Annotated in this window: 70 protein-coding genes (2 of these 70 only partly in view); 50 read left to right on the top strand and 20 right to left on the bottom strand. The window is 49.0% G+C overall.

What is annotated here, in order from left to right; all coding sequences use genetic code 11:
- The 6 genes in view from bcd to GNE05_RS12610 are tightly spaced (at most 22 nt apart) and all read left to right on the top strand, a layout consistent with a single transcriptional unit that may run on beyond the window.
- On the top strand, positions 1–997 hold the 3' portion of the coding sequence (gene bcd / locus GNE05_RS12635) for a branched-chain amino acid dehydrogenase (protein ID WP_007612452.1). The gene continues 98 nt to the left of window position 1, outside the view; the window shows 997 of its 1,095 coding nt (coding positions 99–1,095); the start codon falls outside the window, past its left edge; it ends in the stop codon at positions 995–997.
- A gap of 17 nt (positions 998–1,014) precedes the next feature.
- A complete protein-coding gene (gene buk / locus GNE05_RS12630) occupies positions 1,015–2,130 on the top strand; it encodes a butyrate kinase (protein ID WP_014721483.1) in 1,116 nt (371 codons plus the stop codon).
- Positions 2,120–3,541 carry a dihydrolipoyl dehydrogenase gene (gene lpdA / locus GNE05_RS12625; RefSeq protein ID WP_160182862.1) on the top strand — a complete coding sequence of 474 codons (1,422 nt, stop codon included), beginning with the start codon at positions 2,120–2,122 and terminating at the stop codon, positions 3,539–3,541. The genes buk and lpdA overlap by 11 nt, the downstream gene beginning before the upstream one ends.
- 22 nt (positions 3,542–3,563) lie before the next feature.
- Positions 3,564–4,556, top strand: a complete 993-nt coding sequence (locus GNE05_RS12620) for a thiamine pyrophosphate-dependent dehydrogenase E1 component subunit alpha (RefSeq protein WP_014418336.1) — start codon at positions 3,564–3,566, stop codon at positions 4,554–4,556.
- A gap of 12 nt (positions 4,557–4,568) precedes the next feature.
- On the top strand, positions 4,569–5,552 hold the full coding sequence (bfmBAB, locus tag GNE05_RS12615) for a 3-methyl-2-oxobutanoate dehydrogenase subunit beta (RefSeq protein WP_061862377.1): 984 nt from the start codon (positions 4,569–4,571) through the stop codon (positions 5,550–5,552).
- Between the two features lie 21 nt (positions 5,553–5,573).
- Positions 5,574–6,836, top strand: coding sequence for a dihydrolipoamide acetyltransferase family protein (locus tag GNE05_RS12610; RefSeq protein WP_029973898.1), 1,263 nt, complete (start codon positions 5,574–5,576; stop codon positions 6,834–6,836).
- Positions 6,837–6,881: 45 nt separating this feature from the next.
- Here the strand turns inward: GNE05_RS12610 and GNE05_RS12605 are convergent, their stop codons facing one another.
- Entirely contained in the window at positions 6,882–7,778 is an 897-nt protein-coding gene (locus GNE05_RS12605; protein WP_022552989.1) for a YegS/Rv2252/BmrU family lipid kinase, read from the bottom strand.
- Between the two features lie 178 nt (positions 7,779–7,956).
- Between GNE05_RS12605 and brxB the strand changes: the two genes are divergently transcribed.
- The 6 genes from brxB (at position 7,957) to GNE05_RS12575 (ending at position 12,471) form a co-directional block, all read left to right on the top strand.
- Positions 7,957–8,394: a bacilliredoxin BrxB gene (brxB, locus tag GNE05_RS12600; protein WP_015417784.1), complete on the top strand. Its 438-nt coding sequence runs from the start codon at positions 7,957–7,959 to the stop codon at positions 8,392–8,394.
- Positions 8,395–8,637: 243 nt separating this feature from the next.
- Positions 8,638–9,405, top strand: coding sequence for an arginine ABC transporter substrate-binding protein ArtP (locus GNE05_RS12595; RefSeq protein WP_014418331.1), 768 nt, complete (start codon positions 8,638–8,640; stop codon positions 9,403–9,405).
- A 61-nt stretch (positions 9,406–9,466) separates the two neighbouring features.
- Positions 9,467–10,126, top strand: a complete 660-nt coding sequence (locus GNE05_RS12590) for an arginine ABC transporter permease ArtQ (protein ID WP_003153227.1) — start codon at positions 9,467–9,469, stop codon at positions 10,124–10,126.
- Positions 10,119–10,841, top strand: a complete 723-nt coding sequence (locus GNE05_RS12585) for an arginine ABC transporter ATP-binding protein ArtM (protein WP_003153229.1) — start codon at positions 10,119–10,121, stop codon at positions 10,839–10,841. The genes GNE05_RS12590 and GNE05_RS12585 overlap by 8 nt, the downstream gene beginning before the upstream one ends.
- Positions 10,842–10,917: 76 nt before the next feature.
- A complete protein-coding gene (locus GNE05_RS12580) occupies positions 10,918–11,871 on the top strand; it encodes an aromatic acid exporter family protein (protein ID WP_160183212.1) in 954 nt (317 codons plus the stop codon).
- Between the two features lie 69 nt (positions 11,872–11,940).
- The gene (locus GNE05_RS12575) at positions 11,941–12,471 is read left to right on the top strand and encodes a L,D-transpeptidase (protein ID WP_014418329.1); all 531 of its coding nucleotides are present in this window, start codon (positions 11,941–11,943) and stop codon (positions 12,469–12,471) included.
- A 13-nt stretch (positions 12,472–12,484) separates the two neighbouring features.
- On the opposite strand, the gene prli42 is transcribed toward GNE05_RS12575, so the two are convergent.
- A complete protein-coding gene (gene prli42, locus GNE05_RS12570) occupies positions 12,485–12,580 on the bottom strand; it encodes a stressosome-associated protein Prli42 (RefSeq protein WP_007408390.1) in 96 nt (31 codons plus the stop codon).
- 93 nt (positions 12,581–12,673) lie between these two features.
- Between prli42 and mce the strand changes: the two genes are divergently transcribed.
- Genes mce through GNE05_RS12555 form a run of 3 tightly spaced genes read left to right on the top strand, consistent with a single transcriptional unit; the run spans position 12,674 to position 15,744 of the window.
- A complete protein-coding gene (mce, locus tag GNE05_RS12565; protein ID WP_021494289.1) occupies positions 12,674–13,102 on the top strand; it encodes a methylmalonyl-CoA epimerase in 429 nt (142 codons plus the stop codon).
- Complete coding sequence (locus tag GNE05_RS12560; RefSeq protein WP_416346499.1) at positions 13,089–14,612, top strand: acyl-CoA carboxylase subunit beta; 1,524 nt, start codon at positions 13,089–13,091, stop codon at positions 14,610–14,612. The genes mce and GNE05_RS12560 overlap by 14 nt, the downstream gene beginning before the upstream one ends.
- Before the next feature lie 16 nt (positions 14,613–14,628).
- Entirely contained in the window at positions 14,629–15,744 is a 1,116-nt protein-coding gene (locus GNE05_RS12555) for a tripeptidase T (RefSeq protein WP_003153237.1), read from the top strand.
- Between the two features lie 114 nt (positions 15,745–15,858).
- On the opposite strand, the gene GNE05_RS12550 is transcribed toward GNE05_RS12555, so the two are convergent.
- Together GNE05_RS12550 and GNE05_RS12545 are read right to left on the bottom strand one after the other, a co-directional pair.
- The gene (locus GNE05_RS12550; RefSeq protein ID WP_022552990.1) at positions 15,859–16,695 is read right to left on the bottom strand and encodes a membrane protein insertase YidC; all 837 of its coding nucleotides are present in this window, start codon (positions 16,693–16,695) and stop codon (positions 15,859–15,861) included.
- A gap of 32 nt (positions 16,696–16,727) precedes the next feature.
- The gene (locus GNE05_RS12545; RefSeq protein ID WP_061862375.1) at positions 16,728–17,009 is read right to left on the bottom strand and encodes a hypothetical protein; all 282 of its coding nucleotides are present in this window, start codon (positions 17,007–17,009) and stop codon (positions 16,728–16,730) included.
- Positions 17,010–17,084: 75 nt separating this feature from the next.
- Here GNE05_RS12545 and GNE05_RS12540 point away from each other — a divergent pair, with 75 nt between their 5' ends.
- Both GNE05_RS12540 and gndA read left to right on the top strand, forming a co-directional pair.
- A complete protein-coding gene (locus GNE05_RS12540; RefSeq protein ID WP_061862374.1) occupies positions 17,085–18,329 on the top strand; it encodes a DNA polymerase IV in 1,245 nt (414 codons plus the stop codon).
- 108 nt (positions 18,330–18,437) lie between these two features.
- A complete protein-coding gene (gene gndA, locus GNE05_RS12535; protein WP_003153241.1) occupies positions 18,438–19,847 on the top strand; it encodes an NADP-dependent phosphogluconate dehydrogenase in 1,410 nt (469 codons plus the stop codon).
- 90 nt (positions 19,848–19,937) lie between these two features.
- Here gndA and zwf read toward each other — a convergent pair whose 3' ends face one another.
- On the bottom strand, positions 19,938–21,407 hold the full coding sequence (gene zwf / locus GNE05_RS12530) for a glucose-6-phosphate dehydrogenase (RefSeq protein WP_012117935.1): 1,470 nt from the start codon (positions 21,405–21,407) through the stop codon (positions 19,938–19,940).
- 208 nt (positions 21,408–21,615) lie between these two features.
- On the opposite strand from zwf, the gene rnz reads away from it, so the two are divergent.
- Entirely contained in the window at positions 21,616–22,542 is a 927-nt protein-coding gene (gene rnz / locus GNE05_RS12525) for a ribonuclease Z (RefSeq protein WP_061862373.1), read from the top strand.
- 78 nt (positions 22,543–22,620) lie between these two features.
- On the top strand, positions 22,621–22,770 hold the full coding sequence (gene rpmG / locus GNE05_RS12520) for a 50S ribosomal protein L33 (protein ID WP_003153246.1): 150 nt from the start codon (positions 22,621–22,623) through the stop codon (positions 22,768–22,770).
- A gap of 49 nt (positions 22,771–22,819) precedes the next feature.
- Here the strand turns inward: rpmG and GNE05_RS12515 are convergent, their stop codons facing one another.
- From GNE05_RS12515 to GNE05_RS12505, 3 genes are all read right to left on the bottom strand, one after another.
- On the bottom strand, positions 22,820–23,593 hold the full coding sequence (locus GNE05_RS12515) for an alpha/beta fold hydrolase (protein WP_061862372.1): 774 nt from the start codon (positions 23,591–23,593) through the stop codon (positions 22,820–22,822).
- A 113-nt stretch (positions 23,594–23,706) separates the two neighbouring features.
- The gene (gene namA / locus GNE05_RS12510; protein WP_003153250.1) at positions 23,707–24,723 is read right to left on the bottom strand and encodes an NADPH dehydrogenase NamA; all 1,017 of its coding nucleotides are present in this window, start codon (positions 24,721–24,723) and stop codon (positions 23,707–23,709) included.
- Positions 24,724–24,861: 138 nt separating this feature from the next.
- Positions 24,862–25,185: a GlpM family protein gene (locus GNE05_RS12505; RefSeq protein ID WP_025649870.1), complete on the bottom strand. Its 324-nt coding sequence runs from the start codon at positions 25,183–25,185 to the stop codon at positions 24,862–24,864.
- Positions 25,186–25,323: 138 nt separating this feature from the next.
- Here GNE05_RS12505 and GNE05_RS12500 point away from each other — a divergent pair, with 138 nt between their 5' ends.
- Positions 25,324–26,202, top strand: a complete 879-nt coding sequence (locus tag GNE05_RS12500; protein WP_012117931.1) for a LysR family transcriptional regulator — start codon at positions 25,324–25,326, stop codon at positions 26,200–26,202.
- 17 nt (positions 26,203–26,219) lie between these two features.
- Here the strand turns inward: GNE05_RS12500 and GNE05_RS21290 are convergent, their stop codons facing one another.
- Positions 26,220–26,411, bottom strand: coding sequence for a cupin domain-containing protein (locus GNE05_RS21290; protein WP_233499541.1), 192 nt, complete (start codon positions 26,409–26,411; stop codon positions 26,220–26,222).
- 114 nt (positions 26,412–26,525) lie between these two features.
- Positions 26,526–27,056, bottom strand: a complete 531-nt coding sequence (gene loaP / locus GNE05_RS12490) for an antiterminator LoaP (protein ID WP_022552995.1) — start codon at positions 27,054–27,056, stop codon at positions 26,526–26,528.
- Positions 27,057–27,790: 734 nt separating this feature from the next.
- Here loaP and fabD point away from each other — a divergent pair.
- From fabD to GNE05_RS12415, 15 genes are all read left to right on the top strand, one after another.
- Positions 27,791–30,049, top strand: a complete 2,259-nt coding sequence (fabD, locus tag GNE05_RS12485) for an ACP S-malonyltransferase (protein ID WP_160182861.1) — start codon at positions 27,791–27,793, stop codon at positions 30,047–30,049.
- 40 nt (positions 30,050–30,089) lie between these two features.
- Entirely contained in the window at positions 30,090–31,070 is a 981-nt protein-coding gene (locus tag GNE05_RS12480) for an LnmK family bifunctional acyltransferase/decarboxylase (RefSeq protein ID WP_014418317.1), read from the top strand.
- Positions 31,071–31,094: 24 nt separating this feature from the next.
- Positions 31,095–31,367 (top strand): acyl carrier protein, encoded by a 273-nt coding sequence (locus tag GNE05_RS12475; protein ID WP_003153264.1) that lies wholly within the window; start codon positions 31,095–31,097, stop codon positions 31,365–31,367.
- A complete protein-coding gene (locus tag GNE05_RS12470; protein ID WP_160182860.1) occupies positions 31,364–32,728 on the top strand; it encodes an ANL family adenylate-forming protein in 1,365 nt (454 codons plus the stop codon). Before GNE05_RS12475 ends, GNE05_RS12470 begins: the two co-directional genes overlap by 4 nt.
- 14 nt (positions 32,729–32,742) lie before the next feature.
- On the top strand, positions 32,743–33,480 hold the full coding sequence (locus GNE05_RS12465) for an SDR family oxidoreductase (protein ID WP_029973905.1): 738 nt from the start codon (positions 32,743–32,745) through the stop codon (positions 33,478–33,480).
- A 39-nt stretch (positions 33,481–33,519) separates the two neighbouring features.
- A complete protein-coding gene (locus tag GNE05_RS12460) occupies positions 33,520–46,110 on the top strand; it encodes an SDR family NAD(P)-dependent oxidoreductase (RefSeq protein WP_160182859.1) in 12,591 nt (4,196 codons plus the stop codon).
- 18 nt (positions 46,111–46,128) lie between these two features.
- Positions 46,129–52,425, top strand: coding sequence for a type I polyketide synthase (locus GNE05_RS12455; RefSeq protein ID WP_160182858.1), 6,297 nt, complete (start codon positions 46,129–46,131; stop codon positions 52,423–52,425).
- A 39-nt stretch (positions 52,426–52,464) separates the two neighbouring features.
- A complete protein-coding gene (locus tag GNE05_RS12450; RefSeq protein ID WP_160182857.1) occupies positions 52,465–58,191 on the top strand; it encodes a type I polyketide synthase in 5,727 nt (1,908 codons plus the stop codon).
- A 51-nt stretch (positions 58,192–58,242) separates the two neighbouring features.
- Complete coding sequence (locus tag GNE05_RS12445; protein ID WP_160182856.1) at positions 58,243–73,854, top strand: SDR family NAD(P)-dependent oxidoreductase; 15,612 nt, start codon at positions 58,243–58,245, stop codon at positions 73,852–73,854.
- Between the two features lie 4 nt (positions 73,855–73,858).
- Positions 73,859–81,577 carry a type I polyketide synthase gene (locus GNE05_RS12440; RefSeq protein WP_160182855.1) on the top strand — a complete coding sequence of 2,573 codons (7,719 nt, stop codon included), beginning with the start codon at positions 73,859–73,861 and terminating at the stop codon, positions 81,575–81,577.
- A gap of 22 nt (positions 81,578–81,599) precedes the next feature.
- Entirely contained in the window at positions 81,600–87,752 is a 6,153-nt protein-coding gene (locus tag GNE05_RS12435; RefSeq protein ID WP_160182854.1) for a type I polyketide synthase, read from the top strand.
- The gene (locus GNE05_RS12430) at positions 87,749–93,964 is read left to right on the top strand and encodes a beta-ketoacyl synthase N-terminal-like domain-containing protein (protein ID WP_160182853.1); all 6,216 of its coding nucleotides are present in this window, start codon (positions 87,749–87,751) and stop codon (positions 93,962–93,964) included. The genes GNE05_RS12435 and GNE05_RS12430 overlap by 4 nt, the downstream gene beginning before the upstream one ends.
- 81 nt (positions 93,965–94,045) lie before the next feature.
- Positions 94,046–95,200 carry a cytochrome P450 gene (locus tag GNE05_RS12425; protein WP_160182852.1) on the top strand — a complete coding sequence of 385 codons (1,155 nt, stop codon included), beginning with the start codon at positions 94,046–94,048 and terminating at the stop codon, positions 95,198–95,200.
- 57 nt (positions 95,201–95,257) lie between these two features.
- Entirely contained in the window at positions 95,258–96,505 is a 1,248-nt protein-coding gene (locus GNE05_RS12420) for a hydroxymethylglutaryl-CoA synthase family protein (RefSeq protein WP_007409381.1), read from the top strand.
- Positions 96,506–96,563: 58 nt separating this feature from the next.
- A complete protein-coding gene (locus tag GNE05_RS12415; protein ID WP_129003160.1) occupies positions 96,564–97,310 on the top strand; it encodes a polyketide synthase in 747 nt (248 codons plus the stop codon).
- A gap of 36 nt (positions 97,311–97,346) precedes the next feature.
- Here the strand turns inward: GNE05_RS12415 and proC are convergent, their stop codons facing one another.
- Positions 97,347–98,186 (bottom strand): pyrroline-5-carboxylate reductase, encoded by an 840-nt coding sequence (gene proC / locus GNE05_RS12410; RefSeq protein WP_007409383.1) that lies wholly within the window; start codon positions 98,184–98,186, stop codon positions 97,347–97,349.
- A gap of 396 nt (positions 98,187–98,582) precedes the next feature.
- On the opposite strand from proC, the gene GNE05_RS12405 reads away from it, so the two are divergent.
- From GNE05_RS12405 to GNE05_RS12385, 5 genes are all read left to right on the top strand, one after another.
- Positions 98,583–99,542 (top strand): MBL fold metallo-hydrolase, encoded by a 960-nt coding sequence (locus GNE05_RS12405; protein WP_119001840.1) that lies wholly within the window; start codon positions 98,583–98,585, stop codon positions 99,540–99,542.
- A 5-nt stretch (positions 99,543–99,547) separates the two neighbouring features.
- The gene (locus GNE05_RS12400; protein WP_031378961.1) at positions 99,548–100,324 is read left to right on the top strand and encodes an SDR family NAD(P)-dependent oxidoreductase; all 777 of its coding nucleotides are present in this window, start codon (positions 99,548–99,550) and stop codon (positions 100,322–100,324) included.
- 16 nt (positions 100,325–100,340) lie between these two features.
- Positions 100,341–101,690, top strand: coding sequence for a D-serine ammonia-lyase (gene dsdA / locus GNE05_RS12395; protein ID WP_160182851.1), 1,350 nt, complete (start codon positions 100,341–100,343; stop codon positions 101,688–101,690).
- Positions 101,691–101,765: 75 nt separating this feature from the next.
- Positions 101,766–102,725 carry a type I pantothenate kinase gene (gene coaA, locus GNE05_RS12390; protein WP_045926982.1) on the top strand — a complete coding sequence of 320 codons (960 nt, stop codon included), beginning with the start codon at positions 101,766–101,768 and terminating at the stop codon, positions 102,723–102,725.
- Between the two features lie 21 nt (positions 102,726–102,746).
- A complete protein-coding gene (locus GNE05_RS12385) occupies positions 102,747–103,145 on the top strand; it encodes a VOC family protein (protein WP_160182850.1) in 399 nt (132 codons plus the stop codon).
- Between the two features lies 1 nt (position 103,146).
- Here the strand turns inward: GNE05_RS12385 and GNE05_RS12380 are convergent, their stop codons facing one another.
- The 5 genes from GNE05_RS12380 to GNE05_RS12360 all read right to left on the bottom strand — a co-directional run bounded on the left by GNE05_RS12380 (position 103,147) and on the right by GNE05_RS12360 (position 106,438).
- Positions 103,147–103,314, bottom strand: a complete 168-nt coding sequence (locus GNE05_RS12380) for a DUF4083 family protein (protein WP_017418083.1) — start codon at positions 103,312–103,314, stop codon at positions 103,147–103,149.
- An 86-nt stretch (positions 103,315–103,400) separates the two neighbouring features.
- Positions 103,401–104,471 (bottom strand): AI-2E family transporter, encoded by a 1,071-nt coding sequence (locus GNE05_RS12375; RefSeq protein WP_160182849.1) that lies wholly within the window; start codon positions 104,469–104,471, stop codon positions 103,401–103,403.
- Between the two features lie 73 nt (positions 104,472–104,544).
- Positions 104,545–104,751, bottom strand: a complete 207-nt coding sequence (locus GNE05_RS12370) for a YqzH family protein (RefSeq protein WP_003153294.1) — start codon at positions 104,749–104,751, stop codon at positions 104,545–104,547.
- A 100-nt stretch (positions 104,752–104,851) separates the two neighbouring features.
- Positions 104,852–105,196, bottom strand: a complete 345-nt coding sequence (locus tag GNE05_RS12365) for a YolD-like family protein (protein WP_007409390.1) — start codon at positions 105,194–105,196, stop codon at positions 104,852–104,854.
- Between the two features lie 15 nt (positions 105,197–105,211).
- Positions 105,212–106,438 (bottom strand): DNA polymerase IV, encoded by a 1,227-nt coding sequence (locus tag GNE05_RS12360; protein ID WP_015240144.1) that lies wholly within the window; start codon positions 106,436–106,438, stop codon positions 105,212–105,214.
- Positions 106,439–106,653: 215 nt separating this feature from the next.
- Here GNE05_RS12360 and GNE05_RS12355 point away from each other — a divergent pair, with 215 nt between their 5' ends.
- From GNE05_RS12355 to GNE05_RS12335, 5 genes are all read left to right on the top strand, one after another.
- Positions 106,654–107,124 carry a GNAT family N-acetyltransferase gene (locus GNE05_RS12355; RefSeq protein ID WP_003153297.1) on the top strand — a complete coding sequence of 157 codons (471 nt, stop codon included), beginning with the start codon at positions 106,654–106,656 and terminating at the stop codon, positions 107,122–107,124.
- Between the two features lie 12 nt (positions 107,125–107,136).
- Positions 107,137–107,481: an antibiotic biosynthesis monooxygenase family protein gene (locus GNE05_RS12350; protein WP_007409393.1), complete on the top strand. Its 345-nt coding sequence runs from the start codon at positions 107,137–107,139 to the stop codon at positions 107,479–107,481.
- The gene (locus GNE05_RS12345; protein ID WP_072177711.1) at positions 107,478–108,446 is read left to right on the top strand and encodes a GNAT family N-acetyltransferase; all 969 of its coding nucleotides are present in this window, start codon (positions 107,478–107,480) and stop codon (positions 108,444–108,446) included. The genes GNE05_RS12350 and GNE05_RS12345 overlap by 4 nt, the downstream gene beginning before the upstream one ends.
- A 70-nt stretch (positions 108,447–108,516) precedes the next feature.
- Complete coding sequence (locus tag GNE05_RS12340) at positions 108,517–108,879, top strand: iron-sulfur cluster biosynthesis family protein (RefSeq protein WP_017418078.1); 363 nt, start codon at positions 108,517–108,519, stop codon at positions 108,877–108,879.
- Entirely contained in the window at positions 108,854–109,093 is a 240-nt protein-coding gene (locus GNE05_RS12335; RefSeq protein WP_003153307.1) for a DUF2552 family protein, read from the top strand. Before GNE05_RS12340 ends, GNE05_RS12335 begins: the two co-directional genes overlap by 26 nt.
- A gap of 39 nt (positions 109,094–109,132) precedes the next feature.
- Here GNE05_RS12335 and GNE05_RS12330 read toward each other — a convergent pair whose 3' ends face one another.
- Entirely contained in the window at positions 109,133–110,047 is a 915-nt protein-coding gene (locus GNE05_RS12330; RefSeq protein WP_017418077.1) for an alpha/beta hydrolase, read from the bottom strand.
- Positions 110,048–110,169: 122 nt separating this feature from the next.
- Here GNE05_RS12330 and GNE05_RS12325 point away from each other — a divergent pair, with 122 nt between their 5' ends.
- Positions 110,170–110,394 (top strand): YqkE family protein, encoded by a 225-nt coding sequence (locus GNE05_RS12325; protein WP_007409396.1) that lies wholly within the window; start codon positions 110,170–110,172, stop codon positions 110,392–110,394.
- A 32-nt stretch (positions 110,395–110,426) separates the two neighbouring features.
- Here GNE05_RS12325 and GNE05_RS12320 read toward each other — a convergent pair whose 3' ends face one another.
- Both GNE05_RS12320 and mciZ read right to left on the bottom strand, forming a co-directional pair.
- Positions 110,427–111,347, bottom strand: a complete 921-nt coding sequence (locus GNE05_RS12320; protein WP_025649814.1) for an aldo/keto reductase — start codon at positions 111,345–111,347, stop codon at positions 110,427–110,429.
- Between the two features lie 62 nt (positions 111,348–111,409).
- Positions 111,410–111,532 (bottom strand): Z-ring formation inhibitor MciZ, encoded by a 123-nt coding sequence (gene mciZ, locus GNE05_RS12315; protein ID WP_003153315.1) that lies wholly within the window; start codon positions 111,530–111,532, stop codon positions 111,410–111,412.
- A 78-nt stretch (positions 111,533–111,610) separates the two neighbouring features.
- On the opposite strand from mciZ, the gene GNE05_RS12310 reads away from it, so the two are divergent.
- Both GNE05_RS12310 and GNE05_RS12305 read left to right on the top strand, forming a co-directional pair.
- On the top strand, positions 111,611–112,165 hold the full coding sequence (locus GNE05_RS12310) for an NUDIX hydrolase (RefSeq protein ID WP_003153317.1): 555 nt from the start codon (positions 111,611–111,613) through the stop codon (positions 112,163–112,165).
- Complete coding sequence (locus GNE05_RS12305; protein ID WP_061862354.1) at positions 112,165–113,328, top strand: TIGR00375 family protein; 1,164 nt, start codon at positions 112,165–112,167, stop codon at positions 113,326–113,328. Before GNE05_RS12310 ends, GNE05_RS12305 begins: the two co-directional genes overlap by 1 nt.
- Positions 113,329–113,339: 11 nt before the next feature.
- Here the strand turns inward: GNE05_RS12305 and GNE05_RS12300 are convergent, their stop codons facing one another.
- On the bottom strand, positions 113,340–113,693 hold the full coding sequence (locus GNE05_RS12300) for a helix-turn-helix domain-containing protein (RefSeq protein WP_061862353.1): 354 nt from the start codon (positions 113,691–113,693) through the stop codon (positions 113,340–113,342).
- A gap of 176 nt (positions 113,694–113,869) precedes the next feature.
- Between GNE05_RS12300 and GNE05_RS12295 the strand changes: the two genes are divergently transcribed.
- Together GNE05_RS12295 and aspA are read left to right on the top strand one after the other, a co-directional pair.
- Positions 113,870–114,859, top strand: coding sequence for a type I asparaginase (locus GNE05_RS12295; RefSeq protein ID WP_003153321.1), 990 nt, complete (start codon positions 113,870–113,872; stop codon positions 114,857–114,859).
- Between the two features lie 37 nt (positions 114,860–114,896).
- Positions 114,897–115,343 carry the 5' portion of an aspartate ammonia-lyase gene (aspA, locus tag GNE05_RS12290; RefSeq protein ID WP_003153322.1) on the top strand. Its footprint extends 981 nt past the window's final position, so only the first 447 of its 1,428 coding nucleotides appear in the window; the start codon lies at positions 114,897–114,899; the stop codon falls past the right edge of the window.

Genomic DNA, 115,343 nt, shown 5'->3' with positions numbered 1-115,343 from the left:
TACGACGCTCGGCCCTGCACTTGGCGGAACAAGAATGTGGACATATGACAGTGAAGAAGCGGCGATTGAAGATGCATTAAGACTCGCAAAAGGCATGACTTATAAAAATGCGGCTGCCGGTTTAAACTTAGGCGGCGGGAAAACCGTTATTATCGGAGACCCGCGCAAAGATAAAAATGAAGAAATGTTCCGCGCGTTCGGGCGCTACATCCAAGGCTTAAACGGAAGGTATATTACGGCGGAAGACGTCGGCACAACCGTTGAAGATATGGACATCATTCATGATGAAACAGACTATGTAACCGGAATTTCTCCGGCATTCGGTTCATCAGGAAATCCGTCCCCGGTTACGGCGTACGGCGTCTACAAAGGGATGAAAGCCGCAGCGAAAGCGGCGTTTGGCACTGATTCACTGGAAGGTAAAACAATTGCCGTGCAAGGCGTGGGAAATGTGGCTTACAATCTATGCCGCCACCTTCACGAAGAAGGCGCTTCTTTAATCGTAACGGATATCAATAAAGAATCTGTTAAACGTGCCGTTGAGGACTTCGGCGCCCGCGCAGTTGATCCCGACGACATTTACTCACAGGCGTGCGATATTTATGCCCCATGTGCTCTCGGCGCCGTCATTAACGATGACACGATTAAACAGCTGAAGGCGAAAGTTATTGCGGGAGCGGCCAATAACCAGCTGAAAGAAACACGTCACGGCGATACCATTCATGAAATGGGAATCGTGTACGCTCCGGATTATGTCATCAATGCAGGCGGCGTCATCAATGTAGCCGATGAGCTTTACGGCTACAATGCTGAGCGGGCTTTGAAAAAGGTTGAGGGCATCTATGCAAACATTGAGCGGGTGCTCGATATTTCCGCGCGTGACGGCATTCCGACATACTTAGCGGCTGACCGTTTGGCTGAGGAACGAATTGAGCGCATGCGCCGTTCAAGAAGCCAGTTTCTGCAAAACGGCCAAAGTATATTAAGCAGACGATAGGAATTTGATCTGGAGGTATGAAAATGTTCGAAAAGGAAAAACGCATTCTCATTCTGAATCCAGGCTCAACATCAACGAAAATCGGTGTCTTTCACAATGAACGCTGTATCTTTGAAAAGACGCTGCGGCATCCCGAAGAAGAGCTGAAAACATTTAACAGCATTATCGACCAATACGAATTTCGAAAAATAAGCATTCTTGAGTCTTTACACGAACAGGGCATCAACATTTCAAAGTTCGATGCCGTTTGTGCCAGAGGCGGCCTGCTCAGACCGATTGAGGGCGGCACATATGAAGTGAATGACGCCATGATCACTGATTTGAAAAACGGCTACAACGGCCAGCATGCTTCTAATCTGGGCGGAATTATTGCCAGGGAAATAGCTGACGGATTAAATATCCCCGCGTATATCGTCGATCCGGTCGTGGTGGATGAGATGACTCCGCTCGCTAAAGTATCAGGAATGCCTGAAATCAAGCGGAAAAGCATTTTCCATGCTTTGAACCAAAAAGCTGTTGCCCGTCAGGCGGCGGCATCCCTCGGCAAACGGTATGAACAGATGAAGATGATCGTCACTCATATGGGCGGCGGCACCACAGTCGGTGTCCATGATTGCGGACGGGTGACAGATGTCAACAACGGGCTTCACGGAGAAGGCCCCTTCAGCCCGGAGCGCGCGGGAACCGTTCCGGCGGGTGATTTGGTGGAAATGTGTTTTTCCGGCAAGTATTCAAAAGCCGATATGATGAAAAAACTTGTCGGCACGGGCGGACTCTCCGGCTACCTGGGGACAACGGACGCGGTCAAAGTGGAAAAACGCATTCAGGCCGGAGATGAAAACGCGCGTCTCATTTATGACGCCATGGCTTATCAAGTAGCAAAAGAAATCGGGGCGGCAAGCGCCGTTTTAAAAGGAAAAGTAGACATTATCGTCCTGACGGGCGGATTGGCGTACGGGAAAAGTTTCGTATCCGCTATCAGATCGTACATAGATTGGATTTCGGATGTACTGGTGTACCCGGGAGAAAATGAACTGCAATCTCTCGCGCAAGGCGCGCTTCGGGTTTTAGCCGGTGAGGAGCAGTCAAAGCAATATCAGATCGGCGAAGGAGTGAAAACAAATGGCGACTGAGTATGATGTGGTCATTCTGGGCGGCGGCACGGGCGGTTATGTAGCCGCCATCAGAGCGGCCCAGCTCGGCTTAAAAACGGCCGTTGTAGAAAAAGAAAAGCTCGGCGGAACATGCCTGCATAAAGGATGTATTCCGAGTAAAGCGCTGTTAAGAAGCGCGGAAGTGTACCGAATCGCAAAGGAAGCGGCAGCATTCGGCATTGAAACGGAAGGTGTCTCCCTCCGCTTTGACAGCGTACAAAAACGAAAACAGGGAATCGTTGACCGGCTGGCAGGCGGTGTCGCCCACTTGATGAAAAAGGGGAAGATTGATGTATTCAACGGGTACGGACGTATGCTCGGCCCTTCCATCTTCTCACCTCTTCCCGGTACAGTTTCCGTCGAATACGCAAATGGTGAAGAAAACGACATGCTGATACCGAAACAATTGATTATCGCAACCGGTTCAAGGCCGAAAATGCTGCCGGGTTTAGAAGCAGACGGTACATATATTCTGACATCAGATGAAGCGTTAGAGCTTGAACGTCTGCCCCAATCCATGATGATCGTCGGCGGCGGTGTCATCGGAATTGAATGGGCATCCATGCTGAACGATTTCGGCGTCAATATCACTGTGATTGAATATGCGGACCGCATTTTGCCGACTGAAGACCGTGATATTTCAAGCGAGATGGAAAAACTGTTAACGAAAAAAGGAATTAAAATCGTGACGGGTGCGAAAGTGCTTCCGGATACACTGGAAAAAGCGGACGGCGTTTCAATTGCCGCTGAAAAGAATGGAAAAAAAGAAACGTATCACGCGGAACAAATGCTTGTTTCCATCGGCCGCCAGCCGAACATTGAAGGGATCGGCCTTGAAAACACGGACATTGAAGCGGAAAACGGTTCTATCATCGTGAACGAAGCCGGGCAGACGAAGGAATCGCACATTTATGCGATCGGTGATGTTGTCGGCGGGCTGCAGCTTGCGCATGTGGCCTCCCGTGAAGGCATCATTGCCGTTGAGCATATGGCGGGTCTTAATCCGGCTCCGCTTGATGCCGCTCTTGTGCCGAAATGCATTTATTCAAATCCGGAAGCGGCGAGCGTCGGTCTGACATCAGATGAAGCTCTTCGAAAAGGGCATGAACTGAAAATCGGGAAGTTTCCGTTCATGGCGATCGGAAAGGCTCTTGTATACGGAGAAAGCGACGGCTTTGTCAAAATCGTCGCCGATCGGAATACAGATGATATTCTCGGTGTTCATATGATCGGTCCGCACGTCACCGATATGATCTCTGAAGCGGGGCTTGCCAAGGTGCTCGATGCGACGCCTTGGGAAATCGGCCAGTCCATACATCCGCATCCGTCGCTGTCAGAAGCGATTGGAGAAGCTGCGTTAGCCGCAGACGGAAACGCGATTCATTTTTAAAAGGAAAGAAGGAGGGGTTTGAATGACTACAAACCGCCATCAAGCATTAGGGCTCTCTGACGAAGAAGCCGTTGAAATGTATAGAACCATGCTGTTAGCCAGAAAAATCGACGAAAGAATGTGGCTCTTAAACCGCTCGGGCAAAATTCCGTTCGTTGTTTCATGTCAAGGACAGGAAGCGGCACAAGTAGGCGCGGCCTATGCCTTAAACCGTGATACCGACTATGTACTTCCTTACTACAGAGATATAGGGGTTGTGCTTGCATTCGGTATGACTGCAAAGGATTTGATGATGTCCGGTTTTGCGAAAGCGGCTGACCCGAACTCAGGCGGAAGGCAGATGCCGGGCCACTTCGGGCAAAAGGAAAACAGAATCGTAACGGGCTCATCCCCTGTTACGACGCAGGTGCCTCACGCAGTCGGAATCGCGCTTGCGGGACGCATGGATAAAAAGGATATCGTCTCTTTCGTTACCTTTGGAGAAGGATCTTCCAACCAGGGGGATTTTCACGAAGGGGCAAACTTTGCCGCCGTGTATAAACTGCCGGTCATTTTCATGTGTGAAAACAATAAGTATGCCATTTCTGTCCCGTATGACAAACAGGTGGCGTGCGAGAAAATATCCGACCGGGCGGCAGGCTACGGCATGCCGGGAGTCACTGTTGACGGAAACGACCTGCTGGAAGTTTACCGGGCCGTAAAAGAAGCGCGCGAACGGGCATCTAAAGGCGAAGGCCCTACATTAATAGAAACGGTTTCCTACCGTTTGACGCCGCATTCCAGTGATGACGACGACAGCAGCTACAGAGAACGCGAAGAAGTAGAAGAAGCGAAGAAACAAGATCCGCTTCTTTTATACAAAGCATACTTGCAAGAAGCCGGGCTTCTAGGTGAAGAAGAAGAAAAGACCATGCTGGATGACATCATGGCTATCGTAAACGAAGCGACAGACGAAGCGGAGAAAGCGCCATACGCATCTCCTGAATCAACGCTTGATCACGTTTATGCGAAGTAGGGAGGAATACTTATGTCTGTAATGTCTTATATTGACAGTATTAATGCAGCAATGAAAGAAGAAATGGAAAGAGATCCGCGCGTGTTTGTTCTCGGGGAAGACGTCGGGAGAAAAGGCGGCGTGTTTAAAGCAACGGCGGGTCTCTATGAACAGTTCGGAGAAGAGCGTGTGATGGATACGCCGCTTGCTGAATCAGCGATTGCCGGTGTCGGGATCGGCGCCGCGATGTACGGCATGCGTCCGATTGCCGAGATGCAGTTTGCCGATTTCATTCTGCCTGCGGTCAACCAAATCATTTCAGAAGCGGCAAAAATACGCTACCGTTCAAACAATGATTGGAGCTGTCCGATGGTCATCAGAGCGCCTTACGGCGGCGGCGTGCACGGCGCGTTGTATCATTCCCAATCTGTGGAGGCCATTTTTGCCAACCAGCCGGGCCTTAAAATTGTCATGCCTTCAACTCCTTATGACGCAAAAGGGCTGTTGAAAGCTGCAGTCCGTGACGAAGATCCGGTGCTGTTTTTAGAACATAAGAGGGCGTACCGCCTGATTAAAGGCGAAGTCCCTGCGGATGATTACGTCCTTCCGATCGGAAAGGCGGATGTAAAACGCGAAGGCAGCGACATTACTGTTATTACGTACGGATTATGCGTCCATTTTGCTCTGCAGGCTGCCGAGCGTCTTGAAAAAGACGGAATTTCAGCGCACGTATTAGATTTGCGTACGGTTTATCCGTTAGATAAAGAAGCCATCATTGAAGCTGCTTCTAAAACGGGAAAAGTATTGCTGATCACGGAAGATACGAAAGAAGGCGGTATTATGAGCGAGGTCGCCGCCATTATTTCTGAAAACTGCTTATTTGATTTAGACGCGCCGATCAAGCGGCTTGCAGGTCCTGACGTTCCGGCAATGCCTTATGCGCCGACAATGGAAAAATACTTCATGATGAATCCTGACAAAGCAGAAGCCGCGATGAGAGAATTAGCGGAGTTTTAAAGACGTAAGGAGGTTTTTGACATGGCGATTGAACAAATGGCTATGCCTCAGCTCGGAGAGAGCGTGACGGAAGGGACGATCAGCAAGTGGCTGGTATCCCCCGGTGATCAAGTGAATAAATATGACCCCATCGCGGAGGTCATGACAGATAAAGTGAATGCGGAGGTGCCGTCTTCTTTTACCGGTACGATTACAGAACTTGTAGGAGAAGAAGGCCAGACTCTTGCAGTCGGCGAGATTATCTGCAAAATTGAAACAGAAGAAACGGAAACCGAAGAGGCGCCGAAGCGGGAAGAAGAGCAGAATACCCCTTCAGACACCGATGCAAACCGTCAAGGTAAAGATCAGTCAAATAAAGCGCGTTATTCGCCGGCCGTGCTCAGATTAGCGGGAGAACACGGCATTCAGCTTGAAGAAGTTGAAGGAACGGGTGCAGGCGGAAGAATTACGCGAAAAGACATTCAAAAGATCATTGATTCGGGAATGAAGCAGAAATCGGAAGCACCGGCGCCGGCTGCTGTTCAAACAACGCAACAAGCGCCGAAACAACAGCAAAAACAAGCACCGGCACCCGCTCTGTCAGCCGGTGATATTGAAATTCCGGTTACAGGCGTCAGAAAAGCCATCGCCGCCAATATGCATAAAAGCAAAACAGAAATTCCGCATGCCTGGACGATGATGGAAGTCGACGTCACGAACATGACGGCGTACAGAAACAGCATTAAAGACTCATTTAAACAAAAAGAAGGCTTTAATTTAACGTTTTTCGCTTTCTTTGTAAAAGCGGCGGCGCAGGCTCTCAAAGAGTTCCCGCAGATGAACAGCATGTGGGCGGGAGACAAAATCGTCCAAAAGAAAGACATCAACATCTCCATTGCCGTTGCCACGGAAGATTCGCTGTTTGTTCCGGTTATTAAGCATGCTGATGAAAAAACGATTAAAGGCATAGCCAGAGAAATAACGGACCTTGCGAAAAAAGTGAGAAACGGAAAACTTACCGCGGAAGATATGCAGGGCGGCACATTTACCGTCAATAACACGGGATCTTTCGGCTCAGTTCAATCTATGGGCATTATCAACCATCCGCAGGCGGCGATTCTTCAGGTAGAATCTATCGTCAAACGTCCGGTTGTCATGAATAACGGGATGATCGCCGTTCGTGATATGGTTAATCTTTGCCTGTCTTTAGATCACAGAGTGCTCGACGGGCTCGTGTGCGGCCGATTCCTCGGACGCGTCAAAGAGATCTTAGAAAACATTGATGAACATACGTCCGTCTATTAAAAAAAAACTCCTTTTGCCCGGGCGGCAAAAGGAGTTTTTTTATTTTCATTGTGAATCCTCGGGAACAAGCATAGTGAGATGATGTTTTTTCACTTCGATCGTACAAGGTGTTGTTCCGTATACCTCGCCATCTGTATCCGCGTCCATTTCACGTCCGGTTTCGATTTCAATCCTGGAGGCCTGAATATAGGACAGCTCCCCTTTGAAATCATCAAATGAACCCTGCTCCATCGTCATCAGCTCCCGCAACGCGGCAAGGCTTGTGTTACGGCAGATTAACACATCGGCTAAGCCGTCCCGGAGGCTGGCATCAGGCAGGGGAACTCTGTTTGTCCCGATATAATGCCCGTTCATGACAAGCACCATTACGGCTTCGTCTTCTTTCACCTCGCCGTCAATCGTCAATTTGACAGGAAACGGGTTCGCGCTTGTCATCGTCCGCAAGGCGCTCGTGAAGTAGCTGATTTTACCAAGCCATGCTTTTTCAGTTTCATTAATATGGCTTGATGCTTCGGTGATCAATCCGATGCCCCAGAAGTTCAGAAAATAGCCGTCATCCGTTTTACAGACGTCAATCATCTGTTTATGTCCGGCCGCGAGCGCTTCAGCGGCCTTTTGAAGGTTTTGCGGGATGCCGAGCGCCCGGGAGAAATCGTTGCACGTTCCTCCCGGCAAAATGCCGACAGCGGGTCTGTGATCAAGCTTGCTGATGCTGTTGATGCATTGATGCACAGTGCCGTCCCCGCCTAAAATATATAAATGGTCAACTGAACTGTCGAGATTTTCACAATACTGACGGGCATCATCCTGATGTTTGGTCGGTTTAATCAAAAGTTCGTCAGCTGACTGGGCCAAAATGGGGACGACCGTGCCGAGGGTTTTATCAATCTGTTTTTGACCGGCGTTTCCGTTATAAATTAATACTGCTTTCCGTTGGCTCATACGACTGCTCCTTTATTTCAGACAATCTCCTTAACAAGTTTCCCGTTTTTAAAAGGTCATAAACTTACATCGGGAACATAAAAGGGTCAAAAAACAATTGGTTATGAGCGGTGTCATTTGCCGATAGGGAGGTTCCTTGCTATCATAAGAAGAGATGATCAAAAAGGAGAGGTCCCAGTTGAATATGGATTTTAATTTATTTATGAATGATGTCGTGCGTCAAGCCCGCCAGGAAATCACGGCCGCGGGGTATACAGAGCTGAAAACCGCTGAGGAAGTGGACGATGCGCTTTCGAAAAAAGGAACCACACTCGTCATGGTCAACTCTGTGTGCGGATGCGCAGGCGGTATTGCACGGCCTGCCGCGTACCATTCCGTACATTACGATAAACGCCCGGATCAGCTTGTGACGGTATTTGCCGGACAGGATAAAGAAGCGACAGCCAAAGCGAGAGAATACTTTGAAGGCTATCCGCCGTCCTCTCCGTCATTTGCCATTTTAAAAGACGGGAAAATCATGAAAATGGTGGAACGCCATGAAATTGAAGGCCATGAGCCGATGGCCGTCGTCACAAAACTGCAGGAAGCATTTGAAGAATATTGTGAAGAAGTATAAGTGAAAGAAAAACCCCGGAGCCGAGCGCTTGCGGGGTTTTTTTATGGAATCTGTATAAATATAAATATTTATACATCGGTGTTCAGCTGTCACTAATCTGAAAAACAATGACTATAATAAACACAGAAAGGAAAATATATTTTTCAAAAATAGTATTGCATCACACTTAAAAAGTGTTTAAAATACAAGTTAACGAATAAATATTCAATTTTAAGAGATCAGTAGATATGGGGGAAATGAATCATGAAGAAATGGCTGTTGGTATTAGCTGCCGCATGTATCACCTTTGCGCTGTCCGCCTGCGGATCAGGCAATTCAGGCTCAGAGGGCGGAAAGAACAAGCTGATTATGGGTACATCGGCTGACTATAAACCATTTGAATATAAAGACGGCGATCAGATCACCGGGTTTGACGTTGATCTGGCAAAAGCTCTGGGCAAAAAGACCGGCTATGACGTTGAGGTGCAGGACATGGACTTCAACAGCCTGATTACAGCCTTGAAGTCCAAGCAGGTAGATATGATTTTATCTGGAATGACACCTACGCCGGAACGGAAAAAGCAAGTTGATTTTTCTGATATTTATTATACTGCTAACAATATGATTGTTACGAAAAAGGGAAGCAGCATTAAATCCCTGAATGATCTGAAAGGCAAAACCGTCGGTGTGCAGCTCGGCTCCATTCAAGAGGAAAAAGGCAAGAAGCTCGCTTCGAAATACGGTTTTCAGCTCGAAGACCGCAACCGGATCTCAGATTTAACCGAAGAGATCAAATCCGGGCGTTTTGATGCCGCGATTATCGAAGACATCGTAGCACAAGGCTATTTCAATTCAAATCAAGATCTGCAGGGCTTTGCGTCAGCAGATGCGAAATCAGACGAATCGGGCTCCGCGATTGCGTTCCGCAAAGACAGTGATCTGACAGCGAAGTTTAACAAAGCGCTGAAAGAAATGGAGAAAAACGGAGAAATCGAAAAACTGAAGAAAAAATGGTTCACCAACGAGAAATAAAAGAAAGCTCAACTTTTCGTTGAGCTTTTTATCTTGAATAAAGACAAAGGAGATCACACGTATGAATTTGGATTTCTCAGCGACAATCCCCCAAATTCCTTTTATATTGGAAGGCCTTGCGGTCACATTGAAAATTGTGCTCGTTTCAGCGGTCATCGGTCTTGTATTAGGAATCGTGCTCAGCTTATTTAAAATCAGCACGATCAGTCCGCTGAAATGGATTGCGGATTTTTATACTTCGATATTCCGCGGCACGCCGCTCGTGCTGCAGCTGATGATCATCTATTTCGGTATGCCGCAGCTCCTCGGCTTTCAGATCGATCAATTTTGGGCGGCAGTCACCGCATTATCGCTCAATTCGGCCGCTTACGTCTCTGAAATTATCAGAGCGGGAATCAACGCAATTGACAAAGGACAAAAAGAGGCTGCCGTCGCTCTCGGCGTGCCATACGGAAAAATGATGAAAGATCTGCTGCTGCCGCAGGCGTTTAAAAACATTTCTCCGGCTATTATTAACGAATTAATCACCTTAACGAAAGAATCGGCGATCGTCACAGTTATCGGTCTTGGCGACATTATGAGACGGGCCTACCAGTCCGGCGCCGCAACATACAACTATTTAGAACCTCTTATTGTGGCGGGCTTAATCTATTACGTGCTCGTTTTGATCTTAGCATTCATCGGAAAAGGCGTAGAAAGGAAGCTGAAAGCCAATGATTAAGGTCGACAACCTGTCAAAATCATTCGGGAAACATGAAGTACTGAAAAACATTTCAACACAGATCGAAGAAGGGGAAGTCGTCGCTGTCATCGGCCCTTCCGGTTCCGGAAAATCAACGTTTCTGCGCTGCTTAAATCTGCTGGAAACCCCGAGCGGCGGAACGATTGCCATTAAAGAAAACGAAATTACCGCAGCTAAAACGAATAAACTGAAAGTGCGGGAAAATATCGGCATGGTATTTCAGCATTTTCATTTGTTTCCTCATAAAACGGTGCTTGAAAATATCACATACGCGCCAGTCAGCGTGAAGAAAGAGTCTAAAAAGGAGGCGGAGGAAAAGGCGTGCGCTCTCCTTGAAAAAGTCGGACTGCTTGACAAACGGAACGACTATCCGAACCGTTTGTCAGGCGGACAGAAGCAGCGGGTCGCCATCGCGCGGGCGCTTGCCATGAATCCTGACATCATGCTGTTTGATGAACCGACCTCGGCTCTTGACCCGGAAATGGTCAAAGAAGTTCTTGAGGTGATGAAAGAGCTCGCGCAGACGGGCATGACAATGGTGATCGTAACGCACGAAATGGGATTTGCCAAAGAAGTCGCAGACCGCGTATTATTTATGGATGAAGGGACGATCGTGGAAGACGGGCAGCCGGAAGAATTTTTTCTTTCTCCGAAGTCAAAAAGAGCACAGGACTTTTTAGAAAAAATATTATAAAATATAACTGGAAGAAAAGAAGAAGAATGCTCTTCTTCTTTTTTTTGAGAAAGAAACAAACAGAATGGAGCAAGCAATGTTTAAAATCGGTTACCGCACACTAAAGACCGCACTTGGAACGGCGCTGGCCATTTATTTAGCCCAGCTGTTGCATCTGCAAAACTTCGCATCCGCAGGAATCATCACCATATTGTGCATCCAGATTACGCAAAAGCGGTCGCTTCAGGCCTCGTGGGCCCGATTTGCCGCCTGTTTATTGGCGATCGTCTTCTCATATGTCTTTTTCGGGCTGATCGGCTATTACCCGTTTGCGATCGGAATATTGCTGGTGCTGTTCATTCCGACTACAGTCGTTTTAAAAATAAACGAAGGGATCGTCACCAGCTCAGTAATCATTCTTCATTTATATATGTCCGGCGGCATTACGATGGCGTTTATCTGGAATGAGTTCCAGCTGATCACCGTAGGTATCGGCGTCGCGCTGTTAATGAATCTGTATATGCCGAGCCTTGACAGAAAACTCGCGGCGTACCGGAAAAAAATCGAGGACAACTTTTCCGTCATCTTCGCCGAAATCGAACGGTATTTGTTAACTGGTGAGCAAGATTGGTCGGGGAAGGAAATACCGGAGACGCATCAGATGATTCAAGAGGCGAAAAACCTCGCCTATCGGGACGTGCAGAATTATATTTTGCGCCATGAAAATCTTTACTATCATTATTTTAAGATGAGACAGAAACAATTTGAAATCATTGAACGGCTGCTGCCGAAGATTACCTCTATTTCAATAACGGTGGAGCAGGGCAAAATAATCGCCCATTTCATCCATGAATTAAGGGAAGCCATTCACCCCGGCAATACCGCTCATAAATTTTTAAAAAGACTTGCAGAAATGAGAACGGAATTTGAAGAAATGCCGCTCCCGGCAACGCGCGAGGAGTTTGAAGCGCGGGCGGCTTTGTTCCACCTCCTCGGTGAGATGGAACAATATCTCGTGATTAAAAGTTATTTCAAAGGCATCAAGCTGTAAAAAACATATGGATCAATCGCATGAGTCTTCCTTTCATTGGTCATTCTAATGAAAAAAGGAGGGGAGCCCATGCGATTTTTTTTATTGTCAGCCGCCCTGCTGCTGTCTCCGCTTTGGCCGCTTGGCGCAAACCCTTTGCCGGGTGACCCTTATATTATCGTCAATAAAGCCACAAATGCGCTTGCTGTTGTGAAGGATAACCGAATAGAAGGCATTTATCAGGTGGCGACGGGAAAAACGGATGATTTGACGCCTGAAGGAGAATTTACGGTAACGGTCAAAGCCGTCAATCCGTATTACCGGAAGAAAAATGTAAAGGGAGGCGCGCCGGAAAACCCGCTCGGCGTCCGCTGGATCGGTTTTGACGCGAAAGGAACCGACGGCAGGATATACGGCATTCACGGAACAAACAGAGAAGAGCTGATCGGGGGGTTTGTATCAAACGGCTGCATCCGTATGAAAAACCGGGATGTCATCCGTATTTTCCGGATTATCCCTCCCGGAACGAAAGTATTGATTACAAAAGAAAACCGCTCATTCGAGGACATTGCAATAGAGCGGAAAGCCCTCATAAAAAAGCAGGAAACCCCCTTGCAATGAGGCGCCTGCTTTTTTACCGCAAATACATCATAATGCCTGAGAGGAGGGTTGAAAGTATAAATACGCCCAAAATGACGATGACGGCGCTTTTCATAAATTTTTGAGACATTGTTTCACTCCTTAAGATTACTGTCTATCATTTTAACGTGTTTTGCTTGTATGAACAAGCCATATCCTATGGCGGAAAGCAGGTGGCCGCGCTATGAAAAAACTTGATCATGTCGGCATTGCCGTCAGCTCTATTGATGCCGCGAGAGGATTTTACGAACGGATGCTCGGGCTTACGTATATGGGAGACGAGCTGGTAAGCGGCCAAAATGTGAGAGTTGCTTTTTTAGAAGCGGGAGGCACAAAGCTTGAGCTGATTGAGCCGCTGTCGGACGCGTCTCCCGTCAGCTCTTTTTTACAGAAAAGAGGCGAAGGACTGCATCATTTGGCATTCCGCTGCGCCGATATGAAGGAAACGATCAAGGAGCTTGAATCATGCCGCATGACTTTGATCCATCATGAACCGCAAAACGGCGCGGGCGGGAAGAAGATCGCATTTCTCTCTCCAAAAGAGGCGAACGGGGTCCTGATTGAGCTTTGTGAAACAATAGAAAAAGGAGAAACTCAAGATGAGCATGAGTGATCATATCAGACACTTAAACGAAAGACGTTCCTTTTTAACAAACGGCGGCGGAGCGGAAAAAAATGAAAAACAGCACAAAAAAGGCAAGCTGACGGCAAGAGAAAGAATTGACTATTTATTGGACGAAGACAGTTTTTCAGAGCTGCAGCCGTTTGCCAAAAGCCGCATGCCCGGGTGCCGGAATGCTCCGGGAGACGGAGTCGTTACCGGATACGGCACAATTGACGGACGGCCCGTGTATTTGTTTGCCCATGACTTTACTGTACTCGGCGGGACGCTCGGCGAGACACATGCGGAAAAAATCGCGGCGGTGATGGATCTGGCGGCGAAAAACAAAACCCCGATCATCGGGCTGAACGACTCAGGTGGTGCGAGAATTCAAGAGGGTGTGGTATCATTAAATGGATACGGTCATATCTTTAGGCGCAACGTCCTTTACTCGGGAGTGATTCCGCAAATTTCTGTCATCCTTGGGCCGTGTGCCGGCGGTGCTGTTTATTCACCCGCATTGACGGATTTTGTGATTATGGCGGAACATACGTCGCACATGTTTATTACAGGCCCGAAAGTCATTGAACAGGTTACGGGTGAACAGATTGACGCGGAAAGTTTAGGCGGTGCGGGAATACATAATGTGATAAGCGGAAATGCCCACTATTCCGCACGAACGGAAAAAGAGGCTCTTTCCGCTGTGAAAACCCTGCTTTCTTATCTCCCGCACGGCGGACAGACGGCATTGCCCGTTAAAAAGGAAGACGCCAGACCGTTATTAAATACCCTCGTTCCCGCGGGCAGTTCGAAACCTTACGATGTGTTACAGGTAATAAAAGAGCTGGCGGATGACGGAACGTTTTTTGACATTCAGCCGTATTTTGCCAAAAACATTGTTGTCGGTTTTCTGAAACTTGGACGGCGTACAGTCGGTGTTGTCGCAAACCAGCCGAAACACTTGGCGGGGAGCCTCACGATTGATGCCGCTGACAAAGCGTCGAGATTCATCCGTTTTTGCGACGCGTTTCATATTCCGTTATTGACAATCGCTGATGTTCCGGGATTTCTCCCGGGCTTTCAGCAGGAACATGCGGGAATCATCCGTCACGGAACAAAATTGCTGTATGCTTTTGCCGAAGCGACGGTGCCGAAAGTGACGCTCATCATCAGAAAAGCTTACGGAGGCGCCTATGTCGCCATGAATTCGAAAGGGCTCGGGGCAGATCTTGTATTCGCCTGGCCCAATGCGGAAATCGCCGTGATGGGAGCGGAAGGCGCGGCGTCGATTTTATACAGCAGAGACATACAGGCTTCTGACGACCCGGAGAAAACGAAGCGCGAAAAAAAAGCCATATACGAAAAGGAAAACGCCGGTCCGTATAAAGCGGCGGCCTGCGGAATGGTGGATGATATCATCCGGCCGGAAGACTCGAGGAAAAAATTGATTCAGGCATTTGACATGCTTGCGCATAAGGAAGAGGAAAGACCGAAAAAAAAGCACGGTAATATACCGCTTTAAACGGAGGGAACTGAAAATGGTAAACGAAAAACGTCTGCTTGAAGAATTTCTTGAACTCGTTCAAATTGATTCAGAGACAAAACATGAAGCGGAAATCAGCAAGGTGCTCAAACAAAAATTCACTGATTTAGGATTGAGCGTAAAAGAAGATGATACAAAAGAAGTGACGGGGCATGGAGCCGGCAACTTAATCTGTACGTTAAAGGGCACAAAAGATGCGGATACGATTTATTTCACATCGCACATGGACACGGTTGTCCCGGGCAAAGGCGTTAAGCCGATTGTGGAAGACGGCTATGTAAAATCCGACGGCACGACGATTCTAGGCGCTGATGATAAGACGGGTCTTGCCGCAATGTTTGAAGCCATTAAAGTGCTGAAAGAACAAAACATCGAGCACGGCACCATTGAATTCATTATCACGGCCGGAGAAGAATCGGGATTAGTCGGGGCAAAAGCAATGGATCGTTCAGACATTACCGCGAAATACGGTTTTGCGCTTGATTCAGACGGAAAAGTCGGCAACATTATTGTAGCCGCGCCGACACAAGCGAAAGTGAGAGCAACCATTTTCGGGAAAACGGCTCATGCGGGAGTAGAACCGGAAAAAGGCATCTCCGCGATTACAATCGCGTCAAAAGCGATCTCTAAAATGCCGCTCGGCCGTATTGATAAAGAAACAACGGCTAATATCGGACGTTTCGAAGGCGGCACGCAAACCAATATCGTCTGCGACCAGGTTGATATTCTGGCTGAAGCGCGTTCATTAGTGCCTGAAAAAATGGAAGCGCAAGTGCAAAAAATGAAAGAAGCTTTCGAATCTGCTGCAGCTGAGATGGGAGGCCGCGCGGAAGTGGACATCGCGGTCATGTATCCGGGTTTCAAATATCAGGACGGCGATCAGGTTGTGGAAGTCGCGAAAAAAGCGGCGGCAAAAATCGGCCGGCCGAGCGAACTTCAGACGAGCGGCGGCGGAAGTGACGCAAACGTCATTGCCGGCCACGGCATTCCGACAGTCAACCTGTCAGTAGGCTATGAACAAATCCATACGAAAAATGAAAAAATGCCGATTGAAGAGCTCGTCAAAACGGCGGAAATGGTCGTTGCCATTATCGAAACAGCGGCCAACTAAAAACGAAGCACCCAGTTGATTGGGTGCTTTTTTCATTCTTCATAATAATTGGCTTAAAGCCTTGCAGATACAAGAAAAAAACCCTGCCGGATAGGTTCCGGCAGGGTTTCAGTATTATGATTTGGCGGGCTCCGCCTGAGCCGCAGCTTGTTTCTTTTTATGATGCGTCTGCTGTAAAAGTACATTCTGCACTGTCAAAAACAGTCCGCTTGTAAACCAGTAAAGCGGCAGCGCAGCCGGTACGTTAAGTGAAAAAATGGTCATCATGACAGGGAAAATAAAGACCATGATTTTTGCTGACTGCATCGTGGCCGGATTTTGAGCAGCCGGTGAATATTTCTCGTTTAATTTTTGGGAAATATAAGCCTGTAAGAAATACATGGCCCCCGCGCACAGTGATACAAGAATATCTGAATGCCCTAAGCTGAACCACAGAAATGAGTGTGAAGCGATTTCCGGCGTTGAGCGGATGGCGTAATAAAAACCGATCAAAATCGGGAATTGCACCAGCATCGGAAGACATCCCATTGCCATCGGATTCAGATTGTGCTCACGGTAAAGCTTCATCATTTCCATTTGCAGTTCTTTTTGTTTTTCCGCATCTTTCGTTTGTTTCATTTTAGCCTGAATGCTGTCGACCTGCGGTTTGATCACAGCCATTTTTTCCTGGAACACCCGCTGTTTCTTAAATTGGTTCACAAACAAAGGCAATACAACGATCCGGACGATAATCGTCACCAGAATAATCGACAGTCCGTACTCACCGTGGAACAGGCCCGCCACACCTTTTAAAAGTGCCGAAAACGGCTCGATCAGGTAATCGTGGAAAAAACCGATATTCCCGAGGCCTCCCGTCTGAGTCTGAGATGTCGCCGCAAAAGCCGAGCGGCCTGTGCACAGTACGATAAAAAATAATCCGAATGCGATCCATTTTTGATATGTTTTAGACAATTATGTTTCCTCCTTTTTATCTTCACTTGCCGTTATAAAAGGAGGAAGCTGACATCTTCATCATCATTCGCCGGTGAATTCATGCGGATGATTTTACGTATCCAAGTTGTAATGCGATGATATATAATAATAAGAAAGTCTGTTCGGTTCAGCTGAACGACTGCTTGATGTTCATCTATTCGTTTCGTTCTCCAATGCTCGCCTGCGCGGCGCTCACGCAAAAGAAAAGCGATGCCGATCGCGGTCAGAGCGGGAAGAATAATTGTGAAAAAATCGACTAAAAATAAAAAGTCATTCATTGACTCAAGAATCATTTTATCACATCCATTCAGCTCTTATTTTACTACATATATATAAGGTTGTCTATGAAAGGAAAGGAGGCGCCGGGAGTGGCCGGAAAAGGGAGAATTATATTTCATATCGATATGAACAGTTTTTATGCCTCCGTAGAGATGGCGTATGATCCGTCTTTAAGAGGAAAACCTATCGCCGTTGCCGGAAACGTGAAGGAACGGAAAGGAATCATCGTCACCTGCAGCTACGAAGCGAGAGCGCGGGGCGTAAAGACCACCATGCCGGTGTGGCGGGCAAAACGCCTCTGTCCGGAACTCATCGTCGTGCCTCCGAATTTTGACCGCTACCGGAGTTCGTCAAAAGAAATGTTCAGCATTCTGAGGGAGTATACGGATTTAGTCGAGCCTGTTTCTATTGATGAAGGATACATGGATATTACGGACACACCGCACAGCTACAGGGCGTATGAGACAGCCGAAGACATTCAGGCGAGACTGCAAAAAGAGCTTTTGCTTCCGTCAAGCATCGGTATCGCCCCGAATAAATTTCTCGCCAAAATGGCGTCTGACATGAAAAAACCGCTCGGCATCACCATTTTAAGAAAAAGAGAGCTGCCGGACGTCTTATGGCCTCTTCCGATTGAAGAGATGCACGGTATAGGAACGAAAACTGCGGAAAAAATAAAAACGCTCGGCATCAAAACGATCGGTGATTTGGCAAAAGGAGATGAACATGCGCTGAAAACGCTTCTCGGCATAAACGGCCCGAGGCTGAAGGATAAAGCGAACGGCATCCATCCTGCAGAAGTCAATCCCGAGCGGATTTATGAATTTAAAAGCGTCGGCAACTCATCCACCCTGTCGCATGATTCGGCTGACTGGGATGAATTAACGGGCGTGTTTGACCGGCTCGCGCTGTCTGTGAGCGAACGGCTCCAGCGTAAGGAGGTCATGGCCTGCCGGCTGTTCATCATGATTCGGTATGCGGATTGGAAAACGGTCACAAGAAGCATGACCCTCAGCAATCCGGCTGATCAGAAAAAAGACATCATGGAAGCGGCGATGGAACTGTTTGACAAGCACTGGAACCAAAATCCGGTAAGGCTTCTCGGCATCACCGGGACGGAACTGGTTGAAAAACAGCAGGCGTATAAACAGCTTGATCTGTTTTCATTCAAGGAGGACGCAAAGGATGAGCCGATTTTTCAGATGATGAACGAGCTGAATGAAAAGTACGGCCAAAACCTGATCAGAAAAGGCGCCGTTATAAAAAAAGAAGAAAGCAAAACAAGGGGAACGAGCTTTAACAGAGACTTTTTTCAGGATGAAAAGAAAAGGTGAATAACTTGAAAAAAGGGGTTATGTATGATAATTTCTTTAGTATAAATATCATTTTATTTTAATTTAAATTTTAAAATGGTTAAACGTTTGAAGAAGGGACGTTAGAATATGTCAAAACAACAAATCGGAGTTATCGGTCTTGCGGTAATGGGTAAAAATCTGGCTCTTAACATCGAAAGCCGGGGATTTTCTGTGTCTGTATACAACAGATCAAGCAGCAAAACGGAAGAGTTTTTAGAAGAGGCAAAAGGCAAAAATGTTGTCGGTACATACAGCATTGAGGAGTTTGTCCAGTCTCTTGAAACACCCCGTAAAATTTTATTAATGGTTAAAGCGGGAACTGCAACGGATGCGACGATTCAATCTCTTCTTCCTCATCTGGAAAAAGACGATATTTTGATTGACGGCGGAAATACATACTATAAAGATACACAGCGCCGGAACAAAGAGCTTGCCGAAAGCGGCATTCACTTTATCGGAACGGGTGTATCAGGCGGTGAAGAGGGAGCGCTGAAAGGGCCTTCTATTATGCCGGGCGGCCAAAAGGAAGCGCACGAACTCGTGAAACCGATTCTAGAAGCCATTTCTGCTAAAGTGGACGGAGAAGCTTGTACGACATACATCGGCCCGGACGGAGCGGGGCACTATGTAAAAATGGTGCACAACGGTATCGAATACGGTGACATGCAGCTGATCTCTGAGTCATATTTCATTCTGAAACAGGTGCTCGGACTGTCTGCCGAAGAGCTTCACGAAGTATTCGCTGAGTGGAACAAAGGAGAGCTTGACAGCTACCTGATCGAAATCACGGCTGACATTTTCACTAAAAAAGATGAAGAAACGGGCAAACCGCTTGTTGACGTTATCCTTGATAAAGCAGGCCAAAAAGGAACGGGTAAATGGACAAGCCAAAGTGCTCTTGACTTAGGCGTGCCGCTTCCGATTATCACTGAATCTGTTTTTGCGCGTTTCATTTCCGCAATGAAAGAAGAACGTGTGAAAGCAAGCGGTCTTCTGTCCGGACCAGACGTTAAGCCGGTCACTGAAAATAAAGAAGAGCTGATTGAAGCGGTCAGAAAAGCGCTCTTCATGAGTAAAATCTGTTCTTACGCACAAGGCTTCGCCCAAATGAAAGCCGCGTCTGAAGAATATAACTGGGATCTGAAATACGGTGAAATCGCGATGATTTTCCGCGGCGGCTGTATCATCCGCGCGGCGTTCCTGCAAAAGATCAAAGACGCGTATGACCGTGAACCGGAGCTTGACAACCTGCTGTTAGACAGCTACTTCAAAAACATTGCAGAAAGCTACCAAGGCGCCCTTCGCCAAGTGATTTCACTTGCCGTAGCCCAAGGCGTGCCGGTACCTTCGTTCTCAAGCGCACTTGCGTATTACGACAGCTACCGTACGGCAGTGCTTCCTGCAAACTTGATTCAAGCGCAGCGTGATTACTTCGGCGCGCATACGTATGAACGCACAGATAAAGAAGGCATTTTCCATACTGAATGGATGAAGTAATGAAGAAGCCCCCGCAGTTATTGCGGGGGCTTTTCTGATATTAAAAACCGCGGGCCGTCCATGAACGGCGCCGCGGTTTTTGATGTTTTCTTATATATTCCACCAGTGGAGACCGTCTTTTTCAAGAAGATCGTCCGAAGCTTTCGGTCCCATTGACCCGGCTTCATAATTCGGAGAAAGGGTTTTGTCGGCTGCCCACGTTTCGGAAATCGCATCGACGAAATTCCAGGAAAGCGCCACTTCGTCCCAATGGGCAAAGTTTGTCGCATCACCGAGCAGACAGTCATGGATTAATTTTTCATAGGCTTCCGGTGTGTTCATTTCATCACTGCAGTTGCTGCAGTAATCCAGCTTAATCGGCTGAGCATGAGCGGCTCCGCCTAATTTTTTAGCGTTCAGATATAGTGTGATGCCTTCATCCGGCTGAATATGGATGACAAGCAGGTTCGGATTTACATTCGTTTCATTGCCGTAATAAAGGTTCATCGGAATGTCTTTAAATTGAACGACGATTTTCGTTGATTTTTCTTTCATCCGTTTCCCTGTGCGGATATAAAACGGAACGCCGGCCCAGCGGAAGTTATCGATTAACAGCTTTCCGGACACGAATGTTTCCGTATTGGAATCCGGTGCTACATTTTGTTCATCTGTATAGCTCGGTACAGCGTTTCCGTCAATCGTTCCCGCTTGGTATTGTCCGCGGACGAAGAAGTCACTCACTTCGTTTGGAGCGACAGGGCGGAGAGCTCTCAGCACCTTCACTTTTTCGCTTCGGATTTCTTCCGTGTTCAGTTTAATCGGCGGTTCCATCGCCAAGAGAGCGACCATTTGTAAAATATGGTTTTGAACCATATCACGGAGTGCGCCTGATTTTTCATAATATCTCGCGCGATCCTCAACGCCGAGATCCTCACTTGACGTAATCTGGATGTTTGAGATGTAGCGGTTATTCCACAGCGGCTCAAACAGCGCATTCGCAAACCGGATGACTTCGATATTTTGAACCATTTGTTTGCCTAAGTAATGGTCGATCCGGTAAATTTGATCTTCCGTGAAAGCTTCGCGTATTTCTTTGTTAAGCTCTTTCGCACTCGGCAGGTCATGGCCGAACGGTTTTTCAATGACGAGACGGGACCAGCCATTTGTCGCTGTGACACCTTCGTTTTTAAGTGATTTTGCGATAGTGCCGAAAAACTCAGGAGCCATCGCCAAGTAAAACATTCTGTTGTTCGGGATTTCATATGTATGTTCAAGCTGATCAAGCAGGACATTCAGCTCCTGATAGGAACCCGGATTCGTTACATCAAACGGATGGTAATAAAAATGAGATGTGAAATCGTCTATGTCTTTTTGCCCGGCAGAAGAAACAGACGTTTTAACGGTTTCCCGGAGGTCCTCGTTTGACCAAGGTCTTCTTCCAACACCTACAACTGCAAACTCTTCACCAATTTGACCATTTTTATATAAACGGTGAATGGATGGGTAAAGTTTTCGTTTTGCCAAATCCCCTGTGGCACCAAATATTACAATTACTGCTTTTGGTTTGTCGTTTGTTTTCACTTAGAGTACCTCACTTTATCTGAAGCATGGTTTAAAACCCCGCATATTTCCTTCATTTTAAATCTAAAATTCGTTGAAAGCAAACATTTCAGCCTGTTTTTTGCGGTTTGCGGAAAAAAATTAATCAGGCCGGAGAAGGCCCGGGTGAATTCACATTTTCAGCCTGATCCTGTATCCTTAGTAGTACAAAGATCTAGGAGGAAGCATTGTGGAATTATTATTTTTAGGGACGGGGGCCGGCATGCCGGCAAAGACGAGAAACGTAACGTCCGTCGCGCTGAAGCTTCTTGAAGAAAGGCGTTCCGTATGGCTGTTTGATTGCGGAGAAGCCACTCAGCATCAGATATTACATACAACAATCAAACCGAGGAAAATTGAGAAGATTTTCATCACCCACCTTCACGGGGACCATGTTTACGGTCTTCCGGGTCTGTTGGGGAGCCGTTCATTTCAGGGCGGTGAAGAAGAGCTGACGATTTACGGGCCAAAAGGCATTAAAGCCTTTATCGAAACAAGCCTGCACGTGACGGCGACTCATCTGACGTATCCTCTTACCGTACATGAAATCGAAGAGGGGACGGTTTTTGAAGATGAGCAATTCATTGTTACCGCAGCATCCGTCATTCACGGCGTGGAAGCGTTCGGCTACCGGGTTCAGGAAAAGGATACTCCCGGGGCATTGCAGGCCGGCAGATTAAAAGAAATGAATATCCCGCCCGGACCCGTCTATCAGAAAATCAAAAAAGGCGAAACGGTCACACTTGACGATGGCAGAATCATTAACGGGCGGGATTTTTTGGAACCGCCGAAAAAAGGGAGAATCGTCGCTTTTTCCGGGGATACGAGGGCATCAGAGCGGGTAACGGAGCTGGCGCGCAATGCGGATGTGCTTGTTCATGAAGCGACGTTTGCCAAGGAAGATGCAAAGCTCGCACATAATTATTATCACGCAACGACAGAACAGGCTGCGCAAACGGCAAAAAAAGCAGGCGCCAAACAGCTGATTTTAACTCATATCAGCGCAAGGTATCAGGGTGAATCGCCGATAGAGCGTCTCGAACATGAGGCGAAAGCGGTATTTGAAAACAGTAAGATCGCATTTGACTTCATGGAGGTCACTGTGGAGCGGTCTTAAAAAATGGACGCTTGACATTTTTTTCTGATGAGATATAATAAAACGAAATAATTACGATTTGTATAAGGGGTGAAAATGATGCGTGTGAATGTTACATTGGCCTGTACAGAGACAGGGGACAGAAATTATATTACGACGAAGAACAAACGGACGAATCCGGACCGGTTAGAAATGAAAAAGTATTCACCCCGGTTGAAAAAGTATACGTTGCATCGTGAGACAAAATAGATCACGATAACAAAAGCCATTGTGCCGCTGCACAATGGCTTTTGTTTAATCAGTTTACCGCCTGATAGGCAGGAGCATTCATTTGCTGGCGCACCGCGCACCAAACATCATAAATGGCAAGGTGGACGATGTGCGGTTCATCGTGGTGAATGGCATGAGAACTGTTTTTGGCCTGAATCCATCCGCTTTGATAAGAGACATCAAGCATGCTTCTGTGCAGTTTCACCCATTGTTCATGAGCGTGCTTTAAGTGCTCATCCCGCTCTCCCGATGATAAAATCAACAGGGGCATATCGCCGAAATGAATCTGCTGATGCTTGATCTGACGAAGGCTCGTCAAAAATTCCGCGTGTGATCCTTCCAATATGAACTGTTTCAAATAGGCGGCTTTCATTTCTTCGGGAAGAAGCGGAAGCACTTTCGTCTCCTGATCCTCAGAAACCGGATCAAGCATCACCATCCCGAGAATATCCCGGCGGTTCCGGCTCGCCCAAAGTCTGCTGATAATCGCGCCGTATGAATGCGAGACGACAAGATAAGGAGGCTCGACGCCGGCCTTCAGAAGAAGAGCGTTTAATTCCTGTACCATGTGGTCCGCCGTTCTCTTGTTTCGGCTTTGTCCGCTTTTGCCGATTCCGGCTCTGTCATATGTGAAAACCCCAAATTCTTCATCTATGTCAGCGAGTAATGATGTCCATGTTTCAGAAGAAGTGCCGTAGCCGGCTTCAAAGACGATCGTCACTTCGCCGGCGCCTTTACGGTGTTTCGTATAAAACGGACACCCGTCAATCAGATATGTCCTTTCCATCCATGCTGCTTTCATTGGAGTCATCCCCTCTAATTGGTTCTATAGGGAAGACGGAGAAGCTTCGGCAATCGTTTCTCAAAAAATAAAAAAAGAGACAGCCGGATCGAAAAACTCCGGCTGTCACTTCATCACCATGCTCTGTCGTATTGAACCGGTGACGGTATTTCAGTATTCAGCTGCTTCGCTGCACTCCTTGCAAAATGCGGATCGCGCAGAAGTTCTCTTGCGACAAAAATAAGGTCAGCGCGGTTGTTTTGCAGAATTTCTTCCGCCATTGTTCCCGTCGTTATCAAACCGACGGCGCCTGTTGCGATTTCGGCCTGTTCACGGATTTTCTCCGCAAAGCTCACTTGGTAGCCTGGGAAGACGTTAATATCAGCTTGAACGAGTGCGCCTGAGCTGCAATCAATGAGGTCGACTCCCTGTTCTTTCATCCACTTCGCAAAACCGATATGATCCGCAATGTCCAGCCCTTTGTCTGTATAATCCGATGCAGAAATACGGACAAATAACGGGCCGTCCCAGACTTCCTTGACGGCTTCAATGGTCTCGCCTAAGAAGCGGTAGCGATTTTCATGTGAGCCTCCGTATTCGTCTGTACGGTGATTGGACAGAGGGGACAAAAATTCGTGCATTAAGTAGCCGTGTGCCGCATGAAGTTCAATAATGTCAAAGCCGGCTTCTTTCGCGCGCGCCGCTGCCTGTTTGAATTCCTGAATGGTTTCTTTAATTTGTTCTGTCGTCATTTCAGCCGGTGTTTTGGACTGCTCATCAAACGGAATGGCTGACGGAGCGTAAATGTCTCCCTCAAGCTCAGCTTTACGTCCGGCGTGCGCAAGCTGAATGCCGATTTTAGATCCTTGTGCTTTCACTTGTTCCGTCAGTTTGGCAAAACCTTCGATATGATCATCGCTCCAAATGCCCAAATCCTGATCGGAAATTCGCCCCTGCGGATTAACGGCTGTCGCTTCCACGATAATCAGGCCGACCTGTCCGATAGCACGCGATATGTAGTGCGCCATATGAAAAGGCTGCAGTTTTCCGTCCTTCTCATGTGAGGAATACATGCACATCGGTGCCATAACAATACGGTTTTTGATCGTTACATCTTTAACGGTCCATGGTGTGAATAATTTTCTGGCCATTTATTTCGCCTCCCGGAATGTTTTAGACATTGATTATAACAATTCATGATCATTCAGTCATATAAACTGCTCACGACTGAGTGCATTGTTATTATTGTTCTGGAAGGGCATTTTTTTATACACATCGGTGCCGTATCTTCATAACAGGCATTTACAGCCGATCATATAGCAAATATAGATGAGAAACGCACCGATGACTGCGTGGCCTCCTTTGAACCAGTTTGTCAGGATGAAAATACTGCTGATGAAGATCACCGCGCCGAAGGCACCGAATATTCCGTTTTTTTGAGCGGCTCTGAAATCGTCGGCGCTCATATTTTTCAGCTGCAAGTGAATATTCAGTAACGTCATGATCGGCAGCAATGTAATAACGCCTGATAAAAATAAGTATTTCGATTTGCTTAAATACGCGGCGGCCACCATAATGGTGCCGCCGATAAAAAATTGAATGAGAAAACTCATGCTGAAACGCTCACCTTCTGTTTGTTATCAAGTATAATGATGGAGACATTGCCATTTTATTTTTGATTGATGTATAAGTAAACTAAATATAACTAATGCATTGGATAATAAAGAATGATATCTGGGAGATGAAGCCGGTTGGATTTAAAGAAGCATTTAGCCTTTATTAAAACGGTTGAAAGCGGCAGCCTGACCCAAGCCGCTGCCATATTGAATTACACACAGCCGAACATCAGCCAAATGATCAGTAAATTAGAGGAAGAGTACGGTTTTCCGCTTTTGATCAGACAGCGGCATGGAGTGAGGCCGACCGCAAATGGCTTGAAAGTGTTACATATTATGAAGGAAATTCAAAAAAACTATGAAAAACTGTCTGAAACCGTTGATAATATTAATGGGTTAGAAAGAGGGGAAGTCCGGCTCGGCACTGTTACGAGCGTGGCGGTAAAATGGCTGCCGAAAATTTTGAGGGAATTTAATGAGCTGTATCCTTCCATTAAGGTGCATTTGTTTGAAGGAAATTCTACTGAACTGGAAGAATGGCTGAAAGATGACCGGATTGATGCGGCGATCGGGACATCCCACAGCGAGAAGTGGCATTTTTACCCGTTGGCAGAGGACCCGATTGTAGCGGTGATGAGCCCACAGCATGAATTGGCGCAATGTGAAACGGTTCCGTTACATGTCATGGAGTCCGTCAAATGTATCGTGCCTTATCCGGAGACACATTTTGATGTGCTGAAAGTACTGAAGGAAGAAAAGATCACGCCGCGGGTCGCCTATCAAATCAGAGGGGATGAAGCGATTATTGCAATGGTGCGGAACAATCTGGGGATCAGCATCTTGCCGCAGCTTTTGGTGAATGATTGTGATGTGCTCATCAAACGGTTCGACCGGTATGTCTCCAGGCAGCTCGGCATTTTGACAGCTCATGCAAAGGAGACGCAGACACCTTCTGTCCAGAAACTGATTCAATGCATACAAGAATGGGTTGCGGTCCATCAGGCTTCTGTCTGAAGAAGCCTGATATGCGTTTAAGCCGGTTCAGCATAATAGACCAGCATAAAATATGTCACCGGTTCCCGAGGAATTAAAATAACTGCGGCGTCGCCCGAAGTCAGCACATGCTTTTCGTCATAAAGCTCAACCGTCAATTCACCGCTTTTGATTAAAAAGTATTCTTCCCCTAAATGTGATTTTGCCTCATGGGCGCAGCCCGGCTTCAGGTCAACTATGCCTTGAAAACAAAAAGTCTGACCGTGACGGTGGTGAGCGGGATTTCGTCTGTTTATATAAAAAGGGCATCAACGGCACATGCTGTTGATGCTTTTTTTGACATGCTAGGGTTTGGAGAGCACTTCAATTCCGACGTTGACCATTTTGTCCAGTCCCATAAAAGACAGGCAGATTTTGGCGCGTCTTTTTCTTTTATCGATCTTTTTAATAATGCCTTCCATTCCTTTAAGAGGCCCTGAGGCAACGGTTACTTTTGAATTTTCAATATAGACTTTTGAATAATCTACAGTGTCTCCTTCTCCGATCAGCCTGATAATAGGGAGGATTTCTTCATCCGTAATTGTCGTGAAATAGGTTTTACGCTCTTTGGAATAATATGCGCCGTTATTCACGATTCTGCATGAAATGGGGAGTTCTTTGATTTTATGAAATGTCCGCTCTGTCATCTTCGTTTTAAACAGCACATATCCCGGAAACATCTTTTTGAGTGCCTCGTATTTAATTCCGGCTTTTCGTTCTGTGACTTTTTTCTTGGGTATGATTGAGTAGAGAGCCTGCTCATCAAACTGCAGACGCAGAAATTTTTGAACTGTTTCTTCTTTTCCGGACTCTACAAAAAGTGCGTACCATTTCATGACTGGATCCTCCTTAGAATAATAAGAAATTATTATACAAAGAAAGTATTTAATGGATAGTATTTAAAATGATTAAAAATTTTTCTAATTCGTCTTTTTTTTACATAATATATGAAAATGAAAAATAAGTATAGACCCAATTGACAGAGAAGCGATGAATTTTCTTTGACATGAAAAGGGTTCAGGGAATTATCTGACATTTATCCCGAAACAATTATGCCGACTGTCCACCGAATATAAAACTGTGGAATAAATGTCAGAAAATAACGAAATAAAGCCTTGACATTATTATCTATAAATTGATATTATTCTCTTTAAATAGCAACTATTTGTTAAATTTATTAAATTGATGTAAAGCACCTATTAAATTTCAATCGCTGTTTCGGCACGTTGAAGAGGAAATAGGGATTATAAAAATGATTGTAGTGTATATATCTACATATACATGATAAGGGGGAAGTGTGCCGTCATCGCTGTTTTCGGGCATATTGGCACTGCAGCTTGTCATGAGAAACATTCAGTAAACAAGCAATATGTTTTAATATAAATTATGTTAGAAAAGGAAAACACAATGCGTTTGCGATTTTTAAACCTGTGCTGAATCGCAAACGCGTTTGTGTTTTTATTTTTATGCCGGTGTTTACACCAGTCAATATATGAAAATAAGAGACGTTTTTGTATGGAGAACCACATGTGATGTACAAAATTGGCGATGCGGAAAGGATGAGGATAAGATGCTTACGTTTGTGTTCCCGGGGCAGGGTTCTCAATTTAAAGGAATGGGAGCCGGACTGTTTGATGAATTTCAAGATCTGACACGTCAGGCTGATGACATATTAGGCTACTCTATAGAAGAATTGTGTCTGGAGGATCCGAATCACCAACTGGGGAAAACGCAATTTACCCAGCCGGCGTTATATACGGTGAGTGCACTCAGTTATTTAAAGAAAATGAAAGAGTCCGGCAGAGAGCCTGATTACGCCGCAGGGCACAGTTTAGGAGAATATAATGCGTTATTTGCGGCCGGCTGCTTTGATTTTGAGACCGGTTTGCAGCTTGTAAAAAAAAGAGGGGAGCTCATGAGCAAGGCAGCTCCCGGAGGCATGGCGGCGGTTTTGGGGTTTACGGCTGAACAAGTAAAAGAGGTTCTATCCGATTATCATCTGACCGGCATTGATATCGCTAACCACAATTCACCTTCACAAATTGTGATCGCCGGAACGAAACAAGACATTGAAAAAGCGGGCCCCGTCTTTGAAAAAGCCGGCGTGAGAATGTACCTTCCTTTAAATGTGAGCGGCGCCTTCCATTCCCGCTATATGAAAGATGCTGAAAAAGAGTTTGCAGATTATTTAGAAGAAACGGCGTTTTTGCCTCTTCGTTTTCCGGTGATCTCAAATCTTCATGCCGCACCTTATAAGAATGATGAAATCAAAACAAATCTGACTCTGCAAATGACCAATCAGGTAAAGTGGACGGACACGATACGCCGTCTGATGGGACTTGAAAATAATGAAATTGCAGAAGTCGGGCCCGGGGAAGTGCTGACAAAACTGACGCGTCAGATTAAAAAAGATGCCGTCCCATTACCTATGCCGAAAGAAGAGTCTGATACTGCTGATGTTAAAGCATCGGCAGCTGATTCGCAAAAAACGGCGGGAATGAGATTAGGGAACGAAGATTTTAAAAAAGATTATAACATCCAATATGCTTACATGACGGGCTCCATGTACAGGGGAATTGCTTCGGAACAGATAGTCATTAAAGCGGCAAAAGCGGGAATGCTGGGCTTTTTCGGAACGGGCGGATTGAGTATCGAACGGATCGGACAGGCCATCGGAACCATCCGGTCTGCACTGCGGCAAGGGGAAACATTCGGAATGAATCTTCTTCATCATATGATGTCACCTGACAAGGAAGTCAGAATGATAGATTTATATTTGAAAAACGGCATTCATCTTATTGAAGCATCGGCATTTATGGGCATAACCCCCGCTCTCGTGATATACAGGGCAAAGGGATTAAGCAGGAATCATGACGGGTCGGTGTCAGTTCAAAACAGAATCATCGCGAAAGTATCCCGGCCTGAAGTCGCTGAGGCCTTTCTAAGTCCGGCTCCGGCTCATGTGCTGGAAAGACTTGTGTCTGACAATCGGCTGACAGCCGGGGAAGCGGCGCTTGCAAAAGAAATTCCGATGGCTGATGACATTTGCGTTGAAGCGGATTCAGGAGGGCATACCGACCAAGGGATTCCGTATACATTAATACCTGCCATGATCAGACTCAGAGACCGCATGATGGAGAAGCACGGTTATGCGAAAAAAGTAAGAATCGGCGCAGCCGGGGGCATCGGCACTCCGGAAGCGGCTGCTGCGGCGTTTCTGCTCGGCGCCGAATTTATCGGAACCGGTTCTATTAATCAATGCACGGTCGAAGCCGGGACAAGTGATTCAGTGAAAGATCTGCTTCAGGAAGCGAACGTGCAGGATACGTCATACGCTCCCGCGGGAGATATGTTTGAAGCGGGAGCAAGGGTGCAGGTGCTGAAAAAAGGACTGTTTTTCCCGGCAAGAGCCAATAAACTCTTTGACTTGTACAGACAATACAATTCTTTAGATGAAATAGATGAAAAAACGAAAACATTAATTGAAGAAAAGTATTTCCAGCGCAGTTTTGAAGAAGTGTATGAGCAGTTGAAACGTGATAAATCTCCTGAACAGATCGCCAAAGCCGAACAGAATCCGAAACACAAAATGGCGATGGTATTTAAATGGTATTTTTCTCATACGACAAGGCTCGCTCTGGAAGGAAAAAGCGAAAGTAAAATAGATTACCAAATTCATTGCGGCCCTGCGCTCGGCGCGTTTAATCAATGGGTGAAAGGAACCCCGCTTGAAAATTGGAGAAACAGGCATGTCGATCTGATCGGCAAACAGCTCATGGAAGAAACAGCCGGCCTTCTTGCGCAAAGGCTGGAATCGATTACAGGCTGAGTATGACCAGCCATTACATTTTTTCTGCGGAGGACAGACCATGCTGATTGAAAATCATGAATTAACGATGAGCCATGTCGGGTTAGGGAATTTGAATGAGTACGCGCTGCTGCTGTTATTCGGCAACGCACACAGTCACCATTTAACGGACGGAACGGGATTCCGGCCTGATCAGATGGCCGATCACCAAGGGCTGATTTTGTATCCGGCTTATTTTATGACACATCTCAAAGTTCCTTCAGATAAGCCTCTTGATCAGTACCGATTATGGGACGAGGTTTCCGTCGGAGTCGATATCTCCCGGTTTGGAGAAACCATATTAGAATCTGATTATTTGTTCGGGCCGAAAGGAGCGGTCAGCTCTGATAAAAGCGAGTGGGACCGCGGACGGTTTCCTTCTATGAAAGCCAATAGTTTAATTGTCGTCGACGTCACACAAACAGAAGGTTCGACCCGCAAAGTCTCAGCGCCTAAGGCTGAATGCATTGCGGAACTTTCTAAGCTAGCCAAGCCGCCTTACGCGCTGATGCGGTCAAAGAAAATCAGAACGGACGCCTTCGGTATGAAGCCGGGCAATCTCAAAACAGCAGACCCCGTTTCATATCGGGTTCCTGTTGATCAGGATGCTGCGCCGGGGCATGCCATGGTGTTTGCGAAATTCAGCAAGATAATGGATGCGGCGGAATTTGAATGGATGACGCGCCGGTCGAAGCCGGGTTTTCCGGTTTCAATCGCGCGGCATTTATTTTTGCTTGAAAGAGAGACGTATTATTACGGAAATTGTTTTGCAGATGAAGAGCTTGATATTTATATGACGGGACACATTGAAGAATGCGATCCCGACTTTCACGGTGAGTCCCTCGGTATGATCTCAGTGGCGAAAATCAGCTATCAGATTGAAGTCTATATGAAAAGAAATCATACATTGCTGGCCATTTCCAAGGTGGATAAGCTGCTGGCGGTGCCGACCTCTTCACAAGATCATATTCCGGATTATAAACGGGTCATCAGGAGTTTATAAAATGAAGAATGGAGCTGAAAGTAAATGGAACAAACCAAGGAAATGAAGCAGATCATCGCTCAAATCATTCAGGACATTCAAGAACAGCAGTCATATCGGGCCGTCGAAGCGGGAGATGATGTGAGAGTCATAGAGGATCTGGGCTTCTCATCACTGGATATCGCTCAATTAGTCGCACAGATGGAGATGGAAACCGGAGTAGATCCTTTTTCCCAAGGAGAAACGATTTCCAGCATTACAACCGTCGGCAGCATTTGTGATATTTATCAAAAATATATGGACAGTGCTCAATCATGAAAACAGAAAGCGGGGGAGATATCAGCTGGGTGACTGATAAGCTTAGGGAAACGCAAGACAGTGAGTTTCTCATTTTTAAAGGGCAGACTTTTACGTATGATGATTTGCTGACACGAATCAGCTTTTTTCAGAAAGAACTTGAACAAAACGGAATACCTGAAGGAGAATGTGTGGCGCTTATCGGGGATTATTCCCCGAACGCCATTTTTTTGCTGATGGCGCTTTTGTTAAACCGAAATATCGTTGTCCCTCTCAGTAATGAGTCAAGGGAAAAGCATCTCGATATGTTTGAAGACGCGAAAGTGAATCAAATCATTGAAATAAATGAAAATGACAGCTGGACGCTTCGTGAAGGTTTTGAAAGCGCCTCTCACCCTCTGCTTGATGATCTGCGCGAGAGAGGGGAGTCAGGCATTATTATTTTCACATCGGGAACCTCCGGCAAAAGCAAAGCATCCGTGTTAAGCGCCGGCCGGCTGCTTGAAAAATATAAAACGGCGAAGAGAAAACCGCTGCGTACGCTTATTTTTCTGAAATTGGATCATATCGGCGGCATTAATACGCTGTTTGCGATTCTGTTTAACGGGGGGACGATCGTCACATCAGACAGCAGAACGCCGGAGTCCGTTTATCAGGCGGTCGACAAACATGCTGTCCAAGTGCTCCCCGCCACCCCGACCTTTTTAAACATGCTGCTGATGTCCAAGGCGGATGCCGGATATAACCTCTCTTCACTCCGGCTGATCACTTACGGCACAGAGCCGATGCCCCAATCAACGCTGCGCGGCATCCACCGGCTGTTTCCGGATGTACGGCTGAAACAAACATACGGATTAACTGAACTGGGTATATTCTCAACGAAATCAAAAGACAGCCAATCCACTTGGATGAAAGTGGGCGGTGCCGGAACAGAGACCAAAATTACCGGAGGCACGCTTTGGGTCCGTTCTGAGTCGGCGATGCTCGGCTATTTAAACGCACCGTCACCCTTCGATGAGGACGGCTGGTACGACACCGGTGACCAGGTGGAAACAGACGGCGAATATATAAGAATTCTCGGAAGAAAGAGTGAAATCATTAATGTGGGCGGAGAGAAAGTGTTTCCGGCAGAGGTGGAAAGCGTCTTTCTGGAGATACCGAATGTCCGGGATGTTCTCATAACGGGCAGAAAAAATCCGATTACGGGCGAGATTGTCGCGGCAGAGGCCGTGCTTGAAAAAGAGGAAGATATCAAATCTTTCAGAAAGCGGGCCGTAGCTCATTGCAGACAGAAGCTGCAGCCATATCAGATACCGCAGATCATCTCTGTTACAGATCGGAAACTGTCTAATGATCGATTTAAAAAAATAAGAAACGTGTAAAACAGGAGGCAAATATGAATAACGGAAAAGTAGCGGTCGTCAGCGGAGGAAGCCGGGGGCTGGGAAAAGCGATTGTACAGACGCTTTTGGATGAGGATTACAAAGTAGCCGCTTTCAGCCGCAGTGAATCTGATTTTATTAACACATTGAGAGAGAGTGAAAAGTACCGCGGCCGCTTTTATTGGGAAGCGGCGGATGCGGCGGATGCTGCCGCCATGAAACAGTTTGTTCTTCAAGTATACCGCAAGTTTTCCAGAATAGACGGCTTGGTCAATAACGCCGGTTTGAACCTTGATCAGCTTCTGCCCCTGACCAATGATGAAGACATTGACCGCATCCTCAATCTGAATATCGGTTCAGTCATCAAGCTGACCCGAAACGTTTCCCGGGTCATGCTGAAACAAAATTCCGGATCAATCGTTAACATAAGCTCCATTATCGGTTCAAGAGGATTTAAAGGCACTTCAGTCTACAGCGCATCCAAAGCGGCTCTTGACGGCTTGACGCGAAGTCTGGCCAGGGAGCTCGGGTCTAAAGGAATCCGTGTCAATTCACTTGCGCCCGGTTTTGTGGACACTGATATGACGAAAAATATGCCGGAAAAACAAAAATCGCAGATTATCAGAAGGACGCCGATGGGGCGTTTAGGCGAAACAGACGATATGACCGGACTCGTTCGTTTCCTGCTTTCTCCTGAATCGTCCTTTATGACCGGACAGACAATGGCGATAGACGGCGGATTAACTTGTTAAAGCACAGAAAAATTCTTTTGTACAAGGGATGGTATCCTCATGAAATGTATTAACGAATTTTTAAGAACGGTAATAGCGGAAAAGCTGGGTGCCGAGGTGACCGAAGCAGAAGATAAAACCGCTTTTTTTACTCTTGGCGTGACGTCTCTCATCAGTGAAGAAATCATGACCATATTGCATAAAGAATTTACCGGCCTTTCTGAAACGCTGCTGTTTGAATATCCGAACATTGAGAAATTGAGTGAGTTTTTAAGTGCGCAGAAACGAAATCCCGAAAGCGTTCTTGAATTCAAAGAAACGGAGCCTGATACGGGAAGTCGGCAGGAAGAAGTGCTTCCTGTACAGGCGGCTGAAAAGGTGCCCGAACCGGGAACGGACAGGAGTTCTGATATTGCGGTTATCGGAATGAGCGGGACGTTTCCGAAAGCGGAAAACCAGCATGATTTTTGGAACAATTTAATGGAAAATAAAGATTGTGTCTCCGAAATCCCTGAGGACAGATGGGACAGCTCTTATTACTCGGAAGAGAAAACGGCAGAATACGCGTCATACAGTAAATGGGGAGGTTTTATTGATCGTCCGGATCGATTTGACCCGCTGTTTTTTTCTGTTTCCCCGTGGGAAGCTGATTTAATGGACCCTCAGCAAAAATTGTATGTCACGTGCTGCTGGGAAGCGATGGAGGATGCCGGTTACGGGAACCCGGCGGCGAGGCCGACGGATCAAATCGGTGTATTCGCCGGAGTGACCTGGAATGAATATTCATTAATTGCACACGAAGAAGGTTTCCTCAAAGATCAGTATAAAGGCCCCGGCTCCTTATATTGGGGCATTCCGAACCGGGTTTCTTATTTCCTTGATCTCCATGGGCCGAGCATCGCTGTTGATACGGCGTGTTCTTCATCGCTTGTCGCCGTCCATCAGGCTTGTCAGGCCATTATGTCGGGCGACTGTGAAATGGCGCTGGCCGGAGGCGTCAACCTCAGCTTACATCCGCAAAAATACATGTTTTTAAGCCAATCGCATTTTCTGTCTTCTGAAGGAAAATGCCGCAGTTTCGGTGAAGGCGGAGACGGTTACGTGCCCGGCGAAGGCGCGGGAGCCGTTTTATTAAAACCATTGAAAAAAGCGATTGCGGACAAAGACCACATCTACGGTGTCATTAAGGGGTCCGCCACTAATCACGGCGGCAAAACGACCGGGTATACGGTGCCGAATCCGGAAGCGCACCGGGACCTGATTTTATCCGCTCTAAACAGAGCCGCGGTAAGTCCGGCGGATATCAGCTACATTGAAGCTCACGGAACCGGCACGGCGCTCGGCGATCCGATTGAGATACGCGGCCTGTCTATGGCATTTGATAAACAGACCGATGAGAAAAATGACTGCGGAATCGGCTCGGTGAAATCCAATATCGGACATTTGGAAGCGGCTGCAGGGATCGCCGGTTTAATCAAGGTGCTTTTAAGCATGAAACATGAAACGCTTCCCGCCAGTCTGCACTCCGCGGAACTGAACCGCAAGATTTCTTTTTCTGATTCGCCATTTTATGTCGTCCGAAACAACCGGCCGTGGCCGGCTGAAGGAGATAAACCGAGAATCGCCGCAATCAGTTCATTCGGCGCAGGAGGCTCTAATGCCCATCTGATCGTAGGTGCTTATCAGCCAAAACGGCAAGCGGACGGGAATACTGAGCCAAAACCGCATGCCGTCGTATTAAGCGCACATTCCGAACAGCAGCTGAAAGAATATGCCGGGAAATTGAGCTCCTTTCTTGCCCGCTTGGAAAACCTGCCTTCTGCCGGCGGATACAGTCTGGAAAATATCGCTGCCACCCTATTGTCAGGCAGAGAGCCTTTCTCCTTCCGGCTTGCTGTCATTGCGTCATCCCTTTCTGAGCTGAAACAGCGATTGGACGGATTTGTAAGCGGTCACAGAGACGAAAGACATATTTACTTCGGAAAAGCGTCACCCGGGCGGCCGGACGTTTCAGGCCAATCCGTTTCAGATCCTGAGAAATTTGCCGAGCTGTGGGTGAAAGGTCTTCAAGGTTGCAAAAAGCCGGAAACGCCGTATCAGAAAGTTCCGCTTCCTACGTACCCGTTTTTAAAGGAAACATCCTGGCTGACCGATCAAAAAAAGCGGTATACAAAAAAGCCCCAAAATACCAAAAGGCGTGAAGCGCTGCATCCTCTGCTTGATGAGAATATTTCATCCGCCCGGAAAGGGACGTTTCAAAAGATATTTTCCAAGGATGAATATTTCTTTAAAGATCATTTAGTGAACGAAAAATATGTGCTTCCCGGAGTCTGTCATCTGGAAATGGCGGCATACGGCGCGGGATTGTGGGGAGAACGCCCGGTCGTCTCTCTTCAAAGTGTGTGGTACATGGAGCCGATTGTGACAGGGACAGACCTAAGATCCGTCATGATAGAGTTTGAAGCAGAAAAAGAGCGTATAAGCTATGTCATTAAAGAAAAAGGAGCGGACGGCGCCCTCTTTTCGCAAGGAGAAGTGATTTGTAAAGAAAAAGGAGCGTCTTTTGAGGCCCCGGCTTTTCAGCTCCCGGCGCCATTTGCGCAGAGAACGGAGCCGAAAGACATCTATCACTCGTTCTCTGAGGCGGGAATCGTGCAAAAGGACAGTTTTCAGGTCATCCGCGAATTCTCTTATACAGAAAGCAAAGCACTGGCCAAATTAACGCTCCCGTCACACTTGGAAGCCGATTTTAAACAGTACATCCTACATCCGTCCTTAATGGATGGCGCTGTTCAAACTGCAATGGCGCATGTGCTGCAATTTCAAAAAGAGCCTGCGCTTATCGTACCGTTTTCCTTCGGAGAAATACAGCTGCTTGAACCGTTAGCGAAAACCGTATTTGTGCATGCGGAGGTAAAAGCGGCCTCCGTTCACCAATTTGATCTGCATATTTGTGATGAGCGCGGCGTGCTGTTGGCGGCAGTGAAAGATTTTATCATAAAAGAGGTGCAGGAAAGCGCCGGGTTTAACCAAAAAGCCGGCGTCACGCCGAAGAAAAGCCGTGAAACGGAATTGCTTATGACACCGGTTTGGAACACCGTCACCATTCCGGAAACCGGCATGCCTTTCATGCGTGAAGAAAAAATAATCGTCATCGGGGCCGGGCCGGATGTTCAGCAGGCTTTGAAAGAGATGTATTCCGATGTCCGTTTTCCGGACATCACTTCTTTGGACAGCGCGGAACAAATGGCTGAAACACTGAAAGCGCAAGGCTCTTTTCAACACATGATATGGGCGGCGCCGGATCATCCTATTCCATCCGTTTATGATGCGGATACGGCCGAGGGACAGGAGCACGGGGTCATGCAGCTTTTCCGGCTGGTAAAAGCGCTTCTGCTTCTGAATTTTGACACGGAACAACTATCATTGACAATCTGCACGTTTCAAGCACAGCCGATTCATGAACATGATGAGGTCAATCCGAGTCATGCAAGCATACACGGATTAGCGGGGTCGCTCGCAAAAGAATACACCAATTGGAGCATCCGGCTTCTTGATTTGGAATCTCAAAGGGGAGACCGGCATCTTCCTGATGTCTTCTCTTTACCGTCGGACCCCGAGGGAAATCCGTGGGTCTTTCGTGCAGGTCAGTGGCACCGACAGCAATTGGCCGTCTGCCGGCCTCATGCAGATGAGCCTTCATTATACCGGCACGGCGGGGTTTATGTGATTATCGGCGGAGCAGGCGGAATAGGAGAAGTATGGACTGAATATATGATTCAGACCTATCAGGCGAAAATTATCTGGATCGGGAGACGGAAAAAAGATACACAGATTGAAAGAAAGCTGAAAAGACTTGCAGCTTTAGGTCCCGCACCGCAATATTTCAGCGCGGATGCTGCCGATTATGACTCTCTCAAACGGGCGTATGACACCATTGTAAAGGAAAATGGAAAGGTCCGCGGAATCATTCATTCCGCCATCGTGTTATCAGACCGCAGTTTTGCCAATATGGAAGAGGATCAGTTCCGCGCGTCACTTTCTGCAAAAACTGATGTGAGCTTGCAGATTGCCCGGGTAGCTGAAGGGGAACCCCTGGATTTCTTGCTGTTTTTCTCTTCGATGATGTCGTTTCAAAAAGCGCCGGGACAGAGCAATTATGCCGCCGGGTGCACGTTTAAAGACGCTTTTGCTAAGCGGATCTCACAGAAAGCGCCGTATGCCGTAAAAGTTGTCAATTGGGGCTTTTGGGGAAGTGTCGGCGTCGTCGCTTCAGAACAATACCGGAAACGGATGGAGCGGGACGGAATCGCTTCTATTGAGGCGCCCGAAGCGATGAAAACGCTGGAAACCCTGCTTTCCGGACCTCATGACCAGCTGGCGCTGATCAAAACGACAGATCCGGTTTTTATGAAAGACGATCTGAAAGAACAAGTAACGGTTTATCCGGAAAAGATTCCTTCCGCACTCGGACAATTAACGGTTAACATCACGCAGAATGACGAAGCTGAGCGGTTAAAAGCATCAAGTGTCATGAGCTGCATGAGAGAGATGGAGTCCCTTATTGAAAAAATGCTTGTATCAACCCTTTATGAGATGGGAGCCGGGCTTGGTCAGGCTTTGCCGTTATTTCAATCGGCTGCCGGCATAACGGAACAATACAGCAGATGGCTGAAAGAGAGCTTTGTCCTCCTGAATAAATTAGCGCTTGCTCCGGAAAAAACGGATCTAGGGCAGGTGTGGGAGGAATGGGAGCGGAAAAAAGAGACTTGGCTGCGCCAGAAAGACATGAGGGCGCATGTCAGATTGGCAGAAGAGACATTGCGTGTGCTTCCAGACATTTTAACCGGTAAGCTTCCGGCAACGGAAGTGATGTTCCCTGACTCCTCTTTCCGTCTTGTGGAAGGCATTTACCGCAATAATATCATTTCTGATTTTTTCAATGACAAGCTTGCTGACACATTGATTGCAGTTTTGAAGGAACGTCTGGAAAAAGACCCGCAGGCGAAAATCCGCATTTTAGAAATCGGAGCCGGAACGGGCGGGACGAGCGCCGCGGTCATGAGAAAATTGAAACCGTATGAAGCGCATATTGCCGAATATTGTTTCACGGATATTTCTAAAGCATTTCTTTTACATGCAGAAGACATATTCGGTCCGGAATATCCTTATGTCACTTATAAAATATTCAACGCTGAGCAGCCGGTATCAGCAGAAGCGCCGGACATCGGCACGTATGACGCAGTGATCGCGACCAATGTGCTTCATGCGACAAAAAATATCCGCTCTACGCTGCGCCATGCGAAAGCAATGCTGCAAAAAAACGGCCAGCTGTTTATAAATGAGATCAACAGCCGTACCATATTCAACCATGTGACGTTCGGCCTTCTTGAAGGCTGGTGGCTGTATGAGGATCATGATTTACGGATTCCGGGCTGTCCGGGGGTTGATCCGGCCGGCTGGGCGGAAGCGCTTTCGCTTGAAGGGTTCGTCCATCCTCTGTTTCCAGCTGAAGCCGCACACGACTTAGGCCAGCAGATTATAGCGGCTGAAAGTGACGGAACGGTCAGGCTTGCCCTCCCGCAGGCGTCAGAAGAAAAACCGGAGCGCCGTCCGTATGACGCAGATGGTCTTTCGGATGATACTTTGCATTTCAGCTTGAGAGAAAAAAGCGTTGAACTGATGAAGAAGGTCATCGGTGAAGCGCTTAAAGTGCCGGCGCATCGTCTTTTATCCTATGAACCTTTAACCGCATACGGATTGGATTCCATACTGGTCGTCAGACTGACCAACGCGTTAAAAGACGTCTTCGGTTCTGTCAGCAGCACTTTGTTTTTTGAATATCAAACCATTGATGAGCTTGCTGATTACTTTCTGTCTTCCCGTAAAGAAGCGCTCGAGCGGCAATTCGGGAATGGACGGGCTCATCCCGAAAACGCCGGACGGGTGCAGGCTCCCGCAGAAAGCGCCGCGCCGATTCCAAACGTAAGGGAACGGGGCATCGCATATCTGACGGAATTAATAGGAAAAACGCTGAAGATTCCGAGCGGGAGAATGGATCCGTCGGTTTCCTTAACCGCATACGGTTTGGATTCTATTCTGGTCGTCAGGCTCACAAATGCCTTTCGTAACGTGTTTGACCAAATGACTAGCACCCTCTTTTTTGAATATCAGACGATAGAAGAAATCGCGGATTACCTGCTTCTTTCTCAGCGGGGAGCATTTATGAAAGCGATGGGTGTGCGTGAGGAGCAGCTGTCTGATCACACAGATAACCTGAATGTAAAACAAAACAAAATTCCTCAAAACGAGGAAGGCGAAAGGACGAACGGAGATCCCTATATCCGGGATATCGCTGTCATCGGTCTGTCAGGCCGGTATCCGGGCGCCGATCACGTTGATGAGCTGTGGGAAAATATAAAAGCCGGCAGGCATTCTATTACTGAAGTGCCGAAAGATCGCTGGGACTGGAAAACGTTTTATAACGAGGAACGCGGAAAATGGGGGTCCATTTATTCAAAATGGGGCGGTTTTCTCGATGACATTGATACATTTGATCCGCTGTTTTTCCGTATATCTCCCGCGGAAGCTGAGAGGATGGATCCGCAGGAAAGAGTGTTTCTGCAGACTGCTTATTCAAGCATTGAAGATGCGGGGTACACCCCGGCCACGCTTTGTGACAGCCGGAAAATCGGAGTCTTTGTCGGTGTGATGAACAGCAATTACCCGACGGTTCCCAGCGACTGGTCTATTGCAAACAGAGTATCGTTTTTGTTCAATTTCCAAGGGCCGAGTATGGCTGTGGATACAGCATGCTCTTCTTCTTTAACAGCTGTCCATCTCGCTGCAGAAAGCCTGCGGAGCGGAATGAGTGAAACAGCGATTGCCGGCGGAGTCAATCTTATCGTTGATCCGGCCCACTATGAGCGGCTGTCCGCTTTTTCAATGCTGTCTCCCGGTGATAAATGCAAATCTTTCGGAGACAGTGCGGACGGTTTTGTTGACGGTGAAGGAGTAGGGGCGATTGTGTTAAAGCCGCTTGCTCAAGCGGAGAAAGACGGCGATCATATTTACGGCGTTATCAAAGGAAGCATGCTGAACGCAGCAGGCAGGACAAACGCTTATATGGTGCCGAATCCGAAAGCGCAGTTTGATCTGATCGCAGAGACGTTGAAACGGACAGACATTCACCCGAGAACGGTCAGTTACTTGGAAGCCCACGGAACGGGCACTGCGCTCGGTGATCCGATTGAAATCGACGGGTTAACGAAAGCTTTTCGCCTGACAACAGAAGACCGGCAGTTTTGTTCCATCGGTTCAATTAAATCAAATATCGGACATTTAGAAAGCGCTGCCGGGATTGCGGGGATCACCAAACTGCTTCTGCAATTGAAACATAAGAGGATTGCCCCTTCATTGCATGCGGCGGAATTGAATCCGAATATTGAGTTTGAGCACACTCCGTTTTTCGTACAGCAAAAAGAAACGGAATGGAAACGACCTGTCTTGAATATCACGGGTAAAATGAAGGAATATCCGAGAATTGCCGGCATTTCCTCGTTTGGAGCAGGAGGTTCAAACGCGCATGTCATCATTCAGGAATATGTGCCGTCTGACAGCCTGAAACCAATGGAAAACGCGTCTGTTTCTCCGCAAAAACCGGCTGTTATTATTTTATCAGCTCGAAATGAGCAGCAATTGACAGAGCGCGCCCGCCAGCTTCTGGATGATGTCATAAGAAAAAAACGTTCTGACGGGGATTTAGCCAAGATCGCTTACACGCTTCAGACGGGAAGAGAACCGATGGCTGAGCGGCTTGCATTTACGGCCGAGTCGATAGAAGAACTGAAAATGAAGCTTATGAGTTTCTCAAACGATCATAATATCGAACATGCTCATATCTGGCTGGGCAGGACAGCCAAACATCATTCATTGGCGGCTTCACTCATTTCTGATGAAGATATGGCGCTTACCATAAAAGCCTGGCTGAAAAAAGGGAAATACGGAAAGCTGCTTGACCTTTGGGTTAAAGGACTTGACGTCGATTGGTCAGCTCTTTATCAGCGCAACCCGGGCCGCATCAGTCTCCCGGCCTACCCTTTTGCCAAAGACCGATATTGGGTGACAAAAGCTGATGTGTCACTTGACAAAACAGGCTCAGCGAAAAGTGAGAAAGCAGCCAGACTCCACCCGCTGCTCCACGCGAATACATCGACCTTTACCGCCCAGCGCTTTACTTCTGTTTTTTCAGGGCATGAACCGTTTTTTGCCGATCATATCGTCAATGGAAAACCGGTGCTTCCGGGCGCAGCTGCTTTAGAAATGGCCCGGGCCGCCGTTACGCTGGCAGCTGAAGACTTGCCCGGCGGGAAAACGGGTGTCCGGCTCAAACAGATCGTTTGGCTCCGGCCGGTGACGGCGCTTTCTGAAGGAGTGACGCTTCATGTAAAGCTTCAGCCGGAAGAAAACGGAGACATCGCTTTTGAAGCGTATGCCGAAGGGGAAGAGCCGCTTGTCTTTTTACAGGGAAAGGCCGTGCTCGAAGAGACGGAGCGTGCTCCTGTACTCGATGTGGAAGCGATTCAGGCGCGCTGCGGCGGCCGGCGTATGTCAAAGGCTGAGTGCTATGAAGCGTTCGACAGCCTCGGCATCACCTACGGACCGTCGCATCAGGCGCTTGACGCCGTCTATGCCGGAAACGGAGAAGTGCTCGCGAAGCTCACTCTTCCGCCGTCCGCCCGCGAAGAAAAGGAGCCGTTCATCCTGCATCCGAGCATGCTGGACGCCGCCCTTCAGGCTTCTATCGGTCTCGTGCTCTCAGACGGTTCTGCATCCGGACGGCCGTTCCTGCCGTTTGCCCTCCAGGATATGCAGGTGTTTTCTGCGTGCCGTGAGACGATGTGGGCGGTGCTTTCCTCAGCGGCCGGCGCCTATCATATTGAGCTGTGTGATGAAAACGGCGCGGTATGTGTCCGATTGACGGGGCTCACCGCCCGTTTTCTGGAAGAGGACACGGAGGAAAAACCGCTCTTGCTTCAGCCAAAGTGGCAGGAATCACCGCCGAGTGAAGGCGGCGGACAAGAAGAGTCTTTCAGATACGTGACGCTGTATGGCGGAATGAACGCTGAGGACATAAGCGGCGCCGTATGTGCGGCTGACGGCGAAGGTCCGATTGAAGACCGTTATGACGCCTGCGCGGCGGAGCTGTCAGCGATCGTCACGCGTCTTATCAAAGAAAAACAGAAGGGAAAAACGCTGATCCAGCTTCTTGTCCCCGACAGGGGGGAAGACAATGTATTGGCAGGGCTGGCCGCTTTTCTGAAAACGGCTCACCTTGAACATCCGAAGCTGTACGGCCAAGTCATCCAAGCCGATCCGAACGAGTCAGCATCATCGCTTCTTGCCAAGCTGAAAGAAAACCGGGCGCATCCTGAACAAGCGGAAATCCGTTATGAAGACGGCAAACGTCTCGTCAGAAACTGGCGTCATCTGCCGGCCCCTCAAAGCGGCGCCGTTCCGTGGAAAGACGAAGGGGTTTACCTCCTCACCGGGGGAGCGGGCGGCATCGGACTGATTTTCGCTGAAGAAATAGCCTCCCGCGTCAAAAACGCCGTCCTCATATTAACGGGGAGGGCGGAAGCGCTTGATGAAGACCGCTCCGCCCGCTTACGGCGCTTGGAAGCGTCGGGTGCCCGCGTATTTTACAAACCGGTTGACGTGACAGACAAGGCGGCGGTCATCGCCCTCGTCCGCGGCATACAGGAGGAGCACGGAACACTTGACGGAATCATTCACGGGGCCGGCGTGATCGCCGACAACTACATTCTGAACCAGACAGAAAACGAACGGAAGACCGTCATGGCGCCGAAAGTGAAAGGGCTTATCAATCTTGATGAAGCAGCGAAAGATGTGCGGCTGGACTTTTTCATTCTGTTTTCTTCCTTAGCGGGAGGCATGGGAAATCCGGGGCAGGCCGGTTATGCGGCAGCCAACGCATTTATGGATGTTTATGCAGCCCGCCGAAACCGTCTCGTGCGGGACAACAAGCGGAGCGGGCAGACCCTGTCCGTCAACTGGCCGCTTTGGGAAGAGGGCGGTATGCGCGTGGACAAAGAGACCGAACGGCTGATGTACGAACAGACCGGAATGAAAGCCATGCGATCGGCGTCAGGCATCCAAGCGCTTTACGCCGCTTTTGCCTCCGGAGAACACCAGGTCATGGTGGCAGAAGGCGACGAAAAACGGATTCGAAAAAACCTGATGCCTGAAACGCCGGACCCGTCCCGTAGCATTCATGTTTCAACGAAGGCGCCCGTCCATCTGCCAAATAAAGTACAAGCGGAACTCAAACATATGATATCAGGCATTCTGAAGGTGAAAGAAGAAGAAATAGATGCTGAATCAGAGATGAGAGATTATGGCTTTGATTCGGTTTCATTCACGCAGTTTGCAAATGAACTAAATAAAACGTATGGGCTTGAACTGACACCGGCCGTATTTTTTGAATACCCGACAGTCTTTAGTTTTGCCCAATACTTGCTGACGGAACATCCGGATACATTCGGCTCACAGGCAGAAACAGAAACGGAGAAACCGGTTGTGCGTAAAAAAATGAAGACGGAGCCATTCTCGATTCCGTCCCGCCTTCCTAAAACAAAAACCGCAGCTGCACCTGAGCCCGTGGCGATAATCGGAATCAGCTGTGCATTTCCAATGGCTGAAAATCCGGAAATGTTTTGGGAGAATTTAGCCGGAGAAAAGGACTGCATTTCTGAAATACCGCCGGAGCGCTGGGACTGGAGACAGTATTACGGAGATCCGCAGAAAGATAAAAATGCGAGCAATGTAAAGTGGGGCGGCTTCATTGATGAAACCGCTCAATTTGATCCTTTATTTTTCGGTATTTCTCCGCATGAAGCCGAAATGATGGATCCTCAGCAAAGACTTTTAATGATGCATGTATGGAAAGCGATTGAAGATGCCGGCTGCTCTGCCAAAAGCCTGTCAGGTACAAATACAGGCATTTTTGCAGGCACGACAAACAGCGGTTACGCCCAGGAAGCTTCAAAGTTCCATATAGAGATTGAGGGTTCTTCCGCCGCCGGAACGGTTCCGTCAATCGGTCCGAACCGCATGAGCTATTTTCTGAATATACATGGGCCGAGCGAACCGATCGAAACCGCCTGTTCAAGCTCATTGGTCGCTGTTCACCGTGCGGTCAGGGCAATTCAGGCCGGAGACTGCGGCATCGCGATTGCAGGAGGCGTCAATGCCATTGTGTCGCCGGATATGCATATCAGCTTTAATAAAGCGGGAATGCTCAGTGAAGACGGGCGCTGCAAAACATTTTCCGATCAAGCGGACGGGTATGTCAGAGCTGAAGGTGCCGGCATGATTGTTTTGAAAACATTATCCGATGCGGAACGTGACGGCGACCGTATTTATGCCGTTATTCGCGGAACGGCGGAAAATCATGGCGGAAGGGCGGCTTCCCTTACATCGCCGAATCCGAAAGCACAGACAGAAGTCATGATAAAAGCGTATCAGCAAGCGAACATCGACCCCCGTACAGTGAGTTATATTGAAGCCCACGGCACGGGAACGGCGCTTGGAGATCCGATAGAAATCAACGGACTCAAAGCGGCTTTTGCAGCGCTTTATCAGAAAGCCGGAGTAACGGCGCCCGATCAGCCTCATTGCGGCCTCGGTTCCGTCAAAACGAATATCGGCCACACAGAGCTTGCCGCCGGCATGGCCGGGCTTTTAAAAATTATTTTGCAGATGCAGCACAAAACGCTCGTTAAAAGCCTGCATTGTGAAACCGTTAATCCGTATATCAGCCTCGACGGCAGCCCGTTTTATTTCGTCCGCGACACTCAGCCGTGGAAAGCGGCGACTGATGATAGCGGAAATGAACTGCCGCGGAGAGCGGGTGTCAGCTCGTTCGGATTTGGCGGTGTCAATGCTCATGTCGTGCTCGAAGAATATGTTTCTCCTGTTGAAGAGAAACAATGGACGTCCGGTGAACTTCAGCCGTCCTTATTCATTCTCTCGGCAAAGACGGCGGAACAGCTGAAGGAACGTGCGGAACAGCTGCGCAGATATTTGGAAAAGTCACATTCAGCTGACGGAGCTCTTGCGGGTATCGCTTATACGCTTCAGCTTGGCCGGGATGAAATGGAAGAGCGCCTTGCCGTCATTGCTGAAACAAAAGAAGAGCTTACGAACGCGCTGAATGATTTCCTCAGCGGCAAGGAGACGGGGCAGAATTTCTTTACAGGCCGGAACAAAGCGATGAAACAGCTGTTTACAGAGATGACGGACAACGCAGAAATGAGCGGGACCGTAGATCAATGGATGGAAGCAGGAAAGTATGCAATGCTTGCAAAATTATGGGTGCAAGGTTTACATGTCGACTGGAATAAATTATATCCGGACGAAAGGCCAAAAAAAGTCAGCCTGCCCGTCTATCCTTTTGCGAAAACACATTGCTGGATACCGCACAGAGCGCAGCATATAAGGCACCGGGAGACTTATGAGACTGATACGTCCCCGCTTGAGTCTTATGAGCGCCTGCTAGATGAATTGGAGAAAAACGAAATAAGCATAGAAGCCGCTGTAAAAAGAACGATCGGTTTTTACAGGGATTAGCGTAATGGAGGAAACCATATGAAAGAGTTTCTGCACCGGGTTTTTTCTGACGTCAAAAATAAAAAAATGACAAAACAGGATGCGATCGGCATTTTGCGCGATTATGATATGCGGATGGGACTTCGCCAAGCGGCATCCCTTCATCCGCTTGCTCAGCAGCATATTTCCGATGAAACGGGACAGGGATTCTCGGCAGCTTTCAGCGGCCGGGAATTTTTTCTCGCTGATGTTTCTTTACAGCGTAAAAAGCTTATGCCCGGAGAACTTCTTTTGGAAATGGCGAGAGCTGCGGCTGTTTTGACAGTAAAGGAGACTGAGGCTGTCCGGCTGACGCATATCGTGTGGTCAAAGCCCATTCTGACTGAGGCTGAGCCGTTCCATATCGAAATCAGGCTGATACCCGCAGAGGGTGAAGCCAAAAGGTTTGAGATTTATAATCCATTTTCTGCCGATTACAGTTATCATGATGTGTACAGCCAAGGGACGATTCAGCCAGTTGATGCTGCGCCCGGCATGCTGGATATCAGCCGCTTGAAGGAAAACAGCGGCTTCCTGATGGATCAGCAGCAAATTGAAGCCATCACTCAGAACGACACCGTTCAATACAGTGAGCACATGAAAGGAATTGAGCGTATTTACGCCTCAGCCGGACGGATGCTGGCAGACATATCAATCCCATTGACAAACCAAAAAGAATCCGCCCGATTCGGCCTCCCTCCCTGTGTGATGCAAAGTGTGACAGAGGCATGCGCGCTGCTTGGCGGCAAAGAATATAAAACGCTCGCCCCGGTTTCTTTGGACGAGCTTTTGTTTTATGAATCTTGTCCTGACAAGGTATGGGCCGAGATACAAGAAAAGGCGGGGAGTTTTTATATTGATTTATGTGACGAAGAAGGAAAAATATGGGCTTCCCTGTCGGGGTTGAAGCTGCAGCCTGTCATCAAGACGGGCGCTTCCGGAAAAATCAGTGCCGAACACCGCAGTGAACGTTTGTATGAACAAACGCTTCTTCAGCTCAAAACGCTTTTTGCCCTGACTACAAAAATTGCTGTTTCCAACATAGATACTGAAGAGCCGCTGGAAACCTACGGAATCGACTCAGTCACTGTGACGAAATTGAATCGCGAATTGTCTCTGCTTTTCGGTGACCTTTCCAAAACGGTTTTTTACGAATATAAGACACTGGGCTCCCTGGCAGCTCACTTTGTTACTGATTATCCAAAAGAATGCCGAAAATGGACAAATGATGATGAGCACCGTTCAGGCATATCAGAACAGGTTTTGGCAAATGAAGATTTTCCGGTGCTTCCGTCGTTTATCAAGCGAAAGAAACGGCCTTCTTTTTCCAATGAGAACCAGACAAAAGAAGGGATTGCGATTATCGGAGTCAGCGGACGTTATCCGCAAGCTGAAACACTTGAAGCGTACTGGGATAACTTAGCAGCCGGAAAAGACTGTGTGACGGAAATTCCCGAAGAGCGCTGGGAAAAGGACAAGTACTACAACCCTGTTCCCGAAGCGGCCGTGAAAGAAGGGAAAAGTTACAGTAAGCGGGGCGGGTTTCTGAAAGATGCCGCTTTCTTTGATCCGCTGTTTTTTCAAATTTCACCCCGTGATGCTTTGAATATGGACCCGCAGGAGCGTCTCTTTATTGAAATGTGCTGGCAGGTGATGGAGGATGCCGGTTATACGAAGGAACAGCTTGAGAATCTGTATAACGGCCGGGTCGGCGTTTTTGCGGGCATTACGAAAAACGGGTACGGAATGTACTGGAAAAACGGCGGCGCCCTGCAGCCGAAAACGTCGTTCAGTTCAGCGGCCAACAGAGTTTCCTATTTTCTTAATCTGAAAGGGCCGAGCATGCCGGTCGACACGATGTGCTCGTCTTCTCTGACTGCAATTCATGAAGCGTGTGAAAACATCCTTCGCGGCGAATGCGACATGGCGATTGCCGGCGGTGTGAATGTGTATACGCATCCTTCGGCTTATGCGGAGCTCAGCGCCTATCGAATGCTTTCAAAAGACGGAACGTGCAAAAGTTTCGGTGAAGGCGGGGACGGATTTGTTCCCGGGGAAGGCGTCGGAGCCGTGCTGTTAAAGCCGCTGTCAAAAGCGATAGCTGATAAGGACCGTATTTACGGGGTGATTCGCGGCACTCATATCAATCACGGCGGCAGAACAAACGGGTATACAGTGCCGAGTCCGAGCGCCCAGGCTGACGTGATTTCCGGCGCGCTTGAAAAATCAGGAATACATCCGCGGATGATCAGCTGTATCGAAGCCCACGGCACGGGCACTGAACTCGGAGATCCGATCGAAATTGACGGTTTGACCCGCGCATTTCAAACGAAAACGTCAGATAAAGGCTTTTGCGCCATCAGCTCAGTTAAATCCAATATCGGGCATTTGGAAGCCGCGGCAGGCATTGCCGGTGTAACGAAACTGCTGCTCCAGTTTCAAAAACGAAAGCTTGCCCCCTCATTACATTGCCGAAAATTGAATCCGAATATTGCATTTGACCGGACGCCGTTTGTGGTGCAGCGTGAATTGGCAGACTGGAAGCGGCCGGTCATTGAGGAAAACGGAGCGCAAAAGGAGATTCCGAGAATCGCGGGCATCTCTTCTTTTGGCGCGGGCGGGGCAAATGCCCACATATTGATAGAAGAATATATTGAACCTGATAGGGAGATTTCTGAGCCATTCACAGATGAAGATCCCGCAGTCATTTTATTATCCGCCAAACAGGAGGCCAGCCTGAAGCAGCGGGCGCAGCAGCTTCTTCAAGCGATCAGAAAAAATGACGTCACAGACCGCAGCCTCCGGGATGCGGCTTACACCCTTCAAACCGGAAGAGAAGCGATGGAAGAACGTGCGGCGTTTATCGTGACGTCGACAGAGCAGTTAGCGGAAAAACTGCAGCGTTTTATTGACGGCGGGACAGACGGCTGCTTCAGGGGGAAAAGCAAACAGTATAAAGACATTCTAGCCGTTTTTAAGGATGAAGATATGCAGGAAGCCGTCCGTAAATGGATGAAACGAAAAAAATTCGCGAAGCTTCTGGAACTTTGGGTAAAAGGGCTGAAGATTGATTGGTCAGAGCTTTATAACGGCAGCCTGCCGCACCGCATCAGCCTTCCCGGTTATCCATTTATAAAGGATCGGTATTGGCCGGACGATGCAGCGCCTGACAATGTTCGCGGTGCTGAAACACATTCTGAAACATTTCGTGAAACCCGCTTTTTACAGAAAAGCTGGGCAGAAAGCAGCAGTGTTCCGGTTAAGGAAGTGCGGGGCGTCATCGGAATAGCCGCCGATCACCAGACAGGAAATTTTGCCGTTGAGCTGTCCCGTTATTTCCCCGAGTCTGAAATCATTGACGCTGCATCACCGGAAATATCCGGGGACGCGGCCCGGTTTGGCGGTCTGATTGATGTGACCGGATGCGGGACGGAAATCAATCATGATGACGGCTGGATTCATCGTATGCAGTCTCTCATTGACAACAGAAACCGCGGCCGAAAGCTTCAGCTGCTTTGTGTGACAAAGGGGCTTGAACCTTTTGCAAATGAAACGATAAATCTCTCAGGTGCAAAAAAGGCCGGATTGTACCGGATGCTCCAAAGTGAGTATAAGGATATCCGTTCGCGGCATATGGATGCAGAACGGACTGCCGAAGATCCTGAGCTGGCAAACCAGATCGCAGAGGAGTTTTTTCGCGATTCTGAAGACATCGAAGTGTGTTACCGAAACGGTGTGCGCTATCACGCGCGGTTAAAGGAAACAAACAGCTTAGCTGAAAAAGAATTTTCATTTCCGAAAGACCATGTGCTTTGGATCACCGGAGGGACCCGGGGACTCGGATATTTATTCGCCCGGCATTTTGCCGAACGTTACGGAGTCACGAAACTCGTGCTTACCGGAAAAGAAACAATGCCTCCGAAAGCGGAGTGGGATGATCATGTCAAACGGAATTCCCCGTTTTCCGATAAAGTGAGAAGAATCAGAGAGCTCGAACAAAAAGGTGTCCGAACGGAAGTGCTGTCTGTATCTTCCGGCCCTGAATATGAGCAGGCCGTCAGCCGGGTGAAAGAGAAGATGGGGCCGATAGGAGGCGTGATACACGCGGCGGGAGCCGTAGATCTCGATCATCCGGCCTTTATCCGCAAAACAAGAGAACAGATGATGACCGTGCTTGAGCCTAAAACAGACGGACTGGACCTTTTGTATCAAGCGCTGCATAAGGAGCCTCTCCGGTTTTTTGCGCTGTTTTCTTCAGTGTCCGGCGTGGTGCCGGAATTAGGATCGGGACAAAGCGATTATGCCATGGCTAACGCCTATATGGATTATTTTGCGGCCGCAAAAGGTTTTCCGGTGCTGAGCATCCAATGGCCGAGCTGGAAAGAAACGGGTATGGGCGAATCAAAAAGCCGGGCCTATCAGAAAAGCGGTTTAAAGAGCATCACTGACAGAGAAGGGCTGAGCCTGTTTGATGCCATTATGGCAGGCGATTGCGGGTCTATTATTATGCCGGCCGTCATTCACCCGGAAAAATGGGAGCCTGACCGTCTGCTGCTTTCATCCGGCCTTACTGAAACAAAGCAGCAGGAACAGGCCGATACAGAAAGCGTTGAGGAGTGGCTGACGGGCATTTGCTGCCGGGAATTAAGACTGGAGCCGTCAAGATTTGAATCTGATACACCGTTTCAAGATTACGGAGCCGATTCCATCATGCTTGCCCAAGTGTCCAGAGCGATCGGAAAGAGGATCAAAGCTGACCTTGACCCGGCGGTGCTGTATGAATACCCTACGGTTGCTGCGCTGGCCGGATGGCTTGAAACAGCATATCCGGAAATCAAAGCTGCCGTTTCAAAACCGGTTCAGCCTGTAATCCCGGACGTTCCCAAACAAACGGCAGCCGCTGTTATTCAGCCTTCTGGCGGTGCAGCGGCGCAAGATATCGCTGTTGTCGGAATGTCCTGCCGTTTTCCGGGAGCCGAATCAATTGAAGCTTATTGGAAGCTGCTGTCTGAAGGAACGTCAGCCATTCAAAGGGTGCCGAAAGAACGCTGGAAAACGGAGAAGGCGGATTATGCGGGCCTTTTAAAAAATGTAACGCATTTTGACCCGGAGTTTTTCCTTATTCCCGAAGAAGACATCAAGGCAATGGATATCCAGTCCTTTCTTATATTAGAAGAGGCGCTTCATCTGTTCAGAGACAGCGGTTACTCGTTACAAGAAATGAAAGGCAGGTCAGCCGGTGTCTATTTAGGAGGACGCGGGGGCAGTATGCCTGACGAAAACCGTCTGAAGCATGCAAAAAATCCGATAGTCGCCGCCGGCCCGAATTACTTAGCGGCCAATCTTTCTCAGTTCTTTGATTTGAAGGGGCCGAGTCTCGTTTTGGATACGGCCTGTTCTTCAGCGCTTGTCGGTATGAATATGGCGATACAGGCGCTTTCTTGCGGTGAAATCGACTCAGCGGTGGTCGGGGGAGTCAGTCTGCTGGAATCCGGTCAAACCCACCGGATGTTCGAACTCCGCAATCTGTTAAGCGAAGAGCCTGCGTTTCATATTTTTGACCGCCGCACTGGCGGCATCGTATTGGGAGAAGGCGTCGGAATGGTGTATTTAAAAACAGCGGCCCAGGCTGTAAAAGACGGAGACCGGATTCATGCGGTCATTAAAGGCATTTCCGTAAACAATGACGGCAGAACCGCGGGGCCTGCCACACCGAATATACAGGCGCAGAAAGAAGTGATGGCCAAGGCGCTTGCCAAAAGCGGCAGAAAAGCGGAGGATATCAGCTACATTGAAGCAAACGGTTCAGGCTCTGAAGTAACCGATCTTTTGGAACTGAGGGCGATTGAAGCGGTATACCGTATGCAATACAGCGCGCCTTGCGAATTAGGGTCGATGAAGCCGAATATCGGGCACCCGTTATGTGCTGAAGGGATTGCCGGTTTCATTAAAACAGTGCTTATGCTCTCGCGCCGAATGCGTGTGCCTTTCCTTTCCGGCAAAGAGCCGATGACGCATTACGATCTGTCCGCCTCGCCGTTTTATTTTTCGCACGCGCTGCGTGAATGGACGGATTCACCGCGGATTGCCGCCGTCAGCAGTTTCGCTGACGGAGGGACGAATGCCCATGTCATAGTGGAAGCCTGGGAGCAAGAGGCGTATACCCCGGTCAGAAAGCCTTTGCCGAGACAGGAATTAAAACGCCGGGCTATTCGTCCGGACAAAGCCGAAAGCCTGCATGAAAACGCACATAAGTCCCGCCCAAATACGTTTTGGAAACAAATGAAGACTTACTGATTGCGCTGAAAATTGAACGTCGATATGGAGGAAGTTCATATGCAAGAGCAGCTTCTTATTAACAATCTGCATCCCGTTCTGAAACATCATAAAGCCTATGGAAAGGAACTGCTGCCGGGTCTGGCTTATATTGACCTGATCTATCAGACTTTCAGAGAAAACGGTTTTTTTCATGCCGGCCTTGAACTCAGGCACTTATCGATTTTTCACCCTTTAGCTCCTGAACAGGGAGAATCAATCCTGCTTTCCGTTGACTGTACAGAGAACGGCGAAGAGCAGTGGAAGGTAGAGGTGAAAGGGCAAAAACAAGGTGACGAAGCAGCAGAGACAAAGGTATATGCCGCGGCGCAAATGCATTCCGTCAAGCCCGCCGGCTTCCAAGAGAGCGTCCGGATGGATGCCGTAAAACAAACGGCGGCAGAAATACCGCTTGAGGACATTTACACGGAATGCAGGGATCAAGAACTGGTTCATTCAGGAATGATGAAAGGCTGCGGAAGCGTCTACCAAACTGAAAAAGAGATTTATATTGATCTGTCGGTGCAAAAGGATCAGCTTGAACATGCAGAAGAGGCGATGTTTCATCCCGCATTGATAGATGCGAGCAGCATCGGCTCCAATGTATACCTCGCTCCTTTGACGAGGAAGGAGGGGCAATTATTTCTGCCGCTGTTTTATGAATCGTTTTATTGCGCCGAATTGCTGCAGACAACATGTATCACCAAGATAAAAAAAGAATCCGTCACCCGTAAGAAAGATCTCGTTTACGTGACAATGGAGTTTTTCAATGAGGAAGGCAGAAAAGTCGGCGAACTGAAAAACTTCGCCAATAAACTGGTGAGGGACCCGGAACTGATCAATCAGAAACGGCAAAAGAAAGAACCTGACGGGCGGAATGCCGTCCCGGCTCCGCAAGCGGAACCGGCGCCTTCTGAGCCCCGCCGTGCGGAGGCTTCCGCCGGCCTTACTGAACAGTGCATCCTTTATTTAAAAGAATTGCTTGCCGCCCGATTGAACAAACCTGTGAAAGAGATTGACCCGGATATCGGCTACTATGAAATGGGGCTGGATTCTCCGGGGCTGTTGGACATGGTGAAGGAAATTGAACAAAAAATCGGAACGCAGCTACTGCCGACGCTGTTATTTGAATACACGACAATCGCGGAATTGGCGGGATATTTGTGCGAACATTACGGAGCCGGTTTCGGCCATGCTCAAAGCGGACATTCAAGTGCTGAGCCTTTGCCCCGGGAAAAAAAGAGGACGACCCAAATCCGCGTGAAAAAGTCGGCATCAGCCGGAACGCAGAATGGAGATATTGCGATCGTCGGGATGGCGGGACGGTACCCCGGCGCCAAAAATCTTCGTGAATTTTGGACAAATTTAAAAAATGGAGAAAACAGCGTAACGGAAGTGCCTCGTTCCCGCTGGGATACGAGGAAATATGAGCATTTGCGATCGCCGTCCGGCAAGCCGATTTCCAAATGGGGCGGTTTTATAGACGATCCGGATTGTTTTGATGCGAAATTTTTCCGGATTTCTCCGCGGGAGGCAGAAGCTAAAGATCCGCAAGAACGATTGTTTTTGGAAACATGCTGGGAAACGATTGAGGATGCGGGCTACACCCCGGAAACAATCGTTCAGCCGAAAGGGCCGAATAAGAGAATGAACGTCGGTGTGTTTGCCGGGGTGATGCATATGGATTATTCTCTCGCCGGCGCTGAAGCTGCGGCGAAAGGGCTGGTCTTTCCTTATCCCTTGAACTATGCGCCGATCGCAAACCGTGTTTCATATTTTTGCAATTTTCACGGGCCGAGCATGGCGGTTGACACGGTGTGTTCGTCATCTTTGACGGCCGTCCATATGGCGGCGGAAAGTCTGAGACGCGGTGAATGTGAAGCAGCTCTTGCCGGAGGCGTCAATTTATCATTGCACCCGACAAAATATATCACATACGGCTTAATGGATATGCATTCGAGTGACGGGCTGTGCCGCACGTTCGGCGAAGGCGGCACAGGCTATGTCTCAGCGGACGGCATCGGGGCCGTGCTGCTGAAGCCGCTCCACAAAGCCGAAGAAGATAAGGATCATATTTATGCGGTGATAAAAGGCAGCGCCGTCAATCACGTGGGAACCGTTAGCGGGATTACCGTGCCGAGCCCCGTGGCGCAGGGGGATATGATAGCTGAATGCCTTGAAAAGACTGGGATCGATCCACGGACGATTTCTTATGTGGAAGCGCACGGAACCGGAACTTCTTTAGGAGATCCGATTGAAATACAAGGTCTTGTTAAAGCTTACCGCACGTTTACGGAGGATCGGCAATTTTGTGCGATCGGTTCCGTTAAATCGAATATCGGACATGCGGAATCAGCCGCCGGGATCAGCGGGCTTCATAAAACGGTTTTGCAGCTGTTTCACAAAACGCTTGTCCCTTCTTTGCACTCAGAGACGATTAATCCGTATCTCCGTTTAGAGGACTCGCCATTTTACGTGCAGCAAAAAACCGAGTCATGGAAAAAGCCGGTGTATACAGAGAACGGCCGTGAACATTCCTGTCCGAGACGCGCAGGCATCAGTTCATTCGGGGCGACGGGTTCAAACGTTCATCTCATTTTAGAAGAGTACAGGCCCAAAAACCCCGGCATTACGGAGAATCAAGAGAGACCGTATATCGTGCCTCTGTCAGCGAAAAATCCGGAGCGGCTGAAAGAATACGCTGCCCGGCTGCTGATGTTTCTCAAAGATAAAGCGCTTGAAGGAAGCGGGCCGCTTCATGACAAAAGAGTTACAGTGCAAAATCAGCTGGAGAATGCGTTGCGCAGTGTTCTGGCGGATGTTCTGCATGTAGAGGCCGGCTCGGTAGATGATGAACAGGATTGGAAGGAATTCGGCTTGGATGTCATGCAGCTGACACAGTTTTCTGAGCTGATGACGGATCAATACGGGCTGGCAATAGACATGACTGATCTCATACAGCATACTTCCGTCCGGACTTTAGCAGAATGTCTTACAAACGATGAGAAACATAAGGATATTCTTTCCGGTCTTTTCGGCCAGTCCGGTTTAGATAAGCAGCCTGATGAATCTTTTTCCCTGCGGTCACTGGCGTATACGCTGCAAACGGGACGGCTGGCAATGGAAGAACGGCTTGTTTTTTTAGTGAACGATCAAGCGGACCTGATCAGGAAATTAACCGAATTTACAGAACGAAAACGGCAGATTGACGGCTGCTTTCAAGGGCGGTCTGATAGCGGAACGGAAATCAGGGGTTTCCTGAACGATGATCAGGATACGGAGGAGCTGATCCGAAAATGGATGGACAGCGGCACTTACAAAAAACTTGCGGAGCTGTGGTCAAAAGGATTTGAGATAGATTGGACGCGGCTGTATCAGGAGGAGAAACCGCGCAGGATGAGTCTGCCGACGTATCCGTTTGCAAAGGAACGATATTGGATACCGGAGCCCGATCATACCGTCACTTCCGTAAATACAGAAAGCAGGCTTCACCCGCTGCTTCACCGCAATACATCAGATTTGTTAGAACAAAAATTCAGTACGATACTGAACGGAGATGAATTCTTCTTAGCTGATCATATCGTCCGAAACAAGCGTGTTCTCCCCGGGGCGGCTTATCTTGAAATGGCGAGAGCCGCGGCTGAACTGGCTGCCGCGCCGTTAGCCGCTGAATACACGGCTAAAACCGGCATTTCGCTGCGGTATATCAGCTGGATACGCCAGGCCGTTCACAAAAAAGAGCCGCTGCGTATGACGACAGGGCTTTCCTTGGAGGATAACGGCAATGTTTCATTTCAAGTGTACAGCAATGAAAACGATTCAGACATTTATTGTGAAGGCAGCGCTGTGATTGAGCCGCTGTCTGAGGCGCCGGTTTTGCATATTGAACAGCTGAAAGCGCGCTGCCGCAAAAAAGTGCTGTCAAAAGAAGACTGCTATGCGGCGTTTGCAAAGGCGGAAATTGTATACGGACCTTCACATCAAGGAATTGATCACATTTATTGCGGGGAAAAAGAAGCCCTGGCTAAATTGGTGCTCCCTGCTTCCGTTTCTGATGAGGCCGAACAGTTTGTGCTCCATCCGAGTCTGATTGATTCCGCTTTTCAGGCGGCCATCGGCGTTATGAATAAAGATAAAGCGGGTTATCCGGAGCAGCCGTTAATGCCTTTTGAATTGCATGAACTGACCGTTTTTCATCCGTGCAGTCCAAACATGTGGGCGGCCGTGTTTGTGACGCATGAAACACCGGCCGTGCGAAGAATGGACATTGATATATGTGATGAACGCGGCAATGTGTGTGTAAGGATAAAAGGATTTTCTGCCCGGATGGCCGAAAGTGCGCCGGCCGTAACCGATAATAAGCAATACGATCTGCCGGGTAACCTTACCGGAGCCGTCAAACTGATGCAGGTATGGGACGCGGAACCGATAGACAACCAAACCGGCTTCCCCATTTCTGAAGCAAAAGCTGTCATCATAGGCGGTACAGATGGGCAGGCGGACGCGGTTTTACGATTGTTTCCTAAAGCTGTGCGATTTGATATCGGCCAAAGTGCTTCCGTTGAAGTGATATCTGATCGGCTCCGCCGTCTCGGTGAGATTCAGCATATGATCTGGTTTGCCCCTCAGCCGGCTGATTCTGACAGCCATGATCAAAAAAGCGGGGTGCTGCAAATTTTCAGAGCGGCCAAAGCTCTTATCGGTCTCGGGTATGGAAAAGAGCAGCTCGGGATGACGGTGATTACGCACCAAGCACAGCCTATCACCCAATATGATGAGGTGCGTCCCGCTCATTCCAGTGTGCACGGTTTCGTCGGGTCTCTCGCAAAAGAACATCCGAGCTGGCACATCCGTCTGGCCGATCTTGAAGACGGGGGGGATTTCCCCGCAGAAGACATATTCAGCCTGCCCCGCGACCGTACGGGTAAAGCATGGGTGCGCAGACATCAGGAATGGTACCGGCCTCAATTGCTTCCGGTCCAAAGCGGGCCGTCTGAAAGTGTTCCTTACCGCTATGGAGGCGTATATGTCATTATCGGCGGTGCGGGAGGCATTGGCGAGGTTTGGACAGATTATATAGTGACGACGTATAAAGCCCGAGTCGTCTGGATCGGGAGGCGGCCGCTGGACAGCCGGATACGCCAAAAAATAGACCGGTACCGGCCATCAGGCCCGGCTCCCGAATATATAGCCGCAGATGCTTCTGATCTTCCATCGCTTCAGCGCGCCTATGAACAGATTAAAAACACATACGGCACCATCAGCGGCGTCGTTCATTCAGCGATGGTATTTGCGAATGAAAGCGTAAAAGATATGGAAGAATCACAGTTTCACGCCGGCCTTGCGGCGAAAGTGGATATTTCCGTCAACATTGCCGAAGTATTTGCGAAAGAGTCTTTGGACTTTATTCTCTTTTTCTCTTCGGTTATTTCATATATTAAGAATCCGAATCAAAGTCATTATGCGGCGGGGTGCGCATTTAAAGACGCATTTGCCCATGAGCTTTCCGGACGGCTGTCATGCCCGGTCAAAGTGATGAACTGGGGTTATTGGGAGCGGGCTGACAATCACATTTCTGAAGAGTTTGACAGACTGAGTGCAATCGGTCTCGGGCTGATCAGCCGGGCGGAAGGGATGCAGGCGCTGGAAACTCTGCTGACGCAGCCGATCTCCCGCATGGGGCTGATGAAGCTGACCAAGCCGATTCCGATCGAGGGAATGAACCCTCATGAATTTGTGACTATCTGATTGCCTGTCAAAATGACGGAGCAAATTTAATTTTCTTAGGAGGATAAGGTTTTGGGTAAGGGAGACAAACAAAAAGACCGTACACAGTTATCCTTAAGAACAGAAATAAGCAATCAAATGAAAGAATTGAATCGGCTTTTGCTGCAAGTGCTGCGGGTGACGCTGCGTTCAATGGGTCTGACCGGCGAAGCGCCGGCGGCTTCCTGTCTGCCTTTATATGAGCGCTGGCTGGAAGAAAGTATCCGTCTTTTAGACAGCGATTTTAAAAGCGGTGAAACGGCCGCGGTTTGGGAAGAGTGGCATAAGAAGAAAAACGAATGGCTGAAAGATCCGGATATGAAAGCGCAGGCACTGCTGGCGGATACCGTCATTCAAGCTTTGCCTGACATTTTAACAGGCAAAATAAAAGCCACTGACGTGATGTTTCCCGATTCTTCAATGGAGCTTGTTGAAGGAATCTATAAGCATAATATTCTCGCTGATTATTACAACGATGTGCTGGCAAATGAAGCGTGTATTTATGTGGAAAATGTAATTAAAAACAATCCTGAGGCAAACATCCGTCTGCTGGAGATCGGAGCGGGCACCGGCGGAACGAGCAGCACACTGTTTAAAAAGCTCCGCCCCTATCAAAACCATATTCAGGAATACTGTTATACCGACTTGTCAAAAGCTTTTTTAATGCATGCCGAAAAGGAATACGGCGCGGACAATCCGTATTTGACGTATCAGCTGTTTAATGTGGAGCAGCCTGCGGCGGGCCAGGGATTCCATCTGAGAACCTACGATATCGCTATTGCCGCAAACGTGCTGCATGCCACCAAAAATATCCGGAAAACCTTACGGACAGCAAAAGCCGTATTGAAAAAGGACGGTTTGCTGCTCGTTAATGAACTGGGCGGTCATACGCCGTTTACACATGTTACATTCGGCTTATTAGAGGGCTGGTGGCTGTACGAAGACGAGGCGCTGAGGATTCCGGGGTGCCCCGGCCTTTATCCGGAAACATGGAAATCCGTTTTAATGGCTGAAGGCTTTCATTCCATTCAATTTCCGGCTGAAAACGAACGTCTTCACACCCAGCAGATTATCACGGCGAAAAGCAACGGAGTCATCAGGCAGAGCAGGGAAGCTTACACCGCGCAAAAGCGCCAATCAAACGTACCGCAAACATCCTCTGATCGTCAGCTCCCCATCAAACAAGCGGGAGAGGGGCTTTCGGAAAAGACAGCGGCTTTTCTGATAAAGGCTGCGGCAAACGTATTAAAAATGCCGGCAGAAGAGATAAATCCGCTGGCTCCTCTGGATGAATACGGCATTGACTCTATTCTGATCGTTCAGCTGACGAATGAGCTGCGGGATCTCGTCCCTGATATCAGCAGCACGCTGTTTTTTGAATACCGGACGATAGAAGAGCTTGCCGCATTCTTGGCTGAAACGAAGGAGCGCGAACTGCATGCGCAATTTTCTGAAGAAGTCCGTCATATTGAAGCGGTATCATCCGGCTCTTTGCTTGAAAAAAGCACAGAGTACCTGAAACAGATCGTCAGCGCCATTTTAAAGATGCCGATTGAGGACGTTCAAGCCCATACGCCCCTTGAAGAATACGGAATCGATTCCATCTTAATTGTACAGCTGACCAACCGCGTGCGGGAAGACATACCTGATATCAGCAGCACTTTGTTCTTTGAGTATCCGACAATCGGCGGATTAGCGGAATATCTCGTCAGCTCAAGACAGGATGATATGGCTGGGATTTTCAAGACAAATAAAGAAGCCGAAAAGGCGCCGCACACATTACAGAAAAAGCAAAGCCGCAAAAAAAGCGCCGGATTGGCGAAGCGCCAAGCGGCATCTTTTTCTGAAGAAGCGCCGCCCGCTTCCGAACCGCCGTCAAAACACCTTGAAGTGGCCATTGTCGGTCTTGCCGGGAGGTATCCCGGAGCTGAAAATGTTAATGAGTTCTGGGAACGGTTAAAGACCGGTGGACACGGAATCACCGAAATTCCGAAAGACCGTTGGGATTGGCGGGACTACTATGATGAGACAAAAGGTAAGGAAGGCCGGATGTATACAAAGTGGGGCGGCTTTTTAACAGATATTGATAAATTTGATCCGCTGTTTTTTAAAATCTCTCCGAAAGAAGCGGAGCGCATGGACCCGCAGGAGAGACTGTTTCTGGAAACCGCTTATGCGGCCCTTGAGGATGCCGGATATACCCCTGATTCACTATGCGCCGGTAAAAAGGTTGGTGTCTTTGCGGGTGTCATGAACGGCAACTATCCGACAGGGGCCCACTACCACTTTATCCCGAACCGCGTATCCTATGTGTTTGATTTTCACGGTCCGAGCATCGCGGTCGATACCGCATGCTCCTCATCCTTAACCGCCATTCATCTCGCCGCAGAAAGCATCAGAACAGGTGCATCTGAATGCGCGATTGCCGGCGGCGTAAACCTGATTACAGACCCGGTTCATTATATCGGACTTTCTTCTATGAGAATGCTGTCACCGTCAAACGCGTGCAAAGCGTTCGGTGATAAGGCTGACGGGTTTGTTGACGGAGAGGGCGTCGGCTGTATCGTGTTAAAGCCGTTGAAGAAGGCTGTTGAAGATCATGATCATATATACGGTGTCATTAAAGGAAGCGCTCTGAACGCCGGCGGCAAAACGAACGGGTTCACCGTTCCGAATCCGAATGCACAAGGAGAAGTGATCGCAGAGGCGATGGAGCGGGCAGGTATTGACCCGAGAGCAATCAGCTATCTGGAAGCCCACGGCACCGGCACTTCCTTGGGAGATCCGATTGAAATCGCAGGGTTAACCAAGGCTTTCCGACGCTATACGGATGCAAAGCAATTTTGTTCCATCGGTTCTGTTAAATCCAATATCGGACACCTGGAAAGTGCGGCGGGCATTGCTGCGGTCACCAAAATTCTTCTTCAGATGAAACACGGATATCTGGTGCCGTCGCTGCATTCAAAGCAGCTGAACCCGGAAATTAATTTTGAAACTTCTCCTTTTATCGTGCAGCAGGAAACGGCGGAATGGAGACGGCCGGTCATAGAATCTGAAGGAGTAACACGGGAATATCCGAGAATCGCGGGTACATCTTCTTTCGGAGCGGGCGGTGCAAATGCCCACTTGCTGATAGAAGAGTATGAACCGGCTGAAATGACTTCGGCAGACTCCGGCCGTCCGGCACTTTTTGTTTTATCGGCAAAAGATAAAGACCGCTTGCGCGAGCGGGCTCTGTTGCTGTCGGATGCCGCCGGAAACGGAACAATTACAGATGCGAACCTGCTTGACGCGGCATTTACCCTTCAAGTCGGCAGGGTCCCGATGGAAGAACGGCTGGCGATGGGAGCGGACTCTGTTTCTGAATTGGAACAGAAGCTGACTGCTTTTCTGAATAATGCTGGTTCCGTAAGCGGGGTGTTTACAGGCCGGAGTGATAGTGCTGTCACGGAGACGGAAGGCACAGTCAGTGATTGGATGGAAAAACATCAATTTGACAGTCTTTTGAATGCCTGGGTTCACGGGACGCCCGTCGATTGGGCATCTTTATATAAAGGGGCGCTGCCGCATCGTATCAGTCTGCCGTCTTATCCATTTGCAAAAGAAAGCTACTGGATGAAGCGGGCAGAACCAAAAACAGGAACAACTGAATATGTGCATCCTTTCCTGCATGAAAATACGTCAACCTTGGCGGAACAAAGCTATCATACTTCTTTTACAGGCCGGGAACACGTTTTCCAGAATGTGAGAGGGGAGCGGGTTCTGTCGGCAGCCGTTTATTTAGAAATGGCGCTTGCGGCTTATCATCATGCGGCAGACAGCTCTGAAGAAAAAGAGATATGGATCCGAACAGCGGCATGGACTGACCCGATTACCAGCGGACATCACGGTGCGGGCGTCAATCTCTCCCTTCTGTCTGAAGACGAGGAAGGCATCCATTATGAAATATACAGTGACGAAGAGAAGCTGCATCATTATGGAATCATCGGGCAAGGGAACATACAGCCATCCCACGTGCTTGATATTGCCTCCTTACAAAAAGACTGCCGCTTGCTGTCATTCGATTATGAAACACCAGGCACGTCAGGTGTAACGATCAGTAAGGAGTTCCGCACCGTTGAAAAGCTTTATGCGGGAGAAAATGCGGTTTGGGCGAAGCTTGCTCTTATAGATGAAAGCGGCTGTAATCCGGGATATCATCTGCCGCCGGAATTTCTGGACGCAGCTTTTCATGTCCTGGCAAAAACGGAGCCGTCAGTCCATATCGTGCCTGAAACGGTTGAAGAACTGCGCGTCATGCGTCCGTGCTCATCCGGCATGTGGATGTACATTAATAAAAAGAATCAAACCGGCTGTGACATTCAATTTTGTGACGAAACCGGCACTGTCTGCGCAGAAATCAAAGGGATAAGAATGAGACACCCGTCTCAGCAGGATCACGGGCAAGAGGAACAATCCGAGATGATGATATTTGAAGAAATATGGACGCAGCAGCCTCTGAAGAAATCCATTCATGAAGAGCTGAAAACGGTCATCTGTTTTCTTACGGGAGAAGCTGCCAGAAAGCATGCTTATCAGTCTTTACAATCCCTTTATCCGGGAGCCGGCGTGTTTTTTATTTCACAGGGTGAGGAAACTCAAAAGCTTTCAAACACGCATTATCAAATTAAAATCACTGACGGACAAGCATATCAAGAAACGTTTCGGCATATTGAAACGGCTGCAGGCAAAGCGGATGCCGTTTTATATGGATGGCCGCTTGAAGATGCAAAGGCCGTGAAAGACTATTCCATTCTGTATCATGTGATCCGCGCAGCTGCTTCTTTGCGTTCTAAACCGAGGCGAATCCTTCTTTCCGCTCAGTGCGGGACCGATACCGATATCAGTTACGCCGAGTCATGGATCGGGCTGGAACGGTCGCTGAAACTGATCTTGCCGGAGACGGATACGGCCGCGGTTTATTTTGAACAAAAAGGACCGTTAGAAAAACTGATCCATAACGTATGTGAAGAACTTCACAGCGAGTCGTTCCGCAGTGTCATGTACAGTGGGGAAATTCGTCACGTCATGGAAATGAAGCAGACGGATATTGCCCCTGTTGAGAAGCGTGTGATAAAAAGCGGAAAAACGTACTTGATTACCGGCGGATGCGGGGGTTTAGGCTTGTTATTTGCCGGATATTTCGCTGAAAAAGGACCGGTTACGCTCATTTTGACGGGGAGATCAGCGGCAGACGGCCCGGTGCTGAACAAGATAAAGAGATTGGAAGAATCAGGCGCCAAGGTGTTTTACGTGCAGGCGGATGCCGCAGATCAAGCTCAGATGGAGAAAGGTTTGCAAGAAGCGAAAGAGAAAGGATGCGGGCCGATTCACGGTGTCATTCACGCTGCAGGTCTTCAAGGCACTGAAAGCATTCTGGAGAAAGATCTGCAAACCTTTCAGCAAGTCTTATCGCCAAAAGCGGACGGCACCGCGGTGTTAGATCAGGTTCTGTCACGGGAGCCGCTTGACTTCTTCTGTTGTTTCTCTTCTTCTTCAGCGATTTTAGGAGACTTCGGTTCTTGTGACTACGCAATGGGGAACCGCTTCCAAATGGCTTTTGTCCGTCACCGGGATAAACTTGTGAGCCTCGGACTCAGAAGCGGCAAGTCACTTGCAATCAATTGGCCGCTTTGGAAAGAAGGGGGGATGCATGTCGGCACGGCGGAAAGCACCGATATGTATTTAAAATCAAGCGGACAGCGTTATTTATACACAGAGGAAGGACTCGAAGCTTTTGAAACATTGTTGGTCCAGCCGTCCAGCCAGTATCTCGTCCTGGCCGGTTTTCCGTCGAGGGCCAAACGCTTCCTGCAGATAGATCAAGGCGAACGGCCGATTTCGGGTTCTGAAAACAGGAACATCCCGTTTTCAGGAAGGCGGAGTGAAATGAAAGGCTTCACGCTGGAAGAATGCGTAAGCTGGGATGTGAAAGAACTGGCGGCGGGGCTTTTGAAAATAGACAAGAACAGACTGACGGACGCTGACAATCTGGCTGATTTCGGCTTTGATTCTATCAGTTTGGCGGAATTCGCCTCTTCTTTGTCCGCTCACTACGGAATTGAAGTGACACCGGCCCTGTTTTTCGGACATTCCACACTGGAGAAGGTCGTCCGCTATTTTCTGACGGAACACAAGTCCGTCATGGAGTATGTCTATGAAGAAAAGAAACCTGAATCCGCAGGTCAATCTGTCTTTGAAAAGGCAGGAACGGAAAAGCGAAAGAAGCAGAGGGGAAGAAATAAGCTGAACGCCGGAACCGAGGGCAGTCAGGCAGCTGATTCCATTGCCATTATCGGCATGAGCGGCCGATTTCCTCAGGCGCGCACGGCGGACGAGCTGTGGGACATTCTGTTTCAGAAAAAAGACGTTGTCGCACCGGTCGCAAAAAAAGGCTTCACAAGTTCAAAATGGAAACTCGGCGCTGTACCGGGGGCGGACGAATTCGACCCTTTATTTTTTGAAATATCGCCGAGGGAAGCTGAAACGATGGATCCGAAGCAGCGGCTGCTTCTTCAGGAAGCGTGGAGGGCCCTTGAGGACGCCGGCTACGGCGCCAGTCACATCAGGCAGCAGACGATCGGTATGTTTGTGGGGGCGGAAGAAGGAGATTATCACCTTTTTACACGGGACAAAGGCAATGTCACGTCTCATCATAACGGTATTTTGGCGGCGCGGCTGGCTTATCACTTGAATTTATCAGGTCCTGTGATGGCGATAAATACAGCATGTTCTTCGGGGCTCGTTTCTGTCCATCAGGCGGTATTAAGCCTGCAGAATAAAGAGTGCACAACAGCTGTTGCGGCCGGGGTGAATATCATGAATACCCCGGACTTTTTTGAAACGATAGATAAAGCCGGAATGCTGTCGGAAAACGGGAAATGCTTCGCGTTTGATAAAAGGGCTGACGGCATGGTACCGGGGGAAGCGGCCGCGGCGGTTGTTCTGAAACCGCTGAGAGAGGCGGAAGGGGATGGTGATCCGATTTACGGGGTGATTCGGGCGAGCGGCATCAATTATGATGGGAAAACAAACGGAATTACCGCTCCGAGCGGCGTCGCGCAGACCCGGCTGCTTACTTCCGTTTATGACCGGGGGCGTATCAACCCTGAAGATATCGAATATATCGTCACACACGGCACAGGTACAAAACTCGGTGATCCGGTGGAAATTAACGCGCTTTATGACGCATTTTCTGCCTATACAAACGAAGAAGCATTTTGCGCGCTCACATCAATTAAAACCAATATCGGCCACACGTTTGCCGCATCAGGCATTGTCAGTTTGATCAGTCTTTTACAGGCGTTCTCCCGTGAAATGATTCCCGCCAGTCTGCATTGCAGCGGGGAAAACCGCTATATCAACTGGGAGAAGAGTCCTTTTTATGTGAATAAAACGGGTAAACCGTGGCCTTCTCTGCCGGGTAAAAACCGAATGGGGGCAGTCAGCGCATTCGGGATGAGCGGAACAAATGCCCATATCGTTATGGAAAGCTATAAGCGCAGCGCTTCACCTCATCGTGATGCCCCTGCATATTTACTGACTTTGTCTGCAAAAACAGAGGAGGCCCTTCAGGAAAAAATCGAAGATATGATCACTTGGGCGGAAAATGGCGGACTGAAAGAAAATGATCTGGCCCAGCTCAGCTATACGTTGTTAAAAGGACGGCATCACTTTAACCATCGCGCCGCCATCGTAGTGCAAGATGCTGATGACGCAGTGTATGTATGGAAGCAGGCAAAGCTTAATGAACATCATCCTTATGTGTTTTCGGGAAAAGTACCGCAGCACTTTGCAGGGCGTCAGCATATTCAGGAGCACATAATAGAAGTGCTCGGCAAGTGCAGCGCCTCATATTCTGACCATAGAAAATATCAGGAGCTGTTATGCGTGCTGGCAGATTTTTATTGTCAAGGTTATGAAATCGAAGGGGACTTGCTTTATGGCGGACCTTTGCCGCGAATCGGCAATCTGCCGGGCTACCCGTTTGCCAGGCAGACGTATTGGGCGTCTGATCGTGTTCAGAGAGAGCTTGAAAGCCGGAATTCAGCTGAACGTGAAAAGCTCCACCCGCTGCTCCACGCGAATACATCGACCTTTACCGCCCAGCGCTTTACTTCTGTTTTTTCAGGGCATGAACCGTTTTTTGCCGATCATATCGTCAATGGAAAACCGGTGCTTCCGGGCGCAGCTGCTTTAGAAATGGCCCGGGCCGCCGTTACGCTGGCAGCTGAAGACTTGCCCGGCGGGAAAACGGGTGTCCGGCTCAAACAGATCGTTTGGCTCCGGCCGGTGACGGCGCTTTCTGAAGGAGTGACGCTTCATGTAAAGCTTCAGCCGGAAGAAAACGGAGACATCGCTTTTGAAGCGTATGCCGAAGGGGAAGAGCCGCTTGTCTTTTTACAGGGAAAGGCCGTGCTCGAAGAGACGGAGCGTGCTCCTGTACTCGATGTGGAAGCGATTCAGGCGCGCTGCGGCGGCCGGCGTATGTCAAAGGCTGAGTGCTATGAAGCGTTCGACAGCCTCGGCATCACCTACGGACCGTCGCATCAGGCGCTTGACGCCGTCTATGCCGGAAACGGAGAAGTGCTCGCGAAGCTCACTCTTCCGCCGTCCGCCCGCGAAGAAAAGGAGCCGTTCATCCTGCATCCGAGCATGCTGGACGCCGCCCTTCAGGCTTCTATCGGTCTCGTGCTCTCAGACGGTTCTGCATCCGGACGGCCGTTCCTGCCGTTTGCCCTCCAGGATATGCAGGTGTTTTCTGCGTGCCGTGAGACGATGTGGGCGGTGCTTTCCTCAGCGGCCGGCGCCTATCATATTGAGCTGTGTGATGAAAACGGCGCGGTATGTGTCCGATTGACGGGGCTCACCGCCCGTTTTCTGGAAGAGGACACGGAGGAAAAACCGCTCTTGCTTCAGCCAAAGTGGCAGGAATCACCGCCGAGTGAAGGCGGCGGACAAGAAGAGTCTTTCAGATACGTGACGCTGTATGGCGGAATGAACGCTGAGGACATAAGCGGCGCCGTATGTGCGGCTGACGGCGAAGGTCCGATTGAAGACCGTTATGACGCCTGCGCGGCGGAGCTGTCAGCGATCGTCACGCGTCTTATCAAAGAAAAACAGAAGGGAAAAACGCTGATCCAGCTTCTTGTCCCCGACAGGGGGGAAGACAATGTATTGGCAGGGCTGGCCGCTTTTCTGAAAACGGCTCACCTTGAACATCCGAAGCTGTACGGCCAAGTCATCCAAGCCGATCCGAACGAGTCAGCATCATCGCTTCTTGCCAAGCTGAAAGAAAACCGGGCGCATCCTGAACAAGCGGAAATCCGTTATGAAGACGGCAAACGTCTCGTCAGAAACTGGCGTCATCTGCCGGCCCCTCAAAGCGGCGCCGTTCCGTGGAAAGACGAAGGGGTTTACCTCCTCACCGGGGGAGCGGGCGGCATCGGACTGATTTTCGCTGAAGAAATAGCCTCCCGCGTCAAAAACGCCGTCCTCATATTAACGGGGAGGGCGGAAGCGCTTGATGAAGACCGCTCCGCCCGCTTACGGCGCTTGGAAGCGTCGGGTGCCCGCGTATTTTACAAACCGGTTGACGTGACAGACAAGGCGGCGGTCATCGCCCTCGTCCGCGGCATACAGGAGGAGCACGGAACACTTGACGGAATCATTCACGGGGCCGGCGTGATCGCCGACAACTACATTCTGAACCAGACAGAAAACGAACGGAAGACCGTCATGGCGCCGAAAGTGAAAGGGCTTATCAATCTTGATGAAGCAGCGAAAGATGTGCGGCTGGACTTTTTCATTCTGTTTTCTTCCTTGGCGGGAGGCATGGGAAATCCGGGGCAGGCCGGTTATGCGGCAGCCAACGCATTTATGGATGTTTATGCAGCCCGCCGGAACCGTCTCGTGCGGGACAACGAGCGGAGCGGGCAGACCCTGTCCGTCAACTGGCCGCTTTGGGAAGAGGGCGGTATGCGCGTGGACAAAGAGACCGAACGGCTGATGTATGAACAGACCGGAATGAGAGCCATGCGATCGGCCTCAGGCATCCAAGCGCTTTACGCCGCTTTTGCCTCCGGAGAACACCAGGTCATGGTGGCAGAAGGCGACGAAAAACGGATTCGCAGCCATATTTTCGATCTGGGCGAAGAACAAAGCGCCGCCGGAAAAGCTCCGGCAGTGGCAGATGCAAGAGATCTGAAAGATCAGGTGCAAGAGAAACTAAAGCGGCATGTATCAGATCTTTTAAAGGTAAGCATGAAAGATATTGAGGCTGACAGCGAACTGACGGAATACGGATTTGATTCGATCATTTTCACTGAATTTACAAATCTATTAAATCGGTCTTATCAGCTTGAGCTCAGCCCGACTATCTTCTTTGAATTTCCGACATTGCGCAAACTGAGCGGCTATTTGATATCTGAATGGAAAGAAGCATTCAGCGGCTTAGAAAGAGAGAGTTTAAAAACCGCTCCAAAAGCCGGAATAAGAAAAGCTGAAGCTCCGGCGGCCGTTCATGTCAAGCGGGAAACGCCCGTATCCGTAAAAGGAAAATCAGAAGAAAAAACCGAACCGATAGCCATTATCGGAATCAGCGGTATTTTTCCGCAAGCGAAAGACATAGATGAATTCTGGACACGTTTATCAAAAGGGGAGCATTGCATTACAGAAATTCCACGAGATCGCTGGGATTGGCGCGAATATTTCGGCGATCCGGCAGCGGATGAAAATAAAACGTCAATTAAATGGGGCGGTTTTATAGATGGAATCGCCGGGTTTGACCCGCTGTTTTTCGGGATATCTCCGAAAGAAGCTGAAATGATGGATCCTCAGCAGCGTCTATTAATGATGTATGTGTGGAAAGCCATTGAAGACGCGGGGTACTCAGCAAAACGGATTGCCGGAACAAAAACCGGCATTTTCACCGGCACATTGGGAAGCGGATATCAAACCTTAATCAATAAGGCGGGTCTTCCTGTCGAGGGGTATACGATGACCGGAATCGTGCCGTCCGTCGGGCCGAACCGGATGAGTTATTTTCTTGATATCCACGGGCCGAGCGAGCCGGTAGAAACCGCTTGTTCAAGCTCTTTAGTCGCCATTCACCGCGCGGTAAAAGCCATTGAAACGGGAGATTGTGATATGGCGGTCGCAGGGGGCGTCAACACGATCGTCACGCCTGAAGGGCATATCGGTTTTCAAAAAGCAGGCATGCTCAGTGAAGACGGGCGCTGCAAAACATTTTCCGATCAGGCTGACGGTTATGTCAGAGGAGAAGGTGCCGGCATGATTGTCTTGAAAAAGCTTTCAGAGGCAGAGCATGACAGGGATCACATCTACGGCCTCATCCGCGGTACAGCGGAAAATCACGGCGGACGCTCAGCGTCGCTTACCGCGCCGAATCCGCAGGCTCAGACGGATGTGCTGAAAAGCGCTTATCAAAAAGCCGGTATTCACCCGTCAACCATCACTTATATAGAAGCGCACGGAACAGGAACGGCACTCGGAGATCCGATTGAGATCAATGCATTGAAAAAAGCTTTCCAAACAGACGGGGCTCCGGGCGGATATTGCGGGATAGGCTCAGTGAAGACAAATATCGGACATTTGGAGCTCGCGGCAGGTATTGCGGGCGTTATCAAAGTATTGATGCAGCTGAAACATCGGACGCTCGCCAAAAGTCTGCATTGCGAGAACATCAATCCCCATATCAAATTGAAGGACAGCCCGTTTTACATTGTGACAGAAACAAAGGAGTGGGAAGCGCTGCGTGATGAAAACGGCCGGGTCCTGCCCCGCCGGGCGGGTGTAAGCTCATTCGGTTTCGGAGGCGTCAATGCGCATATCGTTATTGAAGAATACATGGGCAGAAGTGAGACGGAACAGCAGGAAACCCGTGAGAAAGCGTCATCTCTTTTTGTTTTGTCAGCTAAAAATGAAGAGCGGCTGAAAGAAAGAGCGCGTCTCCTTCGCGATTTTATCCAAAACGGATCATTCCGCCATATCGATCTTGCAGATGCCGCATACACACTGCAGACCGGACGGGATGCGATGGAAGCGAGGCTGGGAATCATTGCAGGCTCCGCAGAGGAACTGACTGAAAAACTGAACGCGTTTCTGTTGGGAAAAAACAGCGAAGATATCATCAGCGGCCGTAAAAAACGCGAGAATAACACGATTTCCATGTTCTCAGACGATGAAGACGCCGCTGACCTCGTCAGCGCCTGGCTTGAGAAAAAGAAATACAAGAAAGTGCTGCGGCTCTGGGCAAACGGATTTGACACAGATTGGGAGCAGCTGTATACGGACAGTAAGCCGCGCCGCATCAGCCTGCCCTCCTATCCGTTCAGAGCAGACCGCTATTGGGTGCCGAAACGGGAGCAGCTGCCGCTTTCGAATCAAAAAACAGTATTATTGCAGAAAACATGGGAACCGTGCGAGGCAGTGTCTTCATCCGAGCCATTCAGCAAAATAGCGCTCATCGTCTCCGAGGATACAAAAGACCTTGCCGCCGAGGTGAAAAAACAGCTGAATGATGCTGACATTGTGCAGGAAAATCAGCTCATCTCTTTCTTACAGGATGCGAATGCGGCCGTCTATTCCGGGTTTATTGACTTCACTGGCTGCGGCTCTCGACAAAAGCGGCAGGACATCAGCTGGGTGGCATCGCTGCAGCAGCTGATTGAATACGGCCGCGGACAAGAAAACATGAAAATGCTTTATCTTACAAAAGGGCTTGAATCCTTCAAAAATAAGGCTGCCGTTATGCATGGTATTGAAAAAGCGGGGCTTTATCGCATGCTGCGGCATGAATACAGCCATATTCTCACCTGTCACGCCGATATTGATCCTGAAGAGCCGCTGGAGCAGACAGCCGCTTTTATTAGACAAGAAATTGAATCAGACTTAACGGAGTCTGCTGTTTGCTGCAGGGACGGCATGCGCTTCAGCTATGTTCTTCGGCAGACTGATCAGATTGAACCTGAAGCCGTGCAAACAGACCGGACTGTGTTTCCAAAAGACGCCGTCCTGATGATAACCGGAGGAACGCGCGGTCTCGGCGCTTTATGCGCCAAGCATTTCGTTTCAGCGTATGGTGTGAAGAAACTGCTTTTGACAGGCAGAAAGGAGCTGCCGCCGAAAACCGAGTGGGATCTTGAGCAAACAGACCCTGTCGTTTCGGAAAAAATACAGCTTATCCGGCAGCTGGAATCACAAGGCGTAAAAGTGTGCGTCTCTACAGTTGATCTGACGGATAAGCAGGCTGTCGGACGGCTTATAAAAGAGGTAACCTCAACGCTCGGACCTGTCGGAGGCATTCTGCATTGCGCGGGAATTGCGGACCGTGAAAACCCTGCTTTTCTCCGCAAATCCAAAGACAGTATTGCGCGGGTGCTCGCCCCGAAAGCAGACGGCCTTCACAGTCTGTATGAGAGTGTAAAGGATGGTGCGCCGGCATTTTTCGTCCTGTTTTCATCTGTCTCGGCAGCCGTTCCGATTCTTGCGGCGGGTCAGAGCGATTATGCGATGGCTAATTCTTACATGGACTATTTTGCAGAAAACAATGAGAGCGGCATCATTAGCATACAATGGCCGGCATGGGATGAGACGGGCATGAGCAGGGATACAAAAAGCGGGATGTATCAGCAAACGGGATTGCTGCGGCACTCTGACGCGGAAGGTCTCAAGATGCTTGATTACATTTTAAGAGAAAGACCCGGAGCTGTCGTGCTGCCGGCACAAGTGAAACATGATTGGGACATCAAAGCGCTGGAAAACGCCAAGCCAGCCGCCAATAAAGGAATGAAAGCAGCTTCCAAACCCCCTGAAACCAAAAAACGGGAACATAACCGGATTGATATTCAATCTTGGCTGAGGTCGCTTTTGGCAAAAGAGCTGAGTATCGATGAAACGCATATGGATATCGATGTGCCTTTTCAGGAATACGGAATGGATTCTATCTTTCTGGCCCAAGTGCTGACAAAGATCGATCAAAAACTGCCATCCGTTTCAATTGATCCGACTGTCCTTCTGGAGCATCCTACCATTGAACAGCTCGCGGATTATTTAGCCGCACATTGTCCGGAAGCTTTTTCGGCAGATGCAGCGGTTCCCGCGGAGAAGTTCCCTTTGCAGAAGACGCCGAAACGGAGCAAAAAAACGGCAGATAAGCCCGGGAAACGGGGAAAGGTTGCGATCATCGGCATGGCCTGCCATTTTCCGAAAGCGGGGGATATAAAAGAATTTTGGAAGAATCTCCGCAGCGGAACGGATGCCGTCACTGAAGTTCCGCCGGACAGATGGGACACCGGGGAACACTATCAGCCGGGTGAATATCAAGAAGGAAAAAGCATCAGTAAATGGGGCGGTTTTATTCACGATATTGATCAATTTGACCCGGAGTATTTTAATATTTCAGAAACGCTGGCACCGATGATAGACCCGCTGCAAAGGCAGTGGCTCGAAGTGAGCGCGGAAGCTTTGGCCGATGCCGGTTATCAAAAAGAGGATCTCTGGGGCCGCCGTATCGGCGTTTTTGCCGGTGCAAGGGCAGGTGCGTTTCATCAGAAATTTCAATATCTGCAAAAAGACGCGATTATTGGCGCGGGCCAAAATTTTATTACCGCACACATGGCGCACATTTATAACTTTACAGGGCCCAACCTGGTCGTGGATACGGCCTGCTCCAGTTCGCTTACGGCAATTCATTTGGCCGTACAGGCTATTCAAAATGGAGAAGCGGAAGCGGCCTTTGCGGGCGGGGTTGACATTTTGCTTGATGAAAAACCTTTTCTCACAATGAGCGCGGCGAGAATCTTATCGCCAAACGGCCGTTCAAAATCTTTCGATGCCGATGCGGACGGAACAGGAATCGGAGAGGGCTGCGGTGTGCTGATGCTGAAGCCGCTCGAAAAAGCGATAGAAGACGAAGATAAAATATACGGCGTTATTGACGGCTCTGCGATAAATAATGACGGCAGCACAATGGGCGTGACGACGCCGAATCCCCGGGCGCAGCAGGACTTGATTGAGCAGGCGGTTCAATCAGCGGAAATCGAGCCGGACACCATGACATACGTAGAGACGCACGGAACCGGTACATTGATCGGCGACCCGATTGAATTAAAGGGATTAACCAATGTCTTGTCTGCTTATTCCGATGAAAAACAATTTTGCGGTGTAGGAAGCGTCAAAAGCAATATCGGCCACTTGCTGAGTGCGGCGGGCGCGGCGGGAATCATCAAAGTATTGCTGGCGATTGCCAATGAAGAACTGCCGCCGACTTTGCATTGCCATAAACCGAACCCCCGCTTTCAATTTAATGATTCGCCGCTTTATCCTGTGCTTGAGCTGAAGCGGTGGGACGGAAAAAAAGAGATACTCAGGGCCGGGGTCAGCGCGTTCGGTTTGGGCGGGAATAATGCCCATATCATTGTCAGCAACGAAGGAATACCGAAAGAGCGAAAAGCGGCCATGGAACCGAAAGGCGGCCAGACAGTATACCGAAAACAGCGGTATTGGCCTGAAAAAGCACAGTTGCCCGAAGCGGAAGTAAATGAGGCGGGCACAGAAGCAATGTTTGAAATAAGCGAGGTGTGATAGATTGGCAGTTGCCACCGATCAAGTCAAAACGTTCCTGCAGAAAATCAGCCATACGAATTATATCGTCCGGGATCATCGCGTTCATCAAATCCGCGTCCTCCCGGGCGTGACTTTAATAGATATGCTGTATCGGCTCGCCGCCGGGTATCTCGGTGAAAGGCCTATAGAATTAAGACAGATCATTTTTAAGCAGCCTGTTGTAACATCTGAAGAGTTTGATAAACACCTGTATGTCACCTTTACGCCGGCACGTGACAGCTGGAAAGTTGAGATCACTAGCGAAAAAGCAAAAAACGGCACACCGCTTGGCGGAAACCGGGATGAGAATATGGAATGCCAGCTTTATTTGCAAGAAGACACGCCCCGGGCAAAAGAACTGAATATTGAAGCGTTCATGAAAAACGCAAGCCGAAAATGGGACATGCATGACATTTACGGAATTGCAAGAAGAAGCCATATTGAGCATGGCGAGTTTATGAAAAATGAAGGGGCCGTTTATCAGCTTCAGGATAAAGAAGAATTAATGGAGCTCACTCTGAGTGATTTGGCTGAAGGATTCCGGGAGAAATTTAAGGCGCATCCGGCTTTTTTAGATGCGTCTACCCTTGCCGGCTCTTCCTTTGCATTGTCGGCCCAAAAGCAAAATGACACACCTTATATTCCTTTTATGATCAATCGTTTTTGCATGTATCAGCCGTTTCCGAACACGATTTACACTTATTCTGTGAAAAACAGCCGCACTGAAAGCGGCGTATCAGATAGCGAACCTGATGTTTATTCGGCCGACTTCACGATTTATGACAGGGCAGGGAACGTATTGGCCGAATGTGAGAAACTGACAGTGAAAAGGGTCAGACAAGCGAATATGATTACCCATCTGATAGACAAAGAGAAGCCGCCTCAGCAGAACAGAAGCGGCCGTGGAGAGCCCGAAAGTCCTGTGGCCGCAGAAGACGTGTCTGAACAGCAAACGCCGGAACAAAACATGGTGACTTACATAAAGTCGGAAATCGCCAGGCTGATCAATCGTCCGGCACAGGATATTGATGTGCGGAAAGGCTTTTATGATATGGGGCTTGACTCGGCGCATTTGCTGAAGCTTGTAAAGATATTAGAGCAGACTTTTCAGCAGCAGTTTTATCCGACACTGCTTTTTGAATATTCATCTGTCCGCCGCCTTGCGGATTACCTTATCAATGAAGCGGGCTGTGTGCTGAAAGATTCGGCCGAAGAACGGCATACATCAGATGCTGACATCGCTGATGAGGTTCTGTTTTTTGAACCCGCCTGGAAAGATCATCCGCTGGAAACGGCGGTGCAGAACGGGCAAAAACACACCCGTCATCTCATTATCGCTGCCGATGCAGAACCCCGTCTCACCGGTGAACTCGGCATACATTGCCCGGAAGCGGAAGTGATAGAACTGAAAAGGGAGCATGAGGCTGCAGATGAGCAGTTTGGAGCAGATGCCGAGCGTATATTTCGTATGCTCAAACGGGAACTGACAGACTATCCGAAAGAACATACATTGATTCAGCTTGTATGCGCCGTTGAGAATGGAGCGGCATTGTCTTCCGCTCTCGGGGCTATGCTGAAAACGGCACATCTGGAAAATCCGGCTCTTCGCACTCAGGTGATCACCTTCTGTGACAAGAATGAGAGATTGCCAAGTGAGACGGCCGCAATCATTAGAACAGAAGCAGACTCCTCTCATGCAGGCTGCACAGACATTCGGTATAAAGACAATATGCGGCAGATCAGATTGTTCGAACGTATTGAGAAACTGGACGGGCAGACACAGTCTCCTTGGAAACAAAACGGCGTATATGTCATTACAGGAGGCCTCGGCGGTCTTGGATTTCTGCTTGCCCGTCACCTTGCAGAAAAAGAAAAGGTGAAGCTCGCACTCATCGGCCGTTCGCCGAAACAGTCTGAGAAGATCAGCAGACTGAAAGCATTGGGAGCAGAAGTTCTTTACGTTCAAGCGGACATCGGCAGCAAAGTCGAAACAGAGCGGGCATTTGCTCAGATTACAGAAACCTTCGGCCGGCTGACGGGTATTTTTCATTGCGCCGGTGTTTTAAAAGATCAATTTATCATCCAAAAAGACAGTTCTGACTTGAAGCAGGTGTTCCTGCCGAAAATCAGCGGCCTGATTCATGCGGACGAAGCTTCACGGCATGAACCGCTTGAATTTTTCGCCGTTTTTTCCTCATTCTCGGCGTTGGCCGGAAATGCGGGCCAGACAGATTATGCCGCAGCGAACGCTTTTATGGATGAATATATGAAATATCGCGATTGCAAAGCGGAAAAATGCGAACGGAACGGGGCTTCTATGACGATCAACTGGCCGCTTTGGGAAGATGGCGGCATGCAGGTTGACAGCTTGATGAAAGAGATCATGAATGATGCAACAGGCACCAGCCCGCTACCGGCCGGGGAAGGGATGGCTTCACTTGAATATATGCTGCGACTCGGCAAGCTGCAATCCGTTATTTTATACGGGAAAGAGCCGGCTGTAACTGAAAGCATGGGCCGATTGGGTCCAAAGGGAGACAAGAACGGATCTTCATTATCCAACGCAGCTGTCAAGAGAAGAAGCCGAAAACAAGAGAGACATACAGAAGAGCACGATATTGCCGTAATCGGATTGGCGGGAAGATACCCGCAGGCGGGAAGCATTGATGAATTTTACCAAAATCTGCGCTCAGGTAAAGACTGCATTACAACAATGCCGAAAGACAGATGGAAAGGTTATTCTTTCTCATATGAAGCAGATCAGTTCTACCGTTACGGAGGATTTTTAGATCGCATAGACAGCTTTGACCCGCTGTTTTTCAATCTGACTCCGCGCCAGGCTGAAATGATGGACCCGCAGGCGCGGCTGTTTTTAGAGACGGCTTGGGAAGCTTGTGAAGATGCCGGTTTTTATCAGGACAGAACGGCGCGCGGGCCATCTTCACAAAAGAGAAAACGCGTCGGGGTATTCGCAGGTGTGTTTTGGAGCCATTATGAGCTGTTCGGCGCTGAAATTACACAGCGGGGCACACCGCTGTCTATGGGCGTGACGCCTGCCTCTGTTCCGAATATCGTGTCTCACTGCCTGAACTTTACAGGGCCGTCAATGGCTGTTGATACGATGTGCTCTTCTTCGCTCACATCCATACATTTGGCATGTGAAAGCATTAAAAGGGGGGAGTGCGAATTCGCCATTGCCGGCGGTGTGAATGCGGTCACACACCCGCATAAATATGCGTTTTTGGCGAATGCCGGATTTCTGTCTTCAGAAGGCATCTGCAAAAGCTTCGCCGCCGGCGGTGACGGCTATGTGCCGGGAGAAGGCGTCGGCGCGGTGTTACTGACAACCGTTCAAGAAGCGGAAAGAATGGGCTGTGCGATATATGGCGTCATAAAAGGCTCCGCTTTAAACCATGTCGGAAAAACATCCGGTTTGACCGTGCCTGATCCGGCATCACAGGCGGAAGTCATTACAGATTCTTTTCAGAGTGCCGGCATTGATCCGGAGACATTGAGCTATATTGAAGCCCACGGAACAGGCACGTCTTTGGGTGATCCGATTGAAATTGAAGGGCTGAGCCGCGCTTTCCGCAAATGGACAAACAAGAAGCGGTTTTGCGCCATCGGCTCTGCCAAATCAAATATCGGCCATTTAGAAGGAGCCGCCGGGATCGCCGGATTAACAAAGGTGCTTTTGCAGCTGAAGCATGGAGAAATCTTTCCGTCATTGCACGCGGACACGCTGAATCCCCATATTCCGTTTCCGGACACGCCGTTTTATGTGGCGGACCGGCTGGAAGAATGGGAACGGCCGTTACATTCTGACCAGCCGAGAAGAGCGGGTTTAAGTTCTTTTGGCGCCAGCGGGAGCAATGCCCATTTTGTCATAGAAGAATATCTGCCGCCGCAGACTGAAAAGAAATCGGTAAATATACGGGAAGACGAGCCGGTTCTGTTTCTGCTTTCGGCAAAAAATGAAGAACGCCTATTAGAATATGTCAAACGGTATGACCGCTTTTTACGGGAAAAAGAAGTCAACCTTAAAGACCTGGCCTACACGCTTCAATCTGGCAGAGAAGCGATGCCTGAACGGCTGGCATTTATCGTTACATCCGTTTGCGGTCTGCAAGCGAAACTGAAGGATGTGCTTGAACGGAAAACAGAAATTGAAGGATGTTTCCGCGGACGTGCTCAAGATGATATTTCATCAAGTGGAATGGCCGAGCTGCTGAAAAACAAGCAATATTCCAGATTGCTCACTGAGTGGGCAAAAGGAGCCGCCGTTGACTGGAGCCTGTTATACGAAGGAGAGAAGCCGAAACGGGTCAGCCTTCCTGTATATCCGTTCGCGAAGGAGCGGTATTGGGTGCCTGTGCCTGCGGATATCCGGAAACAGACAGATGAACCGGCGGAAAACCAAAAGATCATTCTTCAAAAAGACTGGAAGCAGCAAGATCCGGCGGAATCTGAAGCATTATCAGGAACAGTAATGATACTTGCAACTGATAAGACAAGCCGATTGGCCGATGCTCTTTTTAAAGGAAACGGCCATATTGAAACGATCTGCTTCATCCATCAGGCAAAAGACGGCGCCGATTATTACGCCGCCGCATCGGGGCGAAACCTTTACGGCAGAGTGCGGGAGTCTCTTCAAAACAAACAGATACTCGGGGTCGTCGACATAACCGCATATGATGCGGAATATGAACGGCAGGAAGAGATAGAACACGGAAAGCTTGCCTTTTTACAGCAGGCTCTTGAATCATTCCGTCATAGCGGCGCTGTGTTCAGCCAAGTGACACACCGCCTCCAGCCTTTCAAGGAAAGTAAACCTCTGATGCAAGGGGCGAAAACGGCGGGGCTGTACCGGATGCTGGGCGCTGAGTATGCCAACATTCATTCTTTTACGATAGATAGCGATTGTGCGATTGAGCATACAGAAGAATTAAGCAGACAGATTGAGACTGAATTTTTACAGCCGCAGGCCAAAAGCGGCAGTGAATGCTGCTACAGGCTGAATCGCCGTTATGTGCCGTTTCTGAAGCAGGGTATGAATGTTTCGGCGGCGCCTGAGCTTTCCTATTCGTCTGATGATGTGCTGTTAATAACGGGCGGATCGCGCGGGATCGGCGCAATTGCGGCGGAGCATGCCGTTTCACGCGGATGCAGGAAACTGGTCATCATGGGGCGGGAGCCGCTTCCCGATTCCTCAGAGTGGGCAGACATGAAAAAGGACGGCATTCTCCCGGAAAAAGCCGAGCGGATGCAGAGGTTAGCCGAGCGGGGCGCGGAGATCCGTTATTACAGCGTTTCTCTTACGGATCAAAAGGGGCTCCGGAACATGACGGACAGCATCCGCGACACGATGGGACCGATTACCGGCGTTTTTCATTGCGCGGGTGCAATGGGAGAACACCCCGCTTTTTATAACAAAACCGAAACTGAAATCGAAAGCGTTTGCGCGCCGAAAGTAACAGGGCTTCGCGGTCTCTATGAAGCCGTTCAGAATGAGCCGCTGTCGTTTTTTATTTTGTTCTCATCCGTTTCGGGCCTGATCCCTTCGCTTGCTGCGGGGCAAAGTGACTACGCGATGGCTAATTCATTTATGGACTCTTTTGCAAATCATCAGGCAGGTAAAGGAAACGTGTTTGTTAAAGCCGTTCAATGGCCCGTCTGGAAAGAAACCGGTATGGCTGAAGGCCTGCCGGAAACACCTGCTTATCAAAAATCAGGACTTTCCAGGCTGTCTGCCGAAGACGGACTGAAGTTTTTAGATTACATCATTTTAAACGGACAAAGCTGCGGAATTCCTTGTGTTCCAGAAGACAGTGAGGCTGATTTTGGTGATCTTCTAAGGGCGAAGAAATCTGAAGCTCCCGTGAAAAAAAGCACTGCCGGTGACCAAAAGGTGAAGGATACGATTCGTCAATGGGTGCGCACCGTCTTCAGCGAAGAACTGAAAATGACGGATGAGCAGATAAAAGATGATATGCCGTTTGATGAATACGGGATTGACTCAATACTCTTTGCGGAATTGGTTCAATCACTGCAAAAACGGATCAGCATAAAGTTAACACCGTCCTTAATGCTTCAATATCAAACGATTACAGAAATGGTTGACTATTTCGCAGCGCATCATGAAGCCGATTTTGTGACAAAAGAAAATGGTTTCGTTCACGACAGGGACGTCCAGCCTGATTTAACCGCCGCCGCTGAAGAGAGAACATCCATGAAGCCGAAAGCGGATACCGAAGACGATATTGCCGTCGTCGGCATGTCCTGCCGTTTTCCGGGGGCGGGCGGAACGGATGCTTTTTGGGAGCTGCTGATGAAAGGAAACACCGCCATCCGGCCTGTCCCCGCAACGCGCTGGCATGCAACAGCACATGCAAAGGATTATGCGGGGTGGATTGATGATATCGACATGTTTGATGCGGGCTTTTTCGGCATCTCTGAAAAAGACGCGGCAATTATGGACCCGCAGGCGCGGATCATATTAGAAGAAGCGGTTCATTCCGTTTATGATGCCGGGTACGGCCAAAAGGATTTATCGGGCCGGAAAGTCGGCGTGTACATCGGCGGCAGGGCGCAGCCTTCAGCCGGTATGGAACATATCCTGCAGGCGCCTAACCCGATTTTGGGGGCGGGACAAAACTATTTGGCGGCCAACATTTCACGATTTTTGAATGTCACAGGACCGAGCCTTGTCGTGGATACAGCATGTTCCTCAGGGCTGATCGGGCTGTCCTTTGCAAAAGACGCCCTTTTGGCCGGAAGAATTGACGCGGCCTTAGTCGGTTCGGTGAGTCTGCTCTTATCTCCGTCCGCGCACCGGTTATTCGGAGCACGCCATATTTTAAATGAGAACGGCGTGTTTCATATATTCGACCGTGAATCAGCGGGAGAAGTGCTCGGAGAAGGAGCGGGGGCGGTTTTTATCAAGCGATTGAGCGATGCGGTGCGGGACGGAGACCGTATTTACGGCGTCATAAAAGCCGTCTCGATAAACAATGACGGCCGGACGCTCGGTCCCGGTTCACCGAATATAAGAGCGCAGAGAGACGCCATTCAAACTGCGCTTGACATGGCGGAAAAGTCGCCCGAAGACATTGGATATATAGAAGTGAACGGAGGCGGTTCCCCAATCGTTGATTCGGTGGAAATCAAGGCGCTCTCAGATGTCTATCAGCTGAACCGGAAAACGCTTCTGCCCTGCCGGATCGGATCGGTGAAACCGAATGTAGGGCATTTGCTTCTGTCTTCAGGTCTTGCGGGCTTCATCCGATGTGTGCTGAGCGTCTATCATAAGCGGATTCCGCCTTTCTTATCAGCGCGTGAGCCATTTGAACATTATGACTTTGAAGCGTCGCGTATTCATTTTAATCGTGAACCCGTTGATTGGCATTCAGAGAAGAAACCCCGCGTCGCAGCTCAGAGTTCATTTCCTGACGGCGGGACAAATGCTCATATCCTCGTTGAAGAATACAGAGGTGAAAGGCAGCGGGAACATCACCGGGCGCCTCAGCCGCCGGAATTCAGAAAAAAACACTACCCGCTTTTGGGCGGCTGGAACAGCACGGAGAGTGAAACGGAAAAAACAAATAATGAAAAAACAGACATTGCGGATCTTTTAAAGAAATATGAGAAAAAAGCAGAGACAAGCACTGCACCTGCAGACTCGTTTTGGCAGGTGACAACGTGACGTTTTTAAAAGGGGACTAACCATGAAAAAAACAGTGAATCTGCGCCTGACGGCAGAACATCCCATTATGAAAAACCATCTTGTTCACGGAGAATCTGTCATGCCCGGTCTGGCCTATATTGATATGCTGTATCAGCTGGCAAAGCAAAGCCTTGATCTTTCATTCCGTTCCATCTGTCTGAAACGGGTGACCATTTATCATCCTTTATCAGTGAAACGGTCAGAGCGGCTTGATGTGAGTGTCATATTCAGTAAAGAAAAGGAGTTCTGGACAGCCTCGATTTGCGGGGCGGATTCCGGGACGGTTTTCTTATCAGCGGAGGTGCATGAAGGAGTCTTCTCATCAGATAAGCGCCTTGACGCGGAAGAGAAAAAACAAGTTGCGCTTCCATCAGTCTCTTTGCATACGGTTTACGAAGACGCGAGAAGCCGCGGACTGTCGCATGACGGGCTGATGAAGCCGGAGGGAGAGATCTATGCAAATGAAGAGGAATGTTTCCTTGATATTCGGCAGTCTGATTCATGCCAGGAAAATCTCCCCGGCGCTCTCTTTCATCCCGCGCTGATGGACGGTGCCGCCATGGCCTCCGGCGTATTGCAGACAGCTGCAGGCACCGGTTTGTTTTTACCGATTTATTATGATTCGTTTATTGCCGCTGAAACCGTTACGGAGCGCTGTTACGCGGTGATTTCGAAAAAGTCCGGCACGCCTTCTGAAATGGTGAAAATGGATATTGACTTTTACAACCTCAGCGGTGCGCATATTGCTTCACTGCTCGGCCTGACAGCCAAAAAGGTGCGGACAGACCGGCAGCTGATACCAGGCGTTCAGCAGATGGAGGAAACCTTATACCGCATTTTCTCAACATACGTAGGCCGTCCTGTCACAAGAAATGATGCGCACACCGTGTTTTTTGAATTAGGTCTTGAATCGTCACAGCTTCTGGCCATTATTAAAGACATCGAAGAGGCGTTTGATCTGCGGCTGAATCCGACTCTTTTATTTGAATGCAGCAGCATATCCGAACTGCTTGAAGACATAAAAACAAAAGGAACAGATGAATCATCCGGCCTTGTCGCGGATGCAGCACCGGTCTCTGAAACGCAATCAGGCAGTCAGACATTTACTTTCTATGAACATGAAGCATTCCTTCAGGATCATCTGGTTTTCGGCAAACCGGCACTGATGGGTGTAGTGTATCCGTGTCTGGTGCTTGAAGCATCCGGAACGTCTCATTCCGGCACGTATCCCGCCGGGCTGAAAGATATCCGTTTTACGGGCGGGCCCGTCACACTGGAGCCGGGAGAGGCCGCACATGTTGACATTTCATTTGCGGCAGAAAAGAGTGCCGAACGCTTTACCGCAAGCTGCACTGTCTCCGGTAAAGAAAGCCGGAAGACGTGTGCCGAAGGAGAAATAAGCAGAGGTATAGAGGCACCCGTAAAAAAATCATATGACGTTGAACAAATGAAGGCGCATGCACAAAAGGTGGCGCCGGATGTTATTTCCCGTCTGTACGATTCGGTTGCCGACTTCACGATAGGCCCGATGCTGAAAACGGTAACGGCGGGATACAAAATGAGTGAGAGCTCCTTTTTATTGCAGCTGGACTTATCAGGGAAAAAAGAGAAAGGCGATCTGCATCACTTTGCATTTGACCCGCTTATATTGAATTCATGTTATATGTCGCTCGGTGAAGAAGAATTGCAGCTGAAAAAGCGGATTCACATTCCGCTCATGATTGAGAGGCTGACGCTTTACGGGCCTGTCATGTCTGATACCGTCTATGTGGTGAATACAATCAAACATAAAAAAGACGGGTTTCTCTCATTTGATGCCGCAGTCCTCAGTCATACCGGGGAACAGCTGGCAGAATTGAAAAACGCGTCTGTGAAAGAAGTGCTTCAGCCAAATCGGCTTGAAAATGCGTCTTTTGCCCCGTCCGGGAATCAAAGCCGTCAGAAAACGAAAGGAAACCCGCTGGATATTGCCATTGTCGGAATTTCCGGCAAGTATCCGCAGGCCGATGATATCAATGCGTTTTGGGATAATCTCAAACAAGGAAAGGATTGTATTACCGAAATTCCGAAAGACCGCTGGAAATGGGAACATTACTTTTCCGAGGACCGGACGGCGCCGGGAGCGATCTACAGCAAATGGGGCGGATTCATTGACGGGATCGCCGATTTTGATCCTGAGTTCTTTAAGATTTCCCCCCGTGAAGCGGAACACCTTGATCCTCAGGAACGGCTGTTTTTGATGCATGCGTGGATGGCCATGGAGGATGCGGGATATACGAGGACATCGCCTGAACTGGGCCGTCAGGTAGGTGTGTATGCCGGTGTCATGTATCAGGAATACCCGCTATTCGCGGCTGAAGCGGGAGTGAAAGGACGGCATATCGGGCTCCCCGGCGGGATTTCATCCATTGCTAACCGTGTCTCCTATTTTTGCGATTTTCAAGGGCCGAGCATTTCGATCGATACGATGTGTTCGGGTTCGCTGACTTCATTGTACATGGCGTGCCGGGATCTGCGGGATCATCGGATTCGCGCGGCGCTTGCCGGCGGAGTGAATCTCACCATTCATCCTAACAAGTACTTCATGCTGAGCCAGGGGCAGTTCATCTCATCTAAAGGACACTGCGGGAGTTTCGGCGCCGGGGGTGACGGCTATATTCCGGCAGAAGGTGTCGGGGTGCTGCTTCTTAAACGTTTAGAAGACGCCGTACAAGACGGAGATCGGATTTACGGCGTCATTAAAGGAGCTGCCATTAATCACGGCGGGAGAGCGAGCGGTTACACCGTACCGAACCCCAAGGCGCAGAGCGAAGTCATTTCTCAAGCTTTACAGGAAGCGGGGGTATCTCCGGGCCAGATCAGCTATGTGGAAGCGCATGGGACAGGGACGAAATTAGGCGATCCGATTGAAATCCGGGCTTTAACCGATGCATTCGGTGATGTTCCTGAAACATGTCTCATCGGGTCTGTCAAATCAAATATCGGACATGGGGAATCGGCAGCAGGCATCGCCGCTGTCACAAAAGTGCTGCTGCAGATGAAGCACAAACAAATCGCCCCATCTTTGCATGCGGATGTTTTAAATCCGAATATCCAATTTGACGAAGGGCCGTTTTCCGTCTGCCGGGAATTAACAGATTGGAAACGGATTGCCGCAGACGGAGAAGAACAGCCGCTCAGGGCGGGGATCAGCAGCTTTGGTGCGGGCGGTTCTAACGCGCATATCATTATTGAAGAATATGAGGCTCCTGTCAAACAAGCAATCAGCAGCCAAGAGCCGGCTGTCATTCTGCTGTCTGCGAAAAATGGGGAGCGTCTGACAGAATATGCGGAGCGCCTTCTTGCTTTTCTTCAAAAGAAGCATACGGATAAGCCGGACTTATTTGATGTCGCGTACACTTTACAAGCGGGGCGGGAAGCGATGGATGAGCGGCTGGCTCTCATTGCGGACTCCCTTAAGGAGCTGGAGGACAAGCTCAGATCGTACTTGGAAAATGAAAACGCACCGCATCTTTACAGGGGGCGGGCGAAGCGAAATCATGAGACAGTGGCTGTGTTTGAATCTGATGAAGATTTGCAGGAAGCCATGGTCAAATGGCTGAAAAAGAGAAAGTACGGTCATTTGCTGAACATGTGGGTGCAGGGAGTCGATGTGGACTGGAACTTGTTATATTCGGGACGAAAACCCCGGAGAATCACCCTTCCCGCCTATCCGTTTGCAAAGGTCAGATGCTGGATTCAAGATGAAGCCGAGGCGGTTTCAAAAAGGGATGACGGCAAAACGGTGATCCATCCGCTGCTTCATGAAAACACATCCGATCTGTGGGAGCTGAAATTCACATCCGTTTTTACCGGACGGGAATTCTTTTTCACTGATCACACAGTCAACGGGGAGAAGGTGCTCCCGGGAGCCGCCGTGATCGAAATGGCCAGGGCGGCCGTTGAGCGTGCCGCATGCGCTGTGCCGGACGGACGTAAAGGACTGTATTTGAAAGATCTCATATGGATGAGGCCTGTCGTTCATAAGGGAACGGATGTAGAAGTCCATATCAGCCTTATCCTTAAGGAAAATGAAGACATTGAATTTACGATTTACAGCCTATCGGAAGAACCCGGGGGAGAACGGATTTTATACAGTAAAGGCACCGCGGTATCAGGAGAGATAGCAGCGGTTCCGTCAGTTCACTTAGAGGGCTGGCTGTCCGGCTGCAGCCAATCGGTTATGACGTCTGATGAGGTTTATCAGGCTTTCCGGCATGCGGGTATGATATACGGGCCGAGCCATCAAGGAATTGATCAGCTGATGATCGGAGAGAGGAGCGCTGCAGCCCGGCTGTCGCTGCCGGAAACGGCAGACAGTACCGCCGATCAGTTTGTCATCCACCCGAGTCTTCTAGATGCCGCGTTTCAGGCGTCACTGGGTGCCGGTTCAGATACTGCCGGAGACACTCCGATGCTGCCGTTTTCCCTGAGGCAGGCAGAAATATTTCAGCCGACTCAGAAAACGATGTGGGCGCTTGTCCGCAAACAGAGCGATCGGTCAGATAACGGAGCGCTGACGCTGGATATTGATTTATGTGATGAAAACGGCGCTGTTTGTATGAGATTGACAGGCTTCTCCTGCCGGGCTGTCCGGCAGACAAACCAAACCGAAAGCAAGCGGCAGGAAGTTCAGACAGCGATGCTTGCCCCTGTTTGGGACAAAACTTTCTTTTCTCTGGAAGAAAATCGAGCGGTTGATCAGGAACAATTGCTGATCATCGGAAAGCCGGGACATACCATAAAGGCTGCGGCAAAAATGTGGCCCCGCGCCCATCTGGCGGAGACGCCGGATCATTCAAGCGAGCAAACATTACGTGAATTGACAGCCGGGTATCAGGATATCCGCCATTTCTTATGGATTGCGCCGGATCGTTTCGCACCCGCATCCGTCAGTCAGGAAATGCTTGATGAGCAGGAGAATGGGGTGATTCAATGTTTCCGTTTCATCAAAGCGCTGCTGTCACTCGGGTATGGAAACCGAAACATCAGCTTTACGGCGGTCACCCGGCAGACACAGTCCGTGTATCCGGGTGATCTGCCGCAGCCTGAGCATGCAGGCGTACACGGGTTGATCGGTTCATTGGCAAAAGAATATCCGAACTGGGACATCAGGCTGATTGATGCAGAAGAAGGCAGTGATTCGTCTGAGATGAAAAACATCTGGCGCCTTCCTCCAGATCCGGACGGAAATGCTGCCGCGTACCGTAACGGAGCTTGGCACAAGCAAAAAACAGTCCGGGTGCTGACAAGTTCCGCTCCGCGTATGTCGTACAGAGAAGGCGGCGTTTATGCTGTCATCGGCGGAGCGGGCGGCATCGGAGAAGCATGGAGCAAATACATGATCACCCGTTACAAGGCACGAATGATATGGATCGGCAGGCGGCCGAAGGATCAGGAGATTCAGAGCAAAATAGACAGGCTGGCGCAATCAGGCCCCGCGCCGCATTATATACAGGCTGATGCTCAAGATGCCGCAGCGCTTAAAGCGGCCGTCCGTTCCGTAAGAGAGCAATACGGCAATATAACGGGAGTCATCCATTCCGCGATAACGCTTGCCGACAAAAGTATGGCGAATATGGATGAAGCTTCTTTCAGAAACGCTTATTCAGCTAAGGTGAATACGAGCGTCCGAATGATCGAAGTTTTTAAGGGAGAACCGCTTGATTTTGTGCTGTTTTTCTCATCCGTTAATTCTTTCACAAAAAATGCCGGGCAAAGCAACTATGCGGCAGGGTGTACATTTCAAGACGCCTTTGCCCGCCATATCGCTTCTTTGCTTGATTGTGAAGTGAAAGTCATGAATTGGGGATATTGGGGCAGTCTGGGCGTTGTATCAGGCCCGTCTTACAGAAAACGGATGGAGGCGTCAGGGATCGGTTCTATTGAACCCGATGAAGCAATGGAGGCGCTGGAAGTCTTACTATCAGAACCGTTCAGCCAAGCGGCATTCATTAAAGCTGCTCCGCACGGCTTAGCCGCGCTGACGGATCAAGATGCAATATCGGTTGTATCAGGCCCGAAGCCTTCATTTATGGAAAGCGTCAAGCGGCAAAATCCGGATCGGAATGAACGGCTTGAGACTTTAAAACGAGAAATGGAGTTGCGCATATGAACAGCCTTCTTTGCAAACTGCTCTTTTACCAATTACAGTCAATCGGGTTTTTCAGCGAGCCTGTCACTACACCTGCAGCATCCATGCGGGGCGCCGGCGTGATCGGCACATACGGCAGATGGCTGAAAGAAAGCCTGAATCTATTAAAAGAAAACGGATATATCGCGTATGACGGATACACGGTCACTCTCCTCACGGATCAGCGCCCGGACGGCCGCGCAGTCTGGAATGAGTGGAATGCCCATAAACGCCTGCTTCCCAATGGGGAGCTTGCGCAAGCTGAATTGGCCGAGGCGACGATAAAAGCGATGCCTTCTATTTTAAAAGGAGAACGTCCGGCTACGGATATCGTATTTCCCGATTCATCAATGCGGCTCGTTGAAGGTGTTTATAAGCATAATCCCGTTGCGGATTATTTTAATGAAGTGTTGGCAGATTCCGCGGCCGCTTACCTGAAAGCTTATCTTACGGAACACCCCGATGCCCGCATCAGGCTGATAGAAGTAGGGGCCGGGACGGGCGGAACGAGCGCCATGCTGTTTACAAAACTGCAACCATTTGCAAAACAGATTGCGGAATATTGTTATACTGACGTTTCTAAAGCTTTTTTAATGCATGCCGAACAGGAATACGGACCTGATGTGCCGTATTTGACAACAGCCTTGTTTGATGCGGAGGAACCTTGCGAATCACAAAATATCAAAACGGGTGTTTACGATATTGTCATCGCCGCCAATGTGCTTCACGCCACAAAAAATATCGGTTTGACACTTCGCCGTCTGAAAGCGCTCCTGAAATACAACGGGATGATTCTGATAAACGAAATCAGCGATCGTTCTGTTTTTACCCATTTAACCTTCGGGCTGCTTGACGGGTGGTGGTCCTATGAGGATGCTGAGCTTCGGATTCCGGGAAGTCCCGGCTTATATCCAAAATCGTGGGAGTGTGTGCTGCATTCGGAAGGATACAGAGCGGTTTGTTTCCCTGCTGAAACGGCTCATGATTTAGGTCAGCAGATTATCGCAGCTGAGAGTGACGGACTCGTCCGGATGCAAGGGATCAGAGACGGCAGAAAGCCATACGCCGCCCCGGCCGAAGTTTTCCGAAAGCCCGCACAGCCTGTTTCCCGCAGCCGCGCGCCAGAGGAGCATCAAGCTGTTAAGGCTGATGGGGAATCGGTCGCTTCCCATGTCCGCTCTGTCATCAAAACAAGTATTGCCGATGTATTAAAAATGAAAGAAGAGGATATTCAGGAAGAACTGAATTTCTCTGAATACGGCATTGATTCCATTTTGGCCGTCAATGTGATTAACGAGATTAATAAGCGTTTGAATCTTACACTGCAGACAACGATTTTATTTGATTACTATCATGTGAAACTGCTGACCGGTTATATCTCGGCAGAATACGAAACCATCATAGCCTCGTCTCTGGAGACCGAAAGAGCGAAAATCCGCCCGGCGCTTCAGGAAGAACGGCCTGCTGAAAAACCTCTGCAGACGGAAAGAAAGGAAACCGGTTATCAGAAACCGAAACAAGAACGTATGCCGCCTTCTTTTGCAAAGTCCGATGACTCGGGAATGTTCCGGGTTGTGATTGACCGTCCGGGCGGCATTGAAGATCTGACGATTGTCCGCAGTGAAGTGCCTGAGACAAAAGATGACGAAGTTCAAATAGCCGTCCGCGCCTTTTCTTTAAACTTCGGAGACTTGCTTTGTGTCAGAGGGCTGTATCCGACGATGCCGCCTTATCCGTTCACTCCGGGATTTGAAGCAAGCGGCGTCGTGATCAAGACAGGGAGGCATGTAACATCCGTCGTTCCAGGTGATGAAGTGATTGTCGGCATGGGAGAGGAATTTGGATCTCAGGCGAATCTCATCACATGTAAAGAACATCAAGTCTATCATAAACCGGCCCGGCTGACCTTTGAAGAAGCATGCGCTCTTCCCACCGTGGCGGTGACCATGATAGACGCCTTCCGGAAAGCCGGACTTAAAAAAGGCGAAAAAATATTAATTCAGACCGCGACGGGAGGAACGGGGCTGATCGCGGTGCAAATGGCCCGGCATATCGGCGCGGAAATATATGCCACGGCCGGATCACAGAAAAAAATTGAGTATTTGCATTCGCTCGGGGTCCACAATACCATTTGCTATTTAGAAGAAGATTTTGAAACGGAAATCATGCGAATGACCGGCGGCCGTGGGGTGGATGTTGTCATTAATACCCTGGCCGGTGATGCCATGCAAAAAGGAATGAATTGCCTGGCGCCGGGCGGAAGATATATCGAAATTGCCATGACTGCGCTGAAATCCGCTAAATCAGTCGACTTGTCCGTCCTTCATAACAATCAATCGTTTCACAGCGTGGATTTGCGGAAGCTGTCCCTTCAAAATCCGGATCAGGTCAAGGACTATCAATTGGAACTGCAGCGGCTGGCGGAAGAGGGAGTCATTCAGCCTGTCATCTCAAAAATCTTTTCCTTTGAAGACATAAAAGAAGCGTATCACTGTTTGGATGACCGCGGAAATATCGGGAAAATCGTCATCAGCGTTTCTGAGCCGTATCAAATGACGTACCGCCCCGAACAAAAGGATCCGGCCGATACAGTAAAATCAGCAGCTGTGTTACCTGAAAAAGAACCGATCGCGATTATCGGGATGAGCGGGCGGTTTGCTGAATCGGAGAATGTCCATGAGTTTTGGGAACACTTAGCTGCCGGACGGGATCTGATTAAAAAAGCAGACAGATGGGATGTCTCTGACAGCCAATGCCAGTATGGCAGTTTTATAGAGGACATTGAATGTTTTGACCCCGTTTTCTTTCATATATCTGGACGTGAAGCGACCTATATGGACCCTCAGCAGCGGCTGTTTTTGGAAGAATCATGGAAAGCGCTTGAAGATGCGGGATATGCGGGAGACTCGGTAAGAGGCCGGGAATGCGGCGTGTATGCCGGCTCCTGCGGGGGAGATTACCAGGCCATTTTTAAACAGCAGGGGCCCGCGCAGGCGTTTTGGGGCAATCATAATTCCGTCACCCCGGCAAGGATCGCCTATCACCTTAATTTACAAGGTCCGGCGATCACTGTTGATACAGCATGTTCCAGTTCGCTGACAGCCATTCATTTGGCATGTCAGGGGCTTTGGACGAAAGAAACGGAAATGGCGGTGGCGGGCGGGGTTTTCATTCAATCCACTCCCGCTTTTTATCAGTCGTCAAATAAGGCGAATATGCTGTCACCGACCGGACGCTGCCATACGTTTGATCAAAGCGCGGACGGGTTCGTGCCGGGTGAAGGCGTGGGAGCGGTGGTGCTGAAACGTCTTAGCGACGCCGTTAGTGACGGAGATCATGTGTACGGCGTCATAAAAGGCTCTGCAATGAATCAGGACGGCGCTACAAACGGAATCACCGCTCCAAGCGCGCTATCTCAAGAACGATTGGAACGGCATGTCTATGACACTTTTCACATTGATCCGGAAACCATTCAAATGGTGGAAGCTCACGGAACGGGCACTGCACTGGGCGACCCGATCGAATTCGGCGCCTTAACCCGCGCTTTCCGCCGCTATACGGATAAAAAAGGATATTGCGCCCTCGGCTCTGTGAAAACCAATCTCGGACATGCCGCTGCGGCCGCGGGGATGGCCGGACTGTTTAAAATCCTGCTGTCGCTGAAGCATCGGCAGATTCCGGCTTCCCTGCATTTTCACCAAGCCAATCAGCATATTCAATTTGAGGAGAGTCCGTTTTTTGTGAATGAAAAGCTGATACCGTGGGAACGGAATCCGGATGCACCGCGCAGAGCAGCCATCAGTTCATTCGGATTCAGTGGAACAAATGCCCATCTTGTGATTGAAGAGGCGCCGCAAACCGTGCGCCGGTCACCGGCAAAACCGGCCTGCCTCATTCCTTTATCTGCGCGGACGGAGCGTCAGCTGGAAATTCAGGCAGAACGCCTGCTGGATTCACTCAGCAAGAACAAAGACAGCGATCTGGGAAATATAAGTTATACGCTCCTGCTCGGCAGAAAGCATTTACATCACCGGTTTGCCTGTATCGTAAGCAGTGCGGACGAACTGAAGCGGGTATTATCGGAGTGGCTTGTAAAAAGAGAGCTTCCGGGTGTGTTTGTGTCCAATTTGAAGGATCAGAAGCCGGCAGAAGAAGCCGGAATGAAAACATTCGGAATGGAATGCATTGAACAGTGCCGCTCAGCGGCTTCGCCAGCACAGTACAGAGAAAGCCTGGCACATATCGCTGACCTTTTTTGCAGAGGATATGATCTTCCTTTTACACGGCTTTTTGACGGAGGGAAATATTATAAAACGCCGCTGCCTGCCTACCCGTTTTTAAAAGAAAGGTATTGGGCGGTTGATGTAAACAGTTCTTTACCAGACCAAGCCATGAAAAAGTCTGAAACGCAAACCGTTCTCCCGTCTTCGCCGCAGCCTGAACATGAAGGGCTGATTTCTCTGACTCCTTTAACTGAGATCGAAATGAGAGCGTTTGAACCGGAGACATTGCAAAAACCGATCGTGTTACAGCCTTTGGATGTTACTGTTTCTGTCCGGCAGCCAGAAAAAGCCGTTTTCGAAGACAATAGAACATTGCTTGAAGAATTGAGGATAAGCCTGGCAGATATTTTATTTTTGTCACCGGAAGATATTGATGCTGATGAGCCTTTCATCGACATGGGGCTTGACTCCATTATCGGGGTTGAATGGATACAAACAGTAAATAAAACGCACCACACTGAGATTACTGCCAATAAGGTGTATGAACACCCGACGCTTAAGGAGCTTGCGGAATATATAGCGGGGCAAATAAAGAAACCCGAGTATGCTGAAGCGGAGGAAACAGCGGTACGTCCGCAAATCCCGGAAGCAGAAACGCCCCTTGCCGGCATCTCTGACGGCACTTTGCGCAAAGAGCTCAAAGAAAGCCTTGCGGACATCCTGTTTCTGAAGCCGGAAGATATTGATGAGCATGAAGCATTCATTGAGATGGGGCTGGATTCTATTATCGGTGTGGAATGGGTTCAGTCCATTAATAAAACCTATCAAGCGTCTATTACGGCAAATCTGGTCTATGAATATCCGACAATCGCAAAATTAGCCGGGTATCTGACCGGTTCTGTCCAAAAAGACACCGAGGAAGTACATGAGGAACATACGAAACAAAACGATATATCAGAAGAGACAGATGATCAAGAACCGCCCGAGCTGATCTGTCTTAACCCGGGTGGAAAGGGAAGACCGATTTTCTGGTTTCATTCCGCGCTGGGGGCAGTGGAGCTGTACCAGCCTGTTGCCGAACGGACCGGGCGCCCTTTTTACGGAATTCAGGCAAGAGGATGGATGACAGACCGGGAACCGATCCGCGGCATTAAAAACATGGCCGAATATTACGTTAAGCTCATACGTACCGTGCAGCACCGGGGTCCTTACGATGTAGGCGGCTATTCATTAGGGGGCATGCTCGCTTATGAAGTCACCCGGCAATTGCAGCTGGCTGGAGAAACCGTTGAGTCAATCGTCATGCTCGACTCCTTTGACTCAGCGGGTGCGCGGGAAATCAACATTCCTGATGAATTATTTGATAAAAATATGATGCTGCAGACGGTGAACATGGCTTTATTTGCACCAATCTATCAACATCCGGAACGCATATCTGAAACCTTGATTCATCGTGATGAACTGAATGCCGATCTTCATGAAGACATATTTTTAGAGCAATTAATCGCAAAAGCCAAACAGCGGGGGTTAACGAAGACGGACGCGTTGGTGAAAAATCTGATCAGGCAGAATATAAACGTTCAGGACGCTTACGAAATCACTGACTACGAACTCTTGCCGCTTCCGGACCCGAACGGGGTGACATGCTATTATTTCCGAAATAAAAACGGAATTTTCTTGGGTGAGCTTGATCCGTATTTTACGATCAGGGCTGATAATTTATCCGCTGATTTCGTCAACTATTGGAGCCAGTGGGAAGAGCATATGACAAACATCGCCATCATGGATGTGGCGGTATCCAACCATATGACGTTATTGGCTGAAGACAGCGCAGCGGAAACGATTTCTGAATTTTGCGGCGTTTTATATTCGGCAGACGGAATGACAGAACACAGCTTTCTGCAGCTGCAGGAAAAGATACTGAACGTGCATGGTGAGATGCTGAAGCAGCCCGCCAAAACAAGACCGTAAATTCACATATCCGCCCGCCGGGTTTACTCGTAAGCTTCGGCGGGTCATTTCAAATCTTGATCACATCTTGGAGGAATGAAAATGACCAGTTTAACAAAAATCAGACAGCAGCAGCCGTACAAGTGGTACCAAACGATGAGAGAAACCTCTCCCGTTCATTACAATGAAAAGGAAGATTGCTGGGAAATCTTCACCTATGATGAAGTGAAGCGGGTGATTTCTGACTACAGTCATTTTTCTTCCGATCATAAATACTTAAGTGCGGACAAACAGGAAAAAATGATTCGGCATATTAACAAAGACAGCCTTTTGAAAATGGACCCGCCTGAACACACCGTCTTCAGAAAATTGGTCAATCAGCCGTTCATGCCGAAATCGGTTGAGTCTCTTGCACCGCGTATAGCCGCTATCGCTGATGACCTGCTTCAGGCCGTCCGTTCAAAAGGCAGGATGGACATTATTGAAGATTACGCATTTCCGCTTCCGATTATCGTGATCGCAGAGCTTTTAGGATTTCCTCCGAAAGACAGAGATATCTTTAAAGGCTGGGTCGACCAAAGCCAGAATGTAAAAGATGAAAAGAAAATGAATGAAGTGCAAAAGCAGATGATCGGATACTTCATGCAGTTTATTTTACAGCGGAGAAAACAGCCGCAAAATGATTTAATCAGCCATTTAATTTCAGCTGATTTAGACGGAGAGCCACTGTCAGACAAGCAATTAATCGGTTTTTGCGGCTTGTTGATCGTCGCGGGGCACGTAACGACGGAAAATGTGATCGGAAATTCATTTCTCAGTCTCAAGGAGTTCCCGCACATTCTGCCCCGGCTGCTTGAAAACAAGGCGCTCCTTCCTGACTTTATTGAGGAAGTCATCCGCCTCAGACCTTCCATTCAGCGGGTAACCCGCTACACCGCGGTTGAGAGCGAGATTGGCGGAAAAACGATTCCGGCCGGAGAAAAAGTGTATGCGTGGATTGGATCGGCGAACAGAGATGAAAAGAAGTTTGAAAATGCCGATCAAATTGACTTGGGACGAAAGCCGAATCAGCATCTGTCATTCGGTCAGGGCAGCCATTATTGTTTAGGAGCGCCGCTGGCCCGGCTTGAAGCGAAAATCGCGCTTTCCCACTTTTTTGAACAGGTGCCCGCATGGCGTTTTACTGAGGATCAAGAGCCGAATCTGGTTCCGAGCCCTGTATTTCACGGCGTTGACAGGCTGCTTGTTGAGTTTTGAGCGAAAAAATAAAAGAGGCTTCCACAGGAAGCCTCTTTACTCTGGGGGCTTGGAGAAATGAATGTAGGAATCGAAGCAATGAACGTGTTTGGCGGAACCGCGTATGTAGACGTCATGGAGCTTGCGGAACATCGGAACCTGGATAAAAAAAGGTTTGAGAACCTGCTGATGAAAGAAAAAGTGGTGGCGCTTCCGTTTGAAGATCCGATTACGTTCGCCGTAAATGCCGCAAAACCAATTATCGACTCTCTGTCAGAAGAGGAACGGAATCAGATTGAAATGGTCATCACCTGTACGGAATCCGGGATTGATTTTGGCAAATCCATCAGTACATACGTCCATGATTATTTGCAGCTGAAGCGGAATTGCCGGTTATTTGAGGTGAAACAGGCTTGCTATTCTTTAACGGCCGGGTTTCAAATGGGCGTGAATTTCATCTTATCGCAAACATCGCCGGGAGCGAAAGCGCTCATCATCGGAACGGATATTTCCCGCTTTTTAGTGGCTGAAGGCGGTGACGCGTTGACGGAGGAATGGTCCTATGCCGAACCGAGTGCGGGGGCGGGAGCTGTGGCGCTTTTAGTCAGCAGCACCCCTCATGTCTTTTTGCTTGATCAAGGCGCAAGCGGGTATTACGGGTATGAAGTCATGGATACCTGCCGCCCGATCCCGGATAGTGAAGCGGGGGATGCTGATCTGTCGCTCATGTCTTATTTGGACTGCTGTGAAAAATCATTTCAGGAATACAGAAAGCGTGTGAGCGGGGCGGATTATAAGAATACATTTCAATACCTTTCTTTTCATACTCCGTTTGGCGGAATGGTAAAAGGAGCGCATCGGACGATGATGAGAAAATTGGCAAAGGCTAAGCCGCAAGACATTGAAGCGGATTTTCAGCAACGCGTGCTGCCTGGGATTCAATACTGTCAGCGCGTCGGCAACATCATGGGGGCCACCGTATTTTTATCTCTTGCCAGCACGATTGATAACGGCTCTTTTGAAACGCCGAAACGAGTCGGCTGTTTTTCATACGGTTCGGGCTGCTGTTCTGAATTTTACAGCGGTGTCGTTATGCCGCAAAGCCGTACGCGGCAGAATCAATTTCAGATCAGCCGGCATTTGGATGAACGCGTCCGTTTATCGATGGCTGATTATGACCGGCTGCTCCAAGACAGCGGCATCGTAAAATTCGGCACAAGAAATGCCGCGCCCGCAGCAGACATCCCGAATGCGCATCAAGGAAAAACGCGATTGGTGCTGACTGAAATAAAAGAGTTTCACAGAAAGTATGAATGGACGACCTAGTATCAGAAACACTCAGAGACGGAAGGCTTGAGTATTTTTAAAGAAACGGAGAATAAACATGAATCCAATGATTGATGTACAGGAAACAGAACCGGGCATTGTGCAGGTCACAATGCAGGATACGGCCGGGAAAAACGGGCTGTCAGAAGAGTTTGTCAGAGAGCTGCACCGGGTATTCCAAGACATCAATGCCCACCCGTCCTATAAAACCGTCCTTCTGACGGGTTACGGAAATTATTTCTGCACGGGAGGAACGCAGGAGGGGCTTTTGACCATTCAGAGCGGAAAGCTCCAATTTACAGATTTAAAGCTTCACAGTCTTTTATTGGATTGCAGGATTCCCGTGATTTCCGTCATGCAGGGGCATGCGATCGGAGCCGGCTTTACGATCGGTCTGAGCGCGGATTTCGTGATTTTAAGCAGAGAGAGTTTTTATTCTTGTAATTATATGAAGTACGGATTTACACCGGGAATGGGCGCGACGTATATTGTGCCTGAAAAACTGGGAATTGTCCTCGGGGAAGAAATGCTGTTTACTGCCGCGAATTTCAGCGGCGCCGCTCTGGAAAAACGGGGAGTTCCGTTTGAAGTGCTGCCGAAAAAAGACGTCCTTCAAAGAGGCCGCGAATTAGCCCGGCTGCTGGCGGATAAACCGAGAGCCTCACTGGTTGCGCTGAAAACCAATGTGACCGCACGGATCAAAAGAGAGCTGACAAAAGCGGTTGAGGAAGAGGTGAACATGCACGAAGCCACATTCCATCTTCCTGAAGTAAAAGAGAGAATCAGCCGCTTATACGGCAGTTAAACAGAATGAAAAAAGCATGGGAAGCCCCATGCTTTATCACTGGTCCGTCTTTTGCAGAACGGAGCCTGCGAATTGTTCTTTAATTTCGGCGCTCCGTGCTGCGGTTTCTGCGATGCAGTGCATGATGGCTTCTTCAAAGCGGCGCTCTTCTAATGCGCGAAGGCCTGCTTCAGTCGTGCCGCCCGGGCTTGTGATTTCCTTGCGCAGGCGTTCAGGCCGTTTGCTGCTTGTTCTGAGCATTTCCGTCGCCCCGGCCATGGTTTGTAAAATCAGCTCTTTTGCCGTTTCTTCCGGCAGGCCGGCTTGAAGGGCGGCCTTTTCCATTGCTTCGACATACCGGTACACATAGGCGGGACCGCTTCCGGCAATGGCTGTGACGGCGTCAAGGTGTTTTTCTTCAAAGCGCGTCGCTTCTCCGATTGTTTCCAGAAGCTCTTTTGCCGTCCGGATTTCAGCTTCACTCGCCTCGGAGCTTGCGGAAAAACCGGTCGCCGATTGCTGAATGGCCGCGGATGTATTCGGCATCGCCCGGATGATGGTGAGCTTTCTGCCGAAATATTGCTGAATCGTGTGAATCGTCAGCCCTGCGATGACAGAAATCACAAGCTGATCTTTCACGTATTCGCGAATGTTCTCAATGCTTTCTGCCGCATCTTTCGGTTTAAAGGCGAGAACGAGAATGTCGGTATTGCTGAAAAACTCTTCTTTATCCCGGCACGGTTTTACTCCGTACGTTTTTTGGAGCTCTTCAAGCCGGCTGTCATTTGACCGGTTTGTCATATATATATGTCCGGGGGCTGTCATTCCGCTTTGCAGCAGTCCGTTCACCATTGCTTCCGCCATTGATCCGGCCCCGATAAAACCGATTTTCTTCATATAAATCCTCCTTCTTCTCAAAACACAAAAAAACCTTCCCGTCAAAAAGGACGAAAAGGTTTCGCGGTACCACCTTACATTAGCACGAATCAGCCGTGCTCAGCTCAAATCCCGTAACGAGGGGATACGTTTAGGTTTTCCTAACCGCTCTGAGGGCAGGTTCTGTAAACAAGAGGGCCGCAATGTCTTTCAGCCGGGGACATTGCTCTCTGCTGCCGTTGTTTATATACTAGTTCCTCGTCATCGCGTTCCGTGTTTTCTAGTTTGTTGTTCATTATGCTATGCGCAAGAGCGGGATGTCAATCTTTTTTTCCGATATGCGGCAATAATGACACAGTGAAAAGAAAACGCTAAAATATGATTATTCAGGAATGAAAAGAACGAAGGAGCGTAAACATGGCAGCGAGAAAGATCATTCCGATACGTGTGCCGACTCCGTTTGCAGTCGGCGACGTTATCGTTTATTTAGTAAAAGATGAAGCCTTAACCCTTATTGATTGCGGCCCGAATACAAAGGAAGCGGCTGAATCGCTCTCATTGCAGCTTAAGGAACACGGGGTTTCTGCGGCAGATATAGAACAGGTGGTGCTCACTCATCATCACGCAGATCATTCAGGTCTGCTGCACCTTTTTTCCGACGATGCGGAAGTAATAGGGCATCCGCTGAATGACAGGTACATTACTCAGGATCAGTCGTATATCGCCCGGCAGGAGGACTTTTTTCTGTCGCTTATGACTGAAATGGACGTTCCCCTGACGCCTGAAGACATACATAAAACAGTTAAGCTGTCATACTTATTTTCTGCAAACCGTCCGTTAACGAAAACAGTGAGGGAAGGCGGAAAAATTGACGGGCTTAACGGCTGGACGGTGCTCGAAATCCCGGGTCATGCCGCTTCTCACATTGCGCTCTACCATGAAAAAAGCGGTGAAATGTTCAGCGGCGATCTGCTTTTATCCAACAGCTCCACCAATCCGATTCTGGAAGCTCCGGAAAAGGGGGGCGTGCGCGCGGCCCCGATGCTCGACTACTTGAACTCAATGAAGCGGCTGCATGACGTAAACCCGTCCTTTTTATATCCGGGACACGGCGATCTGCTGACAGACGTAAAGCCTGCTTTTGACAGGCGGCTTGAAAAACAGAGAAGTCGGTCGGAATATGTGCTGCGCCTGTTGTCAGAGGAAACGCTGACGGCTTTCCAGGTATGCCGGCGGCTGTTTCCGGCTGTGTATGAAAATGAATTGTTTTTAACGATGTCAGAAACGATCGGCCATCTTGACGTGCTGGCCGCCGAAGGGAAGGCTGTATCCTTTCAGTCGGGGAACACTCTGAAGTTTAAAGCTGTGAAGGGGTGAAGGAAATGGGCAGATTAACGGATAAGCGGATTTGGATCACCGGAGCATCCGGCGGACTCGGAGAACGGCTTGCATATTCCTGCGCGGCAGAAGGGGCTCATGTTTTTTTATCCGCCAGGCGGGAGGACCGCTTGCAGGAAGTGAAAAAGACGATTACCGCGCGCGGCGGACAGTGTGATGTCGTTCCGTTTGACGTCCGGCATGCAGAAGAGGCTGAAAACGTAAGGCGTTTGATCGGTCATGTTGACGTATTAATCAACAACGCCGGCTTCGGCATTTTTGAAACGGCCGCTGATTCATCTTTGGATGATATGAAGGCAATGTTTGAAGTCAACGTCTTCGGATTAATCGCCTGTACGAAGGCCTGTCTTCCTGTGATGCTTCATGCGAAAAGCGGCCATATTATCAATATCGCCTCACAGGCCGGCAAATTGGCGACGCCGAAATCAAGCCTTTATTCCGCAACGAAGCACGCCGTGTTAGGGTATTCCAATGCGCTGCGGCTTGAGCTGGACGGTACGGGTGTAGCTGTGACAACGGTTAATCCCGGTCCGATCAAAACAGACTTCTTTACAATTGCAGATAAAGAGGGCGGTTATGTGAAAAGCGTCGGCAGATGGATGCTTGATGCCGACCATGTGGCAGAGCGTATTACATCCGTGATTCTGACGGATAAACGGGAAATGAATCTTCCGCGATGGATGAGCCTCGGGACGAAGCTGTATCAGCTTTTCCCATCGTTTACAGAAAAACTGGCAGGCCGCGCATTAAAGAAAAAGTAACAAGGGGGAAAAAGGAATGTCCGACCGGGATATACACAAGGCATTGATGGCAGAGCCTTTAGTCAGGCAAATGGCGGAGGCGCGTGAAGTATTTTGGATCAATCCGCATAAAACCGTTGATCCAGTAAAGCATGGCGCTGAATGGAAAAAGGAGATTGCCGAAGCGGAAGAAAGGCTGCGCCGGTTTGCGCCTTATATCGCGTCGGCTTTTCCGGAGACGGAAGCGGAGGGAGGCCTCATTGAATCTCCGCTTGTCTTGGTCAATGAAATGAAGAAGCATCTGGAACACAGCGCCGCTCAGGCTTTCCCCGGGCGTCTGCTTTTGAAATGCGACGACGAACTTCCGATTTCCGGTTCCATTAAAGCGCGCGGCGGGATTTACGAAGTGCTGAAGCATGCCGAAGATCTCGCGGTAAAAGCGGGAATGCTCTCAGCAGACGACGATTACAGCATATTGACTGAAGAACGGTTTACCGCTTTTTTCTCAAAATACTCTATAGCCGTCGGCTCTACGGGCAATTTAGGTCTGAGTATCGGCATAATCGGCGCGAAGCTCGGCTTTTGTGTGACCGTTCATATGTCCAGTGACGCAAAGCAGTGGAAAAAGGAGCTGCTCCGGGAAAAGGGGGTTTGCGTCATCGAATATGAAGCAGACTACAGTCTGGCTGTCAAAGAGGGGCGCATGCAGGCGAAGCAGGACCCTTATTGTTATTTTATTGATGATGAGCATTCCCGGGATCTGTTTTTGGGGTATGCCGTTGCGGGAAGCCGTGTGAAAAAGCAGCTCGATCAAATGAACATAAAGCCTGATGCAGATGAACCGCTTTTCGTTTATTTGCCGTGCGGGGTCGGAGGAGGCCCGGGCGGCGTCGCGCTTGCGCTAAAGCTGATCTATGGCGAGCATGTCCATATTTTTTTCGGTGAGCCGACGCATTCACCGTGTATGCTGTTAGGACTGTTTTCCGGCTTGCATGACGGAATCAGCGTGCAGGATATCGGTCTTGATAATCAAACGGCCGCCGACGGACTTGCGGTGGGAAGGCCGTCCGGACTGGCCGGCCCTCTGATGGAACCTATACTCAGCGGCTGTTATACCGCCGATGACTGCACGCTTTTTTCGCTGCTTTATCAATTGAGAGCGGCCGAGAATAAGAGCCTTGAACCCTCTGCACTCGCCGGTATGGCCGGAGCCGTCAAGTTTGTTCAGACCGAAGCCGGAAACCGTTATATAAAAGAACGGGGGCATGAGATGGAAAATGCCGTGCACCTTGTGTGGAGCACCGGCGGAAGCATGGTTCCGGAGGAGGAAATGGAAGAGTACAGCCGGATCGGTTCCTCATTTGTGAAAAAAATGGGCAGACAGTGAAGCGGTTTTCCGTTACAATCTTTGTAAGCGTTTGTTTTTTTATCGGAAAGCCATACAGAGAGATTGGTGTGAATTGTGAAAAGTAAAGAATTGAACTTACATACATTGTATACGCAGCACAGCCGCGAGTCGTGGGCCGGATTCGGCGGCCATCTTTCCATTGCCGTTTCAGAGGAAGAAGCCAAGGCCGTAGAGGGGCTGAACGACTACCTGTCGGTGGAAGAAGTAGAAACGATTTACATTCCGCTTGTGCGCCTGCTCCATCTTCATGTCATGTCTGCCGCAAGACGGAATCAGCATGTCAATGTGTTTCTGAAGCATCCGCATTCAGCGAAAATCCCGTTTATCATCGGAATCGCGGGCAGCGTCGCCGTCGGCAAAAGCACGACGGCGAGAATTTTGCAAAAGCTTCTTTCCCGTCTGCCGGACAGGCCGAAGGTGAGCCTGGTGACAACTGACGGTTTCTTGTATCCGACGGCGGAATTAAAAAGGAAAAACCTTCTGTCCAGAAAGGGATTCCCGGAAAGCTACGACGTGAAAGCGCTGCTTGAATTTCTGAACGATATAAAGTCAGGGAAAGAGAGAGTGGAGGCGCCCGTATACTCCCATCTTACGTATGACAGGGAAGAGGGCGCCGTCGAGGTTGTCGAAGGTGCGGATATCGTTATTATCGAAGGAATCAATGTCCTGCAGTCGCCGACCTTAGAGGACGACAGGGAAGATCCGCGGATTTTTGTATCCGATTTCTTTGATTTTTCGATCTATGTGGATGCCGAAGAAAGCCGGATTTTCACGTGGTATTTGGAGCGTTTCCGCCTCTTAAGAGAAACCGCTTTTCAGGATCCGGCTTCTTATTTTCATAAATTTAAGGATTTGTCTGATGCAGAAGCGGATACCATGGCCGCCTCCATTTGGGAGAGCGTCAACCGTCCGAATCTGTATGAAAATATCCTGCCGACAAAATTCAGATCGGATTTGATTTTGAGAAAAGGTGATGGCCATAAAGTTGAAGAGGTGCTGGTAAGGCGGGTGTGATGTGAGGAGGAAGCGAATATTATGATGCATCATATTGAGTTGTATGTATCTGACTTGAAAGCCTCCGCCCGGTTTTGGGGATGGTTTTTAGGTGAGCTCGGTTATAGAGAATTTCAAAATTGGGACTCCGGCATCAGCTGGAAAAACGCAGGATTTTATGTTGTGCTTGTACAGACAGAGGAGCGTTTTTTAACACCGGAGTACCACAGATGCCGGGTCGGGCTGAACCATCTGGCTTTTCATGCTGCATCAAGAGAGCACGTTGACACGATGACAGAAAAGCTGCTTGCCAGAGGATGCCCCGTGCTTTACAGGGACCGCCATCCATATGCAGGCGGAAGCGCGCATTACGCCGTATACACGGAGGACCCGGATCGGATAAAGGTGGAGCTGGCTGCGCCTGCCTCTGATTCTGAATGAACTATAACTTCTCGTTTTTTTCTTCGCGCAGCGCGTCGAGTTTCTTTTCGATTCTGTCCAATTGTATGCGGCGCTTGTTCAAGCTTCTGAATACGTATATCACGGCAAACAGGAAAACCGCGGCTGCAATAAATGAAATCAATTGAAAAATGATATCACCGATGTTCATCTTTTTTACCTCCGTGTGCGGCGGGCTTCTTCAGCCCGCCGTTTTTGCATTTTGACCGATGTGAAGACATGGGGGATGAATCAGTCCTAGCTTTGTGTTTTTCTGAGAATGAATAGTTTCTGCATGTGGCTTATGACCACTTTTGCGGCCGCATATCCCGGAATGGCCAGCAGCATCCCGGCAATTCCTGAGAATTTGCCGGCGGCAAGCAGAAGAAAAATAATGGTCAGCGGGTGAATGTCCAGCTTCCGTCCCATAATTTGCGGGGAAATCAGCTGGCTTTCAAGCTGCTGGACAATGACGACGACCGTAATTACCAGCACCGCCTCGGTCGGTGAATCGAACAATCCGACAATGACTCCGGGAAATGTGCCGATCCAAGGCCCGATAAACGGAATCAGGTTTGTCACCATGGCGAACGCGCCCAGAACGAGCGGATAATCGAGCCCGATTATAAAATAGCCGATTGTGACGAGAACGCCGACACAAAAACTGACGAGCAGCTGTCCTTGTATGTATGAACTGAGAGCTTCATCCATGTCCCGAAGGATTTGTTTTCCTTCTTTTTGATGTTTTTCCGGAAGAAGCCGCAGCAGTCGCCGGGGGGCTTTGTGTCCTTCTTTTAACATGTAATACAGCGCAAACGGAATAATGGCGGCGGTGATGGCGGCATTGGCAGCCGTACCGGCCAGGCTGCTGAGAGAATCAGCGATTGAACCGGAATAATTTGCGGCTTTGTCTGCTAATTTTTTGAAGGAATCCCCATGCTGAAGCTGGGAAAACCATTTGCTGTCCTGGAGATGCCCGATCCAATTTTCAGCTTTTGCGGAAAGCTCCGGAATATGATCTGTGAAGGCTGTAAACTGTTTTTGAACGGCAGGGCCCGCCGTATAAAGGAAGAGGATAAAAAGGCCGGCTGTTCCCGCATAAATCGCTAAAATCGCGATTCCTTCGGGCAGCTTTAATTTCGCATGCAGCACTCTGACGAGCGGGCGGCACAAATAGTAAAGGACGCCCGATAATACAATAGGCGGAAACAAGGTTTTAACCGTAATCACAACAGGCTGGAACAAAAAGTCTATTAATGTTCCGAGATAAATGATGAGAAATAACAGAAGAACGGCATAGCCGATCCTGAAATAAGGCCCGACAGGCATATCCTGCACCACGCAATCTTTAAGGGTTTACTCTCGGACGTTTCCCTTATCGCCCGGTGCATAAACGTCCGTGTCAGGAAAACTGCCCCTGATTGGTGACGTAATCGTAGATAATATCTTCTACATGGGCATGGAGATCCTCATCGGGTTCTTCATTCCTTCTTTCTTCTAAAGCTTTTTTTAAACTCTGTTTTTCATAGGGGCTCAGCGGATCTGTCGACACATTCCGTCCATACTGGCGGAGGGCTTGTCCCAGCATTTTTTCTATAAATTGATCCATCATATATTCTCCTATTCTTGTCATTCATCTTTATTCTACTAAATATCATGTGATCCTCCCACTCTTCTATCATATTTTCTGTCAGGCCGGGGTAGGATTTTTATTCCAATTCAGCTGAGAGAATACGATGAAACGGCAGCGTTAACGCATCTTCATCGTTTATGATTTTTAAACGCTTTTCGTCATGCCTCACTTGTTTTACCCAGCCCCAAAAGCGGCGGGGGCCGTGTGCGGAAGCGTAGGTGACCGAAATGGCCCTGTCTTCTTCAATTGACGCCGCAATGATGCGGTTCATGTCGTTCAGTTGCTCTTCGCTCAGTTCCGGAGGCCGGAATTCCCGTTCTTTTCGTTTTTTCGCAAGCAGCTGCTCCCGATGTTCGGGCAGCATCATCCGGCTTGATTCCCACATGACATTATACCCGGGTGTTAATTTGTTCGGATTCATGTATATCACCTCAAATTATTTGTAATGCCCGCCGATTTTTTCAGCCCGGTGAAAGGCTTGGCCGGCCTCTGTCAGTGAAGCGGCATGGAGGAGCGACGCAGGGCCGTACCGCTCATGAATATCATCCAATACTTTGCCGAGACTGATCTTTTTTTCCTGGGCATCGAACAGGCTCAGCTGAACATAATCACAAGGCTCCAGCTGGGAAAGGGAGACGCCGGCGCTGCGGACGGGCTCACCGTTCCAATGCTCTTTGAAGAGCTTGACCGCCGCTTTAAAAATATCCATTCCGAAATTAGTCGGAGACACCAGCTTTCTCTGTCTGTGAAAACCTGAAGGGAATTCAAAATCAGCGCCTCTGATGCTGACCGAAACCGTATGGCCGATGTATTGTTTGAAACGGGCGCGGCGGGCCACTTCTTCGCTTAACTCCAGCAGCACGACTTTGATATCCTCAAAGCGGCTGTAGTCTCTCGGGAGGGTCATGTTATGGCCGATCGCTTTTTGCCGGCTGTGCGTGTTGACGGTGACCGGAGAGGGATCGATGCCGCGGGCTGTCCGCTGAAGCAATTCGCCGTTAATGCCCCAGCGTTTTTTCAGCAATTCGGCGGGGTGTCCGGCAAGCCCGCCGATTGTGCTGATGCCCATCCGTCTTAAATGATGCTCCATCCGTTTTCCGATGCCGAATAATTTTCCGACCGGCAGCGGCCACAGATCCTGCCTGATATTTGACATATCCAATCTGTGGATGCCGGATGCGTTTTTTTTGGCAAAATGGTCGCAAGCCATTTTCGCGAGCGCCTTATTCGGCCCGATGCCGACACGGGCATAAATTCCGAATTCACGCATAATCGCTTGCTGAATGCTTTTGGCAATTGTAAAAGGATCACCGAACAGCCGCCTGCTTCCGGTCACGTCGAGAAACTGCTCATCGATGGAGTAGGGTTCTACAAGATCGGTATACCGTTCAAACAGTTCGGTAATCATGACGGATACATCAATATACCGCTGCATCCGCGGACGGACAATAACGGCGTCGGGACATTTGGCCTGCGCTTCCCACAGCCGTTCGGCATTTTTTACGCCGTATCGTTTGGCGAGCGGACAAGCCGCAAGCACGACGCCGCTGCGTCTTTCGGGATCTCCCGAGACAATCACGGGCCGGCTTTTGAGATGAGGCGCTTCCGCTTTTTCCACAGACGCATAAAACGATTGCATATCAACAAGAAGAATATCAGCCATAAAAAAACCTCCGGGAACGTTTGTTCTGTTTTTCATTGTACCCGAACAATGATCACGTTTATACTGGTAAATCATTCCCCGGCTGGAAGGCGTGCTGATTCGTTTGCTTGAAAAGAAATCATTTACAATTGCAAACAACCCACATATAATTTTTTATATTCCAATGAGAAGAGCTGACATTCATTTTGCCGGACGAAAAGGAGAGTCAATCGATAATGGATATTCGAACAATTACCTCTGAAGACTATGAAATGGTTACGTCTGTTTTGAATGAATGGTGGGGCGGCAGGCAGATGAAAGACAAACTGCCGCGCTTGTTTTTTGAACATTTTCAGGACACAAGCTTTATCACGTACGGGCCGGAGGGAATGACCGGTTTTTTAATCGGTTTTCAGTCACAATCAGACCCTGAGACAGCCTACATTCATTTTTCCGGTGTGCATCCGGATTTCAGAAAAATGCAAATTGGAAAACAGCTCTACGACCGATTTATGGAGACGGTGAAGAAAAGGGGCTGCACAAAAGTCAATTGCGTGACGGCGCCTGTCAATAAAGTATCAATCGCTTATCATACAAAATTAGGCTTTGAAGTTGAAAAAGGAACCAAAACCGTAAACGGAATCCCTGTTTTTGCGAATTATGACGGCCCGGGAGAAGACCGGATTCTGTTTGTGAAATATATGTAGAGGGGGATGAATATGGGTTTTTTAGCTGACACGCCCAAACCGCCCTATTATGCGGTCATTTTTTCATCAATAAAGGGAAAATATGATGAGGAATATGAACATACGGCAGAGCGCATGATGAATTTGGCAGGCGGACAGCCGGGCTTTTTAGGCGCGGAAAGCGTTCGGGAGGAAAACGGCTGCGGCATCACGGTTTCCTACTGGGACAGCCTGGAGGCGATTAAAAGGTGGAAAGATCATACGGACCACCAGGCGGCAAAACAAAAAGGAAAAAGCGCCTGGTATGAAGCGTACGCGGTCCGCATTACGAAGACGGAGTCACAGCGGATGTTTGCGTCAAAAGGGGCGGAAGATTGATTACATTTTTACAGCATACACAAGAACAGACCGCGCGGGAAATTGCGGCGGTTCAGCGCTGCTCTTATCAAAAAGAAGCCGAGCTGATCGGCTTTTTCGGCATTCCCGCCCTGCATGAAACACCCGATGATATACAGCGGTCACGGGAGACGTTTGCCGGTTTCAAGGAAAAAGATCAGCTTGCAGGCGTCATTTCGTATGAAAAAAGGGGATATGACCTTGTCATATGCAGGCTGACGGTGCATCCGTCCGGCTTTCGGAAAGGGATCGGACGGGCGCTTCTTCAATTTGTGATAGACGAGAACCGGGACGCCCAAAAAATAGAGGCGGCTACCGCCAGCCAAAACGTTCCGGCAGTCTCTCTCTATTTAAAAACCGGGTTCACGGAAGCCGGACAGATTGAGACGCCGGAAGGGCTGACCCTCTCGTTTTTTCATCTTTATCCGAAGAGGAAAGCGGAAGTTGTTCCGTACAAGCCGGAATGGAAAGAAATGTTTGAAAGAGAGAAGGCGGACTTGATCCGAATCTTCGGCCCAGCACTTCATTCTGTCAGCCACATCGGCAGCACCTCCATCCCGCAGATGGCCGCCAAACCCGTCATCGATATACTGGCGGAGGTCAAAGATATTTTGGATGCCGACCGATTCAGTCCGCAGCTGGAAGCACTCGGCTATGAGGCGAAAGGGGAAAACGGGATAGAGGGCCGGCGTTTCTTTCAAAAAGGCGGCAACAAGCGCACACACCACGTTCACATATACGAAACAGGCCATCCGGACGTGAAGCGTCATCTGCTGTTCCGAGATTACCTCACTGCAAAGCCTGAAAAAGCGGCTCAATACATGGAACTGAAACGGCACCTCGCTGAGACATACCCATACGATATGGCAAAGTATAGTGAAGGGAAAAATGACTGGATCAAGGCGGCTGAACAAGAGGCAAAGGACTGGGAGAGCGGGCTGCTGTAAAGAAAGCAGAAACAATGCATACAGCGGCTCGGTATGCTACAATGGCGAAAATGAAAACGGAGGATCATCTATGCAAATACATGTGACGGATGCGGCGAAACACACACTTCAGCAGGCGATGGACGCCAACCCGGGGAAAAAAGCGCAGCTCCGCTATGACGCAGAAGGCTGCGGGTGCGCGGTGAGCGGCGTGCCGGCCATCTGGCTGGCGGACGAATTAACGGGACAATGCGAAGCTATTGAAATCAACGGACTTCCGCTTTACATCCAGACCTCACAAAAAGTGTTTTTTGACGAGGAAATGACAATCGATTACAATGAAAAGGCAAAAACGCTCGTCTTAAAAAGCCCGGCAGAGATGCTGAGCCCGAGAATGAGCATATTAGTAAAGCAGGGAGAAACGGAAAGTGAATCAAAAGCTGAAAGCCATTAAACAGACGGCACAGCATAAAACGTGGGTATCCTTTCTGAACAACAACCACCCGTACAGTCTGCTGCACTGGTCCATCGGTGGCGCTGAATCCGTTCAGAAGGATGTCTGGCTGCTTCAGGATGAGATGACCTTCAAAGCGCAGGAGTTTACGACAATCGACCTCGCCATTGACTGGATCGGAGAAAATATGGACGGGATTACCGACGTTTTATGACGGGAAAGCGAAAGAACCAGCATACGTTCTTTCGCTTTTTTACGTTTGCGTCATGGTATCTAAAAAGGTTTGAACGGCTTTGCGGTAGCTCTCCGGATTTTTGGTGTACGACATGGCATGCCCGCCCGATTCGGCCAGATAGAGCATCTTAGGGCCGCGTTTTCTGCGGTGCAGCAATTCGGAAGAAGCGGGAGGTATATAATCATCTTCCTTACTGTGAATAAACAGCACGGGCTGCCGGATGCGGCTGATAACCGATAGAGGAGATACATCACGGATACGGTATCCTTCTCTCATCCGCAAAAAGAAATCAGCCAAAGGCAGAAGCGGCCACGGAGGCAGCCGGAACTCCCGCTTCAGCCTGTAGGCGAGCTGATCGCGAAAGCTTGCGAACGGACAGTCCGCAATATAAAAATCAGCGCCGTTTTCATCCTGATGCCCGCCCGCGTATAATAAGGCCGTCACCGCTCCCATCGATTCCCCGTGGATGCCGATTTGACCGCCGTCTCCGGTTTTGTGTCTCACCCAATTCACGGCTTCTTCCAAATCATCTTTTTCAAAATAGCCGTAGCTCGTCGTTCTGCCGCCGCTTTTTCCGTGCCCGCGGTGGTCATATACGAGCACATTCCAGCCTAAATCTAAAAATAAATCCATGTATTTCAATGAATTGAACGAATTTACGGTAACGCCGTGACAAATAATCATGGTGTTTGCCGTATGATGCGGGGCGACGTAAAAGCCTTTGATCTCATACCCGTGGCGTGACAGGATGACGGCCTCTTCTTTTTCCATGGCCTGAAAGGAATCAAATCTATCATACCCGTCCGCCGTTTCTTTTTTCATGATATCTTCATCCGTCTTTTTCTTCATAAACATAATCAGATTCGTAAAAGCGAATCCGGCAGCCAAAAAGACTGCGCAAGCCGAACCGAACACCGCCAGCCATTTTTTCACACAGGCACCCTCCTTTAATATGAAGAATCCTTCCTCCGGCTTTTTGGGACCGTGAACGTTGCCGGCCTCCGGCGCTCCGTGGTACACTTGCTTCACCATATTCAGATACGGGGGGCGTAATGATGAAAAAGCAGCTGCCTAAAGAAAAACACAGCTTAAAAGACGATCTGGAGGAAGATCTGAAGGCCAGGCTTTTGCAAATGAAAAGTGAGCTGAAGGAAGAAGACGAGAAAAAGCAGGCGCAGCAAAAGGCGGAACAAATCAGAAAACGAAAAGAAAAAGAAAAACATAAAAGCTTTGAAGAGCTGCTGAATGAAAGCAGTCTCGATTGGCACAAATATAAATAAACCGGCATCTGAAAAGGTGCCGGTTTTATTGTTTAAGAACGATGGGCTTCGTATACGTCCCGTTTTGTATGGTATTGCAGAGCTTTGATTTCCTGGCTGCTTAAACGCCGGGCCTCTGCAGCCGAACAGTTTTCTCTCAGCTGCTCAAGTGAGCTGGCTCCGGTGATGACAGAAGCGACGGCCGGCTGTGACAGCAAGTATTGAAGAGAAAGCTCCGTCATGCTTAAGTCAGGTGCGGCAGCGCTGATCGCTTTTTTGGTTTCCGCCAGTTCTGCAAAAGAATATGTTAAATAGCCGTTCTCTTTTACGCTTGCAGCCGCTTGATCAAGCGGTTTTTCCGTAAGAAGCCCTTTAGCGACAGGCCCTCTTGCGACTACGCTGATTCCGTTCTCCTCTAAAAGGGGAAGCCACTCCTCGGGGCGCCGGTCCAGCAGGCTGTATTGCATCATAACGCTGGTGATAGTTGATTTTTTCACATATTCTTTAATAACATTCGGACGAATCGAGGAAATGCCGTAATACCGGATGACACCTTCCTGTTTTAAGTCCTCAAATGCTTCGATCGTTTCGTCAATATGGTCTTCCATCGTGCCGCCATGCAGCTGATAAAGGTCGATATAGTCCGTTTTCAGCCGGCGCAGGCTGTTTTTGACCGCTTCTTTTATGTATCCTTTGGAAGCGTCCCAATGCCAGCCGTCTTTATCATCATTCCAGCGGTTTCCGGCTTTCGTGGCTAAAATGATGTCGTGCCTGCGGTTTTTGACGGCCTCCCCGACAATTTCCTCATTTCTGCCGAAATCATAAAGATCAGCGGTATCTAAATAATTGATTCCAAGCTCGATCGCTTCATCCAAAATAGACAGCGCTTTAGCTTTATCCGTACCCAGCGACATACAGCCGAGCCCGATTTCGCTTATTTCTAAATCAGAATGTCCCAGTGTGCGTTTTCTCATCGTTTCGCTCCTTTTTATAGTCTTTTATTGACCGTAATATAAAGGCGCGAAGTTTTCAACTGTTAAGGCCCGGTGATCCAATCTCCGACATAGCGGAATGTCCGTCCGTATTCTTTCAGTTTAGCCCGCACTTCCCACGCCTTTCCGACCAATACGATACTCTTATCCTTCCGGTACACCTTCAATCGAAAAGCACCTCCCTCTCATGCATGTATGATAAAATATATGAGGCATAATAGAGAGACAGAACGGGAGATGACATGATGAAACATTTAGAAGAAAAAACACTTGCGAAAAAAAAGCTGTATGACGGGAAAGTCATAGATCTTTACTTAGAGGATGTAGAGCTCCCGAACGGAAAAACAAGCAAGCGGGAAATCGTCAAACATCCGGGAGCGGTGGCCGTACTTGCGGTGACCGAGGAAGGAAAAATCATTTTGGTGAACCAGTTCAGAAAGCCGCTGGAACGGACAATCGTTGAAATTCCGGCCGGGAAGCTTGAAAAGGGAGAAGAGCCGGAACATACGGCGTTAAGAGAGCTCGAGGAAGAAACGGGATATACGGCGGAAACCTTGACGAAAATCACCGCTTTTTATACATCACCCGGGTTTGCTGATGAAATCGTGCATCTCTTTCTTGCGGAAGGGCTTTCGCCGCTGGAAGAAAAACGAGAGCTGGATGAGGATGAATTTGTCGAAGTCATGCAGGTCACGCTTGAAGAGGCCGTGAAGCTGATTGAATCCCGCAGGGTGTATGACGCAAAAACGGCGTACGCGATTCAGTATCTCCAGCTGAAAGAAGCGCTGAAGGAAAAATGATGAAAACCATCTATGCGGATCTGCATATTCATATCGGCCGCACCTATACGGGAAAACCGGTCAAAATCACCGGGGCCAAAACGTTGACGCTGCACCGGATTTTAGAAGAAGCCAGTGAGGGGAAGGGAATTGAACTATTGGGCATCATCGACTGCCATTCCCCGGAAGTCATAGAAGAAATCGAGCGCGGAATTGATGAAGGCAGATACCGTGAGCTGAAAGAAGGCGGCATCCGGTATCGGAATACGACGCTTCTGTTGGGCAGTGAGCTTGAAATCTATGATCACACATGCCGCGGGCCGATTCACGTTCTCGTCTTTATGCCGTCTCTTGCCGAAATGAAGATGTTTTCTGAGTGGCTCGCAAAAAGGCTTAAAAATATCCATCTCAGTTCCCAGCGCATTTATGAAACCGGTTTGAATCTTCAGAGGAAAACAAAGGAATTGGGCGGGCTGTTTATTCCCGCCCATATGTTCACCCCGCATAAAAGCCTGTACGGAAAAGGGATCAGATCTTCTTTGACAGAAGTTTTCGACCCGGCGCTCATTGATGCGGCGGAACTCGGGTTAAGCTGCGACACCGACATGGCTTCGCGGGTAACAGAACTTGATCCGTATACATTTTTAACAAATTCTGATGCGCATTCCTTAGGGAAAATCGGCAGAGAATATAATGAAATGCTTCTTAAAGAGGCGAATTTCACGGAATTTTCGCTGGCTTTAAAAGGGAAGGACGGAAGAAAAATCACGGCGAATTACGGGCTGAACCCGAAGCTCGGGAAGTATTACCGGACGGCTTGCGACCGCTGCGGCAGCCAGGTTGAAAAAGGAGCTTCCGCATGTCCGGAGTGCGGGGGGAAAACAATGACAAAAGGGGTCAGTGAACGGCTGGAGGAACTGAGCGGCCCGAAAAAAAGCCGCGTGCCGCGGCCGCCGTATATTCATCAAATTCCGCTGCAGTTCATTCCCGGGGTCGGGCCGAAAACGTTAGAAAAACTGAAGCGGGCTTTCGGGACGGAGATGGCGATTCTACATCAGGCGCAAGAAGAGGAATTGGCGAGTGTCGTCCAGCCTAAAATAGCGGCTGTCATTCATAAAGCGCGCACCGGGCAGCTTGTCCTTGAGGCCGGGGGCGGAGGGACGTACGGCAGAATCAAGCCGTAAAAGCCGGTTTTTTAGCGGAGCTCCTCCTGCACCTTCTTTTTCGTGCGGACAAACGCAATCAATTCGATGATTTCATCCTGATTCAGCGGCTGTCCGTCAACGGTCAGTGTGCCGCAGCCTTGTGCGGCGTTTGTTAATTCGATGGTCTGGGCAAACGGCTCCGCCTTTTTTTCAGTGCGCCCCAGTAAATCGTCGCACGTCGTGTCAAACAGATCGGCAAGCGTGCCCAGCGCCTCGAATGACGGCCGCCGGTATCCTGATTCATACCCGGCGTACGTGCTTTTGGCGATGCCGAGACGATCAGCCGTATATTGAAGAGACCAATTTTTCTTTTTTCTCAGTTCAGTTAAACGATCTAAATTCATATTCAAAACCGCTCCTTTTCACTTGAGCAAATTATATCATATCGATATGCAAAAGTGTACGCGAATTGAATAATAATCACTTGATTAATTTCATTCGTCTGTCTATAATTTGATTAAAAGTATGCGAAAAGCGAATGCTTAACACATCTTGAGAAATGGATGAAGAGGTGCAGGGTATGAAAAAATTATTGCTGTTAACAACCGGAGGAACAATCGCCTCAGTCGAAGGAGAAAACGGGCTTGCACCCGGGGTGAAAGCAGACGAATTGTTAACCTACGTATCAAAACTTGATAACGATTACACGATGGAAACCCATTCGTTAATGAACATCGACAGCACAAATATGCAGCCTGAATACTGGGCCGAAATCGCAAATGCTGTCAAAGAAAAATATGACGCATATGACGGGTTCGTCATTACGCACGGGACAGACACAATGGCTTATACATCAGCGGCACTGTCTTATATGCTTCAGCATGCTGATAAACCGATCGTCATTACGGGTTCGCAAATCCCGATTACATTTCAAAAAACCGATGCCAAAAAAAATATCACGGACGCGATCCGCTTCGCATGTGAAGGGGTGGGCGGCGTATACGTCGTATTTGACGGCAGAGTCATTCAAGGCACACGCGCCATTAAATTAAGAACGAAAAGCTATGATGCATTTGAGAGCATTAACTATCCGTATATCGCGTTTATTACCGAAAACGGAATTGAATATAACAAACAAGTGCACATGCCAAAAGACGATGCTTTTACGGTCAATACTTCACTTTGCACGGACGTGTGCCTGCTCAAGCTCCACCCGGGACTGAAACCGGAAATGTTTGACGCATTAAAGGGCATGTACAAAGGAATCGTCATTGAAAGCTACGGCAGCGGCGGCGTGCCGTTTGAAGGAAGAGACATTCTCGCCAAAGTCAATGAAATGATTGAAAGCGGCATTGTCGTCGTCATTACGACACAATGTCTTGAAGAAGGAGAGGACATGAGCGTCTATGAAGTCGGCCGAAGAGTCAATCAAGATCTCATTATCCGCTCCAGAAATATGAACACGGAAGCCATCGTGCCGAAATTAATGTGGGCGCTCGGCCAGTCTCACAACTTGGCTGAAGTCAAAAACATTATGGAGACACCGATCGCAGACGACGTTGTACTGTAAAAACATGACTACCACAAAGAGAAAGTAGGGTTTTAGCATGACAAACGCGCAAAAAGAATATCGTCAGGAAAAAGATTTCCTCGGAGAAAAACAAATTGAAGCTGATGTGTATTACGGAATACAAACGCTGCGCGCGAAAGAAAACTTTCCGATTACCGGATACCGCATCCACGAAGAAATGATTAATGCGCTCGCCATCGTCAAAAAAGCGGCGGCGCTTGCCAACATGGATGTAAAACGGCTGTATGAAGGAATCGGGAATGCGATTGTACAGGCCGCAGATGAAATTCTTGAGGGAAAATGGCATGACCAATTTATCGTCGATCCGATCCAAGGGGGAGCCGGAACGTCCATGAACATGAATGCCAACGAAGTAATCGGCAACAGAGCTCTTGAAATCATGGGGCATAAAAAAGGTGAATACATTCACCTCAGCCCGAACACACACGTCAACATGTCACAATCGACGAACGACGTGTTCCCG

Origin of the sequence: Bacillus sp. AM1(2019) (assembly GCF_009906915.1) — a bacterium.
In the GTDB taxonomy this organism is placed as follows: Bacteria; Bacillota; Bacilli; order Bacillales; family Bacillaceae; genus Bacillus; species Bacillus velezensis.
The sequence above is the reverse complement of the archived record's forward strand: the minus strand, read 5'-3'. Positions and strand labels throughout refer to the sequence as shown.

Coding starts and splice junctions, on each gene's coding strand:
- GNE05_RS12465 (WP_029973905.1), top strand. CDS start 32,743: ATGAATAACGGAAAAGTAGCGGTCGTCAGCGGAGGAAGCCGGGGGCTG.
- GNE05_RS12480 (WP_014418317.1), top strand. CDS start 30,090: ATGCTGATTGAAAATCATGAATTAACGATGAGCCATGTCGGGTTAGGG.
- GNE05_RS12400 (WP_031378961.1), top strand. CDS start 99,548: ATGGGCAGATTAACGGATAAGCGGATTTGGATCACCGGAGCATCCGGC.
- loaP (WP_022552995.1), bottom strand. CDS start 27,056: ATGAAATGGTACGCACTTTTTGTAGAGTCCGGAAAAGAAGAAACAGTT.
- prli42 (WP_007408390.1), bottom strand. CDS start 12,580: ATGTCTCAAAAATTTATGAAAAGCGCCGTCATCGTCATTTTGGGCGTA.
- GNE05_RS12470 (WP_160182860.1), top strand. CDS start 31,364: ATGAAAACAGAAAGCGGGGGAGATATCAGCTGGGTGACTGATAAGCTT.
- GNE05_RS12475 (WP_003153264.1), top strand. CDS start 31,095: ATGGAACAAACCAAGGAAATGAAGCAGATCATCGCTCAAATCATTCAG.
- GNE05_RS12515 (WP_061862372.1), bottom strand. CDS start 23,593: ATGAAAGCAGCATGGATGGAAAGGACATATCTGATTGACGGGTGTCCG.
- GNE05_RS12350 (WP_007409393.1), top strand. CDS start 107,137: ATGGGTTTTTTAGCTGACACGCCCAAACCGCCCTATTATGCGGTCATT.
- gndA (WP_003153241.1), top strand. CDS start 18,438: ATGTCAAAACAACAAATCGGAGTTATCGGTCTTGCGGTAATGGGTAAA.
- GNE05_RS12425 (WP_160182852.1), top strand. CDS start 94,046: ATGACCAGTTTAACAAAAATCAGACAGCAGCAGCCGTACAAGTGGTAC.
- GNE05_RS12455 (WP_160182858.1), top strand. CDS start 46,129: ATGAAAGAGTTTCTGCACCGGGTTTTTTCTGACGTCAAAAATAAAAAA.
- GNE05_RS12360 (WP_015240144.1), bottom strand. CDS start 106,438: ATGGCTGATATTCTTCTTGTTGATATGCAATCGTTTTATGCGTCTGTG.
- GNE05_RS12295 (WP_003153321.1), top strand. CDS start 113,870: ATGAAAAAATTATTGCTGTTAACAACCGGAGGAACAATCGCCTCAGTC.
- GNE05_RS12300 (WP_061862353.1), bottom strand. CDS start 113,693: ATGAATTTAGATCGTTTAACTGAACTGAGAAAAAAGAAAAATTGGTCT.
- GNE05_RS12460 (WP_160182859.1), top strand. CDS start 33,520: ATGAAATGTATTAACGAATTTTTAAGAACGGTAATAGCGGAAAAGCTG.
- lpdA (WP_160182862.1), top strand. CDS start 2,120: ATGGCGACTGAGTATGATGTGGTCATTCTGGGCGGCGGCACGGGCGGT.
- bfmBAB (WP_061862377.1), top strand. CDS start 4,569: ATGTCTGTAATGTCTTATATTGACAGTATTAATGCAGCAATGAAAGAA.
- GNE05_RS12560 (WP_416346499.1), top strand. CDS start 13,089: ATGAGCATGAGTGATCATATCAGACACTTAAACGAAAGACGTTCCTTT.
- GNE05_RS12585 (WP_003153229.1), top strand. CDS start 10,119: ATGATTAAGGTCGACAACCTGTCAAAATCATTCGGGAAACATGAAGTA.
- rpmG (WP_003153246.1), top strand. CDS start 22,621: ATGCGTGTGAATGTTACATTGGCCTGTACAGAGACAGGGGACAGAAAT.
- GNE05_RS12595 (WP_014418331.1), top strand. CDS start 8,638: ATGAAGAAATGGCTGTTGGTATTAGCTGCCGCATGTATCACCTTTGCG.
- GNE05_RS12620 (WP_014418336.1), top strand. CDS start 3,564: ATGACTACAAACCGCCATCAAGCATTAGGGCTCTCTGACGAAGAAGCC.
- GNE05_RS12305 (WP_061862354.1), top strand. CDS start 112,165: ATGAAAACCATCTATGCGGATCTGCATATTCATATCGGCCGCACCTAT.
- GNE05_RS12355 (WP_003153297.1), top strand. CDS start 106,654: ATGGATATTCGAACAATTACCTCTGAAGACTATGAAATGGTTACGTCT.
- GNE05_RS12325 (WP_007409396.1), top strand. CDS start 110,170: ATGAAAAAGCAGCTGCCTAAAGAAAAACACAGCTTAAAAGACGATCTG.
- GNE05_RS12365 (WP_007409390.1), bottom strand. CDS start 105,196: ATGAATCCGAACAAATTAACACCCGGGTATAATGTCATGTGGGAATCA.
- proC (WP_007409383.1), bottom strand. CDS start 98,186: ATGAAGAAAATCGGTTTTATCGGGGCCGGATCAATGGCGGAAGCAATG.
- GNE05_RS12310 (WP_003153317.1), top strand. CDS start 111,611: ATGAAACATTTAGAAGAAAAAACACTTGCGAAAAAAAAGCTGTATGAC.
- GNE05_RS12430 (WP_160182853.1), top strand. CDS start 87,749: ATGAACAGCCTTCTTTGCAAACTGCTCTTTTACCAATTACAGTCAATC.
- GNE05_RS12450 (WP_160182857.1), top strand. CDS start 52,465: ATGCAAGAGCAGCTTCTTATTAACAATCTGCATCCCGTTCTGAAACAT.
- GNE05_RS12580 (WP_160183212.1), top strand. CDS start 10,918: ATGTTTAAAATCGGTTACCGCACACTAAAGACCGCACTTGGAACGGCG.
- GNE05_RS12405 (WP_119001840.1), top strand. CDS start 98,583: ATGGCAGCGAGAAAGATCATTCCGATACGTGTGCCGACTCCGTTTGCA.
- GNE05_RS12320 (WP_025649814.1), bottom strand. CDS start 111,347: ATGAGAAAACGCACACTGGGACATTCTGATTTAGAAATAAGCGAAATC.
- GNE05_RS12435 (WP_160182854.1), top strand. CDS start 81,600: ATGAAAAAAACAGTGAATCTGCGCCTGACGGCAGAACATCCCATTATG.
- GNE05_RS12420 (WP_007409381.1), top strand. CDS start 95,258: ATGAATGTAGGAATCGAAGCAATGAACGTGTTTGGCGGAACCGCGTAT.
- GNE05_RS12605 (WP_022552989.1), bottom strand. CDS start 7,778: ATGAGCCAACGGAAAGCAGTATTAATTTATAACGGAAACGCCGGTCAA.
- GNE05_RS12340 (WP_017418078.1), top strand. CDS start 108,517: ATGCAAATACATGTGACGGATGCGGCGAAACACACACTTCAGCAGGCG.
- mce (WP_021494289.1), top strand. CDS start 12,674: ATGAAAAAACTTGATCATGTCGGCATTGCCGTCAGCTCTATTGATGCC.
- GNE05_RS12380 (WP_017418083.1), bottom strand. CDS start 103,314: ATGAACATCGGTGATATCATTTTTCAATTGATTTCATTTATTGCAGCC.
- GNE05_RS12575 (WP_014418329.1), top strand. CDS start 11,941: ATGCGATTTTTTTTATTGTCAGCCGCCCTGCTGCTGTCTCCGCTTTGG.
- GNE05_RS12545 (WP_061862375.1), bottom strand. CDS start 17,009: ATGATTCTTGAGTCAATGAATGACTTTTTATTTTTAGTCGATTTTTTC.
- buk (WP_014721483.1), top strand. CDS start 1,015: ATGAAAATGTTCGAAAAGGAAAAACGCATTCTCATTCTGAATCCAGGC.
- GNE05_RS12370 (WP_003153294.1), bottom strand. CDS start 104,751: ATGGATCAATTTATAGAAAAAATGCTGGGACAAGCCCTCCGCCAGTAT.
- namA (WP_003153250.1), bottom strand. CDS start 24,723: ATGGCCAGAAAATTATTCACACCATGGACCGTTAAAGATGTAACGATC.
- dsdA (WP_160182851.1), top strand. CDS start 100,341: ATGTCCGACCGGGATATACACAAGGCATTGATGGCAGAGCCTTTAGTC.
- GNE05_RS12385 (WP_160182850.1), top strand. CDS start 102,747: ATGATGCATCATATTGAGTTGTATGTATCTGACTTGAAAGCCTCCGCC.
- GNE05_RS12415 (WP_129003160.1), top strand. CDS start 96,564: ATGAATCCAATGATTGATGTACAGGAAACAGAACCGGGCATTGTGCAG.
- GNE05_RS12590 (WP_003153227.1), top strand. CDS start 9,467: ATGAATTTGGATTTCTCAGCGACAATCCCCCAAATTCCTTTTATATTG.
- GNE05_RS12555 (WP_003153237.1), top strand. CDS start 14,629: ATGGTAAACGAAAAACGTCTGCTTGAAGAATTTCTTGAACTCGTTCAA.
- fabD (WP_160182861.1), top strand. CDS start 27,791: ATGCTTACGTTTGTGTTCCCGGGGCAGGGTTCTCAATTTAAAGGAATG.
- GNE05_RS12505 (WP_025649870.1), bottom strand. CDS start 25,185: ATGAGTTTTCTCATTCAATTTTTTATCGGCGGCACCATTATGGTGGCC.
- GNE05_RS12375 (WP_160182849.1), bottom strand. CDS start 104,471: ATGCCTGTCGGGCCTTATTTCAGGATCGGCTATGCCGTTCTTCTGTTA.
- GNE05_RS12610 (WP_029973898.1), top strand. CDS start 5,574: ATGGCGATTGAACAAATGGCTATGCCTCAGCTCGGAGAGAGCGTGACG.